Origin of the sequence: Mangrovibacterium sp., from assembly GCF_041596335.1 — a bacterium.
Classification (GTDB): Bacteria; Bacteroidota; Bacteroidia; order Bacteroidales; family Prolixibacteraceae; genus Mangrovibacterium.
Window position 1 is genome coordinate 173015 of the sequence record NZ_JBFHIT010000001.1, and the last position, 114928, is coordinate 287942.

At 44.2% G+C, this 114928-nt stretch carries 103 protein-coding genes, 1 tRNA gene and 1 other RNA gene (1 of these 105 only partly in view); 33 read left to right on the plus strand and 72 right to left on the minus strand.

What is annotated here, in order from left to right; genetic code table 11:
* Positions 1–92, minus strand: the 5' portion of a protein-coding gene (locus ABZD21_RS00610; protein ID WP_372772057.1) for a zinc-binding dehydrogenase. It extends 418 nt beyond the left edge of the window; the window shows 92 of its 510 coding nt (coding positions 1–92); its start codon is at positions 90–92; the stop codon falls past the left edge of the window.
* Between the two features lie 389 nt (positions 93–481).
* Here ABZD21_RS00610 and ABZD21_RS00615 point away from each other — a divergent pair, with 389 nt between their 5' ends.
* A complete protein-coding gene (locus tag ABZD21_RS00615; RefSeq protein ID WP_372772059.1) occupies positions 482–1147 on the plus strand; it encodes a hypothetical protein in 666 nt (221 codons plus the stop codon).
* A 106-nt stretch (positions 1148–1253) separates the two neighbouring features.
* Here ABZD21_RS00615 and ABZD21_RS00620 read toward each other — a convergent pair whose 3' ends face one another.
* The gene (locus ABZD21_RS00620; protein ID WP_372772061.1) at positions 1254–5306 is read right to left on the minus strand and encodes a two-component regulator propeller domain-containing protein; all 4053 of its coding nucleotides are present in this window, start codon (positions 5304–5306) and stop codon (positions 1254–1256) included.
* Between the two features lie 233 nt (positions 5307–5539).
* Between ABZD21_RS00620 and ABZD21_RS00625 the strand changes: the two genes are divergently transcribed.
* The 5 genes from ABZD21_RS00625 to ABZD21_RS00645 all read left to right on the plus strand — a co-directional run bounded on the left by ABZD21_RS00625 (position 5540) and on the right by ABZD21_RS00645 (position 14936).
* Complete coding sequence (locus tag ABZD21_RS00625) at positions 5540–6718, plus strand: glucuronyl hydrolase (protein ID WP_372772062.1); 1179 nt, start codon at positions 5540–5542, stop codon at positions 6716–6718.
* A gap of 61 nt (positions 6719–6779) precedes the next feature.
* The gene (locus ABZD21_RS00630) at positions 6780–9830 is read left to right on the plus strand and encodes a SusC/RagA family TonB-linked outer membrane protein (protein ID WP_372772063.1); all 3051 of its coding nucleotides are present in this window, start codon (positions 6780–6782) and stop codon (positions 9828–9830) included.
* A 33-nt stretch (positions 9831–9863) separates the two neighbouring features.
* The gene (locus ABZD21_RS00635; protein WP_372772064.1) at positions 9864–11309 is read left to right on the plus strand and encodes a RagB/SusD family nutrient uptake outer membrane protein; all 1446 of its coding nucleotides are present in this window, start codon (positions 9864–9866) and stop codon (positions 11307–11309) included.
* A gap of 242 nt (positions 11310–11551) precedes the next feature.
* Positions 11552–12496, plus strand: a complete 945-nt coding sequence (locus ABZD21_RS00640) for an alpha/beta hydrolase (RefSeq protein WP_372772066.1) — start codon at positions 11552–11554, stop codon at positions 12494–12496.
* A gap of 19 nt (positions 12497–12515) precedes the next feature.
* The gene (locus ABZD21_RS00645) at positions 12516–14936 is read left to right on the plus strand and encodes a glycoside hydrolase family 2 TIM barrel-domain containing protein (RefSeq protein WP_372772068.1); all 2421 of its coding nucleotides are present in this window, start codon (positions 12516–12518) and stop codon (positions 14934–14936) included.
* A 231-nt stretch (positions 14937–15167) separates the two neighbouring features.
* Here the strand turns inward: ABZD21_RS00645 and fucP are convergent, their stop codons facing one another.
* The 6 genes from fucP to ABZD21_RS00675 all read right to left on the minus strand — a co-directional run bounded on the left by fucP (position 15168) and on the right by ABZD21_RS00675 (position 20312).
* Positions 15168–16457: an L-fucose:H+ symporter permease gene (gene fucP / locus ABZD21_RS00650; RefSeq protein WP_372772069.1), complete on the minus strand. Its 1290-nt coding sequence runs from the start codon at positions 16455–16457 to the stop codon at positions 15168–15170.
* A gap of 31 nt (positions 16458–16488) precedes the next feature.
* A complete protein-coding gene (locus ABZD21_RS00655; RefSeq protein ID WP_372772071.1) occupies positions 16489–17505 on the minus strand; it encodes a zinc-binding alcohol dehydrogenase family protein in 1017 nt (338 codons plus the stop codon).
* Positions 17506–17508: 3 nt separating this feature from the next.
* Positions 17509–18345 carry an amidohydrolase gene (locus tag ABZD21_RS00660; RefSeq protein ID WP_372772072.1) on the minus strand — a complete coding sequence of 279 codons (837 nt, stop codon included), beginning with the start codon at positions 18343–18345 and terminating at the stop codon, positions 17509–17511.
* Between the two features lie 11 nt (positions 18346–18356).
* The gene (locus ABZD21_RS00665) at positions 18357–19394 is read right to left on the minus strand and encodes an aldo/keto reductase (RefSeq protein WP_372772074.1); all 1038 of its coding nucleotides are present in this window, start codon (positions 19392–19394) and stop codon (positions 18357–18359) included.
* Between the two features lie 9 nt (positions 19395–19403).
* Entirely contained in the window at positions 19404–19793 is a 390-nt protein-coding gene (locus tag ABZD21_RS00670) for an L-rhamnose mutarotase (RefSeq protein ID WP_372772075.1), read from the minus strand.
* Between the two features lie 446 nt (positions 19794–20239).
* A tRNA-Pro gene (locus ABZD21_RS00675) sits at positions 20240–20312 on the minus strand.
* Positions 20313–20935: 623 nt separating this feature from the next.
* Between ABZD21_RS00675 and ABZD21_RS00680 the strand changes: the two genes are divergently transcribed.
* The gene (locus ABZD21_RS00680; protein WP_372772077.1) at positions 20936–21370 is read left to right on the plus strand and encodes a hypothetical protein; all 435 of its coding nucleotides are present in this window, start codon (positions 20936–20938) and stop codon (positions 21368–21370) included.
* Here ABZD21_RS00680 and ABZD21_RS00685 read toward each other — a convergent pair.
* Complete coding sequence (locus ABZD21_RS00685) at positions 21362–22570, minus strand: NAD(P)-dependent oxidoreductase (protein WP_372772078.1); 1209 nt, start codon at positions 22568–22570, stop codon at positions 21362–21364. The genes ABZD21_RS00680 and ABZD21_RS00685 overlap by 9 nt on opposite strands.
* Before the next feature lie 266 nt (positions 22571–22836).
* On the opposite strand from ABZD21_RS00685, the gene ssrA reads away from it, so the two are divergent.
* Positions 22837–23234: a transfer-messenger RNA gene (gene ssrA / locus ABZD21_RS00690) on the plus strand.
* Between the two features lie 123 nt (positions 23235–23357).
* Entirely contained in the window at positions 23358–24638 is a 1281-nt protein-coding gene (locus tag ABZD21_RS00695) for a tyrosine-type recombinase/integrase (protein ID WP_372772080.1), read from the plus strand.
* Between the two features lie 207 nt (positions 24639–24845).
* On the opposite strand, the gene ABZD21_RS00700 is transcribed toward ABZD21_RS00695, so the two are convergent.
* Genes ABZD21_RS00700 through ABZD21_RS00710 form a run of 3 tightly spaced genes read right to left on the minus strand, consistent with a single transcriptional unit; the run spans position 24846 to position 26180 of the window.
* Positions 24846–25340, minus strand: coding sequence for a hypothetical protein (locus ABZD21_RS00700; protein WP_372772082.1), 495 nt, complete (start codon positions 25338–25340; stop codon positions 24846–24848).
* Positions 25337–25747, minus strand: a complete 411-nt coding sequence (locus tag ABZD21_RS00705) for a glycoside hydrolase family protein (protein ID WP_372772083.1) — start codon at positions 25745–25747, stop codon at positions 25337–25339. Before ABZD21_RS00705 ends, ABZD21_RS00700 begins: the two co-directional genes overlap by 4 nt.
* Positions 25740–26180: a phage holin family protein gene (locus tag ABZD21_RS00710; RefSeq protein WP_372772084.1), complete on the minus strand. Its 441-nt coding sequence runs from the start codon at positions 26178–26180 to the stop codon at positions 25740–25742. The genes ABZD21_RS00705 and ABZD21_RS00710 overlap by 8 nt, the downstream gene beginning before the upstream one ends.
* A 100-nt stretch (positions 26181–26280) precedes the next feature.
* Between ABZD21_RS00710 and ABZD21_RS00715 the strand changes: the two genes are divergently transcribed.
* Complete coding sequence (locus tag ABZD21_RS00715; RefSeq protein ID WP_372772085.1) at positions 26281–26598, plus strand: hypothetical protein; 318 nt, start codon at positions 26281–26283, stop codon at positions 26596–26598.
* Positions 26599–26642: 44 nt separating this feature from the next.
* Here ABZD21_RS00715 and ABZD21_RS00720 read toward each other — a convergent pair whose 3' ends face one another.
* From ABZD21_RS00720 to ABZD21_RS00785, 14 genes are all read right to left on the minus strand, one after another.
* Positions 26643–27182, minus strand: a complete 540-nt coding sequence (locus tag ABZD21_RS00720) for a hypothetical protein (protein WP_372772086.1) — start codon at positions 27180–27182, stop codon at positions 26643–26645.
* Positions 27183–27316: 134 nt separating this feature from the next.
* Positions 27317–28030, minus strand: a complete 714-nt coding sequence (locus tag ABZD21_RS00725; protein WP_372772087.1) for a GDSL-type esterase/lipase family protein — start codon at positions 28028–28030, stop codon at positions 27317–27319.
* Between the two features lie 56 nt (positions 28031–28086).
* Positions 28087–30501: an SGNH/GDSL hydrolase family protein gene (locus ABZD21_RS00730; RefSeq protein WP_372772089.1), complete on the minus strand. Its 2415-nt coding sequence runs from the start codon at positions 30499–30501 to the stop codon at positions 28087–28089.
* A gap of 2 nt (positions 30502–30503) precedes the next feature.
* Positions 30504–32147: a hypothetical protein gene (locus ABZD21_RS00735; protein ID WP_372772090.1), complete on the minus strand. Its 1644-nt coding sequence runs from the start codon at positions 32145–32147 to the stop codon at positions 30504–30506.
* Between the two features lie 199 nt (positions 32148–32346).
* Positions 32347–34098, minus strand: coding sequence for a hypothetical protein (locus tag ABZD21_RS00740; RefSeq protein ID WP_372772092.1), 1752 nt, complete (start codon positions 34096–34098; stop codon positions 32347–32349).
* A 2-nt stretch (positions 34099–34100) separates the two neighbouring features.
* Positions 34101–37133 (minus strand): phage tail tape measure protein, encoded by a 3033-nt coding sequence (locus ABZD21_RS00745; RefSeq protein ID WP_372772093.1) that lies wholly within the window; start codon positions 37131–37133, stop codon positions 34101–34103.
* A gap of 89 nt (positions 37134–37222) precedes the next feature.
* A complete protein-coding gene (locus ABZD21_RS00750; protein ID WP_372772094.1) occupies positions 37223–37603 on the minus strand; it encodes a hypothetical protein in 381 nt (126 codons plus the stop codon).
* Positions 37596–38048, minus strand: a complete 453-nt coding sequence (locus ABZD21_RS00755) for a hypothetical protein (protein WP_372772095.1) — start codon at positions 38046–38048, stop codon at positions 37596–37598. The genes ABZD21_RS00750 and ABZD21_RS00755 overlap by 8 nt, the downstream gene beginning before the upstream one ends.
* Position 38049: 1 nt before the next feature.
* A complete protein-coding gene (locus ABZD21_RS00760) occupies positions 38050–38772 on the minus strand; it encodes a hypothetical protein (RefSeq protein ID WP_372772096.1) in 723 nt (240 codons plus the stop codon).
* Positions 38772–39605 (minus strand): DUF6712 family protein, encoded by an 834-nt coding sequence (locus ABZD21_RS00765; protein ID WP_372772097.1) that lies wholly within the window; start codon positions 39603–39605, stop codon positions 38772–38774. Before ABZD21_RS00765 ends, ABZD21_RS00760 begins: the two co-directional genes overlap by 1 nt.
* A gap of 3 nt (positions 39606–39608) precedes the next feature.
* The gene (locus ABZD21_RS00770) at positions 39609–40943 is read right to left on the minus strand and encodes a hypothetical protein (protein WP_372772099.1); all 1335 of its coding nucleotides are present in this window, start codon (positions 40941–40943) and stop codon (positions 39609–39611) included.
* A complete protein-coding gene (locus ABZD21_RS00775; protein ID WP_372772100.1) occupies positions 40940–41161 on the minus strand; it encodes a hypothetical protein in 222 nt (73 codons plus the stop codon). Before ABZD21_RS00775 ends, ABZD21_RS00770 begins: the two co-directional genes overlap by 4 nt.
* A 51-nt stretch (positions 41162–41212) precedes the next feature.
* On the minus strand, positions 41213–41410 hold the full coding sequence (locus ABZD21_RS00780) for a hypothetical protein (protein WP_372772102.1): 198 nt from the start codon (positions 41408–41410) through the stop codon (positions 41213–41215).
* A gap of 232 nt (positions 41411–41642) precedes the next feature.
* Entirely contained in the window at positions 41643–42203 is a 561-nt protein-coding gene (locus tag ABZD21_RS00785) for a DUF4468 domain-containing protein (RefSeq protein WP_372772104.1), read from the minus strand.
* Between the two features lie 492 nt (positions 42204–42695).
* Between ABZD21_RS00785 and ABZD21_RS00790 the strand changes: the two genes are divergently transcribed.
* Positions 42696–43157 (plus strand): hypothetical protein, encoded by a 462-nt coding sequence (locus tag ABZD21_RS00790; protein WP_372772106.1) that lies wholly within the window; start codon positions 42696–42698, stop codon positions 43155–43157.
* Positions 43158–43222: 65 nt separating this feature from the next.
* Complete coding sequence (locus ABZD21_RS00795; RefSeq protein WP_372772108.1) at positions 43223–43645, plus strand: ArdC family protein; 423 nt, start codon at positions 43223–43225, stop codon at positions 43643–43645.
* A gap of 886 nt (positions 43646–44531) precedes the next feature.
* On the opposite strand, the gene ABZD21_RS00800 is transcribed toward ABZD21_RS00795, so the two are convergent.
* Positions 44532–46151 (minus strand): hypothetical protein, encoded by a 1620-nt coding sequence (locus ABZD21_RS00800; RefSeq protein WP_372772110.1) that lies wholly within the window; start codon positions 46149–46151, stop codon positions 44532–44534.
* A complete protein-coding gene (locus ABZD21_RS00805; protein ID WP_372772112.1) occupies positions 46141–46728 on the minus strand; it encodes a hypothetical protein in 588 nt (195 codons plus the stop codon). Before ABZD21_RS00805 ends, ABZD21_RS00800 begins: the two co-directional genes overlap by 11 nt.
* 83 nt (positions 46729–46811) lie before the next feature.
* Here ABZD21_RS00805 and ABZD21_RS00810 point away from each other — a divergent pair, with 83 nt between their 5' ends.
* Positions 46812–46943 carry a hypothetical protein gene (locus ABZD21_RS00810; protein ID WP_372772114.1) on the plus strand — a complete coding sequence of 44 codons (132 nt, stop codon included), beginning with the start codon at positions 46812–46814 and terminating at the stop codon, positions 46941–46943.
* On the opposite strand, the gene ABZD21_RS00815 is transcribed toward ABZD21_RS00810, so the two are convergent.
* The 30 genes from ABZD21_RS00815 to ABZD21_RS00960 form a co-directional block, all read right to left on the minus strand.
* Entirely contained in the window at positions 46944–47222 is a 279-nt protein-coding gene (locus tag ABZD21_RS00815; RefSeq protein ID WP_372772116.1) for a hypothetical protein, read from the minus strand.
* A complete protein-coding gene (locus ABZD21_RS00820; protein ID WP_372772118.1) occupies positions 47204–47659 on the minus strand; it encodes a hypothetical protein in 456 nt (151 codons plus the stop codon). Before ABZD21_RS00820 ends, ABZD21_RS00815 begins: the two co-directional genes overlap by 19 nt.
* Positions 47646–48437, minus strand: coding sequence for a hypothetical protein (locus ABZD21_RS00825; protein WP_372772120.1), 792 nt, complete (start codon positions 48435–48437; stop codon positions 47646–47648). Before ABZD21_RS00825 ends, ABZD21_RS00820 begins: the two co-directional genes overlap by 14 nt.
* A 49-nt stretch (positions 48438–48486) precedes the next feature.
* Complete coding sequence (locus ABZD21_RS00830) at positions 48487–49071, minus strand: hypothetical protein (protein ID WP_372772122.1); 585 nt, start codon at positions 49069–49071, stop codon at positions 48487–48489.
* 10 nt (positions 49072–49081) lie between these two features.
* The gene (locus ABZD21_RS00835; protein ID WP_372772124.1) at positions 49082–50035 is read right to left on the minus strand and encodes a hypothetical protein; all 954 of its coding nucleotides are present in this window, start codon (positions 50033–50035) and stop codon (positions 49082–49084) included.
* A 9-nt stretch (positions 50036–50044) separates the two neighbouring features.
* Entirely contained in the window at positions 50045–51085 is a 1041-nt protein-coding gene (locus ABZD21_RS00840) for a head maturation protease, ClpP-related (RefSeq protein WP_372772126.1), read from the minus strand.
* A gap of 67 nt (positions 51086–51152) precedes the next feature.
* The gene (locus ABZD21_RS00845) at positions 51153–51530 is read right to left on the minus strand and encodes a hypothetical protein (protein WP_372772128.1); all 378 of its coding nucleotides are present in this window, start codon (positions 51528–51530) and stop codon (positions 51153–51155) included.
* 78 nt (positions 51531–51608) lie between these two features.
* Positions 51609–52133, minus strand: coding sequence for a hypothetical protein (locus tag ABZD21_RS00850; protein ID WP_372772129.1), 525 nt, complete (start codon positions 52131–52133; stop codon positions 51609–51611).
* Positions 52134–52383: 250 nt separating this feature from the next.
* Complete coding sequence (locus ABZD21_RS00855) at positions 52384–52596, minus strand: hypothetical protein (protein ID WP_372772130.1); 213 nt, start codon at positions 52594–52596, stop codon at positions 52384–52386.
* 16 nt (positions 52597–52612) lie between these two features.
* Positions 52613–52801 (minus strand): hypothetical protein, encoded by a 189-nt coding sequence (locus tag ABZD21_RS00860; RefSeq protein ID WP_372772131.1) that lies wholly within the window; start codon positions 52799–52801, stop codon positions 52613–52615.
* The gene (locus ABZD21_RS00865; RefSeq protein ID WP_372772133.1) at positions 52798–53034 is read right to left on the minus strand and encodes a hypothetical protein; all 237 of its coding nucleotides are present in this window, start codon (positions 53032–53034) and stop codon (positions 52798–52800) included. Before ABZD21_RS00865 ends, ABZD21_RS00860 begins: the two co-directional genes overlap by 4 nt.
* 256 nt (positions 53035–53290) lie before the next feature.
* Positions 53291–53671 carry a hypothetical protein gene (locus ABZD21_RS00870; protein WP_372772134.1) on the minus strand — a complete coding sequence of 127 codons (381 nt, stop codon included), beginning with the start codon at positions 53669–53671 and terminating at the stop codon, positions 53291–53293.
* 382 nt (positions 53672–54053) lie between these two features.
* Entirely contained in the window at positions 54054–55274 is a 1221-nt protein-coding gene (locus tag ABZD21_RS00875; RefSeq protein ID WP_372772136.1) for a VapE domain-containing protein, read from the minus strand.
* 56 nt (positions 55275–55330) lie between these two features.
* The gene (locus ABZD21_RS00880; protein ID WP_372772138.1) at positions 55331–55525 is read right to left on the minus strand and encodes a hypothetical protein; all 195 of its coding nucleotides are present in this window, start codon (positions 55523–55525) and stop codon (positions 55331–55333) included.
* A 2-nt stretch (positions 55526–55527) separates the two neighbouring features.
* Complete coding sequence (locus ABZD21_RS00885; protein WP_372772139.1) at positions 55528–55704, minus strand: hypothetical protein; 177 nt, start codon at positions 55702–55704, stop codon at positions 55528–55530.
* A gap of 2 nt (positions 55705–55706) precedes the next feature.
* Positions 55707–55850 carry a hypothetical protein gene (locus ABZD21_RS00890; RefSeq protein ID WP_372772141.1) on the minus strand — a complete coding sequence of 48 codons (144 nt, stop codon included), beginning with the start codon at positions 55848–55850 and terminating at the stop codon, positions 55707–55709.
* Entirely contained in the window at positions 55847–56551 is a 705-nt protein-coding gene (locus ABZD21_RS00895; protein WP_372772143.1) for a hypothetical protein, read from the minus strand. The genes ABZD21_RS00890 and ABZD21_RS00895 overlap by 4 nt, the downstream gene beginning before the upstream one ends.
* Positions 56535–56990 carry a hypothetical protein gene (locus tag ABZD21_RS00900; protein WP_372772145.1) on the minus strand — a complete coding sequence of 152 codons (456 nt, stop codon included), beginning with the start codon at positions 56988–56990 and terminating at the stop codon, positions 56535–56537. The genes ABZD21_RS00895 and ABZD21_RS00900 overlap by 17 nt, the downstream gene beginning before the upstream one ends.
* Before the next feature lie 5 nt (positions 56991–56995).
* Positions 56996–57208, minus strand: coding sequence for a hypothetical protein (locus ABZD21_RS00905; RefSeq protein ID WP_372772147.1), 213 nt, complete (start codon positions 57206–57208; stop codon positions 56996–56998).
* Between the two features lie 47 nt (positions 57209–57255).
* A complete protein-coding gene (locus tag ABZD21_RS00910) occupies positions 57256–57438 on the minus strand; it encodes a hypothetical protein (RefSeq protein ID WP_372772148.1) in 183 nt (60 codons plus the stop codon).
* Positions 57435–57683 carry a hypothetical protein gene (locus ABZD21_RS00915; protein ID WP_372772150.1) on the minus strand — a complete coding sequence of 83 codons (249 nt, stop codon included), beginning with the start codon at positions 57681–57683 and terminating at the stop codon, positions 57435–57437. Before ABZD21_RS00915 ends, ABZD21_RS00910 begins: the two co-directional genes overlap by 4 nt.
* A gap of 12 nt (positions 57684–57695) precedes the next feature.
* Positions 57696–57917, minus strand: coding sequence for a hypothetical protein (locus ABZD21_RS00920; RefSeq protein WP_372772152.1), 222 nt, complete (start codon positions 57915–57917; stop codon positions 57696–57698).
* Entirely contained in the window at positions 57914–58054 is a 141-nt protein-coding gene (locus ABZD21_RS00925) for a hypothetical protein (protein ID WP_372772154.1), read from the minus strand. Before ABZD21_RS00925 ends, ABZD21_RS00920 begins: the two co-directional genes overlap by 4 nt.
* On the minus strand, positions 58051–58200 hold the full coding sequence (locus ABZD21_RS00930) for a hypothetical protein (protein ID WP_372772156.1): 150 nt from the start codon (positions 58198–58200) through the stop codon (positions 58051–58053). The genes ABZD21_RS00925 and ABZD21_RS00930 overlap by 4 nt, the downstream gene beginning before the upstream one ends.
* An 18-nt stretch (positions 58201–58218) precedes the next feature.
* A complete protein-coding gene (locus ABZD21_RS00935) occupies positions 58219–58434 on the minus strand; it encodes a hypothetical protein (protein WP_372772157.1) in 216 nt (71 codons plus the stop codon).
* A complete protein-coding gene (locus ABZD21_RS00940) occupies positions 58431–58628 on the minus strand; it encodes a hypothetical protein (protein WP_372772159.1) in 198 nt (65 codons plus the stop codon). Before ABZD21_RS00940 ends, ABZD21_RS00935 begins: the two co-directional genes overlap by 4 nt.
* Complete coding sequence (locus ABZD21_RS00945) at positions 58625–58873, minus strand: hypothetical protein (RefSeq protein ID WP_372772161.1); 249 nt, start codon at positions 58871–58873, stop codon at positions 58625–58627. Before ABZD21_RS00945 ends, ABZD21_RS00940 begins: the two co-directional genes overlap by 4 nt.
* A complete protein-coding gene (locus ABZD21_RS00950; protein WP_372772163.1) occupies positions 58870–59613 on the minus strand; it encodes an HNH endonuclease signature motif containing protein in 744 nt (247 codons plus the stop codon). Before ABZD21_RS00950 ends, ABZD21_RS00945 begins: the two co-directional genes overlap by 4 nt.
* Positions 59610–59879 (minus strand): hypothetical protein, encoded by a 270-nt coding sequence (locus ABZD21_RS00955; protein ID WP_372772164.1) that lies wholly within the window; start codon positions 59877–59879, stop codon positions 59610–59612. Before ABZD21_RS00955 ends, ABZD21_RS00950 begins: the two co-directional genes overlap by 4 nt.
* 65 nt (positions 59880–59944) lie before the next feature.
* A complete protein-coding gene (locus ABZD21_RS00960; protein ID WP_372772165.1) occupies positions 59945–60508 on the minus strand; it encodes a helix-turn-helix transcriptional regulator in 564 nt (187 codons plus the stop codon).
* A gap of 359 nt (positions 60509–60867) precedes the next feature.
* On the opposite strand from ABZD21_RS00960, the gene ABZD21_RS00965 reads away from it, so the two are divergent.
* Both ABZD21_RS00965 and ABZD21_RS00970 read left to right on the plus strand, forming a co-directional pair.
* Positions 60868–61263, plus strand: a complete 396-nt coding sequence (locus ABZD21_RS00965) for a hypothetical protein (protein ID WP_372772167.1) — start codon at positions 60868–60870, stop codon at positions 61261–61263.
* A 348-nt stretch (positions 61264–61611) separates the two neighbouring features.
* Positions 61612–61872 (plus strand): hypothetical protein, encoded by a 261-nt coding sequence (locus tag ABZD21_RS00970; RefSeq protein WP_372772169.1) that lies wholly within the window; start codon positions 61612–61614, stop codon positions 61870–61872.
* Positions 61873–61917: 45 nt separating this feature from the next.
* On the opposite strand, the gene ABZD21_RS00975 is transcribed toward ABZD21_RS00970, so the two are convergent.
* The gene (locus ABZD21_RS00975; protein ID WP_372772170.1) at positions 61918–63444 is read right to left on the minus strand and encodes an ATP-binding protein; all 1527 of its coding nucleotides are present in this window, start codon (positions 63442–63444) and stop codon (positions 61918–61920) included.
* A 552-nt stretch (positions 63445–63996) separates the two neighbouring features.
* Here ABZD21_RS00975 and ABZD21_RS00980 point away from each other — a divergent pair.
* Positions 63997–64446 carry a pyridoxamine 5'-phosphate oxidase family protein gene (locus ABZD21_RS00980; RefSeq protein ID WP_372772171.1) on the plus strand — a complete coding sequence of 150 codons (450 nt, stop codon included), beginning with the start codon at positions 63997–63999 and terminating at the stop codon, positions 64444–64446.
* 293 nt (positions 64447–64739) lie between these two features.
* Here ABZD21_RS00980 and ABZD21_RS00985 read toward each other — a convergent pair whose 3' ends face one another.
* The 7 genes from ABZD21_RS00985 to ABZD21_RS01015 all read right to left on the minus strand — a co-directional run bounded on the left by ABZD21_RS00985 (position 64740) and on the right by ABZD21_RS01015 (position 73255).
* Positions 64740–65897: an ATP-binding protein gene (locus ABZD21_RS00985; protein WP_372772173.1), complete on the minus strand. Its 1158-nt coding sequence runs from the start codon at positions 65895–65897 to the stop codon at positions 64740–64742.
* Positions 65898–65906: 9 nt separating this feature from the next.
* Positions 65907–66368: a hypothetical protein gene (locus tag ABZD21_RS00990; protein ID WP_372772174.1), complete on the minus strand. Its 462-nt coding sequence runs from the start codon at positions 66366–66368 to the stop codon at positions 65907–65909.
* The gene (locus ABZD21_RS00995) at positions 66361–67050 is read right to left on the minus strand and encodes a B12-binding domain-containing protein (protein ID WP_372772176.1); all 690 of its coding nucleotides are present in this window, start codon (positions 67048–67050) and stop codon (positions 66361–66363) included. The genes ABZD21_RS00990 and ABZD21_RS00995 overlap by 8 nt, the downstream gene beginning before the upstream one ends.
* Positions 67051–67402: 352 nt before the next feature.
* Positions 67403–67606 (minus strand): hypothetical protein, encoded by a 204-nt coding sequence (locus ABZD21_RS01000; RefSeq protein WP_372772177.1) that lies wholly within the window; start codon positions 67604–67606, stop codon positions 67403–67405.
* A gap of 634 nt (positions 67607–68240) precedes the next feature.
* Positions 68241–68660, minus strand: coding sequence for a response regulator (locus ABZD21_RS01005; protein WP_372772178.1), 420 nt, complete (start codon positions 68658–68660; stop codon positions 68241–68243).
* A complete protein-coding gene (locus ABZD21_RS01010) occupies positions 68660–72082 on the minus strand; it encodes a PAS domain S-box protein (protein WP_372772180.1) in 3423 nt (1140 codons plus the stop codon). The genes ABZD21_RS01005 and ABZD21_RS01010 overlap by 1 nt, the downstream gene beginning before the upstream one ends.
* A 363-nt stretch (positions 72083–72445) precedes the next feature.
* On the minus strand, positions 72446–73255 hold the full coding sequence (locus ABZD21_RS01015) for an XRE family transcriptional regulator (RefSeq protein ID WP_372772181.1): 810 nt from the start codon (positions 73253–73255) through the stop codon (positions 72446–72448).
* A gap of 63 nt (positions 73256–73318) precedes the next feature.
* Here ABZD21_RS01015 and ABZD21_RS01020 point away from each other — a divergent pair, with 63 nt between their 5' ends.
* From ABZD21_RS01020 to ABZD21_RS01030, 3 genes are read left to right on the plus strand one after another with little or no spacing between them, the layout of a single operon-like run.
* A complete protein-coding gene (locus ABZD21_RS01020; RefSeq protein ID WP_372772182.1) occupies positions 73319–74071 on the plus strand; it encodes an ImuA family protein in 753 nt (250 codons plus the stop codon).
* The gene (locus ABZD21_RS01025) at positions 74064–75560 is read left to right on the plus strand and encodes a DNA polymerase Y family protein (protein WP_372772183.1); all 1497 of its coding nucleotides are present in this window, start codon (positions 74064–74066) and stop codon (positions 75558–75560) included. Before ABZD21_RS01020 ends, ABZD21_RS01025 begins: the two co-directional genes overlap by 8 nt.
* Positions 75561–75574: 14 nt before the next feature.
* On the plus strand, positions 75575–78814 hold the full coding sequence (locus ABZD21_RS01030) for an error-prone DNA polymerase (protein ID WP_372772184.1): 3240 nt from the start codon (positions 75575–75577) through the stop codon (positions 78812–78814).
* A gap of 279 nt (positions 78815–79093) precedes the next feature.
* On the opposite strand, the gene ABZD21_RS01035 is transcribed toward ABZD21_RS01030, so the two are convergent.
* The 6 genes from ABZD21_RS01035 to ABZD21_RS01060 all read right to left on the minus strand — a co-directional run bounded on the left by ABZD21_RS01035 (position 79094) and on the right by ABZD21_RS01060 (position 86547).
* Positions 79094–81490 carry a GumC family protein gene (locus tag ABZD21_RS01035; RefSeq protein ID WP_372772186.1) on the minus strand — a complete coding sequence of 799 codons (2397 nt, stop codon included), beginning with the start codon at positions 81488–81490 and terminating at the stop codon, positions 79094–79096.
* 46 nt (positions 81491–81536) lie between these two features.
* A complete protein-coding gene (locus ABZD21_RS01040; protein ID WP_372772187.1) occupies positions 81537–82331 on the minus strand; it encodes a polysaccharide biosynthesis/export family protein in 795 nt (264 codons plus the stop codon).
* Between the two features lie 46 nt (positions 82332–82377).
* Positions 82378–83025: a WecB/TagA/CpsF family glycosyltransferase gene (locus ABZD21_RS01045; RefSeq protein WP_372772189.1), complete on the minus strand. Its 648-nt coding sequence runs from the start codon at positions 83023–83025 to the stop codon at positions 82378–82380.
* A 432-nt stretch (positions 83026–83457) separates the two neighbouring features.
* Complete coding sequence (locus ABZD21_RS01050; RefSeq protein ID WP_372772190.1) at positions 83458–84585, minus strand: glycosyltransferase family 4 protein; 1128 nt, start codon at positions 84583–84585, stop codon at positions 83458–83460.
* A gap of 82 nt (positions 84586–84667) precedes the next feature.
* The gene (locus ABZD21_RS01055; protein WP_372772192.1) at positions 84668–85654 is read right to left on the minus strand and encodes a hypothetical protein; all 987 of its coding nucleotides are present in this window, start codon (positions 85652–85654) and stop codon (positions 84668–84670) included.
* Positions 85642–86547: a sugar transferase gene (locus ABZD21_RS01060; protein WP_372772194.1), complete on the minus strand. Its 906-nt coding sequence runs from the start codon at positions 86545–86547 to the stop codon at positions 85642–85644. The genes ABZD21_RS01055 and ABZD21_RS01060 overlap by 13 nt, the downstream gene beginning before the upstream one ends.
* Positions 86548–87199: 652 nt before the next feature.
* On the opposite strand from ABZD21_RS01060, the gene ABZD21_RS01065 reads away from it, so the two are divergent.
* From ABZD21_RS01065 to ABZD21_RS01130, 14 genes are all read left to right on the plus strand, one after another.
* Positions 87200–89026, plus strand: a complete 1827-nt coding sequence (locus tag ABZD21_RS01065) for an outer membrane protein assembly factor (RefSeq protein WP_372772195.1) — start codon at positions 87200–87202, stop codon at positions 89024–89026.
* A gap of 14 nt (positions 89027–89040) precedes the next feature.
* Positions 89041–92916, plus strand: coding sequence for a translocation/assembly module TamB domain-containing protein (locus ABZD21_RS01070; protein WP_372772197.1), 3876 nt, complete (start codon positions 89041–89043; stop codon positions 92914–92916).
* Positions 92917–93033: 117 nt separating this feature from the next.
* Positions 93034–95139, plus strand: coding sequence for an ATP-binding protein (locus ABZD21_RS01075; protein WP_372772199.1), 2106 nt, complete (start codon positions 93034–93036; stop codon positions 95137–95139).
* A gap of 300 nt (positions 95140–95439) precedes the next feature.
* Positions 95440–97893: a phenylalanine--tRNA ligase subunit beta gene (gene pheT / locus ABZD21_RS01080; protein WP_372772200.1), complete on the plus strand. Its 2454-nt coding sequence runs from the start codon at positions 95440–95442 to the stop codon at positions 97891–97893.
* A gap of 85 nt (positions 97894–97978) precedes the next feature.
* Complete coding sequence (locus tag ABZD21_RS01085) at positions 97979–98884, plus strand: DMT family transporter (protein WP_372772202.1); 906 nt, start codon at positions 97979–97981, stop codon at positions 98882–98884.
* Positions 98885–99136: 252 nt separating this feature from the next.
* On the plus strand, positions 99137–99580 hold the full coding sequence (locus ABZD21_RS01090; RefSeq protein WP_372772204.1) for a DUF2383 domain-containing protein: 444 nt from the start codon (positions 99137–99139) through the stop codon (positions 99578–99580).
* A gap of 893 nt (positions 99581–100473) precedes the next feature.
* Complete coding sequence (locus ABZD21_RS01095; RefSeq protein WP_372772205.1) at positions 100474–101184, plus strand: FadR/GntR family transcriptional regulator; 711 nt, start codon at positions 100474–100476, stop codon at positions 101182–101184.
* A 211-nt stretch (positions 101185–101395) separates the two neighbouring features.
* Positions 101396–104515: a SusC/RagA family TonB-linked outer membrane protein gene (locus tag ABZD21_RS01100; RefSeq protein WP_372772207.1), complete on the plus strand. Its 3120-nt coding sequence runs from the start codon at positions 101396–101398 to the stop codon at positions 104513–104515.
* 23 nt (positions 104516–104538) lie between these two features.
* Positions 104539–106086 (plus strand): RagB/SusD family nutrient uptake outer membrane protein, encoded by a 1548-nt coding sequence (locus tag ABZD21_RS01105; protein WP_372772208.1) that lies wholly within the window; start codon positions 104539–104541, stop codon positions 106084–106086.
* An 18-nt stretch (positions 106087–106104) separates the two neighbouring features.
* Positions 106105–107556: an IPT/TIG domain-containing protein gene (locus ABZD21_RS01110; RefSeq protein ID WP_372772210.1), complete on the plus strand. Its 1452-nt coding sequence runs from the start codon at positions 106105–106107 to the stop codon at positions 107554–107556.
* A 135-nt stretch (positions 107557–107691) separates the two neighbouring features.
* The gene (locus ABZD21_RS01115) at positions 107692–108648 is read left to right on the plus strand and encodes a sugar phosphate isomerase/epimerase family protein (RefSeq protein WP_372772212.1); all 957 of its coding nucleotides are present in this window, start codon (positions 107692–107694) and stop codon (positions 108646–108648) included.
* Between the two features lie 4 nt (positions 108649–108652).
* Positions 108653–110920, plus strand: a complete 2268-nt coding sequence (locus tag ABZD21_RS01120; RefSeq protein ID WP_372772213.1) for a heparinase II/III family protein — start codon at positions 108653–108655, stop codon at positions 110918–110920.
* Positions 110921–110948: 28 nt separating this feature from the next.
* Positions 110949–112634, plus strand: coding sequence for a polysaccharide lyase 6 family protein (locus ABZD21_RS01125; protein WP_372772215.1), 1686 nt, complete (start codon positions 110949–110951; stop codon positions 112632–112634).
* Between the two features lie 39 nt (positions 112635–112673).
* Entirely contained in the window at positions 112674–114830 is a 2157-nt protein-coding gene (locus tag ABZD21_RS01130) for a heparinase II/III family protein (protein WP_372772217.1), read from the plus strand.
* Positions 114831–114928 lie beyond the last annotated feature (98 nt).

A 114928-nucleotide genomic window follows, 5' to 3' on the forward strand; every position in this document is an offset into this window, starting at 1 on the left:
ACTTTAATACGTACCTCTCCGGCCTGAGGGGCTTCTATTTCTTTTTCAATTACAGAGAATGTTTTATCTCCTTTATAGACTGTTGCTTTCATATCGAAATCAATTATTAATGTAGTATCAACTAAAATCTCTCAAAATTATCGTTCCTATTTTCCTCTATGAGGGGGGAAATAATCGCGTATTTAGGGGGTATAAAATTCCTTATCGACTAAAAGGCCATTCCAGTATAGGCTACACGAGACTTCAACCTTCCCTGGTGGGCCAGCATACTGTGAAATCCGAATCTCTTTTTGAAATAAAATTTCAGAATTACCATCCAAAAAAACCGGTGAATGTCCTTCGAACAGTGGCTCACTATGGAGGTCGTTCACCTCAAATTTAATTTGACCTTGCCGCTCGTGCCGGTTCAGATTTTTGATTAAAACCCGAAAATCATACGTTCCTAAACTATCGGCCCCAACCGTTTTCAGATCAATTTATCGTGCACGAAAAACTGTCGGACGGAGAACATCATGCGGTGCTCTATAGAGACATCAACAACCTGAACAAACTGCTGGAATACAATAAGGCAAACCCGGATCGAAATTTACAGTCGACCGATTACACGTTAATGTCAAAAATGGCTCCCTTCACTACCAAAAGGCTTACTGAGTGGTTCGTGGCCAATCGGCAGGATTTTTCGTTGAAGCTGGAGAGCAAACTCACTTACGAAGATGTACGCGACCACAACATCATCTTTATCGGACAGTACAAGACCATGAACCTTTCCATGTCCTTTTTTCTGAAGAATAGTAAAACCTTTTCGACTTTTGGTGATGGATTTCGGTACTCCGGCGAATCGGTCACGGAAGATTACAATTCCCATTTCGGAAAAAGCGGCTATATTGAATATGCCATGGTTTCCTACACCTCTATAAGTCCCGGAAAGTCTGCCATGTATTTTGTTTCCAACAACGATTTTGGCACCATGGCCGTGGTCAATCATTTTACCACCCCAGCTTTTCTCAAGGAATTCTACCGGCAACTGCCCTCCGGCTCCTGTTCCTTCAATGCTCTTTTTAAGGTAGAAGGGATTGAACGGGTAGACATCAGTTGTGAACTCGTGAAACTGGAGGTTATCGATTCCGGAGAAACCGTTTCAAATTAGATTTTTCAGCAGCTTTGCAAGCAACAACACCGCACGTGTCCCTGATAAAAAAAATTACGCACTGCAAAAAAACGAACCTTTAGATTGCGTTTAAAAATATCATGAGCTAGCCCTTTGGTTCAATCTTTTTAGCCTGACAATACTCTTTCGGTGTGATCCCATATACTTTTTTGAAGCACTTATTGAAATACGAAGGGCTGTTAAAACCGACCCGAAAGGCAACCTCGTTGTATTGCTGATTTTCGTTTTCGATGAATTCAACTGCCTTTTTAATTCGAATCAGGTTGACAAAGTCGGTTGTCGTGGTTCCTGAAAGTGATTTTATTTTTCGGTGTAGCTGGCTACGACTAATCATGAGCTCGGAAGCGAGAGTTTCCACGTCGAAGTTCTCATCTTCGATATTGCTTTCGACAATCGTTCGCACCCGATTGAGGAAAAAATTATCCAGGCTACTAATTTCCAGGTTTGTTTCAGAAAGAAACTGTTTACTGAAATTTTGCCGAATACGACGACGCTGCGTCAGGATGTTCTCGATCTGCTTAAGCAGAACATAATCCTCAAATGGCTTGGTTAGGTATGCATCCGCCCCCTGGTCAAGTCCCGCAATCAGGTTTTCGGAGCTCGAAAGTGCAGTCAGCAACACCACCGGAATGTGACAGGTTTCAACCTGAGCTTTCAAAATCCGGCAAAATTCAAAGCCATCCATTCTGGGCATCATTACATCAGAAACGACCAAGTCAATATTCCTCTTTTTCAGTAGATCCAACGCCTCTACGCCGTCCTTTGCCACCTCAACCTGATAATAATTACTAAGATAAGATCGTAAGAAACTGCTAAAATCAGCATTATCTTCAACTACCAGAATACTGTTCAACTGGTCAGGGGCCTGTTGCGCTTTATTCTTCACGGGAAGAATATCGGTGCTTTTAAGATTCTTTATTTCCTGGTGGCTTTCAAAAAGAATCGCTTGAGCCTTTTGTTTACGCGGGAGCATAATTGTAAAACATGAGCCCTTTCCTAAATCGCTTTGTACTTTAATCACTCCGTTGTGCAGCAGGGTGTATTCTTTACAAATCGACAATCCGATACCGCTGCTATTGACAGCAGCCTGGCCATTAAGCGCAGACTTACCCTGCTGAAATCGATTGAAAACATTCAATAAGCTTTCACTTTCAATTCCATGCCCGGAATCTTCGACAGCGATTACAACAAAATCGTCGGTTTCAAGTTTTCCAAAACTAAACTGATTGACATACCTTCCGGTGTTGGCCAGGTCGCGATTCCCGATCCTCACCCTGATGTGCCCCTTCCCCTGGCTATATTTGTAGGCATTCGAAATCAGGTTGTAAAGCACAATATCCAATTTATCCCGATCGGCATCAATCTCCAGCATATCGAATTCGGAATCTAACTCAAACTTAATTTCACGCTGTTTATCTTCCGTTAAAAATCCTTTATGCATTTCCCTGGTGAAGCCGATCAAGTCGAATCTCGAAAGATTTAGCTTACTCTTTCCTTTGTCGAGTTTTCGCAAATCAATCAACTGGTTTATTAATTGTAGCAGGCGGTTTGAGTTTCTGTGAACGACCTCCAGCTCATCCCGTTGGTCTCCTGTCAGGTTTTCGGCTTGTAAAAGTCGTTTGAGCGGCCACGAAATCAATGTTAGCGGAGTTCGGAACTCATGCGAGATATTGGTAAAAAACTTCAACTTCATCTCGTGAATTTGTTCTTCGTTTTCGCGCTGACTTTTTTCAAGCTGCACAGCCCGTTTTAGCTTGAGCTGTTCGGCATAGAATCGGTAGATAAAATAAATGACCGAGACAAAAAACAATCCATATACTAACAGCGCCAAATGAGTTCTGTACCAAATCTGGTGAATTACAATGCTAAGTTGGCTTGGTGAATCATTCCAAATTCCATCGTTGTTACATGCAACCACTTCAAAGATATATTCTCCCGGATCGATACTGGTAAACAGCACGCTTCCGTCTTGGTTATCAATCCATTCATCAAAGTAATTCCGCAATCGATATCTATACCGGTTTTTCTCCGGCATCAAATAATTATCTGCCGAGAAAGTAATCCGAAAGGTATTTTCTTCAGGACTCAATTCTATTTCTTCAATACTCCTATCGCTGGTGTAAAACGGAAAAACGGCCCGATTACTGTGCGTCAAAAGCTGATGTATGTTTGTTTCGGGCGCTTTGGTATTTGTTTTTACTGCTTCAGGGTTCAACCGGGTAAACCCATTGGTTCCCCCAAAATATAACTGGTTGTTCTTGTCCTTAAATATAGCCTGGGGGGTGAATAAATTACTTTGAATACCATCGGTATATAAAAAATGTCGGTACGATTCATTCTGAGGATTGTAAACAACAAGGCCATTATTGGAAGTAATCCAAATATTCTTTTTTTCGTCTTCCAAAAACCCATACACATCTTTCCCGGCCAACAATCCGTTGGCATCCATTTTTTCGAACGTGTTGTTGATGGGATGGTATTTAAGTACTGCTTCGTTCTTGATACCGATCCAAATTTCGCCGACAGCATTCTCCCAAAACGAATAGATGGTATGGCTGCTTTGCTCCCGAATTAACTGATGATCCCGGAAATTTTCCACTGTAGCGGTAGGCAAATGAACTCTGACCAGATCAATCATCCCGCCAACCCAAAGATTAGATTTTGAATCGACATACAGACAGTTTACTGCAATCGCTGAAAGATCCGGTTCGGTTTTAAGATGCCCCAGCGGATTGTCAATTCGTTTGTTTTTGAAGCTGTAAAAACAAACTCCTTTCCCAAAGGTTCCGATCCACACACCGGTGTCAACGGGGCATAGTGCATATACATCGGGAGAAGCCAGTTGCCCGGCTCCAAAATGCTGAAAGGTTTGCGTACCGGCAGGCCTGTACCACAAACCTTGCTTATAGGTTCCGATCCACACACCACCGAATTTATCTTTACACATCGACTTAATATTCTCCACATTAGTCGAACGACTAATCTCCACTACATCAAACTGCTCGGTACGGATATTAAATGTATTCAAACCTCCTACCTCAGTCCCTATGAGCAACTCATTGTCATCAACTTGCAGGAATGAACTTACGATATCGTTCGAAATAGAATTACGGTGAGCCTCGTGTCTGTAGGTATTGAAAGTATTGTCAGAATGATGAACAAGTGCTACTCCCCCACTCCAGGTACCAATCCAGAGTCCACCCTGGTTATCTTCATAAATATCAAATATCGAAGTGTGTGGTAATCCCGGGTTCTTTTCTTTATTAAACCGGATCATCTCGGAGCCATCGTCTAAAAACAACCCTTCGTACGCCCCCACCCAAAGCCGTCCGTTGGTATCTTTCAAAATGACCCGAACACGAATATCCTTCGTTTTTTGATTTGGAGTTTCGGGAAAGACATATTGTTTTATAAACTCCCCATTTGTGGTAAACAACTGTGCTCCATGCGCTTCAAATCCAACCCACAGTTGCCGGTTATCAGCGTAAAGGCTGTTAACTGGTGAGCCCTTGGCATCCAGAATTTTTACCACATTTTTTCGGTCCGGACTTAATCGGTATACTTCTCCGGCTTCGGTACCGACCCAAATTCGGTTCGCATTATCTTTGAAAATAGAACTCGGTTGTACAATTGTATTTGCACCAACTCGATGAAGTTTATTTCCTTCTTCATTCAAATAGCCGATATAGTTGTTGTCGAGTACCAGCAACTTATTATTATCATCAATTACCGAGAATATTGCCTTCGATGATACTGAGCCATCCTCATAGGTGTAACTAAGCGTTACGAAATTCTGTTGCTGCCGGTTAAACCAGCACAAACCATTACTAGTGCATACCCAAAGCTTGTTGTTACTGTCGGCTATCACACAGTTGACAACTTCGTGGGGCAGACTTATTGTGTCGGTTGCTGAAGGAATAAACCAGGTTGTATTTTTCGAATCGTAACGAATCAATCCCTGCCGGGTACCCATCCAAATGTAGCCCAATCCATCCTGGGTGATACAATTAATCGATTTCAGAGTAAATCCTCCCGGAGGGGAAACCTGCCGAAAGCGAATATCGACTGCCAGTCCATCTCGTGTCCAAAATAAGGCAAGCAACAAAAATGCGAGGAATAGATTCTGTTTTAGTTTCATGTTAGTTTATTTCTGACCAAAAGTTCTGGTTTGTCGGCAACCCGATTTTATCACCTCTGTTCCGATGCTCACAAAAATAGTAATACAAATTCAGCAACCTATAACACTATTGTTGCGCCACCGACACAATGGTTTTATTACACAACAATAGTTTCGAAATTGGAACATCGCTGTTATTCTGCAGGCTTTTCGAACTCTACTTTTACAACAGAATCAAACAAACCTAACTGATAATGAAACAGTTCCTCTTATTCATTTTAATTGTCTTTTTGGGCAGTTGCTCTTCAAACAATGCATCCACATCTATCAATGCTTTTATTAAGAATGCGGATTCGGCTTTAAAATATTCGGTTGAAGCTTTTTCGCAAGCGAAGACCAATGATCTGGTTTCTCCCCGTACTGCCGAGAACAATTCTATCGTAATGGTAAAACCACAGGATTGGACCAGCGGATTTTTTCCGGGCGAACTATGGATCATGTACGAGCTAACCGGCAACGATTATTGGAAGGCGAAAGCGACTGATTTTACATTGCCTCTTGAAAATGAAAAATGGAACGGAAAAACTCATGACATGGGTTTCAAGATGTTCTGCAGCTATGGAAAAGCATGGAAAAACACGAACGAACAGGCCTACCAGAGCATCCTGATCCAGTCGGCCAAAACTCTTGCCACTCGCTTTAATCCAACAGTTGGGTGCATCCGTTCGTGGGATCACAATGCAGACAAATGGGACTACCCTGTGATTATTGATAATATGATGAACCTGGAGCTACTGTTTTGGGCTGCCCGGGAAACCGGCAATCAACTTTATCGAAACATTGCCATTACACATGCCGAAACAACCATGAAAAACCATTTCAGGGATGATTATTCCTGTTACCATGTGGTGGATTACAATCCGGCTAACGGCGAGGTAGAAAACAAAAACACGCACCAGGGTTATTCGCACGAAAGTGCCTGGAGTCGCGGCCAGGCATGGGCTCTATACGGATATGCGATGGTTTTCAGGGAAACTGGCATGAAAAAATTCCTACTCCATGCTGAAAAAATTGCGGCTTATTTCCTGAATCATCCCAATCTGCCGGAACACAAAATACCCTATTGGGACTTCGATGCGCCACAACTACCAAACGAGCCGTACGATGCTTCGGCTGGCGCGATAGCGGCATCGGCTCTTTACGAATTAAGCACTCTTTCAGCCAATGGCGACCTGTACCAAAAAGCAGCCGACCAAATGCTTAAAACGCTACTAAGTCCCGATTTCTTGGCAGATACCAAAAATAATCATGGCTTTTTACTGAAACATTCCACAGGTTCCAAACCTCATCAGTCAGAAATTGATGTTCCGCTGGTTTATGCAGACTATTACCTGCTCGAAGCCATTCAACGAAAAATAAAGCTGTCGGAATAATTCAACCTAAAAAACAATACAAACCCACACACAATCATAACTAATTCAAACTAAAAAACTTATGAAAAGAAGATTCATTAAATCGTATTTTCTGCTGTTTATCTTGAGCTTCGTTTGCATGCTGGCAAGCGCTCAGGTTAAAACAATTACCGGAAAGGTAACAGGAGAAGATCAAGGTTCAATTCCAGGGGTTACTGTTGCTATACCTGGCACATCCAGTGGTACAATTACCGACTTAGATGGTAAGTTTTCGATCTCCGTCCCATCAACCACTAAAAAACTGGTTTTTAGCTATATCGGACTAAAAACTATAGAAGTTGACATAGCCGGTTCAACGACTGTCAACGTGGTCATGGAACAAGACCATATCGGGCTGGAAGAAGTGGTGGCAGTTGGGTACGGCGTTCAGAAAAAGAGCGACCTTACAGGCTCCGTTTCATCGGTGAAAGCCGACGAAATTATTAAAGTACCCATGGCAAGGGTCGATCAGGCGTTACAGGGAAAAGTGACCGGGATGGTCGTGAGCAACGACAAAGCTCAACCTGGTTCAAGCCCTGTAATCCGTATCCGCGGCGACAACTCCATCTCCGGCGACAACGAACCACTAGTTGTAATAGATGGTATCCTTGGAGCTGACATGAGTATTCTTGACCCTTCCGAGATTGAATCGGTTGAAGTATTGAAGGATGCCTCTGCCAAAGCAATTTACGGTTCGCGGGGTGCCAATGGCGTTATCATTATCACCACAAAAGGCGGTGTCAAAGGAAAAACCCAATTCGACTTCGCTGCATACACTTCTATTTCTAAAATTGCCAACAAACTGGACTTGATGACAGCCGAAGAGCAGTATAATCTGCTAAGCGACTATCCTGTTGATTCTGATATGTACGATGACATTCAGGACCTGCTGGCGATGTATGACCCAACGAACCCGGAAGGCACCGACTGGCAAGATGTTGTTTTTCAGCAAGCACTGACTCAAAGTTACAGTCTGAATGCCAGCGGAGGGAGCGACAAAACAACCTTTGCCCTTTCCGGAAGTTATTACAACCAGGAAGGAATTATTACCAGCAGTGGTTACGACCGTCAAACACTAAGACTACGACTTGACCATAAAGCTTCTGACAAACTGAAAATAGGGACTAACCTTTACCTTAGCAAATCCAACCAAGATAATACACGAGCAGATTCGGCGGGAGGATCAGATGGTGGCTCGGTCACTCAGGCAGCCAATCGCTTCTCTCCCATCATTCCTGTGTATGATGCGAACGGCAATTATTCCTCATCATTCCCCACAAGTTCGCAGCTAAACAACCCGGCCGCGTTAATTTACGAGCGTATTGATGAGCTTAAAACCTTTAGTGCAACAGCCAATCTGTATGCCCAATACAAAATCAGAAAAAACCTGACCTTAAGGTCGAGCTACACAAGCCGATTCTCCAACAGCTGGCAAAACTTCTGGGCGGGTAAAGATCTAATGGAAGCTCTTGGAACCGGGGAGGCATCAATCGAGACTGTCAACAATATTTCGTGGCTGAATGAAAACACCCTAACTTTCGACGAAACCTACGGAAAACACCATATTACAGCGATGGCCGGGATTACCGTTTCGGAAACAGAAAGACCTAGCGTTGAAGCCACGTCCATCGATTTCCCAACCGAGGCGCTCAAATACAATTCGCTCGAATTGGGAACGCCAGACGGACAAACAGTAGAATCCGGCTTAACCGAGAGTTCAATGTTCTCGTACCTGGCACGGATTAACTACGTGCTTGCCAGTAAATACCTATTTACAGCCAACTTCAGAGCCGACGGATCATCCAAGTTTGCTGAAAACAATAAATGGGGTTATTTCCCATCGGCAGCTTTAGGCTGGAGAATGTCTGAAGAATCGTGGATGAAAAGTATAAGGCAAATCAGCAACCTGAAACTAAGGGCAAGCATCGGCTCAACCGGTAGTCAGGCCATTTCATCGTATCAATCTCTGGCCAGCTACTCCAGCGCCACCGTACCTCTGGGCGACTCGTTCTACAACGCATTGGTGTCCGATCGAATTCCGAATCCAGATTTAAAATGGGAAACAACTACCGAAGCAAACGTTGGATTCGACTTTGGCATGTTTGATAACCGCATCAGTTTATCAGCCGACTTTTATAAAAAGAAAACCAAGGATTTGCTTTACAGTAAAAACCTCCCCTATTACTCGGGTTATGCTTCTCAAACACAAAATATTGGAAGCATCGAAAACACCGGACTCGAACTTGCCTTAAATACCGTTAATATCGACCGGAAGTTAAAGTGGTTTTCATCCTTCAACATCAGTTTTAATAAAAATGAAGTTGTTGACCTGGGGGGTGACGAATACCAGATTTACGACTATTCCGGTGGTTCTCTGGGCGACGACTGGCGAGAGATCGTAATCCTTAAAGTTGGTGAATCGCTGGGTAACTTTTTCGGGTATGAATTCGATGGGATTTACCAAAACCAGACTGAATGCGACGCGCTTCCCTACCCTTCCGGAGCTTGCGAGCCTGGTATGATCAAACTGAAAGATATCAGCGGACCGGACGGAGTTCCTGACGGACAAATTACGGCAGACGACCGCACCATCATAGGAAACGGTATTCCTGATTTTGTATTCGGATTCTCCAATGATTTCTCATACAATGGGTTTGACCTCAACATCATGTTTCAGGGCTCTTACGGGAACGAAATCTTCAACTTAAACCGGATTAAACTGGAACGGGCAAGTTATGAAAACGGCTTGGCGATTTTGCTGACTGAGGCCTGGACAGGAGAAGGCACATCAAACACCATCCAGAAAATCAACAAAAGCGTTGGTCCGGCCAATTCACGTTTTGTAGAAGACGGTTCGTATATCAGACTTAAGAATATCTCTCTGGGCTACACAATTCCTTCAACCCTGACAAAACGTTTGAATATTTCGAAACTACGGTTCTACATCAGCGGACAAAACCTGATTACAATAACCGATTATTCGGGCTACGATCCGGAAATTAACTCACGCACCGGCAACTTGGCCCGCGGAATCGATTATGGTGGCTACCCGACTGCAAAAACTTACACCATTGGACTAAATTTAGGTTTCTAACACCAGTTTTTAATGATAAAGAACAAACGAAATATGAAAACCAAAATATTATTCATACTGACAATTCTCCTGATATCTTTTTCAGGATGTGACGATTTTCTGGAAGAAAATCCACAAGATTTTCTGTCGCCCGACAACCTCCCGGTTACAGAAGCAGACTGTGACCTACTGCTTAATGGAGCGATCAGCTATCAACGTGCGCAAAATTTGTATGAACGCAGTCTGGTATTTCTGGCCGGAATTAGTGCTGACGACATGGACGTGCGTAACTCATCGGGCGACCGCTACGAGATCGACCGGTACACCTACCTGACAACAAACCAGCACATCGAAAATGTCTGGAGCTCGGCCTATGCCCTGATCAACGAATGTAACATCATGATCAATAAGATCCCGGAAACGGATCTTTCGGATTCGGTTAAAGAACAATATGTAGCAGGAGCCAGTTTTTTGCGTGCCCTGTGGTACTTCCATTTGGTGAGGCTTTTTGGCGACAACCTCATTCTATTGGATCAACCGGTAGACGACTTTACCGCTGCACTCGAGCTGGAAACCGCCTCCATCGAGTCGGTTTACGAACTGATTAAAATGGATATCGACTATGCGGTAGGCATAAACAGCAGTGGCAGCTCGCGTTTGCCGGTCGAGGATTGGACCGCAGCCGGACGCCCAACCTATGGCGCTGCAAAAACGCTTCAGGCGAAAATTTACATGACAATGGCCGGCTATCCGCTCAACCGCACCGAATATTGGGACACTGCCCGCGAGGCTGCACTCGAAGTATTGAATATTTCGCGCTACGAAATGGCAACCGACCTGGACGACATGTGGCTGATCGAAAATGAGAACAGCCCTGAGTTTATCTTCAGTGTCCAAAACCACTTGCCTGACTACGGTAGTATGTTGCCGGTACAAACCCGCCCCGATGGCTGGAGCGTTTATGTGGGTAGCGAATACTATTATTTGAAATATTTCGAAGACGGTGACCTCCGAAAAGAAGCGTATCATATTCTCGAGTGGAACGGGAAACCTTATACCAGCTTAAGTGGGAAATGTCCTTACGTAGGCAAATGGGTCGACATTGCCCGCGATAACTTGTCGGACTACTCGAAACGGACTGATTCCAACTTCCCGGTTTTCCGGATCTCTGAAGTTTACCTGATGTTTGCAGAAGCCGAACTCGAAGTGAACGGCTTGACCACTGAAGCATACGATGCCTTAAATGCCACCCGTCTGCGTGCCGGACTTTCGCAACTATCAGGATTAACCTCCGCAGAATTCAAAGAAGAATTAATTGCCGAACGTGCCCGTGAATTAACCTTCGAGTGTAAACGAAGATTCGACTTGCACCGTTGGGGAATGCTCGATCAATTTATGAGTACCGACCCTCATGCCAGCACCGGCTGGAATATGGAGACCCATGAGTACTATCCTGCTCCGGAACGGGATGCACTACTAAACTCAAACCTGGCAGACTAATCGCCGCAGGGTTAAAGGAGGTATCAGTTTGACGTTAAGCACTGATACCTCCTTAATAAATATATCCGCCTATGAAGAAGCTGCAAACTGCCTTGCTTTTCTTGCCAATCTGGATCTGTCAGAGGCAATCCTGGAACTCAACATGGATAACTGCTGATGATCAAAGCAAACCACTCTTTTCAAAACGATGAAACAAACATTCTGATCCTGATTCAACGAATTATACCTTAAATTGATTTTCTATGAATACATATATTTCGACTACATTGGTTGCTGTTTTACTCAGTTTAAGCCTGGCAGCCCGTGACTATACGAAAGAGGTAATCGACCTTTGGCCCGCAAACAACATTCCCTACAATAAAGTCAATCATTCATTCGCTGAGACCGCTGATTCTACCGGACGAAGGATTTCTCAAATCTCAGTTCCGAAACTCTATGTTTACCGAAAAACAGCGCCCTCTGATATCGGGGCAGCAATAATGTACATCCCCGGCGGGGGTTATTCTGTGGTAAGCTTGTCGGACGAAGGTGAAGCATATGCCAAACAGTTCCTGAAAATGGGCTTTGATGTTGTTGCCGTTTTAAAATACCGCCTGCCAGATGAACGCATCGTAACCGAAGAGCATAAAGTTCCCTTGTGCGACGCCCAAAAAGCTCTGTCGACGATACACAAAAACGCTTCAACATGGAATATCAGCAGGGACAAGATTGCCGTAATGGGAGGTTCGGCAGGAGGACACCTCGCTGCTTCGTTGGCAAACCTGACCAAACCAATTGTCGCGCCGGGTGTAACCAAAGACGAGCTTGAGCAGGCAGTTTCCATACTGCTGTACCCGGTTATCAGCTTTAATTTGCCACACCGCCACAAAGGTTCCTTTAGATATTTGCTGGGTGAGAACTCGAAAAACACAGCCATGCTCGACTATTACTCGATGGAAAAACGCGTGAATAAAAATACGCCGCCTACCTATCTGGTTCACGCGATTGACGACCTATCTGTCCCCTACCAGAACAGCGATATTTATGCTGAAAGCCTGGACCAAAAAGGGATCTCACACAAATGTGTGCATCTGGATAAAGGAGGTCATGGGTTCGGGCTAAATTTTGAACGCACAGGTTTGGACTGGACCAGCGATTTAGAACAGTGGCTAAATACCACAACAACAATCTTTTCAACCAATCAATAGAAACAGAAGAAAAAAAAATATGAAGCAATGGATGTTAATACTCGTATTTTGTGTAGCAGGAAATCTGGCTCAAGCGCAAACCCTCTCCCATAAATCAACCCGTTTAACTCAAAACTGGCAATTCATTCAACAAGACCTGGGTGGAATTTGGGAGGCTATCCGGCCGGCAAAAGCTGGCAGTCCGGAAACCGTCCCTATTTGGACCGACATCAGCCTGCCCCACTGTTTTAACGCCACCGACGCGGTAAATCCGTATGTAAATTACTACCAGGGGCCGGGCTGGTATCGAACCTTGCTGGAAATAAACAATCCATACAAAAATGGCCGCACCCTATTGCATTTCGAAGGTGCCGGCCAAAAAACAGAGGTGTATGTGGGGTCGAAAAATGCGGGGAGCCATGTGGGTGGTTACGACGAATGGACAGTAGACATTACTGACTTTATTGAAGCCGCGTTAACCGAAGACGGCAGAATTCCGTTAACGATTCGCTGCGACAATTCACGCGACTTGGAGATGATCCCTTCCGACCTGTCCGATTTTAATTTTTACGGTGGCTTGTATCGCTACCTGAACCTGGTTTATTTTCCCGAAACCTACATCCAACAGGTTCATATCCATCCTGAAATTACGGGCAAAAAATCGGGTGAAGTGAAAGTTGAAATTAGCTTCTCGGAACCAGTAGCGGGGGATTTGACCATAACTGTAAAAAATGTACAAAACAAAACAGTTTACACAACCAAACTCAATTCAACATCTTCCAAAGTTGAACACAATTTTCAACTAAAAACGATTGATAAATGGTCAACCGATATCCCGAACTTATACAGTCTGGAAATTACAACAAACGCTGGGCAGCTTTATTCCGACAAGTTTGGGTTCCGGGAATTCAAATTTGAAAAAAACGGCCCGTTCTATTTGAATGGCGAGCGCTTACTGATTCGAGGCACACACCGACATGAAGACCATGCCGGTGTAGCTGCGGCAATGACCGAAGAGATGATTCGAACCGAGATGCAGCTGATGAAAGATATGGGGGTGAATTTTATCCGTTTGGGCCATTACCAGCAGTCGCGCATTGTGCTAAATTTATGCGACAGCCTGGGCATTTTGGTGTGGGAAGAAATTCCGTGGTGCCGTGGCGGATTGGGAGGTGAAACATACAAAGAGCAGGCACGCCGGATGCTGACCAATATGGTCAACCAGCACTACAACCACCCCTCGGTAATTGTTTGGGGTCTTGGTAATGAAAACGACTGGCCCGGTGATTTCCCTGAATTTGATGAGACAAAAATCCAGGAGTTTATGAAAGAGCTCCACGAACTCGCTCATAACTTGGATGCTACCCGTAAAACAGGAATCCGCCGTTGTGATTTCTGCAAACACATTGTCGATGTTTATTCGCCTTCGATTTGGGCTGGCTGGTATCGCGGCATCTTTACAGAGTACAAAGAATCATCGCTCAAGGAAATGGAAAAGGTAGATCACTTTTTCCACATGGAATGGGGAGGTAGCAGTCATGCCGGACGCCATGATGAAGACCCGGACAAGGGCTTGGAGTTCATTGAAACGGGCAAAGGTACCGACGAACGCGCCGGAGATGCTTCACTGATTGGTGGAACAGCCCGCGTTTCGCGCGATGGTAACTGGTCGGAAACCTATATCTGTAACTTGTTCGACTGGCATCTGAAAGAGCAACTCACTATGCCTTGGCTAACGGGAGCGGCGCAGTGGGCTTTTAAGGATTTTTCGACTCCGGTTCGACCCGAAAACCCGATTCCCTATATGAATCAAAAAGGAGTAATCCAGCGCGATTTCACGAAAAAGGAAAGCTATTTCGTCTTTCAATCCTATTGGACCGATAAGCCAATGGTACACATCTACGGACACAACTGGCCGGTTCGCTGGGGCAATCCGGGCGAAAAACGCATGGTAAAAGTGTATTCGAACTGCACCAAAGTTGAACTCTTCCTTAATGGGAAAAGTCTGGGAGTTAAACAGCGCGACACCGGCATTTTCCCGGCCTGCGGTCTTTTTTGGAATGTTGAATTTGAAAAAGGAGCAAATACACTTCGAGCTGTGGCAAAGGCGAATAAACTTGAAGTGCGCGACGAAATTGAATTGATTTACCAAACAGAAAAATGGGGAACACCTGAGAGATTGATACTAAAAGAGATTGAGATAGATGAGAATACGAGTTGGCTGGAAGTAACAGCACTGGATAAAAATGGCGTTTTATGCCTGGATGCCAACAATTTCGTTGAGTTCTCGGCAGCCGGCGACGTGGAATTAATCCAGCACCAAGGCACGGTAACCGGTTCGCAACGGGTGGGCTTGTGCAACGGAATGGCCAAAATTAAAATTAAAAAATCTGGGTCATCATATGTCGCTTTCGTAAAATCGGAGGGTTTGAAAACCGCTGTGGTTACTCATGAAAATTAGCATTGAGAAGGATTATCCAGTATTAACATTCAACTACTACCAGCTCCAATAACTACCTGTTACCACAACAGCCAGAGCATACCAAGGTCTCCGTTTACCTCACTAACTTTTGTGCCTGTCTGGTTGCTTTCAAATGGGGTTGAAAAAAAAGAAAAGTGGCTTGCCGCAAAGGGAGCCACTTTTCACCTACTAAATCATTCAAAACTAAGAAACCATATTTTCTTTATCACGCTAGGCGAATGCCTTATAGCTACGATAACCAAAAATTGCAATAACTACGAAGCAAATCAGCGGCAAAACGAACGAGAAGTTTACAGCCGGCAGTCCGGCAACAACGCCCATATCGATAATTGCTCCTTGCAGCGGAGGCATTAGTGCGCCACCAACAATAGCCATTACCAGACCGGCAGCTCCGAGTGTTGCATCATCGCCAATTCCTTCGAGCGCAATACCGTAGATTGTAGGGAACATCAGCGACATAAACGCGGATGTCGCAATTAAGCAATACAATCCTCCAATATTCTGAATAAAAATTGTTCCTGTTATTGTCAGAATGCCTCCAATTGCAAATACAGACAAAAGCATTCGCGAATTAACATACTTCATTAGTGCCGTACTGATAAAACGACTCGCCAGGAAAATACTCATCGCGATGATATTATACCTTTGTGCTGTTGCTTTATCGATGCCCAAATTTTCAGCGTACTGGATAATGAATGTCCAGCACATGATCTGAGCCGCAACGTAGAACACCTGAGCAATCACACCTTCACGATATACTTTCCGGTTAATCAGTCGCTTAAACACAACCAGTGGATGAACCGAATGATCAGCATTCTCTCGTGTTGGCATCTTTGTGACTGCAAAAACAACGAACATGATCAAAATAACGATACCGATGGCCACGTATGGATTCCGAATAATCGCCAGATCGTTTGTTCGAATAATGGCTTTTTCAGCCTCACTCAACATTGGAAAAATATATTCTCCGGCAGCATTTTTCGCCTCCGACTGTAACGAAGACAAAATGTAATTCGAGGCGACAGCCATCCCAACCAGCGAACCAATCGGATTAAACGACTGAGCCAGGTTGAGCCTGCGGGTTGAAGTTTCCGGATCTCCCATCGCCAAAATGTAGGGATTAGCCGTTGTTTCCAGGAATGCCAACCCGAAGGTGAGGATATACAAGGATATCAGAAAAAAGCCAAACACCTCGAAACGAGCCGCCGGATAAAACAACAAAGCACCCACTGCATAGAGCAGCAATCCTACCATAATCCCTTTTTTATAGCTGTACTTTTTTACAAAAAGGGCGGCTGGAATTGCCATGGTAGTATATCCACCATAAAAGGCAAACTGCACCAAAGCAGCTTTGGCATTGGAAATCTCCATGACCGTTCTAAAGGCTGCTACCATCGGATTAGTAATATCATTGGCAAAACCCCATAGGGCGAAAACACTGGTTACCAATATAAACGGAAACAGATATTTCCGTTCGACAACTTTAGGTTTGTTCTCCATTAGATTTAAAGATTAATCAGTTTGTTGCAATTTAGAAATTAACCAGGATTTTCATCACTTTTCCAGGAGCTTCAGACCACTCTTTCATGGCTTGAGGAGCACCAGCCGGATCAACTGTTTTTGTAATCAACAGACTGGTATCCAAATCACAATCTTTCAAATATTTAATTACCGCTTCAAAATCAGAAGGATTGGCATTGCGCGATCCCATAATTTCGAGTTCTTTCTGCACCCACTGTTTGGTTTGGAAAGCCACTTCAACTCCCGCATAACCGATACATACCACCCGTCCGGCAAATGCCACTTCTTCAATCGCCGCTTTGTAGGTAATCGGATTTCCGGCTGCTTCAATCACAACGTTTGGTCCGTTTCCGTTAGTCAGGCATTCCAACTCTTCGTGCAAGTTTTTTTGCATGGAGTTAATTACGTAGTCGGCACCCAGTTTTTTAGCGATGGCCAATTTGGCATCGTCAATATCCACCGCAATAACGGTTGCTCCCCGCAGTTTTGCCCGCACAATAGCCCCGCTGCCAATCATTCCGCAGCCAAATACCATCACGGTGTCGATGTCGGTTACTTTGGCATTGTCAATCGCATGAAAACCAACTGTCATCGGTTCAACCAATGCCAACTGCACATCATTCAAGGCTTCATCAGCCAGTACTTTTTGCCATGGTACAGCAATATACTCAGCCATCGCACCGTCGCGCTGTACACCCAACGTTTGGTTGTAGCGACATGCGTTGAATCGTTTTTGTTTACAAGAGGTACATTGTCCACAGTTTGTATAAGGGACAACAGTCACCGGCTGCCCTGCTATAAAGTTAGCCGGCACTCCTTCGCCTATTTCGGCAATCACGGCCGATATTTCGTGACCGGGAATCCGCGGATACTGTACCAATGGATTTTTTCCCAGGTAAGTACTTAAATCCGATCCGCAAAAACCTACATATTTTATTTTCAGAAGAATCTCACCATTGCCCACCTGTGGTTTTTCACGTTCAACCACAACCATCTCTCCTGTTTTTATAATTTCTAAAGCTTTCATTTTTTAGTCAATATTAAGTTGATAAAATTCTTTTGCATTTTTATAGTAAATCGCCTCCTGTTCGGTGGCCGACAATTGACCAAGCGTTTGTTGAACCAAATCCAACCAGTTTTTATACGAACTGGCTACCAAGCAAACAGGCCAATCGGAACCGTACATTAGCCGCGAAGGACCAAAAGCCTCCAAGACCGTATCGAAGTATGGTTTTAGTTGTTCCGTTGTCCAGCTTTTAAAATCGGCCTCGGTTACCATGCCACTAATTTTGCAACTCACATTCTCGCGTTTGGCTAATTCTTTGATGTTTTTTGCCCAGGGTTCAAGCTCATTCGCTTTAATCTTTGGCTTTGCGATATGGTCGAGCACAAAAGTTTGATCCGGATGTTGGTCAACAAACCTGATTGTATTTGGCAGTTGGTGCTCAAAAATTAAGATATCATAGGCAAGTTTAAAGCGTTTCAGCATTCTGATTCCTCGGTTAAAATCAGCGCCAAGAATAAACTCCGGATCAGGCTCACCCTGAACAACGTGGCGCAAACTTTTCAACCAGGGATTGGCTGCATATTTTTCCAGTAAAGCTTGAATTTCGTTACTGGCCAGCGGAAGCCAGCCTACAACTCCTTGCATAAAATCGTTCTCAGCAGCAAGCTTCAGCAGCCAGTCGGTTTCGTCTGTGCATTGCCGCGCTTGAACTGTCACAACGCCTTCCACGCCGGTGCCAACCAAGGTTGCCTTCAAATCTTCGGGCAAAAAACTTCTTCTGATTGAAGCCATTTCATCATCAATCCAGTCGAACTCAACCGGATTGTAATTCCAATAATGGTGATGCGTATCAATGATCATGTGTGACGAATTTAGAGATACGGATAAGTTGATTCGATAATTCCTTCAGCCTTGAGTTCTTTCCAGAAATCAGCCGGAAACTCGCGATCGACAACAACTTTGTTACTTGCCATCCGCTCCGGTTTACTCGGGTTGAGGGCTACAGCATTAATTTGTGGAGCCGATACTGCAAATTTCAAACAGGCATCACCCGGTTTTACCTGATATTTCTCGCAAACGGCGAAAAACTTTTCGCGCCAGCGGAACAATGGCTGATCCGATTCATTATCGGCACTAACCAACCGATAGTCGAAATACTCACCTCCGGTTAAAAATCCGGCGTTAAAAATGGCTGAATTAATAATTCCAACGCCATCATTTCCAAGCTTAGTAACAAACTCAACTATTTCTTTCGGGTGATGATACAGCGTAAATTTATTGGCAAACATCACCCAATCGAATTTAACAAACTGGTAGAGTTCTTTAATCACCAACCAATCTTTCGAGCCGATACCAACAGCAGACACCTCTCCTTTTTCCTTCAACTCAAACAGCGCTTTATAGGCGTCAAGAATATCTTTCACCCTACGTTCACGATCGCTGGCATCCGTTGCTGCCATCAGATATTCATCCGGATCGTGTACCGATACAACCTCCGGCTTAAACTTTCCTCCCATCAATTCGCAGCCCTGGCGGTGGCATTCCAAAATGCCCTCGTAGCTAATTTTCTGAACTGCGTCGAACTTTAGATTTGCCCAGGCTCCGGGTTCAAAGGTAGGTTCTTCGGTTTCCAGCGGAACACGGTACCATCCCAGCTTATTACTGATGGTAATCTGATCCGGATTTACACCTAATTTTTCCAGGCCTTGCCCAATTACTTCAAGAGCCAATCCGGCGCCGTATTTGCCGGCACTATCAATCATCACTTTTCCTTCGGTCACCTTGAACCATTCTTGCATTAAAGCAAGCTTTTCGTCCATTGGCAATTCCCGGTACAAGTTCCCCAGGTAGCTCGTTCCATATATAATTCGGGGGCAGGAAATGCCCGTTTTTCCTAAGTAGTTTTCCATTTTCTGATATTAAATTTCTTTCAACTGACCGTCAATTGGCTTATATTCTGCTGTTTGATCCATCTCGTAAATCCGCTCCATCAGCTGCCATTTTTCATCGGCTGACGCGTCGGCTGAGGTGCGCTGAAAACGGGATACATAAGTCTCCCACTCCGATTGGCGCGGTTTTCCGCCAAGTTCAGTCATCGCTTTATTGTGATCAAAATCAGCCACGGTATCCATAATCATAAAAAGCCGGTTTTCACAGATGTAGATTTCCATGTCGAGGATGCCGACATCTTTCATACCTTGAGTAATTTCCGGCCACGCCTGTCCTTTGGCATGCACCTCTTTGTATGCTTCAATCAATTGAGGATCATTTTGAAGCAAAAGTGTTTTGCAGTAGCGTTTAAATTTCATTTTCACATTTTTTAGCGTCACAAATATTACTGAATTTCAAGCATTTATCAAGCGTAAAAACAGACCATTATTCATGCAAAGCTTACCGCAAAGCTTTGCGGAATTAAAAAAATGTTCTACAACACGAATATCCGCCAATAACAGAACATTTGTAAGCCCGAAAACAGAAAAACAGGACTATGAGCATTGACTGATGACAGTGAAATAAAGTGCAAAAATTACTGGCGGCGATCCAAATTGGTGGAGAGTTAAAAATGAAAGTTTTCAAATCGAATTGTGCATCCGTTGCCTCGTGATCCCAATACACGTTCCATATATTTTATCGGATAAATTTGGATCATTCCGAAAAGCGATGCAACTTTCAAACTAGTTGGTGTAAAACAAAAAAAAAAGCCCGCAAATTGAATTCATTTACGAGCTTTTTTAACCTATCGGTTTTCAATCTGTCGGGATGATCCGACTCGAACGGACGACCCCCACGTCCCGAACGTGGTACGCTACCAACTGCGCTACATCCCGATTACTTTACGGCATGCAAAAATAATATTTTCATTGAAAAGATGTAAAACCAGAAGTATTTTATTTCACAAAAAAAATGAACATCTGATTACTTCGTGTTCGGTTTAAAAACATCCTATTTGAAACCATCAGTCTCTGGCAGTTTCGACAAGTTTTGATTAAGAACATGTAGCTCAGGCTATTTTTTTTGAAATTATTCCATCAATAATTTATAACTTATATGGAACGTAACCAACGCAAAACAACCAACCGGTTGTGAGCCAGACTTCACCCATTCAAACTCTTACGATCCCTTAATAAGGGGGACTTTTTAGCGCCAGCTTACAAATTTCAGAAAATACGATTATAAAGAAATTGGCATGAATATCCGCAGCCCTAATCCTACTTCATTCGCTAACCTGCGCCGCATCATTAGAAAATCAGTCCCAAGTTGAAGTCGGGAAAGTTAGGATGCACGTTGAAATTGGTAACCACCAACGTAAAATCCACGAATGCTCCCCACTTCCGACCTCTGAAAGAATCATTCAAACGAATGACCACTTGACAGATTGATGACAGAAAAGATTCAGTTTCTGGTGTCATTTCAACAAAGCTTGTTTCAAAAAACGAATCAAATAAGACCGATGAAATTCATATACTTTACCTTACTCTTTTCGTTCTGTATTATAGTTCAAACCAACGCACAAACAGAAATTTTGCTCCCGGGAAAAATCAAGAAAAACACGAGTTCGGATACACTTTGCATCGTCCCCCAATTTCAGCTAAAGCAACTACTTCGTAATGCTGTTCAGAATGATTTGGACAAGGAACGTATCAAGCTCATCCAGCAACGACTAGCGATCGAAAATGAAAAGGCATTTTCAACCGATAGTGCCACTCAACTAATAAAATTAGAAGCCCGCTACTGGCGCGACCAGTTGAAACGGAAGGACGAACGGCTGGAAAGGCAAGAATTGGAAAACCTTATTCTGATGGATCAAAAAAGTCGTATCCGCCAAACGCGAATTTACTATCTCATTGGGGGATTTTTAGCCGGTGCCGCTATTGTATCATTCTGATTTTCCGGCTAAAAATTCCTTTAAATAATCAAATCGCTCAGTCAGTTCCCCCTGCGACAAGATGGTTGCCCTTTCGATGACACCATCCGAATCGGCTCCAAACAAAGCCGGAAAAACATGACTAAATAAATCGCGGGCAAAAGTCCTCGACGCGTCCAAAGGCAAAGCGGTAGGTAAATTATCAACCGCCATGACGGTAACATTTTTCGAACTGCTAAAAGCGGGTTTTTCCGACAGGTCGACAGGGTTAATATCGTAAAAAGGTTGTTCGATTGAGCTCGTCCGAATCGTTGTTGGTATCGGGCCATCCAAATCGCAACTGATGTCGGCAATAAGCGAAATCCCAAACGATTCGTCGCTTAACTGCTCTTTTGTGAAGAAAACCGGAGAGCGACTGTCCCAAAAATGGCAGGCGATAAACACATCAGCCACTTCTAAATAAGGCTGAAAACTCGAAATGTATTCCGATGGATTAGCATAGAATTCTTGTAAATCGAAGGTTCCGTCTTTTTTCACCGCATAATCCTCCGGATCCAATCGGGTAAAAACGGCATGATCGTATTCACGAGTCTTAAAGTCGCGCGGGCTTACTTCCGGTATTCCTAACTCACCGATAATCTCAAGCGCACCACTTGCAACCCGACCACCTCCAGTCAGTACTATTTTCAGTGCAGGCAATCGAAATTGCTTAAGCTGGTGGTGCAATTCTTTCAAATCCCGACAATCCTCCGGCCCGGGAATATCCAGCTTTAAAAACCGCTTTGCAATCCCTTTAAAACCATAATAGGTTCCCACAACACCTGCCCAGAAACCAAAGGCCACCAGTCGTGCGTTGTTTTCATCGGTAAAATACTCATAGTCAATCAGCGTAATTTTCGTCTTCGCCATTTCAGCAAAAAACGGTTGGTTATACCCCTGCTCTTTAGCCACATGGGCGAACATGATGTAAGTCTTCCCCTCTGTCATCGTCTCCGGAGCAACCTCCTTTACCCCAATTAAAACATCGCAATGAGCAAGATCGTCGACCACCGAAATACCAATTTTCCGGTACTCGTCGTCGGTATGAACCCGAATTTGGCTGCTCTGCACAAATAGCTCAACATGAGGATATTCTTGCTGTATCATCAACGCCGTTTCTGGTGTGATCGCCACTCGTCTGTCAGTCCATCTGCGGGTTTCTCTCAATATTCCAACTTTCATCCGTAACTAATTTGATTTGTAATTGTCTGCTGGAACTTACGTGTTGCCGAAAACGAATCTCATTTTGTGTTTGTGTTCGGAGCAACATGTTCGTTTCATTATTTCGTTTAGGGGGTACCCGTCCGAAGATACGTAAAAAAGCAACTGGAATCCAAACAAAGCGATTGATAAACATTCCGCTCTGCTTGCCGATAGAAATTACCTGAAACTACTCTAATCAGTCTTGGAATACCGAAAAATAATGTAATTTTGTCGTCCATTCTACCGGGGATGACTGGTTTTGACAGCGGGTAGAAGAGGTATGTAAGCATGCTGAGCTTTGTCTGTTGGCTCAAAAATCTCAATAGGCAAACTTTTAATTGGCGAAAATAACTACGCTCTTGCTGCGTAATTCTACCATGTAGATTACACTTTATTCCTGCACTAGGTGCGGGGACGAGACATCGCCCGGGTGCTATCTTCCTGAAGCGGCCCGATCCGGCGGTGCAAGTAAATCGGGAATAGTGGAAGCCTTGCTTCGGGGCTTTTGCAAAACTTAAGAAGCTAAGGTAATAGTCGGTGGCCTTGATCCAGCTGTTACACGAAAATTAAGTCGGGGCTAAGCATGTAGAAAGCGTATTGCTTCCTCGTTTGGACCCGGGTTCGATTCCCGGCATCTCCACAGAAAAAGATTAAGCCCTGTAAATCAACAACCTACAGGGCTTAAATGTATCTCTAAAAATGAAAAATGTATCTGTTCGTGTATCCGGTTAGTTTTTGAGCGTGGGGACGCAAAAAAACTGATGAGATGAGACGACAAAAACTTTTTAGAGTCCCCTACCTGCATGACGCAGGTGGGGATGTTTCAAAGCGGTGGTGGATCGAGTTAGGCTACAGAGATCCGCGCGATGGAAAAATGAAGCGGAAACGCTACCAGGAAGAGTTGACAGCATTGGCAACCAAGAAGGAACGGTATGCGAAAGCTGAAGAACTAATCAAGCTCTACACGGCTAAGCTCATGCGCGGCTGGACTCCGCTCGATGACGAAAAAGAAAATCAGGTTGTGTACACAGATGAACTGGAGTATCACCAGGCAGCGCAGGTTTTCGGACGTAAACGCAAGGCGAATAAGAATATCCGCTTTTATGCGTCGGAGTACATGACAATGATTAAAGCCACCAAAGCGCGGAAGACTTTCGAAAGCTACAATGGCAAAATCCGCATCTTCATTGCCTGGCTCGAAATGAAAAAGCTGGTTGATAACGACCTTTCAACTTTCAACAATGCACTGATCCTTGAATTCTTCGATTACATTATCCAGGATCTGAACCGGGCACGAAATACCGTAGCCAAGTTCAAGTTGAATATTGGCAAGTTTTTCGGGTATCTGGTTGAGCGGAAAGTGATCACTGATAACCCGGTTCATGGCATCACATTGCCGCAAACCGATGAAGATTATTCGGCTACCCCGTTCCTGGATGAAGATTTGGAGATCATCCTGCCGGTGATCAGGAAGGAAGATCCGCAATTGTACCTCGCTGCTTTGCTTCAGTATTTCTGTTTCATTCGCCCGGGTGATGAGTTGTTGTCGCTACGGATCAAGCAGCTGAATTTCTCAGCCCGGTCGGTTTTCATTCCCAAAAACGTGGCGAAGAAACGAACGGCCCGGAATATTGATATGCCGTTTCAGTTGTATGACCTACTGATTGAACATGGGATCCAGCATTTCGATAAAGATATGTTTGTGATCGGGCCGAACGGTCGCCCCGGTTCGCGGCCTATTGGCTACAATACGTTGCGGAACCGGTTTAATGTTATTCGCGATCGCCTGGGATTGTCGCAGTCGTACAAGTGGTATTCGTTCAAGCATACCGGAGCCGGTAAACTTCTGGAAAGCGGGGCCACCATTGCCGAATTAATGAACCAATTGGGGCACACCGATATTTCATCGACTTACCGCTACATTCGCCGGCATTTCGGCGAACGATCGGAACATGTGCGCAACAACTTCCCCACTCCACGCGGGATGGAAGAACCAAAATGTAGCGTTCCTATTAACGACTGGATGGATAGTTTGTGTCTGAACTGACTTACAACCTACAACCGATTATTTAGTTTGACTCTAAATAGAGTTTGTCGTAACTTGAAGTAACTTTGTTTATTGACTTGGTCAATAAATACGCATAAAAAAAGGTAAAGCCTCGGGAGAGCCCGGGGCTTTTGCATTAAATACAAAAGCCCCCGGATACCACACCGGGGGCTTGCTCTCTTTATTCCTGATCTACTTAAACACATCTCATGGGGGAAATAGTTTGGTGAGTGCGGATCCCCAGGAGAACTTTCTTCCTAAATACAGTAGGCCAAATACGATAGCCAGAAGCACGATCCTGAACGACCACCTGTATGGCCACGGTATGTATTTTTCACGAATCACAATTTTCGCTTGTTCTTTCTTTTCGATGATGGCGTCCTTGATCCGGACCGGATCCGGTTTAACCAGGATTGTGCTATCGGTTAGCGAGGCATTAACCACGAGCTGATTATTGACCACTTCAATGTCAAATCGGATAACGCCTTTTGAGAAGGTTTGCTTTGGCAGGTTAACTGTTTTGTTTTCGACCTGCAGCAGCATGGAAATGTTGATATCGCTTTGAGGCAACCGGATCGGGATCGGCTCCAGTGTAATAACCGTGTCACGGTACTCAACCCACGTTTTGGTTTCAGTAACCAATCGGGTGCCTGTGCACGATGCCAGGAACAAGCCCATTAGAAGGATGATCAGATTTCTCATGCTAAGTCTTTAATTAGTTTGCTTAACCGGGCTGCGCGTTTACCAACTTGAACTGCCCATTTCGAATTCAGCATTTCGAGCGATGCTGATAGGTATTCACCTTTCTCCAGGTGCTCCAGTGTTTTTTTGAATTGCATGAGCCGTGATGCTCCCATATTGAAACACATGTTGGCGAGAACCAACTGGACTGTCTCCGGAGCAGAAGTAAACCAGGATAATCTGGATCCGAGTTCTTTCATCACAATATAGATGTCGTTCCTGAGAAGAAACATAGCTTCTTCCTCTGTAATTCCTCGTTCTTCGATGTTGCGACCTACGCCAATCGTTAGTTTGTTGGCTGTGCAACGATAAGGCATCAGGCGTAAACCCTCATCCTCAATCAGCATTTTTTCCAGTTTCTCATTCATGTGATGCCTCCGTTTTAAGATCCACACCGGTGACTGATTCCACTTTGTCCTCCATGTACTTCTTCAGGATCACGAAAAGTTTGTGGTTGGTGATCCGGCCGCCGTTCTCGAGTATTGACCAAATTTCGAAGCCGGTGATTAACCAGGCAACCATGCGGTGCAGCTGGATGGCCGGTATACCAATTTCAGTATCCATGGCATAAAGCAGAGCCACCACGATTACAGCGATAAATAGCTTGTAGGCCGTTCGCCACAACTTGAAACTTTTAATGCCCTGCTTTTGCGACCGGGCTGCAATAATACCGAAGACAAGATCCAGCAGAATAGCGATGACCATAACGTTGATGACTCCCTTTATTGGGGCGAAGTAACCGGCGACGGCGAGTATTATTCCGGAGAATAAATTACAGAGGTGTTGGAAGAACCATTTCATGCGTTGTGCTTTGTTTTACTCAAAGATGCACACGCCCTCTTGCGCACAAAAGGACAATACGAAACTGGATTAATCGCGATTTCGCGATTACCTTTGTAGCATGGTTCGATTTCAGATACGCTATAAGGATAAGCACCCGGAGAGATCCGACCGGGCGCGAATGGCACTTGACTTGAAAAAGATCTATTGGAAGGATCGCAAACTTCCAGCCGATTGGTATTGGTTTGAAGGCAATATCACCATCACATCCGTGCCGGATCATCGTGGCGATTGTGTTGAACTGGAATGTAAACACATGAGCAGCCCGTGGGATGACGGATTTAGGGAGGCGATTGCAGATATTAATGATGTTGATGCTATTCTCTGGGACCAGGGCGATCGGTTTTGGATTACCATCTTTAGACGGTGGAGAAAATAAAAAGTTCAACTTTGATTGCCTGTTGAACCAAACTGAATGGGCAATTACGGGTGATAATCGAAGTCTCGTTCGTTAGCGTAGGCTTCCAGCTCGTAACTGATATTCCTATAACCTTTGAAGATCCACTCCACAAAATAGCGAAGGTAGAAAAACAGGTACCAATGCTTGCGCTGTTGCTCCCAGTGAATACGCTCGTGGTTGATGATGATTCTGCTGTTGATCCTTTCCGGGTTGACGAATACGCCAACCGGCCCCAAGGTGATTGCCGAAAAACGCTTGCTGAATTTGAACGGGAAAACCACCATGCCCGGGTGTCGGTTGATTAATAAACTCATACCATCAATTGCGCCCTGGGCTGTCGCCCAAAAGTCGTCCCAATCCGGAGTACCTTTTTTGAGCCACTTATCCCAAAGTAGTTCTTTAAGCGCTGCGAGTAAGAGGGTAAATGTCATCCATGCTGGATTCCATACCAGGAAGGTTATTGGCTTTCCTAAAATTAAAAATCCGTAGCCTACAAATGCTGCCAGACGCATGATCCACAGCCCGGCGGTGTAATGTTGTTGTTTGTCGGTTATCCAGTCCATAGCACTTTTTATTTTGAAGGTAGACTGGAACTGGATGAAACGGAAGGACATAAAAAAGCCCCGGATCTCTCCGAGGCTTCGCGTATTTTTGATGAACCAAAATGTTTCAACAAGTTCCAAAGTTGAATACGATTTTATCTCTGTAATTCTTCTCTAATCGCCTTTACCCATAAATGATTCCCATCTTTATTTAAGTGGATTCCATCCCCCATGTGTAGCCCATCTTTAAGACTACCATCTTCATCATATAGGTATTTTGCGGTATTCATGTAGCTTATTCTGCTATCGGATTTTGCATATTCTTTCAATAATTCGTTTAGTTCAATAATTTGCTTGTTCGTTTTCTTTTGGTTTATTCTTTTGTTTAAAATCGATTCATTAATTGGTAAAATAGAAGAAATAAAAACCCTTGAACTGGCTGGTAGTTTTGAGATAAAGTCTTTATAATCGTTAAGAATATCTTCTGAATTTCTTGGAATATCATTTATTCCGTAAGCTAGGATAATTGTCTTGTTTGATAGATTACTGATGGCTGAAATTTTACTTTTTGCCCTTGAAATATTCTCGCCAGCTATGCCGAAATTTATCCCTGAAAACTGACTCTCAACACATAGCCCCGACACGATACTATTTCCAAAAAATATGCACTGACTACTTAAAGAATCGATAGTATTTGAACGCCTTTTATAAAACTCCCAAGTATTATTCATGTAGTATTCATGGCTCTTTGTGATAGTAGTTAAATTCAATTTCAAGTAAATTCTACTGACAATATCTGGCTTAATTAATATGACAATTAACAAGATGTGTAACGCAACACCGTATGTAATGATAAGGTTCTTTTTCATCGTTTGAATATTAAGTTTTTCGAACTTCAAAAATATGACTTAAATTCAAAATAGAATTATGTTTCTTTCGGTAAAATTGTTTTAATCGTACCTATACATACTCTTGCCATCATTGCCTGTCCTTCTTCGGTTGGGTGAATTCCATCTGATATATAGACATCACCATTCAACCCGTTAATTCCGCACTCTGCATTTATATCAATAATTGGCAATGAGAATAATTTCGCATTTTCACGAATGAATACAGACTTTTGAAATTCATCTACATCTGGGATAAATACTTTAGCAGATGTACTACCACGGCCTGACAATGGCGTAGCTATTACAATTACAGCTTGTGGCATCCAAGCCTGCATCTTCATAATGGTTGAAGCTATTCCCCCTTTTAATGTTGAAATATTATAATCACCTCCGTAGTCAGAATAATATTCAGATGCAGCCCATTCAGGATCTGTTGCGTCTGAACCAACCCACGAGAGGTCTGTACCATCTATCGCATCATTCGTTCCACCTTTGATAACTATGATCCTAATATTCGCTTTTATCGGCGCTGGGAAAGATGTTGTAATCCTCAGCCAAGAACTAAATGCGCCTCTTACTGGTGTTGTTCCTGATGGAACAGATACGTTACCTGCATAGTTGTCATAGTTGTATGAATCGTTTCTTGAATTGTAAATTCCTGTAGCTGTTTCAAGAAATGCAACAGAACCTCCATTTGTTCCCCATGCGTATTTTTGTCCTCCAATACCTCGGCCTCTAACCACCCCCATCTGAAAGTAATTACCTATAATTGTAGACCATTTCGTCAAGTCAGTATAAGGCTTTGTATAATCGCCTCCAAGCAAGGCAGTAATTGAATCACCGTAAAAAGCAGCTTCTAAGTCAGTCCAATCATTTGATAATTCAAGCAATGATGTAGGAATTACAGGAAACAATGCCTTTCTAATTATTTGAGTTGTCACTGAAAATTCATTAATTATAACTCCTATCACATGCGTTCTAATCTGTAATTGAACAACATCTGATGGGATTTCAACACTGAAAGTTATTCCAGATGAGAAATCCGTTGATGCGTATGCCTGCAATGAATAATAAGTTCCATTTGCGCGAAATCCGTATAGTGTGAACGTTCCTGTATATTGAGCTTTGAAATAGATTGATACAATAACCCCTTGAAGCCCATCAACATCAACTTTATTAAACGTGGTAGTCTTTGTTGATGTGTAGTTTAATAGTTCATGTAATTTACCCGATTTTGAAATAGCATTAATCTGTGTTTGTGCTTGAGTAAGGTCTGAACGTAATGATGCAGAAACATCTCCAATTTTCTCATAATGAGTTACGTTAAACGATGCTTTTTTCCCTACAATATAAACCCGCCAATATAATGTCAGATCAATTTCAGGGGTGAATTCAAAAAATACGCCTGTGCTGAAATCTGTTTCTGAGGGGTATTCCTGTATTACAACCGTTGATGGAGAAAGCCTATAAAAGAATAATCCGCTTGTCAGATCATCTTCAGAACTTGCATATATTGTATATTTTTTTCCTGCTTTTAAAGTACAAATAGGCTCAACAGTTGTCACTGTTGATGTTAAATCGCCGACGAAATCTGTCGTAAATACGTCGACCTTTCCTTCGATTACTTTTATTCTTGCTCCTAAATTTTTTATCCCGAAATCGGAACGCTGATCTATAAACTCAGAAATAGCTGATCCAACTACGAAAGTTGGCATTGCAATTAAAACAGTGCATTGTTGAGTTGATGATAGGTCATTCCTGAAATCGATAATAAAGCTATCCGATAGCGTTTCTGAAACAGTTGCTTCCATACCTTCTCGTGAAACGAATACCCATCCGTCAGAAATATTTCTGCTTTTCAGAGTGCCATCTAATAGCTTCCCTCCAGTAAAATAATCAGTACCGTATATCGTTGGTGTTTTATCGCTATTGATAACCTTATAGAAAAAACCGCATGAATATTTTGAACCAGCCACAATTGTAATATCAGCTTTAACTTGACCTCTAGCTCCAATAGGAGTCACTATTTTCAGATGATTCCCAAAAAATTCATTCTCCTCTACAGTAAAGCTAGGTGTTCCTGTCTGATTAAAAAACGTAAATCCGAAATCTGATTGGTCGGTTAAAAATAAACGTGGATTCTTAAATTGATTTCGAGTGTTTGACAGAGCGTTTAAATTCACGTCTAAAGGCTCAACAGTGTAGCCATTTGAGTTCTTTTTTATGTAACACTGCCAGTAATTCGTTGGAATAATGATGTCGGCATTATCCTTGTCTTTCCAGCCAACCATCGTGCCGGCTGAAGTCGCATAGAATGCCTGGTTTACGGATGCGCCTGGATCGGCATCACCGGGTGTTGCAAAATCAACCAACACAGCTGTACTATCGTATTTTGCGAGTTCAGATTTTAGCGCTCTGAACAGAAAACTGTCTTTATCTTCTACTCTCATGATTATTGTGTTATTGGGGTTCCGTCTTGAGTTAAAATACTACCATCCTGCCAGATTGTAGCGTACCAGTCGAGCCAATCGACAACAGCCTGTTGTTCGTCTGCAGTGAGGCTTGAAGCGTAAACCAATACTGGTATAATGTCGCGAACTTTAGTACCGTAGTCTCGGTGGAAAAGCCGGGCGTGGGTGGTTGCTGTCGCGGCTTCGGCCCATTCTGTTCCAACCATCCAGCTGAGCGGACAGGTGCGGGGAGATCCGGCACTGTACCAACCTGTAGCAGCTATAAGGGTTTGATCCCAGTAGGTAGCATCCGAGAAATCGAACGAATCATTGCCCGTAATATCGGGGAAGGTGATATCGGTTCCCGATATCGTTGCTTCCAAGCCTCCAATCTTATCGAGCAGCGTTGCGCCTGTAAGCTTGTAGAAGAAGGCTTTCAATTTGCTGAAATATGGCGGATAGATGTATGCCGGGTTCAGCTTGATGCGAGATCCATACTTGCCGGGCCGTGCATACTTCCAGCTGAAGATCACTTCGAGCGGTTCGTTTGCTTGCTTCAGCTCATCGATGATATCCACATCTTCGGATGTGATTACGATCGGTTTGATGTTTAGTCCAGCGATGCGGAAGGCATTGTCAGAGTTGAGCAAGGCACCAAGCCACTCGCGGGTTTCATCGTCGGCATAACCGGAATCACTTTCGCCTTGGCGATTCACCAATCCGCGAATATTGCCCAGGATGCGGTCTGTGGCTCCAATGTTACGCAAATCTGAGCGTTGGTATTGGTTGCGCTCGTAGGTCAGTTTTTCGGTGTGGGCGCCATGGCACCAAACACCGTCGAATCCACCCAGGTCATTCTCCATCAAAAAATATTCATTCCACTCATAATGCTGCCGGTCAACCGTGAATTGCTGCGACAGTGGTTCGTCGAGTGGGTGACTGGGTGCAGATGTAAAAATCATTTCGACGGTGTAGCTGGCAATTGTTTTCCCGGTTAGGGCTTCGACAATAGCCGGAGATACCGAAATTTCGTACACCGTAAACGCATTGAATAACTGCGAATGATCGTAATTGCCGGTCGCCCCGTCGGTGGCCGTCCAGGCAATACGGATAATGCGGGTTGCCGAATCCTGCTGAATCCAGTAGATCTTCTCGATACTGTCCGGTGAGACATTCTTTGTTGCGGGCATCCAGTTCAAAGCCCGGCCACTTTCAATATGCTCTTCCCACCAGGTGAGGCTTACTTCGTTCAGGTTTGCAAAATCGTTGAAATGAATTCCACCAGGTAACATGTAGAAGGTGGTGCCATACGACAAGGCATTTGACTCGTTTCCGGGTTCGTACAACTTCACCCGGAAAGCTCGGATCATTCCCGGGCGCTGCAGTACCAGGTTGCTGGAATGTTCGGGAAAAGAAAAGTCGGGTTGCAGTTGACCGGCGAAGAAACCGGATACATCAAACTGTGCGGCTCCATCAATAATCGGAGCTGTGTCCGGGATGTAAGCATCGGTCCACACAGCACCAACCAATTCCTGCACCACCAGGGTAATGTAAGTGGCGTTTCCCCAGTCAGATGTTGCGGTAAACCGACAGGGAATACCCTGAAGGCTGACGGAAGCCGGTATTTCAATAAGCGTTACGGCCATGGTAAAAGTTCCAAGTTTTGAGTTTTAAGTTTCGAGTTACCCCTAAATCCCCTAAAGGGGACTTTGAAGAAATCGTTACTCAAATATCGATTGGAATACGGGCGTGCGAAAGGACAAAGAAGAAGTTAGTCTCAAGCTTCAAGCCTCAAGCTGCAAGAATGGTACTTGCAGCTTGAGGCTTACTACTTGCAGCTTGCATCTATTTTGCGTAGCCTTCAATCTCAACGATCCCATCGAATGGTAAATCGTAGGATATCTTCTCGAACAGGGCAATGAAATCGGGGAAGGCATAGCGTTCGTCAAACTGCAGCAGAAGCACATCAACCAAGGTGGCTTTAAATTGGCAAACAAAATGACGTGCGCCAACCATCGCCGTTAAAAAATTCAGCTGAATATCGCGAAGGCCACCGGATTCAAACCAGTCGATTAGTTGCAGGTGTTCGTCAAAACCAACCTGCACATAACTTAGCGACTCGTCGTACAGGGTGAACTTTTCGGCACACAACAGCGGGAACGTGATGTCTGATAGCTGACCAACCCCACGGTACATCGACACATATGCCGATTGAAGCTCGGCAACAACACCACTGCTCTGCTCCTTCGTGCTTAGAGAAGCCGTAATCTGCGGTACTTCGGCCCCGCCACCGGCAACATTGGCAGGCACTTTCAGCTTGATCTCGCGCTCAAAATACGGATCGCTGCCACTGCTTACCGCTTTCAGGCGCCCAATGCGTTTCCATTCCAGCGTCCCATCGTTGTCAATTGTTTCGTAATACGAATCGTATTGAGGAAAATACACCACTTCGCCTTCCAGTTCCGGATCGGGCAATGTTGCGGTGATGATTGTTCGGCTGACAACAAAATCTTCCTCGGTATCGTCGGAATTGTCCTGACTGCCGTAGGCCAGCCGGTACCCTGTAAATTCTGGCAGTGCGCTGGTTTTCATTCCTTCGAGCAGCTTAAGCCGGTGGTTACTTATCGGTTGTTTCTGAAAGATGTTGTCCTTAAACAGAATGTCAACAGTTCCGCGCAGTTCATCAATCTTGAACTGCAGCGCAAACATCGATTCCACAGCTTCCATGAAGTCTCCCACATCAACTGATGGCATCAGATCTTTAAACGAAATCACGTCGTAGGGGAACATGCGGTTTTCCTCGGGCAACAATGTTTGAGTAGGTGGGTAGGTATATTCCGGCATCCAGTAGCCGGTTACCCGCATGGGATTAGTCAGCAGTACCGTGTTGGCATAGTCGCTATCTTTTAAATCGTTTGTGCCGATGGTGTACCCGGCATCCAGGAAGATCCTTTCAAGTACATACCAAATAAAAAACTGGAACATGAAAAGCTCGTCAATCTTCATCCTAGGACGTGAATAACCATGATAAACAATTTGCCCGGTCGTATCATAATCCGGCGCCATGTTGCCGGTTGCCGGATCTACCCGGTTGGCAATCTTCAGCGTGTCGCCATCCTTCAGCCCGCAGGGGGCCAGAATAGCGCCATAGGCCGGAGCAACATCGGTATTGTACCCATTCCACTCGCTCAGCACTGCTTCAAATTGCACCAGGTTAGCATCGTCGCCCCAAATCTCCATACCGCCAAAATTCAGATCGCGAAGCGTCTTGTCGTTGATGAAACTGTACAGCCGCGAAGCGGCACTCTTAAAGATGATCGATAATGAATCCGACGTACAGCCGTCATCGTCGTAGTCAACCACCCCGGCCAGCACATTCAATCTATGGTCTTTCATCCGGAATATTTGCTCGGGTAAGGCTGATTTACGGGTAAGCCTCCCGGGAAAACCAAGGATGTTATTGTTTGGCCGTGCTGGTATTTCAATCGGATAGGAAAAATCGCCCTTGTCGCTATCCAATACGGGGCTGTTTCGTTCAATGCTAATCTTCGCATCTGTTGGTAAGAAGATCTGTTTATTGTTGACTGTTACTTCCATCCTTACGACTTTTTGCGTGAAACTTTACCTTTAAATCTATTGTAATCGTCCAATCTTTTGGCCACACCTTTACTGCCGGCAATTGGCAGCTCCGGAGCCACCGGGTTGTCGAGCCGGTACATGAGGCTTGTAAGCATGGCTTTCAGTTCGGGGTCGTTGGTGTAGGGTTGCTGGAGGGAGGAATCCGAACCACCATCTGACGATCCAAAGCCGCCACTTTTGCGGCCGGAACCTGATGTCATAGCATTAACGACAGGAGTAAGATCGATCCTGTCCATAGAGCCAGACTGCTGCAGTTGGTTGAGCATATTGAAAAACGGCCGGTTGCCACGTACCGAATTGGCATTGGCGATCCACTCGTTGGCATGGTAAACACCCATTACTTCGTCGTCGCTGGATGCTGTTTCGGCAAAACCACCGGATTTCTTGGATCCTGACTTTTTCTTTTTTGATCCGCCGGCTACCTGCCCGATAGCTTGCGCCACTACAATCCCAGTGTTTATTTTCGCCCCAAGTATTGCTTTGGCTGTCATCGCAGCGGCGTATGGAGGACCAATGATCGGCCCCAATGCAGCTGCTTGGACGGCAATCGCTGATTTCTCTTTTGCCAGGTTAATCCAGATTGTTGCGAGAGCAGACGCTTTCTCTAAAGCCAACAGTAAAATATACGCGGCTGATCCTTGCTCTGCCAATCCTGTAAGAGCTCCGGCAATCTGTCCGATTCCGCTAATTTGCATTGCCTTTAAATCTTCTCTGGCGTCTGCAATCTCCTGCTCTACCTGAAACTGTTTTGCCAGTGCATCGGCTTGTCTCTCGGTTTCCGATTCCAGGAATTTGGTCCAGTCGGATTCCATCATTTTTCGTACATCGTACTGATCTTGCAAAGCCTGAATGTCGAGATCAAGACCAACTTTATCACCAAGATCGAGTTTCCCAACTTCGGTTTTATCGACTTCCGCAGTTGAAGGAACGAATGTCCCTCCACCACTGCCACCGGTGCCACCGGCTCCGCCATCGCCTCCGGATGAACCCAGCCCGGCGATTTTGCTCTGCAAGTCGCCAACAGCATTGTTCAGCTCGGCTTCCTGATCAACCAATTCGGAAAACCGGCTGCGAATACCTTCCAGCTTTTTAGGGAGCAGATCCATGGCGTTCAAGGCTGTAATCTCCTGATCGGAAAGCAGCGCCCTTAGTTTGTTAGGATCAGTTTCATTGGCGGCTTTTGCCCGCGCCTGGTTGGCTATTTCTTCGTACTTCGCTATTTGCTTGATAGCATCCAGCTCGTCGAGCTTCAGTTGTAGCCGCTCCTTGTAATTATCTTTGAGCGCTTCTTCCTTTATGGCTAAAAGAATCCTGGTTTCGTATTGGTCATTCACTTCCTTCAACCGATTGCGAAGTTCCTCGTTGGTTACTTTTTCGGTGTCGAGGTTTTTCAGGAAGTCGGGGTATTTATCCTGCAATTCCTGAATCAATTTGTTGCGGGTTTCCTGAGAGTTTGAAACGTGCGTGATTGCCGTAACTAGCAAGTTCACTTCAGACCGTTCCTTCTGCAGGGTGTCCGAAAGTTTAATTTCGGTCCACTCGCCCACTTTGCCAACCACTTTTTCAAGCCATCCAAGGAAGCTGGAATTGACAAATTTCGACTGAATAAACTGGCCGATCTTTTCCCAAGATCCGGCGAGGTTGTTGTTTTTGATTGTGTACTCGTTCGTGAGCGATACACCTTCGTCCATCGCTTTATTAGCAAGTGCCTGCTGTTCGCGAATCATGCCGGTATTTGATGCCATGGCCGCCAGTACCTGAACAGCACGGGCACCGTCAACACCAAGCGCATCCATTTTCTTTGCCATAACCGTCATGCCCTCATTGTTGCCGTTTAGACCTTCCAGCACTTTCAGAAAAGCTTCGTTGGCATCGCGAGCCAACAGCAGCGAGAAATCGGCGGTACTCATCCGGGCAATATTGGCATACTTCGCACTATCCTTGAACATGTCGATCATGATTTTGCCCTGAGCGGTGGCCGACATTTCCTGTGTTTGCCCCAGCTGGTCCAAAGCCGAAGCATAACCGATAATCTCCGCAGCATTCACTTTCGACTGCACAGCGACGCCCCCCATGCGCTTCAAGTAATCAATCAAGAAGGGAGCCTGGGCGTTTGAATTTGCCGACACCTCGTTGATGGCCGAGCCAACCTTCAGCATCGATTCTTTAAAGTCGGTTCCGTATTGTCCGCCAACCTTGTAGATCTCGGTCAGCTTACCAACTTCACGTATTGCTTCAGCCGCATTGCCTCCCAAGTCGTCGCCCAGGGCAACTTGAATTTGGTTAGCTACCTCGATAAACGACATTACATCCTGACGACTGCGTTTACCCAAACGGCCGGCTTCTTCCGCCAAGAGCAATAATTCTTTGCGTGGTGTGCGGGTATTGAATGTGCGGAAATCCTGGTACATCTCGCGAACCTGTGTGCGGGTCATTCCGGTTGTCTTCTGCACATTTGCCAGTGCATCGTCCAAACCAACAATCCCCTTGATCCATTCCCTGACAGAGAAAGCGATCCCGGTTATGGTTGCCAACACGCCGGCCATGATGGTTGCATACTTGTTGGCACCGTCGGCCATTTGCCCCCAAAGTGATTGCTGCGACCGCATTGTACCACGGGCTTTGTTGAGTTCCGATGTTATCAGCTTGAGATCCTTCTCCTTGTCGGTGTACTCCTTGGCATCTCGGGTCATCCCCTTCATTTGGGCACGAACGGCCCGTTGTGCTTTCTCCAAGTCCCGAAGCGATACTTTGTTGATGTCCTTCAGGACAGCTTCAACATCGAAGGTTTCTTTTTTGAGGGATCGCTGGGCGGCTTCAACCCGTTTAAGTTCGCGCTCAATGTTTTTCATTTGCACATTGTCGCCAGCCTTTTGGGCATCTACCAAGTCTTTTCGGAGTGATTTTGCTTTATTGCCTAATGCATCCAGCGCGGCTTCCGCTTGTTTTCCATCGAGGTAGACGGTTGTTTTTGCTCTTTCGTTAACAGCCATTGCAGTAATGTTTTCTGCAATGTAGTATTGGAGGGAAGGTTGGGAAAGGACATAAAAAAGCCCCACCCAGATGGTGAGGCTTGCGATTGCTATTCTTTTTTCTCCAAATTCTCGATGATCACTGCCTGCCCTTTCCGAGCATACTTCTCTCCCAATATCTCTCCCAACTTCTTCACCTGGGAGAAGAAAGTTTTCGAATACCAAGGCTTCCGACGGCGATCACTAAACTCGACTTCGCCAATGGTAACACCACGGCCAACCCCCATGTCAACAAACTTCCCGTAGTATTCGAATGTAAATTCAATCAACTCCGGATTGCCCCCGCTTTGGGTGATGACATGGTGGGTGAAGCTGTTGATCAGGTTTCCGCTGTGCCCGATGTGAAGCCGGGCAATCATGGTTTCCCATTTGTCGATCACGATTTCGGCCCAGGCTTCAACCGTTAGCCCGATGTTGGTTTGATCAGCCATTCAGTGAGAAGTTTTCGTCACTGACAACATAACTGAACATGTAGCCATAGAAGTTATTCACCAACGGGCCAATACGCTGGTAATCCACACGGCCTTTATCGAATCCGTAACAGGCATCGCCAAAGTTCTGCCCGTCGGCCATCATCCGGAGGAAGAGTTTTTTTGCTATGCCCATGCAATTGGCTTGCACCTGGAGCCGACTGGATGAATCGTTGAGACTTGCCTGATCAACGATAGAGAATGAATGAAATCCATGGTCGAAGTTTCCCTGGGTAAAGCTTAGGTAGCCGTTGCCATCGTCTTCGACCAGCAAAACCGGAGGCTTTACGGTGCGGATCTTCTCCAAAACCTCTTCCATGCCCGACAGACCGGAGATCCGTTCAATGGATTTGATCTCCGGGAAGTCGGCCTTTATGCTGTTGAAATAATCGTATTGTGCAAACATGTTATTTGGTTTTAGTTTGTTGTGCTTTCAGGTTCAGCTGGTAAAACGCTTCGTGCACGTGCGTTTTCAGAATCTCTTTGTTTTTGGTCACATCCCCATTGTTCAGCGAGGATAAGAGCGAGAACACGATTTCCTGATCGGTAACCGCCTGCCCACCTTCGCCACCCGATGGCCACAAGTATGGATAATTTTGTTTGAGCATGGTTTTGATGCCAGCGAACCACAGGAGAACAGCTTGTTTTCTGTACATCGGCACCACCACGAACCAAAAACGGTTTGCGCTGAAAACAATTGAAAGCAACTTATTCAGGTACTTTTGTTTTGCGGTAAACCCGAATGCCCGGAAGTTGGTATCCATGCGTAAATAGTCTTCCAGCGAAACGTTGTACAGTTTGGCATTACAGCCCTTAAACCGAAGCAGCGAAGGCAGTACCCGCAACGGGGAGAATTCTTTCCTGATCCAGCTCAGATTTTCCAGCATCGGGGCAAAGGTTTGCGCATTCAGTTCGAATGGTTTCACCTTCCGATTACGGAAGGTAAATACCAGCTGCCCATCGTCGACCGCTATCCCCTTCTTCATTCTCAGTCCCGTGAGCAACAGGAAACTTTTCACCAGCAATTCTTTCTCGCTTTTGCAGCGAAGGAAAAGCCTGGATAAACCTAAAAGTTGATTTTCGTTCAATTGATCCCAGCCCGATGGCAATGTAAGTTTGACTTCGCGCATCAGAATCCGGCTCTAAAAATTGGTTTCTCGGCTGTGTTTTTCTCAATAACCGTAGCCTGTATGGTGGCATACAGCGAACTGTCTCGGAAAGCTGCGTAATTGTCCGGAGTGGCCATGATCACCTTACGAACTTTCATGAGGTACGATTGCGCCACCTCCTTTTTGCCGATGGTGAAGTTGGCAAAAGCAAATCGGAGATTCTCCAGGATGGATTTGTTCTCGGCAGTCATATCATCGTCGCGCAGTTGCTCGATGATCTGGTCCGACAACTCCGGGCTGATCACCGGCTCAATTTGCAGGTGAATGGCATCCATCATCTGCGGTTTTGCAGTCAGGAAAGCCAGCCGGTTACCTTCAAATGGTGCATACTTTCGGAAATCCTTCAATGTGAGAATGTAGGTGTCCGACAGTAAGCTGTAAGCCGGTGATCCTTTCCATTCGTCGTGGTAATCCACCTGTTCTTCCAGGTACTCCAGTAAATCCTCAATCGCATCCGAAAGCTTCTTTGCCATTTGCTCGGCCAGCTTCTTCACCCGTTCCGGAGAGGCAGGCGCCTGGTTGTCGTTGCGGGTAACAACAAAACCGGCTTCCGTTTCCATCAGATCGAACGACGGGATTCCTTCGAGATAGGCTTTCCGGGCCACAACCGCCTCGGCATAGCTCAATAGTTCCTCATTGCCGGCCTGATCCAGAATCGCGTAAAGATCCGATCCGGTCAGTTCGCGCTTCAGCCAGTTGTTGGCTTCGCGCACTTCGCTTTCGTACTTACTAAAATCGTTACCAACGATTGTCGGTATATACTTTTTAAGGGTGTCGATAGTGGTTACAATCATGGCTTAAGTTGTTATGGCCAGTTCTTTGCCTGACTTGTTTACATCTAAAGTGGTGAACTCGAAATCGGGGACAGCAAACACAATGTTCTTGTCCCATCCGTTGAAGCGTTTGATCAAGGTAAGCGGACGCATTAAGCGGTCGCGTGTTGGTTTCATCAAAGCTTGTTTAATCTGGAAGAGCTCGCGTTTGTCGGTTCCCGACATGCTGCCTTTGCTTTTCCCTGGCACCGATCCGATGAGCGACTGGTGCGAAGCCATGGCATAGCTGATGACATTTGATACCTCTTCTGAATCCTCGATGTATTCGCCACCCTCCATTTTGTCGGGCACGTCAACAATCTCGATGTGCTTTTCCTCCTTGGCTCCTGATCCGGAGTGGACCATCTCTTTAATCGCAACCAGGGCTTTGCCAAAGTTCTGTTCACCGGTGAGGAAATCGTTGAATGCGGTATGCTCTTTAGCAACACGAGCTGCAACAGCCTCTTTGTCGTTCGGATCGATGTTCTCTTCTTTGAAAATATTCTCGAAATACTTCGGCGAGATGTAAATGATCTTCTTCACCCCAAGCGCATGTTTCAGCTTGGATGTTTTAAACAGCGGAATTTGCTGACTGAAATCGTACCAGCCCGACAGGAAGATCGACCACCAGTAAGGTTCCTGGTAATAGGTTCGCCCGGGCGTTGGCATATTCACCGGAAGAACATAGCGGTAGGAAGGTTTCGTTGCTTTCAGGTATTCATTGAGACTCATCAGCGGATTGAAACGGTCGAGCACATCTGTTACAGCAATATCTTCTTTTTTAGGACTGTCGCCCCATTTGGCAGAATAGAAATGCTTGGTGATGCGGCCCTTATTTGGATCGATCACGCCCCAGCGACTGAACACTGCCTCTTTGCTGCGCAAGGAAACGATCTTCTTTTTGTCGGTGCTGACAATGATTTCGGGGAAAACATTGTAAAAGGCTTTCAGGTCGGTGAGCTGTTCGAGGAAATAACCGGAGATGTCATTGTCTTCGAAGAATTCCAGCACCTCGTCATCGAACACATCTTCGTAACCAACAATCTTGTTGTTTTCGACCACCCGACGCATGGGTTTAATGCCTTGCCCGTAACCGGCTGAAACGTTGAATTCGAGGTTGGCGCCAACCACTTCGCTTTTTTTGATCTTCTTGAGTACATCGGCTGGCAGCGTATTACCATCGCCCCAGGGAACAATCTCGTAATTACCGATTTTTTCCACATCATCGGGCTCCGTAATAATCTCGGCTGACGAGGGCATCTTCAGAATGGCTTTCGCTTCCGGGATATAGGTCACCGGTCCCATTGAAATCACTTTCATAAAACTACCTCCTGTCCGTTAATTTCGGTGATGGTACAGCGTCGCACTGTGCGGATCTCCTCCGAATCGCAAAACTTGATGTTCATGGTTCGTCCTACCGCATGAAATGATGTACAGACAACCCGGCTGGATTGAACCAGGTGCCCGTCTTTGGCAATGTAGGTGATGGAGAATTCGCCGCGTTCGACCAGCTTATGAATGAGCGAGCTGTGTATCATACTTTTTTTGAAAGCAAGATATCCAGCCCGGAAGCGGCTTAAAAGGACAGATCAGTGACGAACAAGTTCGTTTTCGCTGATCAGACCTTTGAGGTATTGAATTGCTTTTTGCTTGTCCCAGTGGAAGGTTTTGCCGGAATCGAGTATAAGCTCATCAGGTTCTATGCCCGTTTGGGAGAGCATTGAAAGGGCCAAAGCAATCGCAAACTTTGTACCTGGAGAATCCACTTGAAAGATAATTTTACTCATGAGCCGTTAGCAACAAAGTGGGTCGTGTGGTGCTAACAGATCACGAAACACCCAAAGGCGTATCAGGATAGTAGGGACTCTCACCCATACTCACGACCCGATATGTTGGTTCAATTGACTCAAACCAACCTTCGGGTACTCGTTTCCATAAAATGATCTGTTAGCGCTGCTAAGGTAGAAAGAAAATGAAAAACCCCGACGATTGCCGGGGTTGAAATGTTTTGATGTGGGATTACCAGTCGTCTTGATTTCTATCTCTTCTTATTGCCTGGTCAAATTCTTGAACAATGAGAGGGAGTTGTTTATCTACTGATGCAACCAACTCTTTATTATGCTGGAGATGTTCTTCGAATCCTTTTCTAATTATACCTCCTCTTACTTTTGTACCCATGCTTTCATAAAGTCTGAGTAATCCGTCCTCTGTAGCCCATTCTTTCAATTGATCGTATGTACACTCTTTACCTCCTGGGGCTTTTATCTCTGTTTGTTGGATTTCATACTTATATCTACCATCCTTACATTGAACCGTCATTGTGTAGTATATCGTCATAAAGGAGGGGATGTAACCCACCATATACTCGACTTGTTTAGATCCTTTGCCAATCAATTTCTTATCAACTGGATCGTCAAGCTCTATAATATCATCGGCAGATTTGAAGTTTAATGAGAACCACTCCTTTGCATTCTCATACAGTTCCTCAGATGTCTTTCCTTCCACCGTAACAACTTCGGTTAAATGTTGAGTGTTGTCGCCCACTGGAAGCATAAGAAACAGCAACAATAAGTATTTCATCGACATAAATTGCATTTGGTAATTACCAAATGTAAGCAAATAACGGCCTCCCATACAATGGTTGGCCTGACGGCGCGACCTATTTAGAATCAATCCAAACTACTTATCATATTACGTGAAATCGAAACCCGTAATTGCAAAATCGGGACAGGGCGGCGCGGGGTCGTCCGACAGGAAAAAGGGAGAAAATCCCTTTTTGAACCCTTTTTATTTCTGATTTTCTGAATCTTACATATTTATAAGCGAAAGCAGCTTGATAGTTCGTTTTTCTAGGTATCGAGACACTTCAAAAGACCAAAAATATTTTTGTTGCTTGTGCTGACTTTCTAAAGTGGCTTTTCGTTGCCGCAATAATACAACACACTATAAACCAGCTTCTTGCACTTTGACAATATTGCATTTTGTTGTATCTTAGTATTATAGAAATGAGGGAGTTAAGCCCTCAAATCTTAGTCCAATATCCATTTATAAACAATCAAAATTTTAATTGCTATGAATGCAAAAAAAGACGTTGCGCCCATGACGGTGCAAAAGGGAGAAACTACGCCCAAAAATGAAGTAAAAACCACCAAGGTATCTGAAGCCAAACAGCCAACCCCGGAAGAACTGCAAAAGCAGGTTGCAGAACTTCAAAAGAAACTGGCATCAATTCCGCAAAACCTAGAACAGCGGATCGAGTATTTCAACCAAAAAAAAGAGCTAATCCGCCGGCTATCGGTTTTGAATGTCAATCACGAGACATTGAGTGAACACCTGGACAAGCTTTCGGAACTGGCAGCAGTCAACGAGTTTGAAAACGAGGATTATTTTTTGAGCATCGATGCACCAAACGGTTACGGCAAAAAAGCGGTGTACACCCTCAAAAACCCAGTAATCATTGGCGAAATGATCACCTTCATTTTAGGCAGGATTGACGCCAAACGCAAGGAGCTAAAAACAGCGATTGAAGCATAAGTAAAACGGGGGGATCCCTCCCCCCGTTTCAGTCCAAATTCTATAAACATCAAAACTTTGACGTCATGAGCAAAACTACGAAAACAGATAAAAAAGCGCAATACATTGAGAAGCGCAAAACATTGATTGCACTATCAAAAGCCGTGCGCCCGTTGGTTGAGTGCGGAGAGTTTGACACTGTAAATGAAGCCATAAAAGAACAGTACATTGAGCAATACCCCGAGATTGAAGAGTTTAAAACCTTTAACCAGTGGAAGCAGGAAGGCGCCACTGTTCGCAAGGGAGAAAAAGCCTTTTTAGTGTGGGGGCAGCCAAGACGAGCCGAACAGGTGCCAGATGGAGCCGACGAACCCGAGGAGTATAAATATTGGCCGTTGTGTTATTTGTTTGCTGACACACAGGTGTACATACCGAGCGAGGAAAAGAAACAGCAGCCACAACCACAGCAGCACGAAGAACCGCAACCGGTGAACGGCGATGAAATCTAAACCCGAGCCAAAAGAGAAGATCCGCACACGGTTAAGCCGTGAAGAACTTCAAGCGATGATAACGAAGCAGCCAAATTTGAAACTACTGATTGAAACTTTTGATCTTGTGACCCCGACAGATTTATTCTTTAGAGATAAAAAGGCTTAGTTTTTTTCGTGAGGTTTTTTGAGAATGCGCCTCTAATCTGAAAAAACCAAAGGTGTTGAGTTGACCGAATCAGCTCCGCAGGGATGGCTTTATGCTATCCTGGCGCGCCCGATATGGTGTTCCGTGCCCGGGCATTCGCCCTTCTCCCTTCGTCGATGTTTATTCCTTCGTCATCAACAGGCACTCTACCGGACTTTATTCAATGATTTTTTCTACTGTCCTTTTCAAACACCACCTGTACCACAAGTCGGATCAGTAAAAAAAGAGCGACCGAAGCCGCTCCACAATCAATTAATTCATCCAGTTTTGGAGTAGTGACAGTATTACAGCCACCGTTACCTCCACTGTTAAATTATTAATCACATGCTGAAAAATAGTCTTCAGCTTTTGTTTTACTCTCTGAAATGTTCCACCTTTGTGAAACAAATGTGAGAAAAAGTGAGAAAATGTGACCTTCTTCACTTTATTCGAATTTAATTTGAACACCACATTTACCTAAAGAATTTGAACCAGTCCTAGACCGACTGGTTTTTCTTTGTCGAATGCTTTACACAAATTTACAATAAAAGGAGCCTCTTTTTTCGACAAAGAAGCGCGTAATAGCCCAATGTTATCAACTTCAGTAGGTTAATTGCCTGAGCAACAGACAGATTACCTTTTAATAATTAAAATAAGTTTACCAAAACGATAAATTTAGGAATGGCAGATTGCATAAAAGTTAACGAAAAATAAAGCATTTTACCCCCTAATAATCCCGGCTCCAACTCCCCTGCCTCCACCGGCAAACGGATAAAGGAACATACCCAGCATTAAAGTATCAAAGGCGTCGGTGCCATCGGTGCGGTATTCCAGCAAGTCTTCTTCGCTTTCGGCCAGCTTCTCGCCAGACTTGTCTTTCTGGAAACCACGACTACCAACTACAACTCCGGTTTGGCGCATCGCCACCAACAGCGCATCATTGTTTTGCTCGTTGATTTGGGGATAGAGGTATTTCTGCCCTTTGAATGCCTGATCGAGCATCAGGTATTTTTCATCGTGGCGCACCGGGTTCCCGATGTGAATCCGATGTACCCGCCAGCCGTTTTTGTTGAACTGGGAGCAGATGACCGAAGCAAAGTCCTCGTTGTTGACTGCGTAGTTGCTTCCCAGTGCGGTGTTGTCGTAATAATACACCACCTCGCGGGTATGGTGGTGCCGGTAGTAATTGCAAAAGTCATTCACCAGCTCGCGCAGCTTCCGCTCGTACTTCACAAAAAACGATTTCAGCACCATCGCTTTCATGCCGCTTGCTTGTCCGGCCACCAGCCAGTTGATGTTGGCGTTATAGTCGAAGGCCACACAGATGGGTTTATCCAGATCCACATCACCATCCTGCCGGCAATCCTGATCTTTGGCCTTTTCAAGATCATATCCGAGGTTTTGCAGATACGAGTTATCGAAGGCTGTGTACAGGTGTTTTTCGTCGCTGAGTGACGGATAAAAGCCATCCTTAAGCTTTCCGGGGCGAACGCAAAGGATTGAAGTTTGAAAAACCAATGGCGGCAGGTCCCGCTTCATTTGGGCAATGTACTTTTTCCCCAGTAGCTCGATGTTCTCAATGGAGCTCCATTCCCGGTAATAAACAGCAATCGAACGGAATTCAGCCAAGCGCCGCTGGTATTGCGCCAGTAGTTTTTGTGTATAAGTGTTCTGCGGCTTTTGCTTCAGATCCCAAATCTCTTTCACCAGCCACTGGATGGCATTGATCAGCTCCGCATCCATCTTTTCGCGATAGTTCAAGAACCAGGAGCCCTTTTTACTGGTCGGCATGTCGCTCATCCAAAGCATGGAGTTCAGCCACGGGCAGTTTGCCCACGGCCCTTTAAATCCACCATTGGCTGGAATGGTCTCATCCTTCAGCTTTTCGTAGTTCAGAAACTTGGCTTCATCGCCAAAAAGGTATTGCAGGGTCAGCGAGTTGGAAGATCCGGCAACATCCTGGCTAATCAGGTACTGGATGGATCCATTGTACCACGATATCACATGGTCGAAACTTGCCGGCTCATCAATTGGCTTTTTAAAGTCCATCGATTTCTCCGGACGGCGACCGACCACATAATGAATGTCGCGCTTAAAGCCCATATCGCGCCAGCTGGAGAACACGCCGGGAAGTGTGCGGGTCAATCCTTGCTGAAAGGTTGATAACACAATACCGCCGGCACTACGGGGCATATATTGAAGGTTTCGCAGTAGCCATGGAGCGCCAAAGCGTGATTTTCCCAAACGCCGGCCACCGGCAATGGAACTGGTGTGCGCAGCCGTATAGCGAAACTCCAGCTGCGGGTTATTGAAGTAGACCTTGCGTGTTTCAGTCGTCATTTTTCACCTCCTCGTAGTCGATGTATTCCAACTCAATTTCGCCGCGATACTTCTTATACAGCCGTTCAATCTCCGCTTCTTTATTCTCCAGCGGTTTAATCTTTAGTATGGTTGGATCATTGGTCGGTTCAATTGGGATTGGTAGAATATCATCCCAGGGAATTTCGAGCGCATCTTCCTTGTCCAGGCGATTGTACTTCCCGAGCTTATCGGCTGCCATAATGAGCTCCTTCAGCCGCTTCGGGCCCATCGATTTGGCCGTTTCAATGGCTTCTTTCAGGGTTTCATTCACCAGGTATCGGATCCACTCCTTTCCGGCATTGCGCACGTTACCGAGCAGGATCCGAATGTTATGGATATCGCGATAAGCCTGACTTTCGGAAATCTGAAATTCCGACATTAGGTAATCGCGCAGCACCTTATCCGGGATGGAAGGATTCTCCAGGCTGTAGGAAAAGCAAAAACGGTAACGCTTCAGTTGTTCCTGTTCAACCGGCGTTAAATCCTGCATCTTTTCATCCCGCAGATCGGTGAAAAGCACATCGCGAAACTTGTCCAGGTTATTTTTGCGGCTCATGCTACTAAGGTGCAGTATGACGGGGAGATTTTGAAGGACAACAAAACATTCATTTGTTTCGTATTGCTACCCAAAAGCGACAGATGAGAAATATCCTAACCGAATTTGTAAAGTTATTTTACCCCGGGTTCGAAGCTGATTCAAAAAAAGAAACGATTGCGGTTGCCATCGTAATCATCCTGCTGTTCGTGTTGGCATTCGCCACAACAATTTGATCACTCACTGCCCTCCATTTTTTGAAAGAATTCTTTGAGGATCATTTCCGCCTGCGGGCTGCCTTTTTTGGCGAACTGAACCATTACCCGGCGCATTTCGAGCATGGTGCCGAGTTTTCCTTTTTGGTAACGGCGGGCCAATTCGCTTTTCCCGTGGCGGATCTCCCGGCGAAGGTCTACCGGATCACGATCAATCAGCAGGGCTATTTCGTCGACAGTGAAGAACAGGCTGGCATATTCTTCCACCTGGTCCAGGATACTTACTTCTGTTTGTGGCATTGCTGTTTCATTTTATCGATTCCCAGGAGAAAGTCGGAAATAAATGCCGGATCGGAAAGGATCACGCCCGACTCGAACCGGTGGTTGTTGGTGGCATTGTTACTCATAATAGCCACATACGATTTTTCGGGGCCCCGCACATAGATAAACTTGCTGTGGTTATTGGTCAGGTAGAGTGCATCGGCATTCGTCTCAGCAAACAGCATGATGCGTGGGTTGCGACTGGCAATGGTGAAATCGAGGATCAGCTCCACATGATCAACCCGGTGCCGGTTCCGGATGATCCGGCGCACATAAGCCTCCGTAACAGCAAACGAGCCAATAATCAACTTATCGGCTCGTTTCACTTTTTGGAGTAAAAAATCGAATACCTGGTGCGATTGCACATCGTCGGTCAGGTACCAGTAGCTGTCATCACCTGTTTTATTGAGCTTCACGCCAGTCGGTAAAAAGTCCGATTTTAAACAACTCTTCACGGGTTTCTTTCTTGATCTCCGCTTTGTGCTTTTTCAGGATCTCAACCCGCTCTTTCAGGTTGTCGAACATTTTCTCGCGCTTGTCGCCTTTCAGCTTCGCGTAGCCTTTCACATTCCGCGAGAGGTACGAACGTGCAGCATTGATTTCCTTGGCGATTTCTGCAGCTTCAGTTGCTTGTTGTTCGGTCGATTCCTGCTTTTTGCCGGCCAGGTAGTCATCAATTAGCTTCCAGTTCTCGCTCACCTTTTCATCCAGGTAAACCAGCGCGCTGCGATGCTCGGACCGATCTTCGTCGGTTTCGGCCAGCTTCATCTTCTCATGCAGCGCACGCATCTTCTTGTACGACTCACGATTATCGTCGTACAGCTTTTTCAGCTCCTCCGGAAGATCGTCGTACTTAATGGTATTGTCGGCAGCTGCCAGCGCCTTGCCTTGTTCTGCAAGCTTCACGTCGGCTTCGTGTGTACCGTTAGCTTTCGCCTGGGCAACAGCCAACACCTGCTGAACCGGTTTTATGGGCATCACAGGAGCTTCTTTAATGAAAGGCCGCTCGGCAATTTTCTGCAGTTCGTATTCCAGCTTCGACAGCTTGCGCTTACGTGCCAGGAACATGGCCACAGCCCGGTTATGACCGAAACGCACAAAAAGTTCGAAACCGGCATCAAAGTCCTTTTCTTCCGATTCCAGCCAGGCCGCAATCTCGTCCTTATAAGTTTTTGTCAAATCATCTTTAGCCATAAATTGAAAGATTAAAGGTTCCCCCGGTGAGAGCAGGGGAACCGTTACATTATGGGTTTGCGGTAAATACGCCGGTTGCACAGTCGAGCGATCCGTCGCTCAACACCAGGGCACCCGCGTAATTTGGCAGTGGCGTAAAATCGGGCACAGTCACCTCAATGGTCAGCCCTTTGTCCGATCCGGGCTCGTCGCCCGAAGTACCGTTTACACCAACTTCGCTGTCGTAGTCAATATTGCCAAGCACCACGTAGCGCTTTTCGCTTTGGTGCGGCAGCTTAGCCACAAAGATGATACTGGCATTGATGGAGTTCTTTGCCAGGTTCTTGGCGGCATCGCTCAGATCCGGGAACTTAAAGGTTCCTTTGTTCAGCACCATACCACACTCCTTCTCCCCGGTTTTCTCGAAAGTAACACTTCCCTTGCCCTGGGTCGAGTGCAGGCGCATCCATGTTTTTCCGGCTACCAATTCAAAGTCGCCGTCAAGCGAAACATTTTCGGAGGCATTTGCCGGAGCAGCTACCGGAACCGGAAAGGTTTTGATGTGCGATTTTGGAATATAGAAAAGCTCGGTGGCAATGCCCGACGGGTTAATCTTCCCGTCGGCCCATTGCATATCTTCAAAAATATCTGCCATAACTTACAGTTTAAGCGGTTGCATACTTCAACACTTTGAACACCCGTTTGTCAACGGTTTCGAGACCTACACCGAAGTAGGATTTCATAAACAACTGGACAACTTTCGGGTTATCCACACGGCGGATCTCAACATCTTCCTGGTCTGACATCTGGTCAACACCGATCTTCATGTTTTCTCTCAGCGACAGGATGATGTAGCTGGTTCCCCCCATGTTACCCAAAGAGGCAATTGAGCACTTATCCTCCGTTCCGATCAACTTACGTTGTGCGAACTGGGAATTCCACGGAGCATGTCCGTATTCTACCTGGTACCAATCCTCGTACATCTCGCGGATGGAAGTCGGCATATACTTAAAAGTATTTGCGTCTTTCAACAGCGGGTCGGCACCCCTGTAAAACTCTTTTAACTGATCGCCACAGTTATCGGCTGTCATTGGAGTAGCCGATAAATCGAGCAGGTTTCCTTTCGCTGCAGATATGTCACCGGCAGTAATCAAGGCTGCAATCTGCGTTGCATATCCATTGAAGAGATCAGCGGTTGTATTACCCGCAGGATTACGCACAGCCGTAAACATTGCATTATACAAAGCTTCGCCAATTTTCTTCACCATCTCCATGGCAACCAGTTTGGCGATCTTTGTTTTATCAGCTTTTAACGCTGTAGCCTCGGTATACAACGTACCTAACAAGGTATTCGGGTCGAATTCCTGTACGACATCGCCCAGGAATGTTTCCCATTCGTAAGGATTGATTGCTACACTTCCGGCAGCATCTTTCGATGTACGATACGGACGCAGTTGAGCGTCAACGGTCAGGATACCTCCGCTTGTTTTCCCCTGAATACCAGTTTGCAGGTTAAAATAAGGGAAGATTTTAGCCAGTACGGCTACCGGCATCGCCAGTAACTCTTTCTTATACTTCGTTCCGGCGTCAATAAGTTCTTGTGCAATAGTTAATGCCATAGCTCAGGATTATTTTTTAGGGTTCAACACTTCCATACAGGCAGCAAACGCACCACCGAAATCTTCAGCGGGCTTGTCTTCATCTTCACCGGTTTTGTTTTTGTCGGTGGGCTTATTCACAGTTGCCGATTTGGCTCCTGGTTCTTTTTTGAGGTCAGCGATTTCAGCATCCTTATCCGCAATGGTTTGGTTTGCTGTTTCAAGGTCGGTTTCAGCCTTTGTTTTGGCGGCTTCTGAGTCTTCGAGTTTCTGTTTCTGATCTTTCACAAAGTTCAGCACATCGTCCTCGGTCGGGTACTTCTCTTCCGTGAGATTGTACACGTCGCGTAGCTTTTTAATGTCCATATCAATAAAATTTGAGTGATTTTGCTTGGGAGCAACCCGGTTGATCCAGTCGGGAAAAATGGTCGCGGCCGGCTCGAACTGTTTTACCAGATCAGTGAATTTCATGGCAGCAGCATTTTGCGGCACATTCTCCACTTCGTCTTCTTCCACCTGGTCGTAAAATCCGGCTTCGCGAGCCTCGTCGGCTGTCAACCAGTGATCGGTATAATCAAAGTAGGTATTCTCCACTTCGGTTTCGTCCATCCCGGTTTTGTCGCAAATGGAGGTAACCAATGCTTTTTGCACTTTATCGAGCACATTCAGCGCATTTTCTATTTCCTTTCGGTTTCCCCAGGCGCCTGTAAGAGGCGAGTGCAGCATCAGCAAGCTGTTCTTTGCCGGGTGTACCTTGTCTTTGTCGGCTGCCAGCAACAGCACCGATGCCATGGAAGCACACAAACCATCGTTATAGGTATGGATTTCTTTGGAGGAATTCGATATGGCATTGAAAATGGCCAGACCGTCGAAAACCGATCCGCCCGGTGAATTAATGCGAACATTGATTTGGTCGTGGTCCTTTTCCAGATTGCGGAAATCAGCCACAAACTGACGGGCCGTAATACTTTCCTCCCACCAGCTTTCGCCAATAACACCGTAAATCAGCACCTCGGCAACCTTCGTCGCCTTGTTCTGAATGATGTCGTAATAGTTGATTTGCTTGCTCATGCTGAATGTTGTAATTGGTACATTACAACATTACTGCACGAACGAGCCTAAATAAAGGACTTGGTAATTACGAAACGAGACTGGCGTTTGTTGATGTGCAGGTAATTTTACATGCGTAACCGTTAAAGCTTCCGGGCGTGCCATTCAAACCTTTTTGGTGAAGCAAGCGAGCAGGGTATTCATCCGAACCGACCAGGTGCACCACGCCATTGCCATCGGTTAGACGGAATTGTGCTTTGCGGTTAACCAGGCTTTCAATTTGCGATTCGTTGGCGGCCGACACTTTAGCCACATTGAACGGGCATGAAAGCTGGTACAGCAATCCTCCCCGGTTTCGTTCGACCGTTTCAGTCAGTTTTGCCGAATACATAATTTGGGGCAACTCAGTGAATGATTCTTCTCCGATTAAACGGACTTCGATTTTCGTAATTACCGCACTGTTCATTGCTTGATTTTTAAGTAGTTTCGTTCCATTTTTGGAATCTTATTTAACTGTTTTTCACGTATAAATCCGATATTTTTTTTAACGCATTAATAACTCGGACATTACCAGTTCTTCGAACTGTTTTTCCTCTACTCTCACCCTGTTTCGGTAGTCATATTTTTTCACCGCCTCGAAATTTGCCGCATTTTTCCGCAAGTTGAAGCCGCGCAAAATGGCATTCACAATCAACTCCTGGTCCCACCCTTTTACATCGTAACCGCGCTTGAACTTTTCGTACATCCACCGGCTGAGCATTTGCTCCAGGTCGTCCACCAATTGTTCCTCGGCCATCTTACTAATGGTGTAATAGCGGAAGGCAAGCACGTACTTGTTATTCCGGGTCTCCGGTAAAATTATGGTGACGGGGTTATTCGTGAAAGGTCGCCGTACAGGATACTCCACCGGCATCACTTTGGCGTAAACCGCTTTGCCTTCGTAGTAACGGCGATGGATCACTACCTCCTTCTGTTTCGCCGGAGTTTTGAAAAGGTATCGCAAGTAAGCTTCAATCACCGGTGGCAGATCTACCACTATCTTTGGTTTGGTTGACAGGTCGATATTCATGCGAGTTTTATTTTAAAAATAATCACCAAACCTCTATTATACAAGCATTTATTTTATGTATGTGTGGAGATTGCTTTTTTTTAACACAGAATTTTTTGAGCACAAAACAAAAATGGCAACGAAGCCGATTTCGTTACCATTCGGAAGCGAGAAGAACGCCCGCTAACAGCCGCTGAAATTCCATTAAAACGGAATTTAGCTTAATGTTAGCGGTCATTCAAAGCAATGTGCAAAAAATGCACATTGCCAATTAGTCTATCGGTCTCCAGTGGAAGACATCCCAAACCAGATCCCATTTGGTTGCGATATCTTCGAAATGTTCGCTGAAGCATTCTTCATCTTCATGATATATCCCTTGCTTCCATTTCTGGTTATTCAAATCCTCATAGGTTTGCCATTCTACCTTTTGCCCGTCGCTGGGTAAGGTGGATCGGTCGATCTTGATTTCAATTTGTTGGCTCATTATTCTTAATTCGGTTTTAATTCAGTTCGTCTTTGAGTACATCAATCGCCTTTTTTAACTCTTCAGCTCTCTTTTTATGGTAGTCTGAAGTTGAAAGTAAAACATCTATTGTTGCCTTCTTTTCAGTGTGTTTGTCCTGCGGATACTTAGATAAATGCATCGATTTCTGCATTTCAGCGGTGAGTATATCTATAGCTTCTTTCATTGTTCTTGATTCTGTTTTGATTCATAAACTTCTTTCATTACTTCAATGGCTTGCTTGTTGCCATCGCGGCGGCCTTGTTCCAGGAAACAAAGCATGGCGATCAACATCAGGATTGTTCCAACGGCTTGCGGCCACCGCTCGAACTGCACCCGAAACGGATGAAACGAAATAACCGGGTAAGCCATGTACAGGAATAGGATCGCAAGCGGGATCAGGTAGAGTGCTGTTTTCATAGTTCTTTTGTCGTGGTTGATTCAATCCTATCAAAGCATTGTGATGCACAATAATGTTTCGTTCCTGTCTCTACATCAATCACTATCGATTTACACAGACCGTAAAAAGAATATGTATTTTCAACCCGGTACCTGCTGCCAACTTTAACATCGTAGTACCGATCGAAATTACGCTTACATTCCTTTACTTCTCCAATTTCTGGTTGAAACTCCTTTCGCATATCTATTTTTGCACCGTTAACTAGTTCACCCATGGCTATTCCTCCAATAAACTCAATTCATACTTCTTAATTAGCTCGCCACACTTTAGGCAAAGTTGCTGCAGGTATTCCCAGTAGTCATTCTCGAAAGCACTTTCGCAACTATCGAAAAGATCGGAATGTCCTTCCATACAAAAAGAGCCATAGTTTTTCTGCAGATCTTTTTCTTTAATCCAGATGAAATACTGCTGCCCATAGAAACTAACCGAAACCGTGTATTCTTTCATTTTGAAGCTTTCTGGGTTCGATTCATCCCAATCATCAACTTCACCTTCGACGTAGTGGATGATTGCATTCTTCGAGATTTGAATTTGCAGGTCGCATAAATTAAGCATGCCGATAGCAGAGATCTGCTCTTTGAATTCTTCGATTTTCATAATTTCTCAGTTTTAGTATTAAAATTCGTGTTTTTATAAAATTTTTCCCGAAGTCGGTTACAACCTACAACCGAGCGCAAACCGTTTTATTTTCAGCATATTGCAACCAGAAAACGGTTGTAAGTGCTTTTGAGGTTGTAAGCTGTTGTAAGTGGGTTGTAACCTAATTTTTGCAGTGGTGTTACAACCCGCAAAGCCGCATGAATACAGGTGTTTCAGAAGATTTTTTTTCGAGGTTGTAAGGTTGTAAGTCATTTTTAATATTTTTTCGCGCGTATTAGTTTTTAAAAAAGAGTAATAGAGTTTAAGGTTATTGAATGTTTTATTATTGATCATAGACAAAGTTTTAAGGATTGATGGATTGAATAATTGAGGGATTGATTTAAAAAAGTGGGATGACATTGTAACCGTACCGGGTACTTCCGTTTATTTTCTTTCCGAAACGGGTATAACCGAGTTGTTTCAGAGCGATACCGATATTCACGTCGGTAACGGTATATTGGCTGTTGGCTACTTTCCGGGCTTTTTTCAGATCGCGGAGAATTTCGAGCGGCTGTTTGAATTGCGCCAGATCTTCTTCTCCCGGCTCCGGAACGCGGTACCATTCTTTCACGATCCGGTAGCTGGATGTTTGCACCAGGAACCGGCTGTTGTAGTCGGCAAACTCGCGGTAGTCGTCGGCATTCCAGGCAAACTCAAAGTTTTGCTCCAGCAGCATCAAGGCCTCGGCCCAAATCTGGTCCACATCCACCACCTTGGTATAGCCCTCCCAATCGATCACATCCACCTTATTCACCGCAAACCGGCGCGAGCTGAACTCGGGCAACAGGAACCCGCCGCGTTCGTCGTCGTAATTGGACGTTGCATAGGCGCTGGCATAGCGTTGTTTGGCAACCGTGAAGCGTTTGGATACATTGATCACCTGGCTCGACAAGGTGTTCTTAAAATCGTCGGCAGTGCTTTTAGTGATGCCCAGCATTTCGTCGAAGTTGATAAACAGGTTGGTGGTAAACAGGTCGGCATAGTTCATATCCTTTACCGACTTGGTGAAATAACCGTTCAGGATCTCCGGCGTCAGGAATTCGATGAAAGCCGATTTACCCATCCCTTCGTCGGAATTTACAAGCGTAAAACAGGCGTCGTTGGCTTTCAATCCCAGGGCACAGGCAACAGTAGCCACCAGCCATTTTCGCAGGGTGTACACCAGGCGTTTTTGATAGTAGTCGGCCTCTTCCTGATCGCCAAAATCGTGCGCCTGGATGAAGGTACACAGCAGGTCGATATGCGATGTTCCTTTGTAGGCTTTGCGCAATCCTTCGAAGTATTCAATAATCGGGTTCCAGGGCGTGGTTTGGTTCGGGCTGGTGATGATCTTCTTCAGAATAGAGTCGCAGCCGGTAATGCCTTCTTCGAGCATGTGCAACGAAATGTCATCCATATTGATCTCTTCTTCATATTCGCGGGTTTTGGCGGCAATCATCACCTTGGTGCGGTCGAATATGTTGATTTTGATATCGTAGTTTTCGGACAGGAACTCTTTAACCAGCGTTACCCGGTTCGATCCGTTCGTTGGTACAGTGGTTTGTGAAAATTTATTGGCCATAGCATTCGTGAGGTAAGCAGCCGGATGTGCCGGCCACGGTTAGAGGATTGGATTAGCTAGATTTTTTCTTCTCCGTGCTTTGCAATGATCTCATCCATTAACTCTTTTAAGTCGTCTGGTATATTTAGATAAAGCCCTACATGATGAGAAACCGTATCTCTAATATCGGATGTATTCTCTTTTTTTAGATGCCACAGCATGGTATCTAAATCGCCAATTAAATCCTCTATTTTAGTAATTAAAATATCCATGATTATTGCTTTTTATTGGTTTGAAATTCCTTTTTCAGTACAGTTTTCCCATAGAAGTCTTTAAATGGTTCGCCTTTATCGTACTTATCCTGATGCTCGGCACACATTTGTTTTCCGTTTCCAAGGTTCTTTTTGTAGCAGCCATCGGCAGCACATTCGTTTAAAAATACGATTGCCATGCTTATTGCTTTTTATTGGTTTGTAACTCTTTCTCTTTGCGTTCGCGAATGTCCCGTTGAAGTCTTCGGATCTGGTCAGCTCGTTCCCTGCTGATCTCCACTTTACCTATTCCCGGGAAAATGGCTGTTACGGTTTGCTTTTTCATCGTGCTTGTTTTACTTGGTTGGTTAATCTCCGGCTTTCGCCTGGGATAAAGACATAGGTCATCATTTCTTCCATGCGTGAGCGGATGAAGTCGCCGTAAAACTTTTCAAGGGCATCGATCTTGTAGTTTGTGGTGGCGTAGGTACGTGCTCCCGATTCGTAGCGCAGGGCGAAAAGGTCGATCACTGGTTTAATTACATTGCCAAAATCTTTTGTTTCGGTTTCCTCTCGGCCCAGCTCGTCAATAAACAGCGGGCGGCGAACACACGATTCTAATCCACGGCTTTTCAGGTAGTCGGCCAGCCGTTTTGAGTGTACTGTTGTTGTGATCTTGCGGCTGTAGTTATTGCTAAGTTCCAGGTAAGCCATCATAAGTACCGATTTTCCGCAGCCAACTTTGCCACCAAACAACAGGCCGGCATTCAGGTTCCAGTTGCAAAGCGGATTGTTCGTAAAGTAGTAGTATAGCTGTTTAATGACGGGGCCGTTGTGGTTGTCTATTACATACGGAGTTGTTACCGATCGTTTTAGCAATATTTTGCTGGCATAACCAATGAGCAGTTCTTTAAACTGTTCGTAGCTCATTTCGAACTGGCTTTTGTAGGTTCTCAGTTCAAATTGCTGGGCTTGTATCTGCATGTCAAGCTCAACCTGCTGTATTGGCTTTTGCATTTGTGCGAGTTGGTTACCAAGTGTCTTCATTTGTTACTTTTTCGGGTTGTGATTTTGTTTTTTCATCGACTTTAAAGAAGCTGCGGTAGCCGCCCTTCATGGCAAAGCGGATGCAGGATATTGCCTTATCGACATTGCCTTCCGAAATTTCCTGCAGGAAATCGAGCGAGGCCTGTTCCATTCGGCTGCGGATCAGGAAACCGTGTTGCTCCATCAAGTAGTCTTTCCACATGCGCCACATGTACCGAAAGTCGTCCTGGTCGCACCAGCTTTCCACTTTTATGGGGTCAACCGGTGTTATGAATTTATCCAGGGCTTCGGCCAGCTTTTTCATCCGGTTCCACTCGTCGGTAAATTTTTTCAGCTTTTTTCCTTGCAGGGAACTCAGGCCTCCGGCATCAATGAAGGTTTCCAGTTGTTCGTCGGGCACACGGATTTGAGCGCAGTATTCGTCCCATTTTTGTTTCATGCTGGTTACTTGTTGCTGGTTACTTGTTGCTGGTTACTTGCTGAGCGGCAGTAGCTAAGCGGGTACACTTTTAAATACCAATCGACCATCGCGTCGGCGGTTTGCTCGCTTTCGTAGGTTTGGTTGCTCAGTACTTCCCATGCTCCTTTTGGGGTTCTCTTAACGACTTGCCACTTGCTTTTGGTGGTGTTGAATTTCGATTTTATGGGTGTTTGCATAATAAACAGTTTTGAGTTTCGAGTTTAAAGTTTCGAGTTGGCACGGATTACAAATCCGCGCCAGCGAATTGTTTTTTAGTTACTTGTTTGGGTACATAAATAAGTCCCCGGCAAAGGGGTACGATCTGAATGCAGGTTTCGAGGTGATCAGTCTCGAAGAACCAGCAGCCGCGGCAGCCTTTCGTTTCGGGCTGCGTATCGAACTGCCTGCTGAGTTCCTTGTTGTTCATGTTGCGGTATTTAACTTATTTAGTCGGTGATGTTCCAGTATGACACGTCGGCTCTCGATGTCGGCCGGACTTACCCGAATGATTTTCGACCCGGAAACGTGCGGTTTAAAGTCATTGCACACCAGTTCGATCATATAGGTGGTGTTACCGGAATGATCATTCTTAATGCCGACGATGCGTCCGTTCTGTTGCCCGAAGTTGCGGGTAACGATCACTTTTTCGAGGGGTTGAAATTCGGTTGACATTCGATTTACTTTTTACGAGTTTGCCTGTTCCATCATGGGGTTCAGTAGTTGAATTCCGTAGTTGAATTCGCGTTGCAGTTCGGCCACATACTTGTTGGTCTGTGCCTTTCGGATCTGTTGTTCCCGCACTAAAATGGTGCGTTCGGTATCGCCGTAATGAATGGAGAACCCGGCTAGCTTGATGCGCCTGTGCAGGTAGTACCGGCGGTTGTAGGTTCCATTATTGCGGCTCATAGGCTCCAGTTATCTGATCCGCATTGCGGACAGCATCCCTTGGCGCGGATGTCGTAAACCTGTTCGCAGTCGAGGCAGGTTACCCATACTTCGTGGTTACTGGTTGTTGGCCGCTTGGTTCTGGATACTGGTTTCATGCGAATACATTTTTACTGGTTGATTTCCGGCGTTTAGCCAGCCGTGCCCGGCGATTGTGTTGGGCTGTCCAGCGCCACACGGCTGTAAATAAGCGGAGTTCGTTGCGAACTTGCCGGAATTGAATAAGGGTAAGTTGATCTTGCATGGTGTGTTAGTTTAAAGGTTAGAGTTTAAAGTTTTGAGTTTCGGGTTGAGCGCTGACAACAATTTCGCGCTTATCGATGAAATCGACAGGGACAGGATCTTCCAGGTCTGACACGCGGCACACCACGTCGTCGTCGGTTGAGAATGGTTTACTGGTGAGGAAGCCTTCGTGACGGTTTCCATTTCCGAAGTCTACTGTAATTGGGGTGCCTATTTTAAAGTGTTCTATTTTCATAACTGCTGTTTTAATTTTTGAATTTCGATTTGCTTACCAGTTATCCTGGTCTTGAGTCTCGCAATAGATTTCTGCTTTTCGTCGGACGATTTTGACAGGTCGTATTTACTATTGCTTTGTTCGTGTTTCAGGTGCATATTCAGCACATAGATGTCACCTTCGAGATTGAAGATTTGGCGTTCTGTTTCGGTCATACCTTCAGGTTTAGCTCCGATTGCACGGCGTTAATAATTCGGGTCAACTTCTCGGCTTTTTCTTCCAGCCATTCCAGGTAATCGGGGTCGATAACCGTTAGGTACTCGCCACATTTGAACTGGTGGATCTCGCATTCGTCAACGTATAGATGGTCGGGTTGCTTTTCGCTTTTCTGCAACATAACCTCGTCGGTTGTTATCGAATGTCCTTTTTCCTTGAAATATTGAATGGTTGCTTCGTTCATGCTTCCTGTTTTTTGGTTTTTAGAAATTTCTCGTAGCGTTCTTTCGAACGGAAGTAGCGGGTGATCCTTAGCGCTGGATCGTAAACCTTGTATTCCATCTGCGACAGATCGGGGCTTTCGATGCCTTTGCGCTCGATGATTTCCCGGTCGTGCTTTGGTGCATTGCGGTTCAGCTCGAACATCTGATCTACCGGAACCGTTTCAACTCCACGGCGGTCACCGCTGGAGGTTTTTACCGGCTTTTGCTTTTGTTTCTGCTTTTGCCTTTTAAAGCTCTCGTAGGTCTTGTGGTAGCTCCGCTTTTTGGTGCAAGCCTCAGAACAGGTTACTGTCCGTTTGCGTGTGGTTTGAAACTGTGTACCGCATTCGGCGCACGTTTTGGTGTAAGTAATACTGCGCTGTATCCGGCAGTCGTCGCATAAGCGTCGTGTACGGTCCGAGATCTTGATCTGCTTACCACACTTTGAGCAACGAATCTCAACAGGATTGTCCTGGTTCCGCACATTCTCGCGCATCTTTTTCAGATGATCCTGCGGTGTCATCAACTCCCAGTTGTCGGGATGTGGGTTCATGGTGTCGCCACTTTTGCACACCAGCAGCATTCCTTCCGGAATTGGGCCGTGCTTTTCTGTCCAGTAAATGCGGTGCAGGCGTTCCTTATTCAGGAAATGGTAGTAGAACAGTCCGTTCTTATACACCTTCACCCGGGGATCGTCTACCCTACTCTTCGGCTTACTCATAGCGTTTGCGATTTTTGGGGTAATAATTTCTGTTTCGGAACTGAATTTGGGCCATTTACCCGGGCAAGATGAGAACGTATCAGTTCGTGGTTCATTTTCTTGTAGAGTTCTTCAAGTTTCCGGCGTTCGTCGGCAAACTCCTCGGGATCCATATACTTGGCCTCCTTGAGGGCGATAATGGCCTGGATCAACATTTCAGCTTCTTCGCGCGATATATCCTGCATGGCGAAGAGTTGTGGCTGCGATTGTGTTTGTTCAAAGTACATGATTCTTGTTTTATGGACCGGGGATCCGTGAATCCCCGATCCTGGTTTATCGCGTGGGGACGCTTTCAAATTCCTAATGCTGTGGCTCTCGTTATCATTTCGGCCATATTTGCGGCATCAAACTTTTGCTTCAATAGCTCGACACGGCTTTTCATTCCCGCATGAGACAACGAAAGTTTGTTGGCTGCCTTCTTTACAGAATATCCCTGCTGCAGCAGCTTAATTGTTTGGACCTCGTAGTTCCGAAGTCCTGCAGATACACTGCACAATTGGCCCCGCATCGGACATTCCATGTCGGTACATGCACTATTGTATGCATCGACGTTTAACTTTCCATTCAAAAAATCCGGTGTATTATCAAGCGCACCGATTCTGCATTTGTACCAGGCATCAAATTGCTCACTAAACTTTACCAGTCCCTCTTTCTTCAGAATCTTCCTTGCCTGGTCATCATTCCGAAAAATCTCAACGATCATGTTCTGAACCTTGGCCGGAGCCTCGGTAAACTTCATCGTCGATCCTTCGTGTATCAACCATTTTTCTCCACTAATCCAAAAGGCTTCAGTACCTTCTACAATGCCTGCCGGCAACTTTGCCGAGGCACTAATTTTCATTACATTTACACTCATAATCTTTATTGATTTTAAGCCCGTCAGAGTTCCGCCAAGAATGAAAGACGGGCTTTGTTTTTTGCCTTATTTTTCTTGCATCCGATCAAGCTTCTCGATCAGTGCAATTTTTATAAAGAATGACTCACTGCACTTGAGTGCCTTGCAAGCCTTATCAAGTTTCTTTTTCAAATCCTTAGAGCAGACCGCATTTATCCGCTCGGTGTTCTTCTGTGCCAGAAGATTCATACTTTCTACTGTTGTGCTGCTCATATAATTTGCTTAGTTTTCTATGACAAATGTATGATATTTCAACCACGTGCACTATTTATCGAACACTAAATGCACGACAAATAGTGTATTTGGAATAATTCTAAATAATGAACTACGATAAGGTTTGGTCTTTATTTACTTCGAAAGATTATAGCGAGCGGGCTATGGCCCGAGCGTCAGGTATGTCTCCATCAGGCTTTAAGTCGATGATGGAAAAGAAGACAATGACTGTAGAAACTCTGGAAACGATAGCAAACCACTTCCATTTACCACTGCACTATTTTTTTGACACTTCAAAAAATGAAGTGCAGGAACCAGGACAAAAACTGAATAAAGGGCAGGTAAAAATATTTGAATGTCCGGAGTGTATCGAGAAGGAAAAGCGACTGGAAGACAAGGATCGGACAATCCAAGCACAGCGGGAAACGATAGAAACACAAAAGCTATTGATCAGCAACCTGCGGGGAAACCAACCTGGGCTGAAGAACGGAACTTACGAATAGTGTGGCCCAAGCGCCAGAAATAATACGTGTATCTCTAACTCGAAAACAAGCCCGAGATACATGACTAGATACAAAACATCGAAAAGAACTACGAGATACAAATTCCAACTTATTGATTTACCGTACGCTACCGGGCTAAGTAATCTCCCGGCATCTCCACTTTTTCTCATGCAACTACTTGACTTACAAGCAGTTGCATGAGAAAAAAATCTCCTGAAAAACAACTATATAAGTCCTTAAACTTCAAGCTACTACAAGTTTAAAGATGTATCTCTGAGAAAAGGAAAACGTATCTGTTCGTGTATCTGGTAAGTTTTTGATGCGTGGGGACGCTAAAAAAATGGAAAGATGAACCGACAAAAACTTTTCAGAGCTCCCTACCTGTATGATGCAGGTGGGGATCTTTCAAAGCCGTGGTGGATCGAGTTAGGTTACCGCGATCCCAGAGATGGGAAAATGAAGCGTAAGCGATATCAGGAAGACTTATCGGTCCTTAAGACAAAGAAGGAACATTATTCCAAGGCTGAAGAACTGATAAAAATATACACTGCCAAGCTTTTGCACGGTTGGACACCGCTTGACGATGACAGAAAAAAACAGGTTGTCTAAACGAATGAACTAAAATACAGCTACCTGTCGGTGCACGACAATGGCTCAAATTCGTCGTTCGGCAATTGGCAAGGTAAACTTAAAGCTAGTTCCTATTCCGGCTTTGCTTTCAGCCCAGATTTTTCCGTTGTGCTTTTCAATGAAATCTTTGCACAACAGCAAACCAAAACCGGAACCTTTTTCATTGGCCGTCCCCAGAGTGCGTGTATCCGATGATAGATGAAACAATTTTTCCAGATGGTCTTCGTTCATCCCAATTCCATTGTCCGTAATATCAATCTCAATAAAGTCTCCTAATTGCTTTGCTGTGACATGAATTTCACCCCCCGGCCTTGTGAATTTGATTGCGTTGGAAATAAGGTTCCTTAAAACTATTTTCAGCATCTCGGCGTCTGCATATGCAACAACCGGGTCGGTTGTTAAATAATTTAATGAGATATTTTTAGCCTCTGCCAATGTTGTTTCAAGCTTTAAAACCTCCGAAACAATCACTGAGAAATTGAGCCCTACCGGATTGAAATAAATTTTTCCGGTTTGAAGCTTTGCCCAGTTTAATAAGTTGTCTAACAGAATCAACGTGTTTTTGGCCGACGAATAGATCAGGTTTAGGTATTTCCCGGATTCAGCAAATGATGCATCATTTGATTTCTCAATCAACAAATCACTTAACCCGAGAATGCTGCTAAACGGGCTCCTCAAATCGTGTGCGATAACCGAAAAAAGCTTGTCTTTGGTCGCACTTAATTCTTTCAATTCCCTTTCACTGGCCACTAAAGCCAGCTCTGTCTTTTTCCGTTCTGTTATATCTCTTGCCAGAGCCGTAGCCCCAATAATCTCATTCTTATCATTGTATATTGGATTAAAAAAACTCTCGTAGTACGCTAAATTTTTCGCTCCGTACTCCCTAACATTACAATGAGATTCACCTCGCAAAGCACGGTCGTAATTCTCTTTCGCAACAGGCCGATCATCATCGCTGGTTATACAATCCAAAATACTCATTCCAATTTCTATTTCCGCACCATAGGCATGTTTCATCACTTGAGCATGAGCCGAATTGAAATAGAGATATCGATAGGCTTTATCTATTGAGAAAAGAATGGTATCGCGCTGACTTTCCAAACTGGCTTTTAGCAGCAATTGTGATTCGATCAATGCTTTTTCATCTTGCATTCGCTTTGTAATATCTTTCCCAAAAAACATCGCTCCAACTACGATTCCGTCAGAAACAATCGGATTCATAAACACCTCTATGTAGGTTGAAATATTCCCGACTTCTACATGATCAACGAACGAAAATGATTCATTGGACAGAGCTCTGTCATAGCGTGATTTCCAGACCGCCTTGATTGGTCCGGGAAGCGAATCAAGCAGGTTTGTACCTTGACAAATGGGAATTCCGAAATGCTCATAAAAAGCGGTCGAAAAAATGTTGTTGGCATACAAGATTTCATAATTCGGATTAATCGCCCACACACTGTCCGTGGTATTCTCAAAAATGGCCGATAAATTTAGATTGTTTAAATTCACCAGTTTTCCACGGTCTCTCTTTTCACTTCCCTGATTTCCCATCTATTGATCGTATAGCATTCATACTGTATGTGCGCCCCGGCAGCCGATTAAAGCCGAATGTGTTTGCGCGCAGCTTAGTTTCAGACACTCACTAAAACCCACTCGTTACAAGGTATTTAATTATTTCAAAAAAAGCTTTTTCTTGTTGTTAAAAAACGAACTTAAAATGTTTTTAAATACTTCCGGACTACGAATAAATCAAAGGCTTTCAGCGGATCGGGGGCAGTATTTATTGGGTGAAAGAATACTCATCAGGGAATGAACGGAAACTGAATGGTCTGACTGTGAATGGCGACAGCGGATGGCGAACCAAAGAATTTGCCTCCGTGAGTGAACCATGACTGCCGATAAGCTCCGTGCCACAGAGCATCCCCTCCCCGCCTTCACTTCTGCGCTCTCAAACATGATAAAAATACAGTAAGCCCGACGACAATTTGATTAGTTTTGTAAACTCTATTTCCGCTAAAAAAGCTTTTATATAGGGGCTCCAATAACCAATTATCGCTTATTGGAAGAAAGATCGAAATAGTTCATCTGAAAAGTAAATTAATTATGAGCACATTAGAAACATTAAAACAAATTATTGAGGATCACCGGTTGGTTCACATTGCCAGTATTGACGAAAAGGGATTGCCATGTGTAAGAGGAGTTGATTATGCGTCGGACGATAAATTGAACATTTATTTCATGACCCATAAAGATACTCGTAAGGTGGCTCAATTAAAAAACAACGAACAGGTCTCATTTGTAATCGACCACGATTGCGCGAGCATGGACGACTTAATGCAATTGAAGTACGTAAAAGGATCAGGAGTAGCGGAAGAAGTCACGGCCCCGGAAACGATCCAGATGGCTTTTGGTTTGTTGGCTCAGAAAATGCCCTTCCTGACAAATTTACCCTTCAACCCGGCCGATATGCGTGTGTTTAAAGTTATACCTACCGAGGTTTTGGTAACCGACAACACCATAAGTTTCGGACATACTGAAATAGTTCATATTTAGTTTCCTGCCGAGTCAGGCTGTTCCAAAGGAAACCGAAAATAATACTAAAACCAGTAAGGGAATAAACGGATGAGGGAGCAGGCGTAACAGCCACTCCCTTTTTTTGCATTTAGCCGTTAACCGAGAGCACTGGCGGCTTCAAATAATGTTGCAACCCAATACCTGTTTAAATCTCCATTCGGTATACATTCTCATGCCTTTCTGACAAGCGATGGATAATTTTGTGGGGAACTTGGCCAACAGCTAAAAGGATGTCGTCTGGCTCTGAGTAGAGAGGCTAAATCTGCAATAGGCTATTTTTTGCCCGGTAACGAGAAATAGAATATTGAGCCTTTGTTTAGTTCGCTTTGCACTCCTATTTCGCCACCATGTTTCTCAACAAATTCATTGCACAGAATTAAGCCTAAACCGGTTCCGTTCTCCATATTGGTTCCGCGTGTTGTGAAGTTTTGACCGACAGAGAACAACTTGCCAATCTTATCAGGGGCAATACCGACCCCCGTATCTTCAACGGTGAAATGGATGCTGTTTTGTTTTTCGACAGACGAAATAATGACCTCTCCTCCCGGTTTCGTAAATTTTATGGCATTCGAAATTAGATTCCGCAAGACTATATTCAACATATTTTTATCAGCAAAAACCAGCAGGTCATGCGGAGCAACAATTCGAACGCGAATTGCTTTTTGCCTTGCAGGGCCTTCGAATAAAGCATTCATATCGGCTAAAAATTGCATCAGCGAGAACTGTTCCGGATTGAAACTCATTGAACCCGTTTGCGATCTGGCCCATTCCAGCAGGTTTTTCAACAGCCCCATGGCTTGGTTTGAGGATTGCAGTATGGTACTTACATGCTCTCCGATATTCTCATAATTCTTCTCTTCAATCAGCTCCATGAGGATTTCACTAAATCCAACAATTGCATTAAACGGACTTTTGAGGTCGTGAGCAATAATGGAGAAAAACTTATCTTTTGTGTCAACTGCCTGCTGCAATAAGGAATTTGATTCGTTCAATTGATTTAGTGTATCAACAAGTGTCGATTTCTCTTTTAGCAATTGTCGGTGAAGATTGTTGATCTGTTGATTCAATTGATGCATCGCGACATTTTGCTCTTGTAACTGCGATGCGTTAGCGCCACCAACAACAAGTAGTTTATCTTCCTTCATATAAACTTGCGCTTCGATGGAGCTATTGATGGACACATAATCACCGATTGTCAATATGCCATCGTAAAGGAGTGGATCACCTCTTCTTAGCGAAAGCAGCTTGTCAAATGTTGGATTAATAAAGCTTTTAGATGGTTCGTCTTTAAAAAGTTCGTGCATAACCGGAGTCGCAAAAAGCAGCTTTTTATCTGCTCCAAACAATGCGACACACAAAGCATTACTTTTGCCCAACGACTCGAGAATTTCGAAAGTCCATTCCGGTAGTATCTGATTGGAATCCTGCATTCGGGCGCCTTAATGTAAGAATTCCGATGCATCCAATTTTTCGTCGGATACCTTTACAAAAAGCGGAATATTAATTTGCATCCATTCGTAGTATGGATATAGCTCAAAATAGCAGTCCGATGATAATTCGTCCTTCAACAGACCGATCCAGGTATTTAATTGCCTTGCCCAGTAATTGGTCGTAAAACCATGACTACGATAGGCTCTGAAAACCCACAAAATTGTTTCGACCAACACCTCGGGAGTATAGTTTCTAAATACCGAAAGCATAAAGCGCACATGATTGGAATGATTATCCTTCATCATAGCCAGGTTGTCTTTACCAACCAAACTTTCAATATCATCTTTCTCAAGCATCAGCTGATTCATTTTACCAATGAGCTGATCTGATTTCAGGGCGTATTCATCGGCAGATAGTGAACTTACTTGTTTCAGTTGATTAGCTGTTTCTATAAGGAAGGCTCTATTCATTCGCTTTATTTTTGATAAACAATTCAAGACTATTTAGATCGGGTAAAAATTCGACATTATCATAGTTCAGTACAACATCCTTACCGCCATGTCGAAATGCCTGACCGCCTACTAAAATTGGAAGATCCGGGAATTCATTCTGCACCCTTTGAATCATCTTCTCAAGGGCGGGCAGGTTAAAATATATGGTTAAAGAGATTGCTAACGCATCGGGCTTATTCGCATTAACAAAACGGACAAGCTCTGATGTTGGAGTATTAGCACCTAAAAACAGCGCATTCCAGCCATTCATTTCAAATACGTCACTGACCATTTTTATCCCAATTTGGTGGCTTTCGTTCTCGACACAGGCTGCGACAACTGTTTTACTATTCTTTTTATTGGAAATGATCTCGAAATATAACTGATTCAGAATGGACTCCACGATCGCAGAAGCTAAATGTTCGGTTGCCACGGTGATTTTATTAAACTCCCAAAGCTCTCCGACATCATACAGCGCCTTCGCGAAAATATTCTCGTAAAGCTCTTTAATTGAAATCTGCCTGCCAAGGTAAGCCTGCACCTGCTCAGAACATAAAAGGTGGTTCCCTGCAAGCAGAGAACGCAGAAATTCTTTATGTGGCTGCTGCGATTCCAATAGGCCTTTTGAGAATTGTTCTTTTTCCTTTAGTTGGTTGTCCATTTAGTCTCTGGCTCAAATTAAAAATATTCGTTTGACATTTTCACGTCTTCCTGCCAGGTATAGGCTCAAAACGCCAGATGACATCATTCTGTTTGCATCCCGCCAAATCAGGTCGTTTTATGCTACCAACCAAATATATCAAAATGTGGGCATGAAATAGCTTAATCGAAATGATTTTTCCGGATTTAGAATTATTTCAAGTAAACAACAATCCCGCTCTATCTCAATTCATAGTCCTCCTATGGCTTAAAGCAGAATACTTGTTACCCGATAATTATTTAATCAAAGTGATTTTTTTCGGGGGACTCTGAAATTAGATTCTAATCGAAATTTAGGGAACGTAATTTTTTCGTTAGAGGCACAAACAGGCTGATTCTTCCACTTCAACGCAGATTTCGGACTCTGGCTGCAGGCAGCTTTCAGAACGAACTGTTTGTACTAACTGGTAACGTCCCCAGTCATCGTAAGCAACTAAACTTTCATAACCAATTTTGGTTGTTTCAAAAGTTTCTCCGGATTCATGATCCAACACCACATATCTATCTTTCGCACTCATATCCTCACTCCTTAAAAAAAGAAACCTGGCTCCGAAGAGCCAGGGTAAAACCTTCGTTCTAATTTTTTCGTGATTCCAATTCTAAAAAAAATCACGTAATTCTAAAAGTTAAGTACATGCTGTGTTCGACTTAATAATCTCAGGCATTCCACTCTCTTCGGAAATCTGAAAATATCGTTGGCATTCGGTAACAATGCACAGCCCCCTCTCTGCTTATAAAGCTGCACACCTGCTTTTACTGCAAACACCCTGGTCAAATCAGCGCGGCGAAAATAGGTCATTTTTGTCGTTTAATCAATACTTAACTCCCACTTGTCGACACAAAACAAGATCTTTCAACAATTACATCAGTACTAAAAAAGCTGTTTTAAGCCCCCTTCGTACGGAAGTACTTTGGATACTGGAAATGAAAAAGGTTCCGGCTTTGGATTGCTGCTTCGCAACGGCTTTATTGAGAAACACAAAGGAAAATTAAGGTTGAAAGCAAAACAGAAGCAGAAACCGAATCGATGTTTACCTTGCCGTTTCAACAATAGTAAAAGTCAAAAAAAAGTAGCTGACTGGCGATGTCCGGGATCGACAAGACGCCCAGTTGTATTTAATACAGCGCAAGTAGTGTCGTACCCGTATTCGACTATTGACTAACAACTGCCGATGCCAGCGATTCGAGTTTTGTTAACAACTCAACTTTATTAATGGGTTTCGATATGTAGTCGTTACAGCCGGCTTGCAACGCTTTTTCCTTATCGCCGTCAAGGGCGTACGCTGTTTGAGCGATGATAACCACATCCTTGTTAAACGTCCGGATTCTTCGGGTCGTTTCCAAACCGTCGATCCCCGGCATTTTTATATCCATGAGAATTATCTGAACATGAGGGTTCTCCTGGCAATAAGCGATGGCATCTTCTCCGTTCAAGACATGATTGACTTGGTTGATATACTTTTTAAGCAATGTTTTCAATAATCTGGCTGACGACAAATCGTCTTCAACAACCAATAAGGTCAGATTCTCCAGTGGTCTACTTTTTTGATAACCTTTGATGATATTTTCCATTAACAAACAATTGATTTGACCGATAGTAGCGGTAGAGTAAAATAAAAACGAGAACCAAGTCCAACAGTCGATTCGAGCCAAATTTGCCCACCAATCATTTCAACATATGATTTCGCTATAGCCAGCCCGAGTCCGGAACCTTCGAAGGCTCTGGAGAAATCGTTGTCGGCTTGTTCGAACCGGTTAAAGATGGCTTTATGCCGATGTTCCGGAATCCCGACCCCGGTATCTTCAATACAAAATTGAAGCTGACCTTCACAAATGGCATACTCGATCGAAACAGTTCCTTTATTCGTGAATTTCAGCGCGTTTCTGATCAGATTAGTCAAAACTGAGTCAAACTTCCCTTTATCGGAAGTAATCATCAAATTCGGTTGATGTGATTCGGTTCTAAACTCGAGTTTCAAATTCTTCTCATCAGCTTGTGGCTGGAAAAACCGAACCAAATCGATTACTGCTGAATGAATATCAAATGTCGACGATTTCACGTCAACAATGCCAGCTTCTATTTTGGAAATCTCAACCAAATCGGAAACTGTGTCCATCAAACGGATGCCACTTTGATAAATGATTCGGAGAAACTGTTCTTTGTCTTCTTCCTGCAAGTCTGGTTCCAGCAACAAACCCGTAAAACCGAGTATTCCATTCATTGGTGTTCGGATTTCATGGCTCATATTAGCCAGAAAAGCCGATTTTAGCCGGTCGCTTTCTTCGGCCTTTTCTTTAGCCTGGATTAACTCGTTCAGCAGTTGCCGCTCAACGCTGATGTCGTTGGATACTTTTATGAAATTGATGACTTCGCCATTTGCATCGAAAACGGCAGAAATCCGAACTGACTCAATATAGAATTCGCCGTTTTTTTTACGATTAATCATCTCTCCAATCCAAATCTCCCCTGCATTAATCGTATCCCACAGCTCTTTGTAAAAATCCGAAGTATGCTCTCCTGATTTCAATATCCGCGTGCTTATTCCGATAAGTTCGCTGGCGGTATAGCCGGTAACTTCGCACATCTTTGGATTTACATACACAAAAACCCCTTCTTTATCGGTCAGAGCAACCGGAGAGGGCATTTGCTCAATGGCCTTAGAGAGGCGGGCAATTTCGGCGAGTTGCTTTTTGCGGCTTGTTATGTCGTCCTTAACAGCCAGAAAATTGATCGTTTTTCCGCTATCATCCTTTATTGGCGTAATGGTAGCCTTTTCGATAAAAATTTCACCATTCTTTTTCTGGTTTACTAATTCACCCGTCCAGGTTTGATCGTTCAGGATTGAAGCCCACAGTTCGTTATAAACGTCGGGATTGGTATTACCCGATTGCAAGAAACGGGGATTTCTTCCAATGGCTTCATCTTTGGAATAGCCGGTAACTTGTTCGAAAGCACTATTTACGTATTGGATGTTCCCTTCCAGATCGGTGATGACGGTTATAACCGGACTTTGCTCAACAGAGGCCGTTAGCTTCAACACTTGCTCTTCTGCCTTCTTTCGTTTGCTTATATCGGTTATAATAGAATAGAGCAATCTCTTTTTGCCTACCGTTACACTTCCGGCAAAAACTTCAACATCTTTAACCTCGCCACCTGCCAAACGGTGTTTAAATTGAAACGACCGCCGTCTGTCGGTCATCGCATTTCGCATTTCATCGCGTATCTCCTGTTCGGAGAGCATATTAATCTGACTAATCTTCAGGGAGGTGAGTTCATGGTAAGGATAGCCGTAAAATTCGCAGGCGGCCGAATTGGCATCAACAATATCCATCGACAGTGAATCGATTAACAAAATAACTGATTTGTTGTCGTAAAACAGCGCCCTGTACCTCGTCATGCCTTCTTCGGCCAACTCTTTTGCCATTTTCAGACTTTCGAGGTTCTTCACCCGATCAACAAATAAACCGATAGTTCCGGCAATTAGGCTAAGAGTTTGCAAGTCATCATCGGTATATGCTGTCGTGTCAGAATAATCCTGAACAACAAGAACGCCATAGGCGCTATCGGTTTCAGAATCGACAAGCGGAACCCCCATCCACACTTTCGCGGCTTTCCCTTTCGGTTCAACAAGATACTTTTTCACTAAGGCGGCCTGAGTTTCTGCCGTAACGATCATCCCTTTGTTACTATTCCTCACTAAATCCGTTAAGGAGTAAGTTAAATCGATGGGAGTGTCCGAAGGAAATTCATCAAACTCATCCACATGGTATGGAAGTCTATACTTCATGCTGTCGCTGTCGAACAGCGCGACATAAAAATTTTCAGCTTTCAAAACCTTTTTAAGGTCCCCATGTACGGTAGCCAAAAAGTCAGGCAAGCCAATATTGGTCATTGAGCGTTTCGACAAGGACAGGAGCATTTTTTGTACAAGCTCCTGCTTTTTTCGCCCCGAGATATCATTGATAAAACCATCGTACGATTGGGTTATCAAGTGTTCATCCTTGATGGCACGGGCTGTCATTAAAACCCAAATCGGACTTCCATCCTTTTTCCGCAGACGAACTTCGATGTTTTTAACGTCCGATTTCTGCGTTCGGTCATATTTCTGAATCAGGGATTCACGATCTGCTGCTGAATAGTAGAACTCCTCAATGTTTCTCCCAACTAATTCACCCCCTGAGTTATACCCTAAAAGATAGGCCAATTCATTGTTCGCAATCAGGAATTCGCCATCGCGACTAGTCTGATAAAAGCCTACCGGTGCAAAATTGATGATATTCTGATACTTCCGCTCAGCAACTTTACGTTTCGTAATATCGCGTAAGGTTATTTGGTATGCGGGTTTCCCGTTAAACACAATAGTCACAACAGATACTTCAACATCGAGCTTTTTACCACCGAACAACATTGCTACCGACTCGTATTGGGTTGGAGACGTCTCCCCTCGTTGTCGTTTATTAAAAAACGAGTAGACCCTCTCCCGTTCGGCCGGATCGACAAATTGGGCAAAATTTTGCCCAATTATTTCGGATGGATTATACCCCGAAACCTGAATCAGCTTTTTATTTACATATTGCATTATTTCATCCTGAACAATTGCAATACTATCTGTTGATAATTCGACCGTTGCTTTGGTTAGATAATCGTGACTAACCAAACCCGACATTTCTGTTTGATTGGTATTGGAGTCAACCGATTGAACCCTTTCATTCCAAAACGAAACAATCCAAAAATCAGTCTCACATTCCTGAACATTCAGATTTCCGACAACGACCGTTTGTTCATTCACCTGGAATCTGCAGTTGGTAAATTCTCCGTCGCGCAAACATCCATCGTCGATAAATTCAGTAATCGAGTGGCTCTGAATTATCCCGGAACTAAGGTTTGCTAATCCCATGCCTTTATTATTTGCTGCAACAATCTGCCCTCCCACTTTTTCAACTAAGAATGCAGCAATTGGGAAAAAGCTGACAGCCTGACGATTCAGAGTCATAGTAGATCAATTAGTTTCTCGCTTGGTTTGTATCACGAATCAAATAAGCTCCGAAAATAATAAAAGAAATAAGTTACAAAAGCAAAAAGACTCCATTTTCACAACACCCGAAAATATTGAAACGATCTCCTCATGGACAAAAAAATTAGGTTTGCGATTGGCTGAGAGGGATCAAAATTGGAGAAACCCGACATTAAAATTAGCATACAAAAGATAAGTGATGTAATTTTTTGCTGGCTCAATTCACTACTAGTGGGTATTTGCGGAGTAAGAAACCATTTTATACTGGTAATTACGGAGATGTCGACCAACCATCCCGAGCGATGGATTTCTGCAAGTTTTCTCATACTCGCAGCTTCAAATTTAGGACACAATCTTCCCTATTTTTTCTTCCAGATTTTTAATCGCGGTCAATACGGTAGCCATTTCAGAGCGGGCTTCGGGAAATTCGCGACTGGTGTAGGCATAAAAACGCCAGATTTCCATCACATCGGCAGCCTCAACTGTGTAGGGTTCGTAGAGCGGATTGAGCGATTTCAGGCGAATCGTGCCGTTTGGGCTCAACGTCGTTAGTTTGAAAACGAAATCCTGCTGTCCTTTCAAAATCACAATACAGGGTGTATCGGTTTTCAGGTCGGTCCAGTCGGCCACATACTGCGCCACAATGTCGGAGCCCTCCGGAACCGGCAACATCGAATCGCCCACCGACGGAAAAATGCGAAAAGTGCCCTGCGTTGGCAAATTAGGAATTGAGTACTTCGGCAAGGCGGCAATAAACTCCGGATCGTTATAGCCCGCCATATAACCGGCTTTGGCTTTCACCGGCACGTACTCCACATTTTCATTGTTCGATTTGTCCACCGAAATAGCCAGCACCCGCAAGTTGCCTCCACGAATGTACACATCGTTCCCGGCTTCAAGCTCACGCATTTTCAACTCACCCAATTTCGACAGATCAATTTTCAACAACGAATCGATACTTATTTTGAAGAATTCCGAAAAACTGAGGTAATCTTCCGGCTGTGGCGACTTCGTATTACCAGCTTCAATAGCAGCCAGTTTCGCACGGGTTAATCCTAAAATCGAAGCCAATGTTTCCTGACTCATTTTCCGGCGTTCGCGCAAGAATTTGAGGTTCGCGGCGAAAAAAATCTTTTGCGCTTTGCTATTCATTTGTTATACTTAGAAACAATTAATTGTTATTAATCGTAACAAATATAGAGCTATTTCTCAATTATGGAAGCGATTACAGGAAAAAAAGAAATCATCAGTCAGCTAAAAAAGCAGATACTTTCGATGGAAGGTTTCAGCTCCGGACCGGATAGCCGGCAGCTCGATTTTGGGCTGGGGCCAATGAACCCGTCATTTCCTGGTGGTACTTTTCCCGTGGGAGCCATACACGAATTCATCAGCCCCACCGAAGCACATGCCGCCTCTGCCAATGGCTTTCTGGCGGGTCTGTTGAGCACACTAATGAAAAAAGGTGGTATTTGTCTGTGGATTGGTGTCGGACGAAAACTATTTCCTCCGGCCTTAAAATTTTATGGCATTGAACCACACCGGGTTGTTTTTGTTGATGTGAAGCTCAAAAAAGATGGGCTTTGGGTGATGGAACAGGCACTGAAATGCACTGCTCTGGCAGCTGTGGTAGCCGAGCTTCGCGAAGTGAGTTTTGCCGAATCGCGCCGTCTGCAACTTGCTGTTGAGAGCAGCCGGGTAACCGGATTTCTGCATCGCCTGCAACCACGTTCCCAAAGCACGCTGGCTTGTGTATCGCGATGGAAAATCAGTCCACTCCCCAGCCAAAACACGCGTGGATTGCCGGGCGTTGGCGCCCCGCGCGTAGAGGTGGAATTAGAGAAAATTCGCAACGGCCGCCCGGGCATCTGGCAATTCGAGTGGCAAAACGGCAGCTTCCGGGCCCTGCCAACCCGGCGTCAGGCCTCACTGCCTTCCGCATCAACCACAAAAGAACGAAACTATGCCTAAACGCTATCTGTATATTTGGCTTCGCTACCTGCCAACCGACCGGATGACAAAGCTGAATCCGGAACTGCGTAACATGCCTTTCCTTCTGTATGCTCCCGAACACGGAAGAATGGTTATTCGGGCCGCCAGTCCCGCTCTGGTAAAAGAAGGAATGGCGCCCGGAATGGTGGTTGCCGATGTACGCGCCATACTTCCTCAGGTTGAAGTGTTTCCTGCAGAGCCCGAAGCCGAAGAAAAGCTACTGAACAAACTGGCTGAATGGTGCTTCCGCTTTAGCCCGATCGTTGCCACCAACCCTCCCGACGGACTGGTACTCGACCTATCCGGATGTGCACATTTGTGGGGTGGCGAACGTCCTTATCTTCAAACAATCACAACCCGTTTGCGCAAAGGAGGCTATGCCGCACGAGCCGCCATTGCCGACACCATTGGTGCAGCCTGGGCTGTGGCTCGCTACGGCAGACAGCATTCCATTGTGGAGCCGGGCACGCATCGCCAAGCTCTACTTCCGCTCCCTCCCGCTGCACTGCGACTGGATAGCGCCACCCTGCAACGGCTGGACAAGCTGGGCTTCCGGCAAATCGGACAGCTCACTTCCATTCCCGGCAGCAACCTGCGCCGTCGATTCGGCAACAACCTGCTCCTTCGGCTGGATCAGGCTTTGGGCACCGAACGCGAGCTACTGAAACCCATTCAAGCCACACCTGTTTATCTGGAACGACTACCCTGCCTGGAGCCCATCCGAACGGCCAAAGGAATTGAAATAGCCTTGGAACGCTTGCTCGAAATGCTCTGCACCCGTTTTTTTGCCGAAGGGAAAGGAATGCGAACGGGAATTCTGAAAGGCTACCGAATTGATGGAGAAACCGTGCAAATTAGCATTGGCACCAACCGGGCTTCGCGCAATGCGGCACACCTTTTCAAACTATTCGAATTGAAAATACCGGAATTGGAACCGGCGCTCGGAATCGAACTGTTCACGCTGGAAGCTCCACTGGTTGAAGATGTAAGCGAAACACAGGAAGCTTTATGGGGCACCGGAAGCAACAATCAGACAGCAATTGCTGAATTGTTGGACAACATTGCCGGCAAAGTGGGTTCGAAGGCCATTCATCGTTACCTGCCACAGGAGCATTACTGGCCGGAACGATCGGTGAAAGAGGTCGGCTCACTCGAAGAACAACCCGTAACCGAATGGCGCACCGACCGACCTCGTCCGCTTCATCTTTTACCAAATCCGGAACCAATTGATGTTATGGTCGCATTGCCTGATTATCCCCCCTTGCACTTTCGGCACAAAAACGAAATTATCCGTATTACCCGGGCAGATGGCCCCGAACGAATTGAACAGGAATGGTGGCTTCAAAATGGGCCTCCACGAGATTATTACCAGGTTGAAGATGAAAAAGGAGCACGCTACTGGATCTTCCGACTTGGATTATACAACAGCGGCAATCCCCAGTGGTTTTTGCATGGGTATTTTGTTTGAAAAAGAAATGAGACATGAGTAGCGAGACTGAAATGCACTACGCCGAATTACAGATAACATCAAATTTCACCTTTCTTCGGGGTGGATCGCACCCCGAAGAGCTGGTGGAAAAAGCTGAAGAACTGGGCTACACTGCCATTGCTATTGCCGACCGCAACTCACTGGCGGGTATTGTACGCGCCCATGTTGCTGCCCGCGAAAAGAATATCCGTTTCATCCCGGCTTGCCGTCTCGACCTGATGGACGGGCCAAGCCTGCTGGCCTATCCAACTTGTCTGTCGGGCTACGCCAACCTGTCGGGACTACTTTCTGAAGGCAATATGCGAGCCGAAAAAGGGCAATGCCACCTGTATCGGGCCGATGTGTACAACTATGCCAATGGGATCAATTTTCTACTGATCCCTCCAACAGCACTCAATGCAGATTTCGATTTTCAACCTGAATTTACACAGGCAATAGCGGATTATAAAAAGGAGCTGAAAGGTAATTTGTATTTGGGCGCAAACTTTACCTACCAGGGAGACGACCAGAAGCGTCTGTTCCGGCTTTCGCAGCTGTCGAAACGGCTACAGATTCCACTCGTGGCAACCAACAACGTGCACTACCACAGCCCCGAGCGGCGCGAACTGCAAGATGTATTGACTTGCATCCGCGAAAAGTGCACCATTCATTCCGCAGGATTCAAGCTACACCAAAATGCCGAACGCTACCTGAAACCCATCGACGAAATGCATCGACTGTTCCGGCAATATCCGGAGGCCATTCGAAATACCTTGAAGCTGGCCGACTCGTGCCGCTTTTCGCTGGATGAGCTGAAATACCAATACCCCGAAGAAATTACCAGCGAGGGGCGAACGCCGATGGAAGAACTTGTGTTGCTAACATGGAAAGGTGCGCACGAGCAATTTGGACAAGTGATTCCGCCGAAAATAAAAGAAACCATTGATATGGAGCTGGAATTTATCGGCCGAAAAGACTATGCTTCCTATTTTCTGACGGTGTACGATTATGTGCGCGAAGCTCGTTCGCGAGGAATTTTGTGCCAGGGACGGGGTTCGGCTGCCAACTCCGCTGTTTGCTACTGTCTGGGCATCACCTCGGTCGACCCCTCGAAATTTAAGTTGCTGTTTGCCCGGTTTATGAGCGACGAGCGCAACGAGCCACCGGATATCGATGTGGACTTTGAACATGAACGCCGCGAGGAAATCATGCAATACATTTACGGGAAATACGGGCGCGACCGGGCCGGCATCGTTGCCACCGTTACGCAGGTACATTGGCGTGGAGCCGTTCGCGATGTGGGTAAAGTGATGGGCTTATCGACTGATGCGATCAATGTGTTGTCGAAATCGGCCTATGAATTTACCGAAGATTGGTTTGGAAAAAAAGCTCCCGAGAGCAGCAGTTTCAATGCTTCCGACCCGCATCTGCGAAAGGTTATTGAGCTAACCGGACAGTATATCGGGTTCCCGCGCCAATTGGGTCAGCACACCGGCGGGTTTGTGATTACTCGCGGAAAACTGCACGAGCTGTGCCCCATCCTAAACGCCCGTATGGAAAACCGAACCAATATTGAATGGAACAAGGACGACATTGAAGCGCTGGGTTTTATGAAAGTGGATGTGCTTGCACTGGGTATGTTGACCTGCATCCGCAAAGCTTTCGATCTGGCGCGACAACATTATAAGCTGAACCTGACGCTGGCCAATATTCCGCAGGACGACCCGAAAGTGTACGATATGATCAGCCATGCCGATACCGTTGGCGTATTTCAGATTGAAAGCCGGGCACAAATGTCAATGCTCCCACGTTTGAAACCCCGCAATTTCTACGATCTGGTTATTGAAGTTGCCATTGTGCGTCCCGGCCCTATTCAGGGCGACATGGTACATCCATATTTGAAAAGAAGAAATGGCGAGGAACCGGTCGAATTTCCATCGAAGGAGCTGAAAGATATTTTGGGGCGAACGTTGGGGGTACCGTTGTTTCAGGAACAGGCGATGGAAATTGCGATTGTCGCAGCCGGCTTCACACCTGCTGAAGCCGATGGGTTACGCCGGGCTATGGCTACATTTAAAGCCCAGGGACAAGTGACCCGCTACCGCGAAAAACTAATCACCGGAATGCTTAAAAAAGGCTATTCCGTCGACTTCGCCAACCGGGTATTTAAGCAGATTGAAGGCTTTGGAAGTTACGGATTCCCGGAAAGTCATGCGGCCAGTTTTGCCCTGCTGGTGTACATTTCGTCGTGGATAAAATGTTATTACCCCGACATTTTCGCTGCAGCCTTATTGAATAGTCAGCCCATGGGATTTTATCAACCGGCACAGATTGTTATTGATGCCCGCCGACATGGAGTTACGGTGTCTCCTGTCGATATTAATCTGTCTGACTGGGACAATACACTCGAAGAAAACGACGGTCGCTATTGCTCGGTTCGCCTGGGGTTTCGACAAGTAAAAGGCTTACGCGAAGACGACATGCGAACCTTGGTGTCGAAACGAGTCACTTCGTTTCAAACGGTCAATGAACTGCTCAATGCCGGTGTCTCGCCATCCTCACTCGAGCGGCTGGCCGATGCCGATGCCTTCCGTTCGATTGGCCTCGACCGGCGCCGGGCACTCTGGGAGGTGTCGGCTCTGCACGACCACCCCACCGGTCTGTTTACCGGAACACCTTCGGCAAGTGCCAGCGAACAACAGACTGAACTTCCGGCAATGAGCAAGGGCGAACATGTGATTCAGGATTATGCCAGCACAGCCCTATCGCTTAAGGCTCACCCGGTGAGCTTTTTTCGTCCGACACTCAACGATTTTGGGGTTACACCAACTTCTGAATTGGGTAACATGAAAAACGGCCGGCAGATTAAAGTGTGTGGACTGATTACCGTTCGACAACGACCGGGAACCGCCAAGGGAGTGCTTTTTATCACGATCGAAGATGAAAGTGGTTTTGCCAATCTGGTGGTTTGGGCCAAAACGTTTGAGCAATATCGGAAAGTGATTCTGCAATCGCGACTGCTCATGGTCGAAGGGAAGCTGCAGATTGAGGGTGAAGTGATTCATGTGGTCGTTGGCGCCTGCTTTAACATGAACGAACTAATGAATTTGAAAGTGGAAAGCAGAGACTTTGGTTCGTTGAGTACCCCCAAAAACAAAACAAAAACGGAGAAAGTGGAAATCGCCGAAACCGGGAAAGTCACCCAACAGAAAGTGGTCCAAGGAGAACTTTTCCGGTCTCGGGATTTCAAATAAGCTGAGCCCTTTCCTAAAAAGAACTCCCAATCACCTCTGGCAGATCATACTGAACTAATAATTTAAAGACGACACAGGCGCTTTGCATTTCAACTTATTACAAAAAAAGAACGGAGCACACCATCTAAGGTGTAACTCCGTTCGCATCGATCTGCAATCAACCAGATGGTTGTATCATAAGTACTTGTACCTGTCTAATTCTAAAATAAAGCGCTCTTAAAAATTGGTTTGTCGATACAAATTTCAAAAACGACAATCTACTTCTGCGTGACTCTCATTTTAAACTAATTCTCCATTCTTGACCTTCGTATTGTCGTCGAAATAGCCACTGCCAGATTTTAATGAGTTTTGCACATAGCTGGAATACGATGTCGCGTACGAGCCATACTTTTTGGGATTAATATCATTCAAAATAATCCCGACACGATGCATATCATACTGTTGAATATTGTAATTAAGCAATTCAATCATCTTTTTATGTGTATATCCCTGCCGGGCAACAAATAAATTGACCCCAGCGATCTTACTAACGATCGCCGCATCGGTAACCAACGAAAATGGTGAATTATCGATCACAATGTAGTCGTACCTTGTTTTTAACTCATTTAATAACGCTACAAATTCATCGCTCGCCAAAAGGTCGGCGGGATTAGGCGGTATGAGGCCACATAATAATACATCCAGGTTTTCAACACCTGAAGGCTTAATAATTTCATCCAACCGATTATGGCCAATCAGGTAAGTACTAATACCGATATCATTTTTCAAATTGAAATACTGATGTAACGTCGGTTTACGCATATCCGCACCAATCAATACGACCTTTTTATTATTCAATGCCATTACCGATGCCAAATTGGCTGACACAAAGGTCTTTCCTTCTCCCGGTACTGATGAGTGTACTGCAATTATATTCCGATTGTCTCCTTTCTGCAAATAGTTAATATTCGTCCTGAGTTTTCGGAATGATTCAGCAATAACAGAGCGTGTATATTTGATCACCGGAATACTTTCCTTGAATTTACTCCGAATAATCTCGGCAACCACTGGAACAGTCGTTAACTCCTGCAAATGTTCCTTCGAATGGATGGTATCATCAAAATAATCAACCATAACAATAACAAACAAAGGCAGAAAAATGCCAAACATCAATCCCATTGCCAAATTAATCGTCGTTCGTGGACCAATTTGCGTGACAGTGGCAAATTGAGCCGGATCCAACACTTCAATCTCAGGAAGATTTGATGCTTTGGTAATTTGAGCCTCGGCTCTTTTTTCCAACAGATAATTATATAAATCGTTGTTCAAATCAACCATACGCTTAATGTTCACCAAGTCCTGCTCTGTTTTCGGGACATCACTCAACTGACTATTCACTTGATATATCTGTCGGTTTAAAGCATCCAGCTCGCGTTGTGTGTTAAAGACCAAATTATTTAAGTTTTCTTGCAAACTTTTCCTGGTGTATTCAAGCTCACGGTCAACAACGACTAAGGTTGGGTTTTTAGCCTGCAAGCTGTACGACAAGGATTCCTTTCGACCGTACAATTCACTCAATTTCAGCACCAAGTTATTCAACCCGGTATCCGTTATACCAACGACCGACGGAAACGTGATATTCTTCATTTTTTCTCCATCTGCCATGTACGTCTTCAGATCCTCGTAATAACTTAATTGCATCTCGGCCATCGAACGTCGCTTATCTAACTCATTCAGTTTCTGCATTATAATCTCAGCCTTCTGACTCAAATCGTAAACCCGGTTACTAGAACGATAGTTCGTGAATTGATCACTAGTTGTTTTCAACGTATCAACAACAGCATTTAACTGCTGGTCGATAAAGTTGATCGTGTTTACCGATATTTGATTTCGTTCTCTAAGCGAGTAATTTCTGTAAACTTCCGAGAGTGTGTTAATGAAATCGATCTCTCGTTTAGGGTTATTTCCGGAGATATTCACAGAAAGCAGGTTCGCTTCTTCATCAACACTTGATACACTGACACTTCCAACATATCTCCGCGTCAAATTATCCAGATTATTAAAAACGAAAAAGTCCGCCTCTCCCCCAACATCGATCGACTTATTTATGGTAAAGCTGAAGTAATTATTCTCGAATTTCTCGCCATACTTCCCTTTTGTTTCGAATTGAATATCGAAAGGCTGACCGCCAAGATAGATACTCGCGTCTACTTTAGCGATATAGCTCGTCGTATCAACCGGAACGATGAATACCGGAACATTCTCCAGATTTGAATCATTCGGATCGAAAGTCACATGAAAAGGCTCCCTTCCGTACAAGTCGAAATTACCTAATGGCATTTTACGATACCATGAAACATACCATCCCAATTGCTGAATCACCTCTGAATTCAGGTTGTAAGAGGTCAGTATCCCAATATGATTCGCCAGATTGACACTCGATCTCATTGGAAAACGGTCGAACATCCCCCCCAAACTAACACCTCCATCATTTTTATCCTTAACCAATAATTTACTGGTTACCTCATAAATTGGCGGTGTATATTTATTGTACAGGAATGCAGCCCCGACTCCTATCGCAATAGTAAGCACAAACCAGTACCAGTGATGCAGTAATTTATTTATAAACTCCCTCAAATTGAAGGACTTTTCATCTTCCTCCAACAATAATTTTAAGATATCGTCATTCTTTTCCATACTCAGTATAATTGCAAATCGATTAAGCCAGAAATTCTACCAGCTCCTACTGGAGGAGTAAACCAACAATCACAATCGCTGTGGATATTGTTGAAAGTACCAGAGAGTAAAGTGGTGCATTTAATCTAGTATTTTTATATTTTATGTCTGGACTCACGTAAATCACGTCATTTGGTTGAACATAGTAAGCAGAGGAGCTCAGCAACGATTTATCGGTCAAATCCACATCAATCGAATAAGTTCCGTCCTGGTGTTCCCGAATAATTTTGGCACTCCGAAGCTTCGAATAATCAGTTGTTCCACTGGCATTGCTTATAGCCTCCAAAATGGTACAGGTACTACTGTAGTTGTAATAAACCCCGGGTCTGGCAACTTCGCCCAACAGAGTATATTTAAAACTTAGTAGCTTAACGCTAACCATCGCTTCTTTAAAATATTCAGCGACCCGCGCATCCAAAATCTTTCTTGCTTCAGCAATCGTAGCTCCCTGCAGAAATACAGACCCAATGATAGGCAATTCAATATTCCCATCTCCATCCAACTGATAACCGCTCACAAATTGCCCGGGTAACGAAGTATATTGGTTTCCTACTCCTCCACCCCCTGTTGCCATGGATGGATTAAAAAGCTGGCTTACTTCCGGATTCATGGAGGACACCTGAATAAACAGGTTGTCGCCAACCCTAAGCGGATAGTCGCTAGTCGAAAACTTAATGGATTGCTGTATCTCTCCCTGTGCTAAATTCTGAAAGAATGTAATTTCTTTATTCGACTTACATGACACAAGTAAGCCCATTAGCAAGATGATTGATAGTTTGAAAATCGATAATTTATTATTCATAAAACTTTTTTTAATACTTAAATCTGGATCGGAGTGAAGGAACACCTTAATTTGTTTTTGGAGATTTATTCCTTTTAGACTGAAATAGACCAAGTCTATACTTGCAAATATCAATCAAAAACACCGGAGTTGAAAGAAAATACCTTCGCCACATCCGTTTAGGCTCCAAGATAAGCCTCCCTAGCCATTCCAATCGCATATTTATCATCCAGAGAGGAGGCCTGTGAGTTGTTCCGGCATAAAAATCAAACACGGCTCCAATTGAGCAAATAACATTCGCCTTTATTTTTTGATGGTGTTCATGCACCCATTTTTCTTGCTTTGGTGCTGTCATTCCGACAAATAGTACATCGGGCATAAAAGAATTCACTTTATGGCACATTAACTCGCTATCTTCGTCTGAAAATTTTGGTTTAAACGGAGGTGAAAAAACGCCAACGCGGACATTTGGGAACTCTAACTTTATCCGGTTTTGAATTTTAAGTAACGTTTGATCCGATGCTCCCAAAAAATAGCAAGATCCCGAATTACTTTCTAAGCGTTGCATCAGGTGATAAAACAAATCAAAGCCTGCAATTTTATGCACATCACCAGCGCCCAAAACCTTAGCACCAATAACAACACTCTCTCCATCAGGCAACAGAACGTCCGATCCCAACAACGCTTTTTTGAAATCCGGATCTCTTTTTGCCACATTGTAGGAATGACCATTTAGTGTATTTATAATTTTAGGCCCATGGATCGAAATGTCAGATAAATCATTCAGATAAACCTGATAGCCTAAAACTGAAGCATACTTCGAGTTCATTTTAATAATTTTCAGGGAGGTGAAGTGTAAGCGCAAGCCTGAAGCTTGCGCCTGTGTCATATATTCTAAAAGCCTCATATCGACTACGATAGTGATCGACAGTCAATAAATTAAGAATTCAAAAGGATAATGCAGATTGCAAATTACGGGGTGTTCATTTGGAAGAAACTCCTCATGGAGTACCGATTTTAAATTTCAAGGCAACACAACGAACACCCACTCAAACGAACAAATAACAAACCGGTGAAAGATAAAGCTAACAGCGAATTTCAAATGATGAGTACAAAGATGGTTTCCGCAAATGTTCCCATTTATTCGTCAACCGTTTTTATCGGTTGCCATTCTAAAATCGTCAACCTTTAGTTTTCTGAAGACCTGAATTGCCTGAAGAATGTTGTTCTCCCAGGAATATCTCGAGATCATTTCTTCTGATTTTTGGAGAAACCGCCTTTTAAACTCATGATCTACTAACGAACTTTGAATCGCTTTGCCAATCTTTTGAGGTTGCTCCGGATCTACGAAACAAGCGGCATCCTCAAGCACCTCCCTCAGAACGGGGATATCTGAAACCAAAGATGGAACACCCAACGACATAGCCTCCAGAGGGGGAAAACCAAATCCTTCGATCAAAGGCAAAAACAGAAATAATCTGGCATTCGCGTACAACTCCTGCAATTTTGAGTCGTCTACATATCCGAAACACTCAATCCCTTGCTCCTGATATTTCGAATCTAACTCCTCGTTGCGTATTCCACACAACTTTAGAGGCAAAGGCTTTTCAACCGATTCCCTGTATCTCAAATATCCTTCTAAAAGATTCACTTTGTTTTTATGCGGTAAATTTGACGTGATCGAAAAAATATAATCAGATTTCGATTTTCGAGACTCTGACAGTTGAAGATCTACACCGTTGTAAATCACCTTAATATCCTGATCGGAACCACAGTATTTCTCGATCATTTTTTTAGAGAATTCTGAGATTGTGATAATTGTATTCGCGATCTTAACCGAGTGGCTTAACGTCAGTGGAATAAAGAAACTCTCAAACCAACCGAAATATTTTGGAAATTCTGATCGATAATAAAACGGTATCGCGTCATGCATTGTCAGGACGATAAATGGCTTTTTTTCCCTTTTAAAAAAACCTGGCGCAAACCCTTTGGGCGAATAATAAATGTCACAATCGGTTTTCTTTGCCTGTTTTAATGCATAAAAACCGCGCCAGTACAAACGCTTGAACCGATTCGGATATTCCTTGCCAATAACAAGTAACTCAACATTGGATAGGCCTTCTGCGATATAAGCATTTTGCTCGGAACATGCCAAAACGATCTCCACTGTTCCATCCGACGACAGTTCCCGAAGAAAGGCAACGGCAAAGTTATAAATACCAATGCTGTGCCCTTTCTGTTGCGCTATTTCATAAAAGTCATAGAATATCCTCATCTTTCTCCTCTTTCTATTGCGGCAACAGTTGCGTTACTGTTTCCTTTAATACTTACTATCCCACCATCCACGATACTCTTCTTTATTCATTTAACGATCCAACGGGAGCCTTCTGCGGCATCAATTTCGCTGCTATTTTCCGGAAAAAACGGGTCACAACGTTTAATATCTTACCATAAACAAGAACACAAAAACTATATCGTTCATAATTTCTGTCTGGAAGAACCACAGACGGTTCTCTCCGAATCTCGTAATCAGAAACCGATTTACACTTTTGCAGCCATGTGATTCCTGAATAATGAACCCCATCATACCCCACGTTTTCAACCAGATTTTTGGATGGCACAATTCCTAATCCTCCATTCGCGGCTATCGTTAAGCAAAACTGATAATCCCAGATGTGTGATTGGAAATTGCCGCGTTTATAAAGCGCGTTGTAGTGCCAGTTATAAAACAAAGCTGAAGGCTTAAAAAAGAGTAGATTTTTATAGCCACCTTGTTTATAAAACCCTGGCCATTCACTCATCGTAATGTCAAATTTACTCCAGGCTCTCCTCCATGTCGCCCATCCCCATGTATGGGGGAAAAAACTAAATATATAGTCGCTATTTTTAAAAAACCGCTTACCCTGATAGATCGATCTACCTGAAATCATCCAAACACGCTGATTGTCTTCATACTTATCCAACAAACGATGGCAGTAGTCAAAAAATGGTAACTGAGGGATACAATCATCTTCTAGTATGATTCCTTTTTCTTCAGAAGAAAATAACCAACTTATTGCAGTCGAAGGTCCCAGTCCGCAACCTAAATTTTGCTCCTGAAAAAGAGTCTTAACATCACACTCCCAATCAATTGCACTCAAAACCGACTCTCTTGTTTTTAAAACGACCTGACTTTCACCCTCCACATCTTTTCGTGCTCCATCACATGCGATGTACAATCGAGATGGTCGATACTTTCGAATGGCTGCCAAGACATTTAAGGCAAGTTCCGGTCGGTTAAAAACGATTAATAAGACTGCCGTTTTTGTTTCCATAACTAATGAGCGAAGCATCAATGCAAGCAATCGGAATACAATACCCTAAGCCGGTCAACCAATCGGTTGAAGAAAGAGTGCATATATTTGCTTTCATTTATGATCTTTTTGTTTGCCACTAAAACCGAGTCAAACTGAAAGTCTGTTTGGTCCACTTCTTCCAGTTCTACGACATGTCTTTGCACCAACTTTTTCGTATGTGTAGCATCTCCACTTGTTCCAATATTCACAATCTTATTTCGACTCGGCCGGACACTATACAAATCGTTTCGGAACTGATGGTAGGTCCACCGAATCGCCCATGAATCGAGGTACCCATTCATCTGTTTCCATAACATAAGGGGTAAATCAGAGCCTCCTCGCATAAATCGCCATTGTTCGACCAGGTTCCATTTGAAGCGTGAATAGTCCTTCACTTCCCAATCGATAGCCTCCCACCGGTCTTGCCAGGTTGCCCATCCCCAAGAAGCTGAACGATAACTCAAATAATAGTCTTTTTGATAGTTAGGGAGAGACTTCAACTGCATCGTAAATCCGGAGATGCTGAAGACTTTCTTTGAATCTTCATAAAAATCAAGCGCCTCATTCATAAAATTGAGAAAGTTCGGAGCCGAAATTAAATCATCCTCTACCACAATTACTTTGTGGTACTCCTTCAGAACTTTCGTTACTCCTCCGATTATTGAGTTCGCCAACCCTTGATTTACTTCTGACTCTATGATTTTTATGGTTTTGAAACCGCTAACTTGTTTCAAATAATTTCTGACCTCGGCTACTTTCTCAATATCCTCAACTCGCTTCGGCCCATCAGAAAAAATGATCAGCATGCTATCTTGAGCAAGAAAATTTTTGGATAAAGCTTCAACCGTTTCCTTCGTTTCGCCTAAGCGGTTATACGTAAATAAACATACAGGAGCATACATAATCTTCATTTTCGGGGCATGTCAATAAATTATTTCGGGGACTATGGTACGGAACTATATTTCACTCGTTTACTACAACAAAGCATAATTCGGGGCAAGCCAAAACCAGTTTACTCTCCTCGCGCGAAAGTCAATCGGAGAACCGGTCTGGGAGGCTTAAAGCTATCTTAATGTTTTAAATGGGGTTTGCATTCTTTATTAAACGCATAACAACACTAATTTCTTCAGTGGGAAACCGGCAGGTATAAAAATATGATTGATGGAAAACTTATTGACAGAAATGAGTGCCTTGAAAAAATTTACGGCTTCGCCGCCTCCCTCACAGCAGGCAGAACTTTGAATCGTATGTTGAATTGATCTACAACAAATATCTGGACTTCATTTGAAATAATCAAGTACTTTAATGGTTATTTAGAATAAATTAAAATAATCAGGGCACCCCGCAAAACGCAACCAGCTAGTATACAAAATGATAGATATATGTTAATAATTTCACACCCAGACTCAACTTTAAGCCCATTTAACAGCATATTAACGTTGAAAAACTAATTCACCCCTAAATAGCAACGTTTGAACACTTAAATCCGTCTGTTTTTGCTTATTCTTATTTGCTATCTTTGGATCATACAGCCCCAGTATTCAAATAACCTAAATGAAGACAAATTTCCTCTGCTCCATATTTTCTTTCTTACTAATAACGTCTATTTCTATAAACTCGTCCGGACAGAAAAACCATGAAGTCCGAAAAATCAGCATTGAAGGAGCACACGCAATTCCGACAGAAACACTGCTGAATGCGATGACGCTGCATTCCACCAGTTTTTGGGAAAAAACATTCTCAAAAAAGGAAGCATCAATATACCACAGTCAACTAATTGAACCGGAAATTGACCGACTTAAACGATTTTATCAGCGTGAAGGATTTCTGGATGTAGAGATCAATGTAACGACAACTGCAATTAACAATTCGAAAGAAAAGTTAGACCTGACATTCAAGATTCAGGAGGGAGCCCCCTTTTTGATTGACTCGGTATTAATCAATACCACAACTGAAGGCATGAAAGCAATGTCCGATTCAGTCTTCAAGTCGATCTACAAATCGTTTTTATTGAAACCATCAACCCGTTTTAGGGACGACGCACTTGCAAGCGATCTAAATTTGCTGAAAACTGCGTTTAGAAATATCGGATACGAATATGCACAAACTGATTACCGCCTAAAAATCGACACGGCAAGCCGACAGGTTCAAATTGACTATCATCTAGAGATTGGCCCCAAATGTTATTTCGGAGAAACAACACTTGAAGGCAATAAACATATAGCTGAGAAGTTTTTGCTAAAACAACTGACGTATAAAAAAGGCGACGTTTATAGTCCTGCGAAACTGGATGACACCCGCAAAAGCATGTACAAACTTCAACTGTTCTCAGTCCTCTCGTTACAACCGCAAACGAGAAACGAAAAAAAAACATCCATTCCTGTTCGGCTGTATATTGATGAGGCACCACGATTTACCTCAAAATATGGATTGGGCTACGGAACCGAAGATAAATTTAGAGCCTTTATGGAACTAAACTATAAAGGACTGTGGGGTGGAGCCAGCCGGACAAAACTCGAGGTAAAACACTCCGAACTAACCCCCTATCAGTTTAGCTTGAGCTGGATCCAGCCTCATTTTCTAAACCAAAATCTTTCAGTAGCTGTAAACCCTTTTATTGGTCGGTTCAATGAGCCTGGATATGACATCAGAGACCTCGGGTTTAACGTAAAATTTTCAACTCAGCGTTCTGACAATTTCGCACTAAACCTGAATTACTATTTCGAAAACGTAAAAAACTTCGAAGCCAGTCAAGACTCAGCAAGCTACCAACAAGCTGATGTCCCCTACAGCAAATCGGGGATTCTATTCAGCGTTTTATTCGACAATTCACAACCACGTTTTTCACCAAACAGAGGTTTCAATATTCTGCTTGCCTATAAACTAAATGGTTATTTATTTGGTGGCGACTATAGTTATTCGCGTATTTGGACCGACCTGAGACAGTACCAAAAACTAGGTAAACTTGTTTTTGCTTCGCGACTGATGATCGGAGGGAATCTGTCTGATGATCAGGATAAATTTATCCCGGTAGAAGATCGTTTCTATGCCGGCGGCAGCAATTCAGTTCGCGGCTGGCAACGTTCAGAACTTGGCCCACTAAGAGACAACGACACGCCACTTGGTGGGAATAGTGTTCTGCAAGGGTCGGCTGAGCTACGAATACCACTATTCCGGCAACTCAGCATGGTGAGCTTTTTCGATTTTGGAAATGTATGGGTTGATGAGTTTAAATACCAACTGAATGAGCTGGCATACGCTGGTGGTGGTGGCATTCGGTTTGACACACCAATTGGCCCGATTCGCTTCGACGTTGGAGTTCCTCTTTGGAATGAAAAACGAAGCGCCCAGTTTTTCATCAGCGTTGGGCAAGCTTTTTAACAATTGATCGACGAATGAGAAAATACTTAATCATAGCATTTCGCAGCTTGTTCTGGCTTATAGCCGGACTGATTGGACTATTCGTGTTATTGACGATCGTAATTCAAACACCTCCGGCCAAACGACAAATTGTACAAATAGCCGAGATGCAAGCCGAAAAATTCATTGACGGGGAATTGACCATTGGAAAATTGGAGGGGAATTTTTGGAATCAGATCCGCTTATCCCAGATAAGTTTGGTGCAGAACACTGATACGATTGCCTCGATCGGGGAACTTAACTTAGAGTATCAACTTTGGCCCCTTCTAAAGCGCAAGCTTGTCGTTCGTGCCATCGAACTAAAAAAGCCCCGGTTGCAACTCATTCAAATTAACGATTCAACGTGGAATTTTGAACGCTTACTAATTGAACAATCGGAATCAGATTCGACTCAAATTGAATCATCGCCTTTGACTTTGATGATCGACCTGCAGAAATTTGAGATCGACAACGGACTAATCACAATTAATGCTTCGGACAGTCTGATCCCCGAACAGGTGAAAAACCTGAACATTCAGCTGCAAGCAACCTACAGCGATGAAATTCAAGACTTAAGACTGAATCATATCTCCTTCCAAACCACAAATCCCGATCTACAACTCCAGCAGCTTCACTTCAACCTGAAACGTGAAAAAGGAAGTATAAGCTTAACTAATTTTGCATTAAAAACCGGTAAAAACGAAATAGATGTTCGTGCTACTTATGCAGAATCTTCGCCCGATCAATCGTCAATAAGGCTGGAAACGAAGCCGCTAAACACCTCGGAATTTGCCTTTGTTCTTCCGGAGTTAAAAATTAAAGTTTCACCTCAAATAAATTGGGAATCCAGTTTGCATAATGACAGTCTTGTTTCCAAAATTCAACTAATTGCGGCAGAACAGGAAATCAGGCTGAACATTCGGGCCAACCATTTTACCCGCTGGTTGTACAATCCCGACTCTACCGAGTTAACCTATGCTCTACAAGCCGAACTAAAGCAGGTAAAAATGAATGAGTGGACAGGATTAGAAGACTTAAATTATTATTTATCCGGAAGTGTCCACCTCAACGGAGCCGGAACCGATCCAAAGAAACTGCTGGCGAATTTAAAAGCTGAATTTCGGAACTCAAACTTTGCAGGCTACGCTGTAAATCGAATCACTGCAAACGCGAATTATCAAGCCGGAAGCCTTCAATCCAATATCCGTCTGAATGCATCATTCGGACAAATTGTTGCCGACGCGACGTTGAAGGAATTATTCAATACGCCAAGGTATCAATTACGGGTTTCCACCTCCGAATTAAATCTGGCTCCAATACTCAACAATAGCGAATATACAAGCAACATCAACCTAACTGCTGCGGGTTCAGGAACCGGTTTCGATCTGAAAAAAATTCGGTCCAGTGCGCAAATTAGAGTTCAACCGTCGACTTTGATGGGCATTCCGATCGACAGCGCCATGGCCGATCTAACCGTTGCATCCGGAGTTATTGGGATTGATCGCTTTGAAATACATGATGAATCACTTGGGGTTTACGCCAACGGACACTACGCGCTTTCGTCCGCGACAAAATTCCAACTCACCGCCGACATTCGTTCGCTCGACTCCTTCAAGAAATTCCTGCCGGAAGCGACCATCCAAACAGAAGGAAAACTAACGGCTCAGATTGACGGAACGCCTGATTCATTAAACATCAACTCAAATTTGGTACTAGCGGCAAGCCAATACGATGAATTCAGGGTTGACTCTGCCCGCCTTTCGACTACTGGTATCCTTCTGAAAGACGGATTTACGTTTGACAACCAACTAAAGGCGAAAGGTTTCCACAGCAGTTTTTTAATTCTAGACAGCATTCAGTTTGACAGTCGAGTTCACCCGGATTCGCTCACAATGCTGGCCACAATTCAAAATCGTGAAATCTACAGTCGGCTGGAGAGCAAGCTAAACTGGAAAAATCAGTTCGTTGTTCGAATGCATGAGTGGCTGATAAATGTAAAAGATCAGGAATGGAAACTTGCAAACCCGGCTAGTTTATTGATCGACTCATTGGGATACCAAATCAACAATTTCAGTTTAACGTCTGGCGGAAACCAGGCTGTAAAACTAAACGGAGTCTTCAGTCAGACAGGCGCGGAGGATCTCAAGCTTCAGGTTGAACAGCTCAATCTAGCCGAGTTGCTCAAGACTTTGGAAATGGATCACGGAATCAGTGGGTTCCTGAATCTTGACGTAGATTTAGATGGCTCAGCTAGCAAGCCTGTAATTGCAAGTACGTTTAAAGTAGACAGTGCCGCGTTTGGCGACTACAGATTTAAAAAGGCCGATGGGCAAATCGCTTATTCCGGCAACCAGCTTGATCTGGCAACTGCATTTGAACTGGAAAAAGGGGGACGCTTAACCGGCAATGCAGAAATCCCCGCGACTATCGCGCTGGATTCGATGAAGGTTGAAGTCAATCCGGATACTCCGGTGAACGGAACAATCCAAATTTTCAATCTTCCACTCGCTCTTGTTCGTCCATTTCTCCCTGCTGACGAAATTAGAGGATTGATTAATGGTGAAGTAAACCTGAAAGGCAGCATTAATTCACCTCAGCCAAGTGGTTCAATCCAGCTGACAGATGGACACATTGCCATTCCCGATTTTGGAATCGAATACAAGGATATGTTGCTTAAAACCAGCTTCAGTCGCGATATTATCAGCCTCGACACACTTGGCATTCGCTCAAGCGATGGTTTTCTGTCGGGTGGCGGAAAAGTATTTTTCGATTCCGGAATCCATACAGGAAAAATCAAAGAGTCAACCATCAAATTCAAAATTAACTCCTTCAACCCAATCGACCATAAGCAAATTAACATGCAGGTTTCGGGCGATGCCAGCTTGAACGGCAATCAGGAAAATCTTGTTTTCGGCGGAAACCTTACCATTCCCCAATCGGAAATTTACTTGCCTGCCTTACTGAATTTATTTGGTAAAGTATATACTCCGGAAATTCCACCATCGATATTAGTGGAAGAGTTGCATCAACAAACAAACGAAGTGGATTCGCTTTGGGGACAGGAAAATAGTTTACATTTTTCGGATAGCGTCAGCGTTGATTATTTCAAAAATCTAAGCGGAAAAATCAAAATCAATATCCCTAAAAATACATGGATTAAAGATCCCAACCTCCGCATTGAGCTTTCGGGCGATTTGGAAATCATGAAAAACAACGCCTTCGTGGAGATTTTCGGATCAATCAATGTGGTGCGGGGTCAATACGAATTATTTGGCCGAACATTTATCGTGCAAGAAGGTGTAATCAGTTTTGAGGGCGGAGAGGAAATTAATCCGACACTAAACCTGACCGCGGAATATACCATTAAAAGTCGCGATAGTGAGTCGCAAGTTCTTCAGGCTATGGTTGAAGGCGAAGCCATGAATCCTACAGTCAGTTTCACATTGGACGACGAAAGTATTACCGAAGGCGATGCGCTTTCGTACATTGTTTTTGGTCGCGGAATAAGCGAACTTAATAGTTCTGACCAAGCGCAAATGTCGGATGCAACAGGAGAATCAATGGCAAAATCGGCCGCCGCATCGCTCCTCGCGTCACAGCTTACCAAACTTTTAGGGAAAAAGCTAAATGTCGACTATATCCAGGTGAAAAGCCAGGACAATCTGGACAACACGAGTCTTGAAGTTGGCAAATACCTGACGAACGACTTGTTTTTAAGCTATGAGCAGCAATTTGGAGCAACCACCGACTATGATTTATCGCGCTACGAAGTAAAACTGGAATATGAAATTTTTCGCTTTTTATTTTTGCAGTTAAACAATTCAACCAACGACAGCGGATTCGACATTATTATCAAAATTCAATCAGACTAAACTATCGAAATCGTTAAACAAAGTTAAATACAACAGATTTTCGCGCTCGTTTTATGTCTTTTTTTGACTTCCGTTTCTAAATGGCCTACATTGCAACGAATAATGCCATTTTTTTTGATGCAACCAAAACCTTCTACAGACAAAGATTTTTTAACACAAGCGTTAGATAACGCTATGGTGGGGTTCTGGCACATCCAAATCAATGAAAAAAAAATATACGCGAACGAAACCTGCGCGAGCATATTAGGCTACAAGCCCGAAGAAATTTATCCGGTTACGACCGATAGCATTTTGGAGAGCTGCCATCAACACGATCGTTTTTTCATCGAACAATTTATCCTTCAAACACCTTCGTCTGCCAATGCCCTCAGCTTCTCACGTCCTTGCCAGCTCAGACACAAAAACAGACAATGGATTGACGTACACCTAAATGGCCGTATAAGCGAGTTCGACGAAAACGGAAATCCGGTGCAGATTACCGGAACGTTGTTTGATATTTCCGGGCTAGATAAATCGAAGCAAAGTTTGGATTATCGCTATCGGATTGAAAAATTGGTATCCGGTATTTCACGCGATTTTGTAGAAACGAAGTTTGAGAAGCTGGACGAAACGATTTACAATACGCTGAAAAAAATCGGGCTATTTTGCGAGATCGACCGAAGCTATTTATTCTTATTTCACTGGGACAGTCAGCGGATCGACAATACGCACGAATGGTGTGCTCCGGGAATTCAGCCCGAAAAAGATCACCTTCAAAATCTCCCCTGTTCCCTGTTTCCCTGGTGGATGAAACAGCTTTATGGGAAAAAGTGTATTTACTTCAACGATATCGGCCGTATGCCTTCGGAAGCGATCGTGGAAAAGGAGACTCTTGAAGCGCAAAATATTAAGTCGATCGTTGTTGTTCCCGTTCAGAATAAAGAAAAATTAATCGGCTTTATGGGATTCGACTCGGTGATCGAAAAAAAAGTTTGGCATCGATCCGACATTGAATTACTGGAAACCGTGGGAAATACAATCGGACATGCTTTAGTTGCGAAACACAACAACGATTTGCTGATACGCGAAAAAGAAAAAGCAGAAGAAAGCAATCGGCTAAAATCAGCTTTTCTGGCAACAATGAACCACGAGCTGCGCACACCGCTTCATCACATACTGGGTTTCAGCGAACTGATTAAAAACAGAGACGTTAGCGATGATCAAACTGAATTATATGCCTCGAAAATTTACGACAGCGGCCGCAACTTGCTACAAATTGTCGAAGATATTTTAGCTTTGGCGATCGGCAATCAGTCCGATGTGAAAGTTAGAATGGAACCTGTTCTCGGCATTAATCTTTATTTGCAGCAAACTGCTCATATGAAAGAAATTTTAGCGGCAGCAAACCGCGAAAAGGATATTCAATTGAAATTCGTTCCGAAAGAAGACTTTTTGGCAGGCCTATTCCTTGCCGACAAGAATAAGATCAACCAAATTCTGATCAATCTCTTTAAAAACGCTGTCAAATTCACGCCTCAGGGAATTATTGAGTACGGAATTTCAATTGAAAAAAACCAATTAACATTATACATGAAGGACGAAGGTGTCGGAATTTCGGAAGAGCAGCGAGATGCAATATTCGATTTTTTCCGTCAGGGAGACGATTCAATGACACGTCGGTTCAATGGAGTCGGAATCGGATTGTCGCTCTGCCGCAACTTGGTTCATATTTTAAATGGCGAAATAAACCTCCGATCAGAAAAAGGAAAAGGTACTACATTCGAAGTTAAAGTCCCCATTGAGTCCATCTCAGATTCATCGTCAAATGAAGAACTTGCCTACTTCCCCATTCCCGACTATTCAAAGTATCGGTTTTTGATCGTCGATGATGACCACAACAGCTCCTTTCTTCTAAAAAATATGCTTGCTGCCACCAGAGCCCGCGTTCTAACAACCGGAAGCGATGTAGATGCATTAACATACATGGGTGAAGCTTGTTTTCTCGATGTAATTCTGATAAACATTAACGCAAATTTGGATACCAGTCTGGCCTTAATTCGTGAGATGAACAGGCGTTGCAACAGATGTTCAATTATTGGTCTGACTTCTCATTCACTATTGTCGGCAAAAGATGAAGCGATAAATGCAGGTTGTTTCAATGTAATCAGTCGTCCGATCGAACCCCAGCTCTTGTATGAAGCTATTAACAGAGCGCTAACTAAAAAGAACAAAGCTTGTGAATAAGAAATCCGTCAAGGTTTCTTTCGCTACTACCAATTTCAATCCGCCTTTATTTTCTTCAACATTTGATCAATTAACGGACGATGAATTAATCGCTCCTAAAAACAGGCCAATTATTCCCCAATTCAATCTTTGCCTCAGCCTAAAAAATAATTACTTTTGTCGGACTTTTACCTGCCGATCGTACTCAATGGAATTACCAGTCAGTAATTGAGCTCTTTCGGCAATAAAAACAAGCGTGCCAAAGCCCTCGACGAACGAGCTAAAGCGCGACACAGACAACTAAATATCAAATCATTACACATGAATATTTCATACAAGTGGTTAAAAGATTACATTGACACTGACCTTCGCCCGGAAGATCTGGAAGGAATCCTGACTCAAATTGGGCTAGAAGTTGGCAGCATTGACGAGGTTGAGAGTATTAAAGGAGGCCTGCGCGGGTTGGTAATCGGTCATGTTTTAACATGCGAAAAACACCCAAACTCGGATCACCTTAGCAAAACCACCGTTGATGTTGGTGCTGGCGAACCTTTACCCATTGTTTGCGGAGCTCCGAATGTAGCTGCCGGTCAGAAAGTTGTCGTTGCTACCGTTGGAACTACCTTGTATGATGGTGATAACGAATTTCAGATTAAAAAATCGAAAATACGCGGAGAAGTTTCCGAAGGAATGATTTGCGCTGAAGATGAAATTGGGCTGGGAAAAGGTCACGATGGCATTATGGTACTACCTGAAACCGCTATTGTTGGAACTCCGGCCAGTACCTATTTCAATGTGGAATCTGATTATTGCATCGAAGTTGACCTGACTCCGAACCGGGTTGACAGTTCTTCACACATTGGTGTAGCGCGCGACCTGGCTGCCTACCTCCGCAAAGAACAAGACATAAGTTACACAAAACCTTCGGTCGACGATTTTAAGGTGGACGATCGTTCTCTTCAAATCCCGATTGAATTGGTCAACCCGGAAGCATGTCCTCGCTACAGTGGGGTAACGATCAGCGGTGTTGAAGTGAAAGAATCGCCCGAATGGCTGCAAAACCGGTTAAAAGCCATCGGTCTGAGTCCGATTAATAATGTGGTAGATATTACCAATTACGTTTTATTTGAATGTGGTCAGCCGTTGCACGCGTTTGACGCGGAAGAGATTACCGGCGATAAAGTTGTGGTAAAAACGATGACTCCCGGAACTTCTTTTGTTACTCTGGATGAAGTTGAGCGGGAGCTACACGAAGACGATCTGATGATTTGTAACGCCCAGGAAGCCATGTGTATTGGCGGTGTTTTTGGTGGCATCAAATCCGGCGTTAAAGATTCAACCAAAAATATCTTTCTCGAATCAGCCTGCTTCGACCCTGTATTTATTCGAAAAACGGCCCGCCGTTTTGGTTTGAGCACCGACGCATCGTTCCGCTTTGAGCGTGGTACCGATCCCAACAATGTAATCTATGCGCTTAAACGTGCTGCAATGTTGATTAAGGAAATTGCCGGTGGCAAAATATCAAGCGACATTGTAGACATTTACCCGACCCCAATTGAAGACTTTAAAATTGAGGTGAGCTTCGCCAACATTAAACGAATGATCGGCAAAGATTTGGGGCCTGAGCTTATTAAGCGCATTTTAACATCATTGGAAATAAAAATTGATCAGGAAACGAAGTCCGGACTATCGTTGTCAGTTCCTCCCTATCGCGTGGATGTGAAACGCGAAGCTGATATTATTGAAGAATTGCTTCGGATATACGGATACAACAATATTGAAATCCCAACGCAGGTAAATGCTTCATTGCAATACTCGGTAAAACCCGACCCGGTAAAAATCCGAAATATCGCGGCCGATCTGCTTTCTGCTCAGGGATTCAACGAAATTTGGTCAAACTCATTAACTAAAGCGTCCTACTACGAAAACCGCACAAGCATTTCAGATGCCAATACAGTGAAGCTTTTTAACCCGTTGAGTGCCGACTTAAATGCCATGCGTCAGAATTTGCTTTTTGGCGGATTGGAGGCCATCGCCTACAATGCCAATCGCCGAAATCCGGATTTGCGATTGTACGAATTTGGCAACTGCTATTTCAACAAAGGATCTGAATTAGCTGAAAATCCGTTGAAGAATTACCACGAAGAAGAACATTTGGCCCTATTTGTTTCCGGTGAGAAAGAACGCGAAAGCTGGACTGCACCGCAATCCGGAAGTTCATTCTTTCAACTGAAAGCTTATGTTGAAAACCTTTTGCTGAAGTTTGGCTTGAAAACCGATCGAGTGAAAGTTGAAGGTTTCAGCAACGATCTGATTTCAGAAGGATTGATCTATTCAACATACAGCGGACGCAAAATTGTTGAATTTGGTGTGGTTGCCCGCAAACTGCAAAAAGAATTCGACATCGAAAATCCGGTTTACTTTGCCGACATTTTCATGGACAATCTGATCCTGGAACAAAAAAATGCTAAAACCAGTTTCTCCGAATTACCAAAATATCCGGAAGTTCGCCGCGATTTGGCGCTACTTCTCGATAAAGCGGTGCAATTCAAACAAGTCAGCGATCTGGCTTTCAAAATGGAACGCAAATTACTTCGATCTGTCGATCTGTTTGATGTTTACGAAGGGAAAGGTGTTCCGGAAGGGAAAAAGTCATACGCTGTAAGTTTCATCCTTCGTGATGATGAGAAGACCCTGAACGAAAAACAAATTGAAAAGATAATGGCTAAGCTAATCCAAACGTTCGAAAAAGAACTGGGAGCTCAGCTTCGCTAGCAATACTTTAAGCCATCGGTTAGCCCGGTGGCTTTTTTCATTCCACACGCTGCATCCTTTCATTAATACAAATATCCGACCCGGGATGACCAACAACCACAAAGGAATTCTATTTGCCTGCCTCACGGCTTTTTTATGGGGTTTTCTGGCGATATTATTAAAATTAGCGGTTCAAAAAGTAGAACCGCAAACAATCGTTTGGTTTCGGTTTACAGTTGCCTTTGGCATTCTCCTGGTGTGGAATCTGGCACGCACACCATCGGAACTAAAGATATTAGTGCGACCTCCACTCACCTTGGTTTTGGCAGCCCTCGGCCTGGGATGGAATTACATTGGTTTTATGCAGGCCGTTAATTACACAACCCCAAGCAATGCCCAGCTGATTATACAACTCGGCCCGGTACTACTGGCTTTTGCCGGATTAGTTTTTTTCCGGGAGAAACTACGGCGCATCCAAATAATCGGATTCATAGTTGCTTCTGTCGGCTTTTTGGGATTCTACAGTGAGCAGCTAAGCCAAATGATGGGCCAAAAAAACACCTACAACATGGGTGTCCTGTTCGCCATCAGCGCTGCTGTTTCGTGGGTAATTTATGCCATCATGCAGAAAAAACTGGTCCGCACATATTCGACCGGAACACTAAACTTATTTCTGTTCGGTCTTCCGGCAATTGCATATTTTCCATTTGCAAATTTCGACAACTTTAACGGCCTGACTTTCGGTTGGTGGGTGCTCCTGCTATTTTTAGGGCTAAATACGCTAATCGCCTATGGCTCGTTATCGCTGGCATTAAAGTATACCCAGGCGAACAAAGTAAGCATGATCCTGGTGATGAACCCAACGATTACATTCACAACAATGGCAATTTTAACCTATTTGCAGGTTAGCTGGATCGACGGCGAGCATTTCACGATGCTCTCCATTATTGGTGCGCTAACAATCCTATCGGGCGCGGTAATGGTTGTAAAACAAGCACCGAAAACGAAATAGCCTCATCCCTTTCTCAATCTGATAATACACTTTTTCAAATAGGGAAAAGAAACACTCTTCCGCCCTTAGCGGCTAAACGAACAAAAAAAATATCACCACTCATTTACAACAACTTATAAACCCGGATCTTTCTATCCTAAAATTTGGCAAGATTATTTCATATAACGATCTCGTATTCGTCTTTTTGAACCCGGTTCAAATAAAGCGAAAATAGAAGACAGTTGATTTATAGACGAAAAAGAGATCAGAAACATGAAAACAGCAAAGCTTAGAAACGATTTACAACAGGTTATCAAAAAGTGTAAAGATTCGGCCGACATCTACCTTTGGGCTGCCGACAATTCAAAATCAGAAGACCTTCAAAACGCCCTTCTTCTTTTTGCCCTAAAACGCAAAAACTTTATTGAATTACTCCGTCGCGAAGCCAGAAAGGGAAATATCGACCTTTTCGAAAACTCTAGTTTCACCGGTATTCTGCAGAAAACAATGCATATCGTAATTGGATATATTGGCTCAACTAACGATGATCAGTTAATTGAGACTTGCAGGACTGCCGAAGCCAAATTGGTAGACCTTTACGATGAGGTATTAACAAACGAAGATTTACCAATGAACCTATACCGCCTCCTGGTTGAGCACCAGCAATTAATTTTGTCGAATTTAAACCGACTGCAATATGTTCCGGCTCATGCTTGAAACCGGAACTCAGATTCGAAAAACAGATTCGTTTTTTTCATAAAATGCCATGGACTGAACAACATCCGGAGAAAGAATATTTCGGATGGATTTCGGTGCAAAAGCGATTGAAATTGCGAAAACTTTGAGAGTGAAGTGATGATGTAAAAAATCAAAGCGATTGCAATTTCAATTTGCGAGGCAGACTAACTTTCCCACCCCACATTAAACTCCTCCGCTAAATAAAGGGTTATCAACCCATCCCAACAGAATTACCCGCACCAACCGGGCCTATTTATTACCAACCGCTACAAGAACCACCCTTCCGGCAGCTGTCCCCATCATAAAATAGCTCCGGAATAAATGCAACGCTATCCATTGTCCTCCATTTTTTTTCAGAGTTTACCCCAAATTCGCCCCTTGGCTTCTCATGCTTCTTTTATGGTTTTTTAACCATTTCTGTGATTTTTTAGCACAACCACTAAAACAATGCTGCACAACATACGCCGTACTCGCCCTATAAATCAATCACTTATTGACTGGTCGTAACATAACCAGTTTTTTCCATTGCAAAATTATTTTGACTTCGTATTATTGGTCAACCAATTGTTACTGTCTGGTCAACCAATTTAAGAGCAATGATTTTAAAAATTAAGATTATAAACGTAATAACTATAGGATGGCAGCGAATGACCGCGTTGGGCTTATTCGAGACTGTACTATCTATTTGCTCTGATCGGGTGAAAGAACCTTTGGAACTTAATCTTCTGCCGAAGGCTATTACCGGTAAGTATAACGCAACTGATAAAAATAAATGCGTGGAAACACGCTTAGAACTGTTCAGTACAAGTGTAAAAAATAGATCGAGTTACTGAACAACAATTCAATAATCGTTTAACAAAATATTTCGGATTATGGATATATCACACAGTTTTAAGGAAATAGAAGTTGAGAGTCCGGTTGATAAAATTATCAAACAGATTCGTAATTCGATCATTTCCGGACAGCTGAGCCCTGGCGACCGACTACCATCGGAACGGAAATTATCTGAATTGTTTGGAATAGGTAGAACCTATGTCAGGGATGCAATTAAAAAGCTCGAATTCTACGGCATCCTAAAAACGCTTCCCCAAAGCGGAACTGTTGTGGCCGGAGTTGACATTACTGCTATGGAAGGCTTGATTTCCAATGTGATAAAACTCAATGAAAACGACTTCTACCACTTAGTTGAAACCCGCGTTTTGATGGAGAACTATGCATGCACCCAAGCTGCCTTGCGCCGAACAACGCAGGATATTGCTGATTTGGAAAAGGTTCTCGACCGTCACCAAAGCAGAGTTGAGCAAAACCTACCTGGAGTAAAAGAAGATTTCAACTTTCACTTGAGAATTGCTGAAGCCAGCCAAAACAAGGTCATCAAATCTTTGCTTCTGATTATCATTCCGGATATACTCGAGATCTATCGAAAACTTAATGTTTGCGGCGAGGGCCGGGCTCAAAAGTCATTGGACGAACATCGTGTTATTCTGGATTGCATCATTAAGCAAGATCCCGCAGGCGCGAAAGAAGCAATGAAAATTCACCTGCAAGATGTGCTCGATTTTAGTCTTTCATACAAAGGATAACAACTAAATATGACGATCAAAATTTACAATACAACCTAAAAAAAGGGCTGCCTTAAAAAGACAACCCTTACGAACTAATAATTAATGTCTTGTACGAATAACCTTCAACTTTGGCGAGTAGCAGTTATTAAAACACAGGACTATTAATTATTCTCTGCAAAGATAATACATATAGAATACAATCAATTTTCCATTACTAAAAATTAACTTAATGAAAAAAATCGTAAGCCTATTAGCCATAGTCATGGCTTTTACGTGGCAACTGTCGGCGCAGGTAACAATCAAAGGAACAATTGTTGACGCCGTTAGTAAAGAGCCTCTTATCGGGGCCACAGTTTTAGAAAAAGGAACAACTAACGGAACCATTTCTGATTTTGACGGGAATTTTACATTCTCAAGCAAATCTGAAAACGTAACTCTTGTTGTTTCATTTATTGGCTATCTAAACCAGGAAATTGTGTATAGTGGTCAACAACAACTACTCATCGACTTAAAACCTGATGTAACAGGTATTGATGAAGTCGTAGTAGTAGGTTACGGTACGCAAAAGAAATCGCATTTAACCGGAGCCATTGCAAAATTAGATACAGAAGGACTTGAGGACATACCCGGAGGTAGAGCCGACCAGGCGATACAAGGACGTGTAGCCGGGGTTCAAATTCAGAATACCACTTCCGAGGTGGGTGAGTCTCCTACGATTACTGTAAGGGGAAACGGATCGATCAGTGCAAACGGACAACCGCTTGTTATCGTTGATGGTTTCCCGATTTCGGATGGGTTGAGTTTAGTTGATGTAGCCGACATTGAATCGATGGAAGTATTGAAAGATGCGGCATCAGCAGCCATCTACGGATCGAGAGCTGCTAACGGGGTTATTATCATTACAACAAAAAGTGGTAACGAGGATAAACCCAAATACAATGTACGTGCATCGTATGGTGTTAAAGACATTTATGAGTTGCACCCAATGATGACTCAGAACGAATTCATAGCGATGAAAGTCAACGAAGCCAACGTTTCTGAATCAACTATCAGTGATCTTTACTTCGCTATGTCTGCCTTACAAACCGAAGACACAAACTGGCAGAAAGAAGCGCTCAGACTAGCAGGAGTTTTTAATGCTCAGTTTAACGTTTCGGGCGGTAAAAAAGGGTTGAAATACTATATTTCATCGTCCTACCTGGGCGACGAGGGTATTATGCTTCAGAATAAGTATGATAGATTGAATGTGAGAGCAAAAATTGAAGCAGAATTATCACCCATTGCAAAAATCGGTGTGAGCATGTCTCCAAGCTATACAAAAAAGGCTAGCCCGACTAACCCGTTTACTGATTTCGTGCGTACTCCAAGGTACTTGCCGGTATATCATAACGAGTATACAGCAGCTCTTACCGGACAAGAGGTAGGAAGTTATTCTCATGGATATCATTACAGCAATAAAACCTATACCGGTATCGACCCTCAAACCGGATTGGAAAGAACTGCAATAGCTTCTCCTTACAGCACATCGAACAACAACCCGTTGTCGGTTATGAATAACGAATTTTACTCCAGAGATGACTATCGCATGCAAGGTTCGATTTTCCTAAACCTGAAACTTGCCAAAGGTTTGCAGTTCAAAACCTCAAATGGTTTCAACGTAGAATATTCTGTTGAGGACACCTATAAAAACGCGAACTCAAAAACAGCGTCGTCGCCTAGCGAAGCCCTCTACGAAAATGAATTGTTTACTGACTTATTGTCGGAGAACACGCTGACTTACTCGATGAAAAAAGGAAATCATGATTTCGACGCGTTGCTCGGATTCTCGATCCAGGAACGTAAAATGAAAACAGCCGGTATTTATGGGAACAACTTCCCTACCGATTACATTCGCACACTCAATGCTGCCGGTACTATTTTGCAGTATGACGACGAAGAACTGGTTACCGGTACATGGCAAGAAGAAGAAGGATTAGTGTCGTTGTTCTCTCGTTTTGCCTATTCGTATGCCGATAAATATTTATTATCAGCCAGTTTCAGGGGAGATGGTAGCTCCAAATTTGGTGAGGAAAACCGTTGGGGATATTTCCCTTCAGTATCAATGGGATGGCGTATTTCTGAAGAAGATTTCTTTAAAAGCTCAGTATCGTGGGTAGACCAGTTGAAACTTCGTGCCAGTTATGGTGTAACAGGTACTGATGATATTCCAAACTACGCGAATACCAACGTATTGTCGCCAAACAGCTATTCACTGGGTAGCTCAAACGGTTCTGTGGTTCCCGGTATCTCGAATACGTCAAACGTTATTGGAAACTCCTCATTACAATGGGAGCAAACGAACGAATTTAACTATGGTATTGATCTTACCGCTTTCAATGGTAGCATTAATTTAGGAATTGACTATTACTATTCAATTACTAAAAGTTTGCTGTATGAGCGCTCAGTGAGTTCGATCTTAGGCTTTACCGAAGCGTGGAGTAACGAAGGTAAAGTTCGGAATAAAGGTCTTGAAATCGTAATGACGTCCCGCAACTTTAACACGCGCGATTTCAGATGGAACACCACCTTTAACTACTCGATGAACCGTAACAAAGTACTCGATCTGGGAGGCGAAAATGAACAAATTACGACTGGTGAAAGAGGTGAAATGTACCTGACAAGAGTCGGCGATCCGTTGGTGCAGTTTTATGGCTACAAAACTCAAGGTGTTTGGATTTCAGCAGATGAAATTGCAAATAACCCTTCGAATGTAAGTGACGCTCCTGGTGGCTTGAGAGCTGTGAATGTTAACGGCGATAATGTAATTGATGCGAATGACTTTACTGTTATTGGCAATCCGCTACCCGATTTCACCTGGGGTATCACAAATAACTTTACATACAAAAACTTCGACCTTTCATTTCTTATCCAAGGTGTAGTTGGAGCCGAGATTGTAAATGGTGATATCTACTACGCGGAAACAGTGAGATACAACAAAAATTTCACCGCCAACAGATGGATCGATGCAAATAATCCTGGTGATGGTAAAACTCCATTTGAAAGAAACGGTATAACACAAGTACAGACTGATTATGCAGTAGAAGATGCCAGTTACACGGCGCTGCGCGATCTTACAATTGGTTATACTTTGCCAAAGAGCATTGCACGAAAAGCTAACATTTCTAATGTGAGGGTCTATTTAAGCGGACAAAACCTGTTCTACTTGTGGTCATCTGACTATAGAGGTATTAACCCCGAAGCACGTAAAACTTCAGGCAGCAACTATGCAAGCCCACTGGTTGATGGTTACCAACGAGGAGCATTCCCAATTCAGAGAGTATACAGTGCAGGTATCGACATTAGTTTTTAATCACTAAAATAATCAGATAGGTTATGAAAAAATATATAAATATAGCTCTAATGGCGTTAGCCGTTTTGGCATTCACTTCATGCGAAGAATTTTTAGACAAGGAACCGGTAGATCAGCTCGGAGAAGGCAGCTTCTACACCAGCGACGAGGAAATGAATATGGCTGCGATGGCTTGTTACAGCGGCCTGAGAAGTCTGACCAATGAAGAATGGCGCTTGTCTGAAGTACGCTCCGACAACGCACGTTTGTACATAAAAAATACCGGCGATGCAATCAATGTTCGTCTACGACAGCTAGATAATTTCACGGTTGAAACAACCCATGATGAAAATACAAGCTATTGGGAATCGGCCTACAAAGCAATCGACAACTGTAATGTGGTGCTGGAGAATATTGATGTTGTAGCCGATGCCGATTTAAAGAACCAGCTAGAAGGTGAAGCTCGTTTTATCAGGGCTTACGTTTATTTCAACTTGGTTCGTTTATATGGACCCGTGTTTCTTGTAACCGAGAGACTCAGTATTGATGAAGGAAATAATCTTCCGCGCAGTTCGGTTCAAGATGTGTATGATGTCATCGAAAATGACCTGAGCCTGGCAGCCGGAGCTTCCGGAAACACAGCCCTACTCCCTGACAGTTATGACAGTTCAGACCTTGGACGTGCTACATCATGGGCTGCAAAAACCCTGCTTGCAAAAGTTTACATGACCCTGGAACAGTACTCCGATGCGAAAACGATTTTAACTGATGTGAAAAACAATAGTGGACACAGCCTGCTTGGTAGTTATGCCAGTGTATTTGATGTGAATAACGAAATGAACAACGAGATCATATTCGCCGTTCGCTATCTATCAGGAGGTTATGGACAAGGATCACCGTTTGCGAACTATTTTTCTCCTCGCGATGGTACTTTCGTATCGGGTAGAGCATACAACTACAACACACCTACCAACGACCTTATAGAGGCATATGATGCCGAAGGTGATGAGGTTCGCAAAAACACGGCTCTGAAAGCCACATGGATCGACGACAGTGGTAATCTTAATGCTGACCCATTCGTTCTAAAGTACTATTCATCCTTTGATAATGAACTAGATGCTGAAAACGACTGGATCGTTCTTCGCTTTGCAGATGTACTACTGATGTTGGCTGAAATTGAGAATGAAACATCGACTGTTGCCGCTGCATTGCCGTATGTAAATGACGTGAGAAATCGGGTTGGCCTTGAGTCGATACTTGAAGAGGATGTGCCTTCGCAATGGGATATGATGCTCGTTATTGAAAACGAAAGACGCCTTGAATTCGCGTTCGAAAATCATCGTTACTACGACCTGCTTCGTACCGACAGACTGGCTACGATTATGAAAGCTCATTACAACTCTGAAATTATTATAAACTCAATTGCAGCAGATGGTACCGTTGATTCAGACTCGTACTACGCCGGAGCAATAAGTGATATGAGCTATGTAAGCGAAAGTGCAAGAGAACTTCAGGAGTGGCAATATTTATTGCCGATCCCTAATAGTGTAATGACCGTTGCAACTAATGCAACGCAAAACCCTGGTTATTAATCAATAAAAAAAAGAACAATGAAAAATATTAGTTTAATACTATTGATGCTAATGATTACATTCAACTTTGGATGTAAGGAAGAATTAGTATATAATACAATAGAAGAACAAGCGCCTGTAATAGAGAGCTTCGAGCCGACTTCAGGTCGTTCCGGGGATGAGATTACCATTAAAGGAGAATATCTGGGAAAGGTAAGTACCGTTTATTTCGGCGATAGCCTTGCAACGGTTAAGTATCGGGTTAGTTCCAATGAGTTGGTCGCTAAATTGACCAAGGGGGCTGTTTCAGGCCCGATTACTGTCACAAATAATATCGGTTCAGTTTCATCGGCCAGTGAATTCACGGTGGTAGCAGCAGTACCCACTATTGCTGATTTTGATGACGCTCAGGTGCTTCCAAACAGCACCATGAAAATAACAGGTACAAACCTGGATGTTGTTTATGGGGTCTACTTTGGATCGTCGAAAGCCACCATTGTAGAAGCGACGGATGATTTCTTCCTGGTTGAAGTACCGTTTTTTGATGAATCAGAAGAGCCCGCAAGTGTTTCCTTCTCCTATAACAACGATGGTGTACTTTCGCAGGCAATGTCTACAGGTAAAATCACATTATATCGCATCCTTCCTGCGTTTAATGTTATTCCCGATAAAGGCGTTACAAATACCGGTATCACTTTCGAAGGTGAAAACCTGACACTGATTGATGAAATCTGGTTCAACGATCAATTAGCTTCAATTGTAAGCAAAACATCAGAAAAACTAGTTGTTTCAGTATCCGAAGATCAGTTTAGCCTGACAACCACCGGTGTAACAGTTAAGGCCACTTACTTTGGTGGAACTCAAGTGGAAACGCTTAGCGAGGATTTCGAACTGGTTGTACCAACCGTAAACTACTATTCAGGCATTAAATTATTTGCACGAGGTGCTGACGGAGAGTATTTCCTCGATTTCAATACCGGATTAGTGTATGATGCCTGTGCCGATTGGACCACTGTATTGCAGCCAAATATTTCACTGATCGCCTACGCGTCGAAAAGTGGATATATCCAATTACGACAAGCTGGTAACGCAGGTAGTGTAATTAAAAACTATGCCTGCGGTACTACCGGCGAAAAACTTCCGAGCGAAAATGCGGTGAAAGTATCTCAGTTGGGAGTGCTGGATGCAAGCAATACCGAGCACAAAGAATACATTGATGCAATTAAGGCGAAAACACTGACCAATATTGATTCGGATGTTGTGGCAAACTTTGGTGCAAGCACAAGCGACCTTAAGATTTACACAACCGGTACCGGAAATACCGATCAATTTGTAGCCGGCGATGTAATCATCGTGAAACAAGACTGGAATGGTACCATCAAATATGGGTTCCTGGAGATAACAGAAACCTTTGCCGATGCTCCTGAAAACATTGGACAGGCAAGTGGCGATGGTTCATACATCAAGTTTAATTACTACTTCCAAAAGTAGATCCGGAAGAAAACCCGGAACACAACGAATAGTTAGGTTTAGTTGTTGATATAGATTATGAAAAGAAATGAGGGGGACAGATACCTCTGTCCCCTTCCATTTCTCAAAATCCTTAAACTCCCAAATTATCACGGCATGAAAAATAGAAGATCATTTATCAAAGATGTTTCGCTCCTGTCGGCTTCGCTAATGATGCTTAGTTCGAAGGGATTAATTGGTGCAGTCCTCGATGACGAGTTGAAGAACACGTTGGATCGAAAAATCTATATCTTTTCAAAACATCTGCAATGGCTCGACTATTCAGAAATGGCAAAAACAGCCCGTGAGATTGGCTTCGATGGAGTTGATCTTACCGTTCGTCCGAAAGGACACGTTTTACCTGAACGAGTTGCTGAAGACTTGCCAAAAGCTGTGAAAGCGGTTCGCGAAAACGGACTTTTGGCCGATCGGATGACAACCGCGATCACCGATCCGGACGATGAACTCACGGTTCAGATACTGAAGACAGCAGCAGACCAGGGAATAACTAACTACCGTTTAGGATGGCTGTCGTACGACTGGTCAATCCCCGTAAACGAAAACATTCGCATTTTCAACGAAAAACTCCGGAAACTTGCGGCATTGAACAAGCAATTTGGATTGAAAGGCGCTTATCAAAATCATGCCGGAGAAATGGCAGGCGGACCGGTTTGGGACATCGCCCTGATGTTGGAAGGCGTTGATCCGGACTATTTAGGTGTTCGCTACGATATTCGCCACGCCACAGCCGAAGGAGGACAGTCGTGGCCAATTGGCCTAAACTACCTGGCCGATAAAATAAACAGCTTCGACCTGAAAGATTTTAGATGGGAAAATATAAACGGCAAATGGTCGCCAGTCACCGTTCCCCTTGGGGAAGGAATGGTCGATTTCGCCCGTTTTTTCCAAATTATTCACCAACAGCATATCGCAGGTGATATCACCATGCATTTTGAATACGAATTGGGAGGAGCCGAAAATGGCACAACCCATCTCACCAAACCCGCTGCCGAAGTTATCGCAGCCATGAAACAAGACATTTCTATTGTTCGAAACTGGTTAAAACAAAACTAATCCGATGTTGAAATCTGTATTCCTATTCCTCGCAATCGTTCTTTCATTCAGCACCCGGGCGCAATTGAATGAGGTTCCGTATGATCATGTCATAAGCAATTCTGAATTGATTGATCTGTTAGATGAAAACAATGAGGATCTTCGCGAAATTCAACAACTTTACCGGAAAGGTAAAACCGATCTGGCGCTTGAAAAACTGACGTCCTACTTCAAGGAACAATTCTCAAACAGATACTTTTTCGACTGGAAAAACTTTCCGGTTCGTTTTGCCGAATACAACCAAATGTATTCCGGACGTGAAAGCTATCATGCCAAAAAAGCACAGGAACATCTCGACTTGTATCCTGCCTCCACTCAATGGAAAATACCTTTCAACAACCTTAAGGGAGAGGAAGTAACCTCCTACCCATACCGGCACCTCACCCGGCAACATAAGGCGGGCGATATCGCGCTGCTCTATTTCTACAAAAACGACATCAACTTAGTCAACTATATCCCGGAACAGGCAAAATCGCTGAACCTGGCTTTCAACCAGGGACTGGTGGAAACCATTGAAGACGGAAACGGCGCCTTTGAAGCCTACCGGGCAGGCAACCGAATGTTCAACTGGCTGTTTGCACACCAATGTCTGCTGGCATCAAAAGATTACAGTTGGCAGCAGCAGCTCGAAATGATCCGGACATTTATACACACGGGAGCCCAATTGTACCATTTCAACCCGGAATACAACGAGGGAAACCATCAAACCCGCGGTATGAGCGCTTTGGCCATGTTGGCCTTTCTTTTCCCTGAAATACAAGGAGCCGATCAGTGGAAAGTGCGTTCGTTGCAGCGCCTGGAAGAACACCTTGAACAAGAAATTTATGCCGATGGCTTTCAGTTTGAACGTTCGGTACATTACCATATCGACGATATTGAGAACTATTTCTACCCCTGGCAAATGGCTCAAATCAATCAGATTAAATTGAACCCGATTTGGGACACCCGGATTAAAGGGCTTTTCGACGTGATGATGCAAATTGCCATGCCGAACAAAAAAGCACCTGTTTTCCAAGACGATACCGATTCACCCTGGGCCGAATTCAACGAAATTGGCAATACAATGGCACTGGGAACAGCCCTGATTGGCGAACCAGCCTATAAATATTTTGCTTCCTCGAAAGTTTCGTCGACCGACTATTGGTTTTTGCGACCGGAGCAGCTTTCGAACCTAAAAACAGTAAAAAAGGAAGAGCCCAAGGTAGGATCGTGCGAATTGCCACAAACCGGCTATTACATCATGCGTCAGGGTTGGGACGATGAAGATTTATACATGGCCATCAGCGCCGGACTGTCGCCGCAGAAACCCGATCATCAACATGGCGACATGTTGGGAGTTCAGGCTTATGCCTATGGAAATATGTTGCTGTCCAACTATCAGGTTCGCTACTACCTGAAAGATCTCGCTGAGTTCAAAAACTCGTGGGTAAAGAATGTGCTGCTGATCGACTCCATTCCACACGGAAGAGATTGGAGCGGAAATACCGGAGGAAGTGGATTTGGGAAATGGGCTAAATTACCGACTCCATCTGTAATTTCATGGGTAAAAACACCGGTTATGGATCTTTTTGTTGGAACCCATGATGGCTACAATGACATTGGCGCGGAAACCTCTCGTAGTGTTATTTTCATGAAAGACGGATTTTGGCTGGTAAATGATGTCGTTTCGGCCACCGAGCCGGGCCATACAGCCCAACAAATTTGGCAAGGCCACTACGATGTTGAAAAAGAGAATACCCATATCCGGTCGGTTTTCCCGAATGGTGCCGGACTGGAAATTATACAGTTGGGCGATTCTGCCGACGAAATCCTGAAATCTTCAGTTCGAAGTAAAGGACGTGCTGTTTTTACAAAACAATTTCAGCAACAGGCGAATCTGATTACCCTGCTGTTCCCTTTCGAAGATTTCGACGAACGGCTGGATGAAATCGCATTCGACAATTTCAGCGTAAAAGGATGGAAGATCTATTCCAGCAGCCATTGTCCCTCAAGCATCCGAACCGATGCGCAAGTCATCGTCTCAAAAAAGGAGAACTTCCTATTTATGGATGCTTCGGAAATTGAAGTAAAGGGAACCCGGATTTCAATTGAAAATCAAAAAACGAATCTGTGGATAGTCGCCAATGGTGAAAAATCAAGCATCACTAATTGTGGAAATAAGCCGGCTTCAATTCGTTTCGGAAACGAACGGTTGACGATTAAACCGGGTGAATTAATTCAAACTAAACTTTAAAAAATCAGAAAGCTGTAAAGCACGATCTATGAAACTTACCATATTCATTTTAATTATCAGCTGCATGTTTGCCACACAGGCAAATGCCGCAGTTTATCCGGTTAGCTCGGCATCGGAAATCAGCAGCCTTGCTACAAGTCTGTTTCCGGGTGATACGGTTTTATTGGCAGCTAAAACATGGTTGAACGAGGAAGTTGTTTTCAAAGGCAATGGGAGTGAAACAAAGCCCATTGTATTTATGGGGGATGAAACGATGAAAACAATTTTCACAGGAACATCGCGAATGAAAATAGCAGGCAATTATCTTGAAGTAAAGAATGTTGTTTTTCGGGAGTGTGCAATCACCGAAGAAGTCCCTGTTATTGAATTTCGCGATGGTTCTTTGCTTGCCAATCATTCACGGCTCACGAATGTCACCATCGATGCATACAGCCCGGCCAACAAAGAAGTCGATTCCAAATATGTTTCGCTATACGGAACGTACAACCGGGTTGACCATTGCAGCTTTTCCGGCAAAACAAATTCGGGAGCAACATTGGTGGTTTGGTTGGACGCCACACCCGACTACCACCAAATTGACCACAATTACTTTGGCAGTCGCCCCGATTTGGGCGTTAATGGTGGCGAAACAATTCGTATTGGCACCAGCGATTGGGAAAGCTATAACTCAAATTGTATTGTGGAGTTAAACGTATTTGAAGAGTGTGATGGCGAAATTGAGATCATATCAAATAAATCGGTCGGAAATATTTACCGTTACAACACCTTTACCAACTGCAACGGAACCTTAACCCTTCGGCATGGCTCCTATTGCAAGGTGTACGGTAATTTCTTTTTTGGCGGAGCAACAAAAAACAGTGGTGGTATACGCCTGATTGGTGAAGGACATGAAGTATACAACAACTACCTTGAAAACCTAAACGGAACCTCATTCCGGGCAGCAATTTGTTTGGTAAACGGCATTCCCGATTCACCTGCAAACGGCTACAAACAAGTTCTTAAAGCATCCATCGGATACAATACCATTGTCAACTGTCGTCAGGCTTTTGCCATTGGAGCCGAAAAATCGACCGAGAAGTCATTGGCTCCCGCAAATTCAGTTATCGAAAATAATTTGGTGATTACCTCCGGAAGCTCTGCCGAGGTGGTTAAAGAATACGACACTTCAGCCGGCATTAGCTGGACCGGAAATATTACCAACGCCACATCAACAGGCATGGCTACCCCAAGCGGATTCACAACCGGCGCTACCCTTCCAATGGTTAGCCAGGGCGATTTGCAACGCCCAACAACAGGAAATCAAGCTATTGGAGCTGCACTAACCGGTGCTTTCGACACATTGAGCGTTGATATTGACGGCCAGGCACGACCGTCAAGCCTAAAAGATGTTGGCTGCGATCAACAATCAGATAACCAAATCCTTATCCGTCCGCTTACCAAAGAAGATGTCGGTCCCTCCTACTCGATTACTACAGCTGCATCGGATATCAAAAAGTCTGTTGAGCGCTATTACGTCAAAAACGATCAACTAACAATCGCCTTTGACGGATACGGCGACCGTATTATTTCGACTTACACGTTGGACGGAAAATTACTATCGAAAAGCAAAACCAACGACAACCAATATCTGGCATCAGTTTCCGGATTTCCGCAATTATTCATCGTCGAAATTCGTGATTCCGGTGGCCGATATTCGATGAAACTAAACCGATAAATCGGATTCAGAAATAGAAACAATAAAAACACGCTACGAATGAAAAAGCTATTAAAATACGCCTTTGCACTCTGGATTTTGGCCGGTTTCGCGTCCTGCCAACCCGAAACAAAAAGCACCGACAGTGCCTCGGGTCTCCAACATCCGACACTTTTACTGAAAAAGCAGGATGTTGCTACGATTCGCGATGGGATTGAAAAGTATCCCCTGCTAAAGGAATCGTTTGAGAAAACCAAAGAAACGGCCGACCTTGCCATTGAATCGGGGATTGTTGTCCCCTTCCCAAAAGATCCGGGAGGAGGCTACACGCACGAAAAACACAAACAAAACTACACCGACATGTACTCGGCCGGTATCGTTTACCAGCTGACGGGCGATGAGAAGTATGCTGTTTTTGTCAAAGACATGTTGGTAGAGTATGCCAAATTATACCCTACGCTGGGAATCCATCCCGAGCAAAAAAACCAGGCGCCCGGAAAGTTGTTCTGGCAGGGACTGAACGAATCTGTCTGGCTGGTTTATACCATCCAGGCTTATGACTGTATCTATGATTTCCTTTCACCCGAGGACCGATCAAACATCGAAACCAACCTGTTTCACGAAGTGGTTAAATTCTTCACCGTTGAAGATCCTTATTCGTTCGACCGTGTGCACAACCATGGCACATGGTGCGTGTCCGGAGTCGGAATGACAGGAATCGTTCTGGGAGACTCGCTGATGGTTCAGCAGGCACTGTACAGCACAAAGCTTGACGGATCGGGTGGATTTTTGAAACAAATTAACGATCTGTTCTCGCCTGATGGCTACTACGCCGAGGGCCCCTACTACCAGCGGTACGCGCTGCTTCCGTTTATCGTGTTTGCCCAAACACTGAAAAACAATTTACCGGAAACAAAGATTTTTGAGTATAAAAACGGTGTGTTGCTGAAAGCGGTAACAACTCTTTTACAGATGACCAATACCGACGGACGTTTCTACCCGATAAATGACGCGATCAAAGAAAAATCGTGGATTTCGGCCGAGTTGATTTTTGGAACCAACATTGCCTATGCGCACAACCAAAACGCTCAGTTGCTCGACGTGGTGCAGCAGAATGAAAAAGTCATGCTAAGTATCGAAGGACTGGAAGTGGCTAAAGCCATTGCAGAAGGCAAAACAGCGAAATTTGAGCGCACCCCCATGCTCATTCACGACGGAGCTAATGGCGACCAGGGTGGATTGGCCATGCTGCGCACCGAAAATCAGGAAAGTCAAACTTCTGTTCTATTTAAATTCAGCTCGCAGGGAATGGGACACGGACATTTTGACCGCCTGGCCTTTATGCTTTACGACCAGGGACAGGAGATTATTCCCGACTACGGAGCAGCCCGCTACCTCAATGTTGAAGCAAAGCAGGGTGGCCGCTATTTGCCGGAAAACTATAGTTGGGCAAAACAAACCGTAGCACACAATACCATGCTCATCAACGAGCAATCGAACTATAACGGCGACGCCAAGCTGGCTGAAGAATCGCATCCGGAACTAAGTTTCATTGATCTGGATAACGATTCAATCCAAATTGTTTCAGCCACCGACTCGTCCTGCTATCAGGGAGCGGTGCTAAACCGCACTATGGCTTTATTGAAACTCGACAGCCGCACTTACCTGATAGACTTGTTTAAGGTAGCGAATGAAAAAGAAGCCAATTATGATCTGCCGGTTTATTTCAACGGACAAGTAATGAACACAAACTTCGACTACAAACGCCCCGAGAAACAGGCCGCAATGGGCAGCAAAAACGGGTATCAGCATTTGTGGGTCGAAGCAGAAGCTTCAAACCTGCCATCAACGGCTTCGGTTTGCTGGATGAACAAAACATCCTTCTACACCATGTCCGTTCTAACAAGCCCGGCCACAAAACTGGTGCTAACCCGCCTGGGAGCCAACGATCCCGATTTCAACCTGCGCAATCTGCAGGGAATGATGATCCGCGAACCCAAAAGTAAAAACCTAAGCCGGTTGGTGGTTTACGAAGTTCATGGCAACTACAACCCGGTCAGCGAATCGGTTATGCAATCCGAAGGGTCGGTGAAAAATTTAAGCCTCGAAGAATCTTCTGCCGGAACAACAATCAATATTGAATTGAAGACCGACAAAGTCATTCATCTTCAACTTGATGCTGAGGGCACTAAGCATTACAAATTAATCATTCAATAAAAACATAAAGTTATGGCAAGCGAAAAATTTATAAAAAACAGTGAGAAATGGGAAGACCTCGGTGGAGGTGTATCTCGTCAGTTTCAGGGTTGGGACAA

Bases quoted from the DNA above. Each gene is read 5' to 3' on its own strand.
- ABZD21_RS00935 (WP_372772157.1), bottom strand. From the start codon at position 58,434: ATGAAAATAGAACACTTTAAAATAGGCACCCCAATTACAGTAGACTTC.
- ABZD21_RS00945 (WP_372772161.1), bottom strand. From the start codon at position 58,873: ATGAACGAAGCAACCATTCAATATTTCAAGGAAAAAGGACATTCGATA.
- ABZD21_RS00640 (WP_372772066.1), top strand. From the start codon at position 11,552: ATGAATACATATATTTCGACTACATTGGTTGCTGTTTTACTCAGTTTA.
- ABZD21_RS00680 (WP_372772077.1), top strand. From the start codon at position 20,936: ATGAAATTCATATACTTTACCTTACTCTTTTCGTTCTGTATTATAGTT.
- ABZD21_RS00880 (WP_372772138.1), bottom strand. From the start codon at position 55,525: ATGGATATTTTAATTACTAAAATAGAGGATTTAATTGGCGATTTAGAT.
- pheT (WP_372772200.1), top strand. From the start codon at position 95,440: ATGAATATTTCATACAAGTGGTTAAAAGATTACATTGACACTGACCTT.
- ABZD21_RS01085 (WP_372772202.1), top strand. From the start codon at position 97,979: ATGACCAACAACCACAAAGGAATTCTATTTGCCTGCCTCACGGCTTTT.
- ABZD21_RS00765 (WP_372772097.1), bottom strand. From the start codon at position 39,605: ATGATTGTAACCACTATCGACACCCTTAAAAAGTATATACCGACAATC.
- ABZD21_RS00895 (WP_372772143.1), bottom strand. From the start codon at position 56,551: ATGAAGACACTTGGTAACCAACTCGCACAAATGCAAAAGCCAATACAG.
- ABZD21_RS00785 (WP_372772104.1), bottom strand. From the start codon at position 42,203: ATGAAATACTTATTGTTGCTGTTTCTTATGCTTCCAGTGGGCGACAAC.
- ABZD21_RS01115 (WP_372772212.1), top strand. From the start codon at position 107,692: ATGAAAAATAGAAGATCATTTATCAAAGATGTTTCGCTCCTGTCGGCT.
- ABZD21_RS00740 (WP_372772092.1), bottom strand. From the start codon at position 34,098: ATGGAAGTAACAGTCAACAATAAACAGATCTTCTTACCAACAGATGCG.
- ABZD21_RS00665 (WP_372772074.1), bottom strand. From the start codon at position 19,394: ATGGAAAACTACTTAGGAAAAACGGGCATTTCCTGCCCCCGAATTATA.
- ABZD21_RS00845 (WP_372772128.1), bottom strand. From the start codon at position 51,530: ATGAACAGTGCGGTAATTACGAAAATCGAAGTCCGTTTAATCGGAGAA.
- ABZD21_RS00985 (WP_372772173.1), bottom strand. From the start codon at position 65,897: ATGCAGGATTCCAATCAGATACTACCGGAATGGACTTTCGAAATTCTC.
- ABZD21_RS01005 (WP_372772178.1), bottom strand. From the start codon at position 68,660: ATGGAAAATATCATCAAAGGTTATCAAAAAAGTAGACCACTGGAGAAT.
- ABZD21_RS00815 (WP_372772116.1), bottom strand. From the start codon at position 47,222: ATGCCACAAACAGAAGTAAGTATCCTGGACCAGGTGGAAGAATATGCC.
- ABZD21_RS01025 (WP_372772183.1), top strand. From the start codon at position 74,064: ATGCCTAAACGCTATCTGTATATTTGGCTTCGCTACCTGCCAACCGAC.
- ABZD21_RS00705 (WP_372772083.1), bottom strand. From the start codon at position 25,747: ATGAATGAGAAACTGGAAAAAATGCTGATTGAGGATGAGGGTTTACGC.
- ABZD21_RS01000 (WP_372772177.1), bottom strand. From the start codon at position 67,606: ATGAGTGCGAAAGATAGATATGTGGTGTTGGATCATGAATCCGGAGAA.
- ABZD21_RS00725 (WP_372772087.1), bottom strand. From the start codon at position 28,030: ATGAAAAAGAACCTTATCATTACATACGGTGTTGCGTTACACATCTTG.
- ABZD21_RS00810 (WP_372772114.1), top strand. From the start codon at position 46,812: ATGAGAAATATCCTAACCGAATTTGTAAAGTTATTTTACCCCGGGTTC.
- ABZD21_RS00730 (WP_372772089.1), bottom strand. From the start codon at position 30,501: ATGAGAGTAGAAGATAAAGACAGTTTTCTGTTCAGAGCGCTAAAATCT.
- ABZD21_RS00735 (WP_372772090.1), bottom strand. From the start codon at position 32,147: ATGGCCGTAACGCTTATTGAAATACCGGCTTCCGTCAGCCTTCAGGGT.
- ABZD21_RS00800 (WP_372772110.1), bottom strand. From the start codon at position 46,151: ATGACGACTGAAACACGCAAGGTCTACTTCAATAACCCGCAGCTGGAG.
- ABZD21_RS00855 (WP_372772130.1), bottom strand. From the start codon at position 52,596: ATGAGCCAACAAATTGAAATCAAGATCGACCGATCCACCTTACCCAGC.
- ABZD21_RS01095 (WP_372772205.1), top strand. From the start codon at position 100,474: ATGGATATATCACACAGTTTTAAGGAAATAGAAGTTGAGAGTCCGGTT.
- ABZD21_RS00745 (WP_372772093.1), bottom strand. From the start codon at position 37,133: ATGGCTGTTAACGAAAGAGCAAAAACAACCGTCTACCTCGATGGAAAA.
- ABZD21_RS01125 (WP_372772215.1), top strand. From the start codon at position 110,949: ATGAAACTTACCATATTCATTTTAATTATCAGCTGCATGTTTGCCACA.
- ABZD21_RS01070 (WP_372772197.1), top strand. From the start codon at position 89,041: ATGAGAAAATACTTAATCATAGCATTTCGCAGCTTGTTCTGGCTTATA.
- ABZD21_RS00995 (WP_372772176.1), bottom strand. From the start codon at position 67,050: ATGGACAACCAACTAAAGGAAAAAGAACAATTCTCAAAAGGCCTATTG.
- ABZD21_RS01040 (WP_372772187.1), bottom strand. From the start codon at position 82,331: ATGAATAATAAATTATCGATTTTCAAACTATCAATCATCTTGCTAATG.
- ABZD21_RS01030 (WP_372772184.1), top strand. From the start codon at position 75,575: ATGAGTAGCGAGACTGAAATGCACTACGCCGAATTACAGATAACATCA.
- ABZD21_RS00920 (WP_372772152.1), bottom strand. From the start codon at position 57,917: ATGAGCCGCAATAATGGAACCTACAACCGCCGGTACTACCTGCACAGG.
- ABZD21_RS00620 (WP_372772061.1), bottom strand. From the start codon at position 5,306: ATGAAACTAAAACAGAATCTATTCCTCGCATTTTTGTTGCTTGCCTTA.
- ABZD21_RS01100 (WP_372772207.1), top strand. From the start codon at position 101,396: ATGAAAAAAATCGTAAGCCTATTAGCCATAGTCATGGCTTTTACGTGG.
- ABZD21_RS00830 (WP_372772122.1), bottom strand. From the start codon at position 49,071: ATGGCAGATATTTTTGAAGATATGCAATGGGCCGACGGGAAGATTAAC.
- ABZD21_RS00780 (WP_372772102.1), bottom strand. From the start codon at position 41,410: ATGAGTAAAATTATCTTTCAAGTGGATTCTCCAGGTACAAAGTTTGCG.
- ABZD21_RS00625 (WP_372772062.1), top strand. From the start codon at position 5,540: ATGAAACAGTTCCTCTTATTCATTTTAATTGTCTTTTTGGGCAGTTGC.
- ABZD21_RS01010 (WP_372772180.1), bottom strand. From the start codon at position 72,082: ATGACTCTGAATCGTCAGGCTGTCAGCTTTTTCCCAATTGCTGCATTC.
- ABZD21_RS01065 (WP_372772195.1), top strand. From the start codon at position 87,200: ATGAAGACAAATTTCCTCTGCTCCATATTTTCTTTCTTACTAATAACG.
- ABZD21_RS00915 (WP_372772150.1), bottom strand. From the start codon at position 57,683: ATGTCAACCGAATTTCAACCCCTCGAAAAAGTGATCGTTACCCGCAAC.
- ABZD21_RS01050 (WP_372772190.1), bottom strand. From the start codon at position 84,585: ATGAGGATATTCTATGACTTTTATGAAATAGCGCAACAGAAAGGGCAC.
- ABZD21_RS01110 (WP_372772210.1), top strand. From the start codon at position 106,105: ATGAAAAATATTAGTTTAATACTATTGATGCTAATGATTACATTCAAC.
- ABZD21_RS00835 (WP_372772124.1), bottom strand. From the start codon at position 50,035: ATGGCATTAACTATTGCACAAGAACTTATTGACGCCGGAACGAAGTAT.
- ABZD21_RS00940 (WP_372772159.1), bottom strand. From the start codon at position 58,628: ATGACCGAAACAGAACGCCAAATCTTCAATCTCGAAGGTGACATCTAT.
- ABZD21_RS00885 (WP_372772139.1), bottom strand. From the start codon at position 55,704: ATGGCAATCGTATTTTTAAACGAATGTGCTGCCGATGGCTGCTACAAA.
- ABZD21_RS01060 (WP_372772194.1), bottom strand. From the start codon at position 86,547: ATGTATGCTCCTGTATGTTTATTTACGTATAACCGCTTAGGCGAAACG.
- ABZD21_RS00790 (WP_372772106.1), top strand. From the start codon at position 42,696: ATGAATGCAAAAAAAGACGTTGCGCCCATGACGGTGCAAAAGGGAGAA.
- ABZD21_RS00655 (WP_372772071.1), bottom strand. From the start codon at position 17,505: ATGAAAGCTTTAGAAATTATAAAAACAGGAGAGATGGTTGTGGTTGAA.
- ABZD21_RS00890 (WP_372772141.1), bottom strand. From the start codon at position 55,850: ATGAAAAAGCAAACCGTAACAGCCATTTTCCCGGGAATAGGTAAAGTG.
- ABZD21_RS00750 (WP_372772094.1), bottom strand. From the start codon at position 37,603: ATGGCTGATCAAACCAACATCGGGCTAACGGTTGAAGCCTGGGCCGAA.
- ABZD21_RS01035 (WP_372772186.1), bottom strand. From the start codon at position 81,490: ATGGAAAAGAATGACGATATCTTAAAATTATTGTTGGAGGAAGATGAA.
- ABZD21_RS00840 (WP_372772126.1), bottom strand. From the start codon at position 51,085: ATGAGCAAGCAAATCAACTATTACGACATCATTCAGAACAAGGCGACG.
- ABZD21_RS00770 (WP_372772099.1), bottom strand. From the start codon at position 40,943: ATGAAAGTGATTTCAATGGGACCGGTGACCTATATCCCGGAAGCGAAA.
- ABZD21_RS00860 (WP_372772131.1), bottom strand. From the start codon at position 52,801: ATGAAAGAAGCTATAGATATACTCACCGCTGAAATGCAGAAATCGATG.
- ABZD21_RS00795 (WP_372772108.1), top strand. From the start codon at position 43,223: ATGAGCAAAACTACGAAAACAGATAAAAAAGCGCAATACATTGAGAAG.
- ABZD21_RS00635 (WP_372772064.1), top strand. From the start codon at position 9,864: ATGAAAACCAAAATATTATTCATACTGACAATTCTCCTGATATCTTTT.
- ABZD21_RS01075 (WP_372772199.1), top strand. From the start codon at position 93,034: ATGCAACCAAAACCTTCTACAGACAAAGATTTTTTAACACAAGCGTTA.
- ABZD21_RS01120 (WP_372772213.1), top strand. From the start codon at position 108,653: ATGTTGAAATCTGTATTCCTATTCCTCGCAATCGTTCTTTCATTCAGC.
- ABZD21_RS00955 (WP_372772164.1), bottom strand. From the start codon at position 59,879: ATGTACTTTGAACAAACACAATCGCAGCCACAACTCTTCGCCATGCAG.
- ABZD21_RS00960 (WP_372772165.1), bottom strand. From the start codon at position 60,508: ATGAGTGTAAATGTAATGAAAATTAGTGCCTCGGCAAAGTTGCCGGCA.
- ABZD21_RS00630 (WP_372772063.1), top strand. From the start codon at position 6,780: ATGAAAAGAAGATTCATTAAATCGTATTTTCTGCTGTTTATCTTGAGC.
- ABZD21_RS00700 (WP_372772082.1), bottom strand. From the start codon at position 25,340: ATGAGAAATCTGATCATCCTTCTAATGGGCTTGTTCCTGGCATCGTGC.
- ABZD21_RS01090 (WP_372772204.1), top strand. From the start codon at position 99,137: ATGAAAACAGCAAAGCTTAGAAACGATTTACAACAGGTTATCAAAAAG.
- ABZD21_RS00645 (WP_372772068.1), top strand. From the start codon at position 12,516: ATGAAGCAATGGATGTTAATACTCGTATTTTGTGTAGCAGGAAATCTG.
- ABZD21_RS00760 (WP_372772096.1), bottom strand. From the start codon at position 38,772: ATGCGCGAAGTCAAACTTACATTGCCATCGGGCTGGGATCAATTGAAC.
- ABZD21_RS01105 (WP_372772208.1), top strand. From the start codon at position 104,539: ATGAAAAAATATATAAATATAGCTCTAATGGCGTTAGCCGTTTTGGCA.
- ABZD21_RS00910 (WP_372772148.1), bottom strand. From the start codon at position 57,438: ATGAACAACAAGGAACTCAGCAGGCAGTTCGATACGCAGCCCGAAACG.
- ABZD21_RS00715 (WP_372772085.1), top strand. From the start codon at position 26,281: ATGGTTCGATTTCAGATACGCTATAAGGATAAGCACCCGGAGAGATCC.
- ABZD21_RS00930 (WP_372772156.1), bottom strand. From the start codon at position 58,200: ATGCAAGATCAACTTACCCTTATTCAATTCCGGCAAGTTCGCAACGAA.
- ABZD21_RS00865 (WP_372772133.1), bottom strand. From the start codon at position 53,034: ATGAAAACAGCACTCTACCTGATCCCGCTTGCGATCCTATTCCTGTAC.
- ABZD21_RS00950 (WP_372772163.1), bottom strand. From the start codon at position 59,613: ATGAGTAAGCCGAAGAGTAGGGTAGACGATCCCCGGGTGAAGGTGTAT.
- ABZD21_RS00660 (WP_372772072.1), bottom strand. From the start codon at position 18,345: ATGATCATTGATACGCATCACCATTATTGGAATTACAATCCGGTTGAG.
- ABZD21_RS00980 (WP_372772171.1), top strand. From the start codon at position 63,997: ATGAGCACATTAGAAACATTAAAACAAATTATTGAGGATCACCGGTTG.
- ABZD21_RS00720 (WP_372772086.1), bottom strand. From the start codon at position 27,182: ATGGACTGGATAACCGACAAACAACAACATTACACCGCCGGGCTGTGG.
- ABZD21_RS00755 (WP_372772095.1), bottom strand. From the start codon at position 38,048: ATGTTTGCACAATACGATTATTTCAACAGCATAAAGGCCGACTTCCCG.
- ABZD21_RS00825 (WP_372772120.1), bottom strand. From the start codon at position 48,437: ATGGCTAAAGATGATTTGACAAAAACTTATAAGGACGAGATTGCGGCC.
- ABZD21_RS01130 (WP_372772217.1), top strand. From the start codon at position 112,674: ATGAAAAAGCTATTAAAATACGCCTTTGCACTCTGGATTTTGGCCGGT.
- ABZD21_RS00975 (WP_372772170.1), bottom strand. From the start codon at position 63,444: ATGGGAAATCAGGGAAGTGAAAAGAGAGACCGTGGAAAACTGGTGAAT.
- ABZD21_RS00805 (WP_372772112.1), bottom strand. From the start codon at position 46,728: ATGAGCCGCAAAAATAACCTGGACAAGTTTCGCGATGTGCTTTTCACC.
- ABZD21_RS00850 (WP_372772129.1), bottom strand. From the start codon at position 52,133: ATGAATATCGACCTGTCAACCAAACCAAAGATAGTGGTAGATCTGCCA.
- ABZD21_RS00775 (WP_372772100.1), bottom strand. From the start codon at position 41,161: ATGATACACAGCTCGCTCATTCATAAGCTGGTCGAACGCGGCGAATTC.
- ABZD21_RS00905 (WP_372772147.1), bottom strand. From the start codon at position 57,208: ATGCAAACACCCATAAAATCGAAATTCAACACCACCAAAAGCAAGTGG.
- ABZD21_RS00970 (WP_372772169.1), top strand. From the start codon at position 61,612: ATGAACCGACAAAAACTTTTCAGAGCTCCCTACCTGTATGATGCAGGT.
- ABZD21_RS00710 (WP_372772084.1), bottom strand. From the start codon at position 26,180: ATGAAATGGTTCTTCCAACACCTCTGTAATTTATTCTCCGGAATAATA.
- ABZD21_RS01020 (WP_372772182.1), top strand. From the start codon at position 73,319: ATGGAAGCGATTACAGGAAAAAAAGAAATCATCAGTCAGCTAAAAAAG.
- ABZD21_RS00670 (WP_372772075.1), bottom strand. From the start codon at position 19,793: ATGAAATTTAAACGCTACTGCAAAACACTTTTGCTTCAAAATGATCCT.
- ABZD21_RS00875 (WP_372772136.1), bottom strand. From the start codon at position 55,274: ATGGCCAATAAATTTTCACAAACCACTGTACCAACGAACGGATCGAAC.
- fucP (WP_372772069.1), bottom strand. From the start codon at position 16,457: ATGGAGAACAAACCTAAAGTTGTCGAACGGAAATATCTGTTTCCGTTT.
- ABZD21_RS00900 (WP_372772145.1), bottom strand. From the start codon at position 56,990: ATGAAACAAAAATGGGACGAATACTGCGCTCAAATCCGTGTGCCCGAC.
- ABZD21_RS00925 (WP_372772154.1), bottom strand. From the start codon at position 58,054: ATGAAACCAGTATCCAGAACCAAGCGGCCAACAACCAGTAACCACGAA.
- ABZD21_RS00870 (WP_372772134.1), bottom strand. From the start codon at position 53,671: ATGAAAATCGAAGAATTCAAAGAGCAGATCTCTGCTATCGGCATGCTT.
- ABZD21_RS00695 (WP_372772080.1), top strand. From the start codon at position 23,358: ATGAGACGACAAAAACTTTTTAGAGTCCCCTACCTGCATGACGCAGGT.
- ABZD21_RS00965 (WP_372772167.1), top strand. From the start codon at position 60,868: ATGAACTACGATAAGGTTTGGTCTTTATTTACTTCGAAAGATTATAGC.
- ABZD21_RS00990 (WP_372772174.1), bottom strand. From the start codon at position 66,368: ATGAATAGAGCCTTCCTTATAGAAACAGCTAATCAACTGAAACAAGTA.
- ABZD21_RS00685 (WP_372772078.1), bottom strand. From the start codon at position 22,570: ATGAAAGTTGGAATATTGAGAGAAACCCGCAGATGGACTGACAGACGA.
- ABZD21_RS01015 (WP_372772181.1), bottom strand. From the start codon at position 73,255: ATGAATAGCAAAGCGCAAAAGATTTTTTTCGCCGCGAACCTCAAATTC.